Source organism: Glutamicibacter nicotianae, assembly GCF_016907615.1.
GTDB lineage: Bacteria > Actinomycetota > Actinomycetes > Actinomycetales > Micrococcaceae > Glutamicibacter > Glutamicibacter nicotianae.
Genome location: NZ_JAFBCH010000001.1, coordinates 1,537,604 through 1,651,013 on the forward strand (window position 1 = coordinate 1,537,604; position 113,410 = coordinate 1,651,013).

Genomic DNA, 113,410 nt, shown 5'->3' on the forward strand with positions numbered 1-113,410 from the left:
TTGAAGTCAGCTGCCGCATCGCGAGCCTGTTCGCGGGATGGAGAATTTGCACATAGACTTGAGATGAAAGTCGAAGGCTTTGAATGGCCACGTGCGCAGAAACGGAGTGAGATTGAAGTCGATGGGTAAAAAAAGTTCCCAACGGGTATCGCCTTTCCTCTCAGCAACCTATGCAGCAGTGGCATTCCTCTTGGAAGTAGGATTGCTCTTCGCAGCGGCACTCGCCGCTATCGCTTTCATCCCATGGCCGACCATTCCAGCAATCCTCGTCGTGGTCATTCCGCTGCTTATCCTGTGGTCGATCTTCTTCTCACCGAAGGCAGTCATCAAGCTGCGGCTGCGGACGCGCCTGCTCTTGATCCATATCATCTACCTCATCGGCGCCTACGTGCTTTGGCTGAGCGTCGACCATTCCTTCTATGACCAGTCCCAGATCTGGGCGATCGGCATGCTCTCACTGACCGGCATCAGCGCCATCCTGGTGCTCGCTACCGGCGGCTACGTGGTCCCGCACGACCGGACCAAGAAGCCGGAGAGGCCGCTTCCGAACCGAGCACGAACCGGCGCCCCCAAGGGACGCCGCGCAGCACGCTAGCGAACAGCACATGCCAAGCCTTCCGGCTTGGCATGTGCTGTTTCCGGCTAGAAGAGCCCAGCCAGCTGGAAGCCGAGCCATGCGGCAAGCACGGCTCCAACCAGCGTGCCCAGGGCGTTGGCCAGGCTCGCCGCGATGCGGCCTGACTGCAGCAGCCGGACCGTTTCGAAGCTGGCCGTGGAAAACGTCGTGTAGCCGCCGAGCAGTCCCGTACCGATGGCCGCCAGCCATTGCGCAGACAGCAGCTGCTGGGCCAGCAGCCCGGTCAGCACGCCAAGGGCGAAGGAGCCTGAAAGGTTGACCAGGATCGTCCCCCAAGGCAGAGGGGCGGGAAGCCACCGCCTGATCAGGGCATCAAGCACGAAACGCAGGCAGGCGCCAAGGCCGCCGCAGAGCGCAACTGTGAAAAACAAGCCGGGGGAGAGCACTACCGGGCTCCTCCCGCTGTTCGGGCCGCACGCCTCGCCGCGAGGGCAATGCCGCACCAGGTAGCCAAAGCGCCACAGATCACCGTGGGCAGAGCATAGGCCAGCGCCGGGAGCACCGCACTGGATGAGAACAGCAGCATGCTGTCGGTGGCCAGCGCACTGTAGGTGGTGAAGCCGCCCATGAAACCGGTGCCCAGCAGCAAGCGCTGCCGGCGGCGCCGTCCCTCGCTGCCGCCGCCGTGCGACAGCGCCTCCAGCAGCAGGCCGAGCAGGAAGGCTCCCAGCATGTTGGCGGCGAAAATCGCGATCGGGAAACCGCCAGCGGAAGGCAGCAGCAGGCCCAGTCCTTGCCGGGCGGCTGTCCCGGCGGCGCCGCCAAGGAACACCAGCAGCAGGGAACCCGGGGCCAGGGAAGAAGGCGACGCGGTGTTCTGCGCGCTGCGCGATGGCGGAGGGGTCATGAACTCTGGATCTGTTCTGCTCGGCGGGCGGGGAGTGGCGGGACCAGAAGCACCGGATGGCGCTGGCGGTGCGTCAGATGCAACGCCACGGAGCCGTTGAGCAGCTCGCGGATGACGTTGGCCATGGATCGCTGGCGGACTCCGAGCACGATCAGCGCCGCATCATGCCGCACGGCAAGCCGCGCCAGCTGCTGCCCTGGCCCGCCAGCGGTGGCGTGCGCCTGCCAGTGGACTTCCGTGCCCGCAAGCTGGGCCTCGAGCTGGAGCAGCAGCTCCTGCGGGAAGCGGACGATGGCTTCCTCACCGGATTCGGGATCCAGCGGTGCGCTGCGTACGGTGCCGTCGGGCAGTTCTTCGAGAGGGTAGCCGGTGGCATCGACATGCACGCACAGCAGCCCGGTGCCCAGTGCGCCAGCCAATTGCGCGGCAGTGGCCAGCACGTGGGGAGCGAACCGGTCGGGCACGCCGAGAATGATCGGTCGCTGCTCCATCCGGCCTCCCTGGGGTCTTGGGCTGTTCTTCATTCTCGCACAGCCCGCAGCTAGGCCTTGCGCACCCAGATCAGCGAGGCCTCGATGAAATCCAGCTGATGCGGCAGCTCGATCCCCGCCCCGGGCACCAGGCCCTGGGCGGCGGCACGGCGCAGGAACTGCGGATCCTCGTCGCTGATCCGGTCGATGACCGCCCTAGTTCCGGTAAAGCGGTCCAGCCGGATCGCGGCAGAAACCGGCAGCACCCCGTCGGCGCTGGGGATCGCATCGCCGTGCGGGTCATGGCGCGGGTGGCCCAGCCGGGCGTCCAGGGCGTTGATGAACCGGTCGGTGACGGTGTGCTCCAGGGCCTCGGCCTCGTCGTGGACCTCGTCCCAGCCGTAGCCCAGCTCGTCGCGCAGGAAGGTCTCCAGCAGCCGGTGGCGGCGCACCATGCGCAGCGCCTCGCGCCGGCCGGTGGCGCTGAGCGTAATCGCCCCGCGCGGCACATGGTGGACCAGCGACTTGGAGGCGAGCTTTTGCACCATGGCGGTGGCCGAGGCGGGGGACAGGCCCAGCTGGTCGGCCAGCGCACCGGTGCCGACGTCAGCGTCTTCCCATTCGGTGAGCGCGTATAGCGCCTTGAGGTAGTCCTCTTCGCTGGTGGTCAGCCCGGCCGGTCCGCGGCGTGCAGGTGCCATGATCGTCTTGGCGCCTAGCTGCGGTTCAGGAAGGGCAGGATCGCCTCGTGCAGCTTGCCGTTGCTGGCCAGCGCGTTGCCGCCATGGCAGCCTTCCGCCCCGGCCACCGAGGTGAAGCGGCCCCCGGCCTCGCGCACCACCGGCACCAGCGCGGCCATGTCGTAGAGCTCCAGCTCGGGTTCGAAGGCGGCGTCGACCGCGCCTTCGGCCACCAGCGCGTAGGAGAGGAAATCCCCGTAGCCGCGGGTGCGCCAGGCGGTGCCCAGCAGCTCCAGCAGGCCATCTAGCTTGCCGGCGTCCTTCCAGCCGTTCAGCGAGGCGTAGGACAGCGAGGAGTCTTCCAGCGCGCTGACCGAGGAGACGGCGAGGCGGCGGGTGGCGGTGGCCCCGGGGACGGTGCCCGGTTCGCTGACGTAGGCGCCCAGGCCGGTGGCCGCATGCCAGCGGCGGGTCATCGCCGGAGCGGAAATGACGCCGAGCACCGGCTCGTCGTCGATGAGCAGCGCGATCAGCGTGGCCCACACCGGCACGCGGCGCACGAAGTTCTTCGTCCCGTCGATCGGGTCGATCACCCAGCGGCGGGTCGAATCCCCGTGCACGCCGAACTCCTCGCCGAGCACCGAGTCGCCGGGGCGGTGGGCGGCCAGTTCGGCCAGGATCAGCTGCTCGGCGCCGCGATCGGCATCGGAGACCGGGGTCATGTCCGGCTTGGATTCGACCACCAGGTCGTTGGCGCCGTAGCGGGCCAGGGTGAAGGCGTCGACGTTGTCGGCCAATGCCAGGGCGAAGTCGAGATCTTGCTGCAGGGTGTATTCAGCCATGGTTATGCGGCGCCTACTGCGCGCCGAGCTCCTTTTCGTGCGTGGTTTCCTCGGTGGCGACCAGCCGGCGGTAGGAGGCCAGGCGGTTGGACGCCTGGCTGCCCTCGGCCTCGGCGGCCCAGGCTTCCAGCGCGCAGCCGGCCTCGCCGGCCGCATGGGTGCAGCCGCGCGGGCAGCCGGTGGCGATCTCGGCCAGGTCCTCGAAGGCGGCCAGGATATTGTCCGGATCCACCAGCCCCAGCCCGAAGGAGCGGATGCCCGGGGTGTCGATCAGCCAGGATCCGGGGGTGTCGCCCAGGCGCAGGGCCAGCGCGTTAGAGGAGGTGTGCCGTCCGCGGCCGGTGACCGCGTTAACGTGCCCGGTGGCGCGGGTCGACCCGGTCAGGGCGTTGACCAGGGTGGACTTGCCCACCCCGGAGTGGCCGAGCACCACCGAGACGCAGCCGGAGAGCAGCTGCTCCAGTTCGGCCAGGGCACCGGCATCCAGCCGGGCGCTGGAGCCGTCGGCGCTGCGGGCGTCGATGCCCGAGGCCTCGGCCGCGGTGGTGCGGGAGATGACCACGGGGAAGTCCAGCCCCTCGTAGTGGGTGAGGAATTCGGCCGGGTCCTTCACATCGGCCTTGGTCACGCAGAGCACCGGCTGGATGCCGGCGTCGTAGGCGGCGACCAGCGCGCGGTCCACGAAGCCGGTGCGCGGCTCGGGGTTCGCGGCGGCGACGACGATGACCAGCTTGTCTACATTGGCCACTACCACGCGCTCGGTTGCGTCGGTGTCATCGGCGCTGCGGCGCAGCAGGGTGCTGCGCTGTTCGATGCGCACCAGCCGGGCCAGGGTGTCGGGCTTGCCGGAGGTGTCGCCGACCAGCCCCACCAGGTCCCCGGGCACGATCGCCTGGCGGCGCAGCTCGCGGGCGCGGGCGGCGATGACGATGCGCTCGGTGGCGGTGTCCTCGTCGAGGATCGCAGTGTAGCGGCCGCGGTCCACGGTGATGATGCGGCCGATCACCGCCTGCTCGTAGGCCGGGCGGTCCTTGGTGCGCGGACGGCTGCCCTTCTTGTTCGGGCGCACGCGCACCGAGGATTCGTCGTAGTCGGAGTAGCGCATCAGCCCTGGCCCCTTGCGGTAGCCGCCATGGAGCTCCACAGCTGCGGGAAATCGGGCATGGTCTTCGCGGTGGTGGCAATGTTCTGCACGCGCACCCCGTCGATGGCCAGGCCCAGCAGGGCGCCGGCGGTGGCCATGCGGTGATCCTCGTAGGACTCGATATCCGCGGCCCGCAGCGGGCCCGGGACGATCTGCAGCGCGTCGGCGGTCGCGGTGACGCGCGCGCCGACCTTCGACAATTCGGCTTCCAGCGCGGCCAGCCGATCGGTTTCATGCCCGCGCAGGTGCCCGATGCCGCTCAGCGTGCTCGGCGCATCGGCCAGCACGCACAGGGCGGCTAGGGTCGGGGCCAGCTCGGAGGCGTCGGCGTAGTCGATCCCGCGGATTGTTCCGGTGCCGCGCACGCAAAGCACGCCGTCATCGCCCAAGCTTGCCTGAGCGCCCATCGCGGTCAGGATCTCGACCCACTTGCCGCCCACCTGGGTGGTCTTCGCGGGCCAGAAGGGCACGCGCACGGTGCCGGCGGTGGCCAGCGCGGCGGCCAGGAACGGGCCGGCGTTGGACAGGTCGGGCTCGACGGTGACGGTGAAGCCCTGAAGCTGCCCCGGTGCGATGCGCCAGCCGCGCGCATCGGCATCGACCTGCACGTCCACGCCGAGCTCGCGCAGGGTCTGCACCGTCATCGCGATGTGGTCGGGGGAGGCGATCGGCCCTGGTGCGGCGCGCAGCGCCAGCCCGCCGGGCAGGGCCTGGCCGACCAGCAGCAGCGCGGAGATGAACTGCGAGCTGCCCGAGGCGTCGATGACCACTTCGGCGTCCTGCTTCATGGCGCTGGCATCGATGGTGAAGGGCAGCATTCCGGCGGCGCCGGCATAGTCGATGCGGGCGCCGAGGTCCGCCAGCGCGTCGAGCACCGGGGCCATCGGGCGCACGCGGGCCGCTTCGTCGCCGTCGAAGGCCACCGTGGCGCCGGCGACGGCGGCCAGCGGGGGCACGAAGCGCATCACCGTGCCGGCCAGGCCGCAGTCGATGGACAGCGGGCCCGCGGCCAGCTGGCCCGGGGTGATGACCACGGTGGTGGAGCCATCGGCCTGCCCGATGCGCTCGATGCCTACCCCGAACTCGGCCAGGGCGCGCAGCATCAGCTCGGTGTCGCGGCTGATCAGCGTGTTGTGGATGGCGGAGGGGGAGGAGGCCAGGGCCGCAAGGATCAGATACCGGTTGGTCAGCGACTTCGACGCGGGCACCTGCACGGTGGCATCCAGGCCGGTGGCGGCGAAGGGCGCCGCCCACCAGTTCTCTTCTGCCTCGTGCAGCTGGTTGGGTCGGTTGCCGGGGGCGCTTGCGGTGCTGATTGGTAGATCCTTCGGCTAGATGCTTCACTTTGGGGACGCGGGCAGCGCTTGAAGCACTGTGCGCCCACTGCTTAATCCTAGCCGAGATCGGTACGGGAATAAGGTTTGCGCCCCGTTGGTTATGCCTAGTGTGACGATACGACAGGACACTTCAAGTGCCGGCGGCACCGCCTGCGCACTGGCAGAGGCCCCACGCCTGGCCCGGGCCCGTGCTGGCGCGCGCATAAAGCCGGTTGAACGCGTAGACTCGGCAGTGATGAATAATGTGAGCGTGGACGAGAATTTGCCCGATGCGGCCTCTGAGTCCGAACAGCAGCGCCGCGAACGCTTCGAGCGTGATGCGATGCAGTACGTGGACCAGCTCTATTCGGCTGCCCTGCGCATGGCGCGCAACCCGTCGGATGCCGAAGATCTGGTGCAGGAGGCCTACACCAAGGCCTATTCCGCGTTCCACCAGTACAAGCCTGGCACCAACCTCAAGGCGTGGCTGTACCGGATCCTGACCAACACGTACATCAACCTGTACCGCAAGCGCCAGCGCGAACCGCTGCGCACCTCCACCGACACGGTCGAGGATTGGCAGATGGCCCAGGCTATGGAGCATTCGCCGACCGGCTTGCGTTCGGCCGAGGCCGAAGCGCTGGACCATCTTCCGGATTCGGATGTGAAGGCCGCGCTGCAGTCGATCGGCGAGGATTTCCGCATGGCCGTGTACTTCGTGGATGTCGAGGGCTTCAGCTACAAGGAAGCCAGCGAGATCCTGGGCGTGCCGATGGGCACCGTGATGTCCAGGTTGCATCGTGGACGAAAGAATTTGAGGGAATTGCTGGCGGATTACGCCGCGGATCGCGGGATCGCCACCGGCACCCAGAGCAAGAGCGCCGCCAAGGCCGAACGAGGAGCGAAATAGGATGGATTGCAATTCATTGGGTGATTGCGCCGATGACCGCATCGTCCGCATCTACGAGTACCTAGACGGCGCGCTGACGCTCGATGACCTCAAGGAGGTCAAGTCTCATCTGGAAGGCTGCCCGGAATGCACCGAGCAGTATGATCTGGAGTGCATCATCCGCTCGGTGGTGCGCCGCAGCTGCCAGGAGCATGCCCCGCAGACCCTGAAGGCTAGCATCATTGCGCGGATTTCACAGATCCGCGTGGAGTCGGGCCATTAGCCCGGCACCGCTAGCAAGGCAAAGAGAAACCCCGCATCTTTCGAGAAGATCTCGAAGGGTACGGGGTTCTTTTCATATTCGCTTCGCTTAGCTGTTTGGGCGCTTGCCGTGGTTGGCACCGCCACGCTTGCGATCGCGACGCTTACGAGCGCGCTTCGACATGGTGACTCCTTAGAGGGATCAATAGTACTTCCCGAAAATTCGGGCCGGCTCATAGTCTTTCACACTTCCGGCCCATTTTCCTAACGGACCGGACCGGCTCAGCTATCGCCCGGCTCGGGCAAGTCCAGCCAGGAATACCAGCCGCGGTGCAGCACCAGCCAGGCCATCAGGCCGTAGCCGGCTTGGCCGGGCACGCCGCCGGAGGCGTTCAGGTCCGCACGCCACTGGGCATGGGAACGCAGCGGGGTGAAGGTATCGACGTAGTGGTGGTTGCGGCGCAGCGCCACATCCGAGTACACCCGGTTCAGCTCCGCCACGCGCTGGTTGCGCGCATCGTCCAGGCCGGGGGCCGGGCCGACCAGCAGCGCCTTGATGTTCATCTGCGAGGCCGAATCCAGGATGTTGGCCAGGTTCAACCGGCTGCGCGCGGTGGTGACGTCCAGATCGACGTCGCGGTCGGACAGTGCGATGACCAGGCGGTTTTCGTACTGGTCGCTGAAGCGGCGGGAGGCTTCGCCCAGCCAGCGCTCGGCCAGCGACTCGGATCCCTCGGCCGGTGCGGCCAGCACGAAGGACTGCAGGCGCAGCGCCGGATCCTGGGTGCGGGCCAAGACCCTGCCGAACCAGCCCAGGCCTCGCGGGTCGCCATGTCCGGCCAGTAGCTCATCTCCGATTGCGGTAATGCGGATTGTGCGTAACTCCAACTGGGCGACCTTTCGTTGGCTCAAAATGATGAATCGATCCCCACCTTAGCAGTCGGATCGCCGGCATCGGGGGAGGCGCCCAGTGGTTGAACCCCACAATTCCCTGCGAAAATCCGGTGCCGGGGTTAAAGCGCTGTGCCGGCGAACCTCCGGGGTCAAACCCCGGAGGTTCGCCGGCACAGTTGGCCAGGAGCGTTCAGCCGATGCCGATTAGCGGGCGAAAGCCTGCTGGATCAGCACTGCGTTTTCTGCTTCGTGGCGCTTGGCGGTACCGGCCGAGGTGGCGGCCGATGCCGGGCGCGAAACCAGCTTGATCTTGCGATCCAGCTGCGGCACCACGTAGAGGCCGAAGAACGGCCATGGGCCCTGGTTCGCAGGCTCGTCCTGGACCCACGAAACCTCGGCGTTCGGGTACTTAGCCAGCTCGGCGGCGATCTGCTCGGCCGGAGCCGGGTAGAGCTGCTCGACGCGCACCAGTGCGGTCTTGGTGTCGTTCGCCTTGGTGCGTGCTGCCAGCAGGTCGTAGTACACGCGGCCCGAGCACAGCAGCACCTTGTCCACGGCGTTCGCATCGGTGATCGACGCATCGCCGATGACCTCGCGGAAGCCGCCGGTGGTGAAGTCCTCCACGGCGCTGGCGGCTGCCTTCAGGCGAAGCAGCTGCTTCGGGGTGAAGACGATCAGCGGCTTGCGCGGACGGGCGTAGGCCTGGCGGCGCAGCAGGTGGAAGTGGTTGGCGCCGGTGGACGGCTGGGCCACGACCATGTTGTTCTCCGCGCACAGCTGCAGGAAGCGCTCGATGCGGGCCGAGGAGTGGTCCGGGCCCTGGCCTTCGTAGCCGTGCGGCAGCAGCATGACCAGCGAGGAGGACTGTGACCACTTCTGCTCGGCGGAGGAGATGAACTCGTCGATCACGGTCTGCGCGCCGTTGACGAAGTCGCCGAACTGCGCTTCCCACATGACCAGCGCATCCGGGCGCTCTACCGAGTAGCCGTACTCGAAGCCGAGGGCGGCGTATTCGGAGAGCAGCGAGTCGTAGATCCACAGCGGAGCCTGGTCCTCGGACAGGCCCTTCAGCGGGTACCACTCGTTGTCGTTCTCGCGGTCGTGGAAGACTGCGTGGCGCTGCACGAAGGTGCCGCGGCGCGAGTCCTGGCCTGCCAGGCGGACCGGCACGCCTTCCATGGTCAGGCTGCCCAGGGCTGCCAGCTCTGCGAAGCCCCAGTCGATGCCGCCTTCGCGGGACATCTTCTCGCGGCGCTCCAGCAGCGACTTCAGCTTGGTGTGCATGGTGAAGCCTTCTGGGATGTCCAGGTGGGCGGCACCGATCTTGGCCAGGGTCTGCTCGGAGATGGACGAGCCGCGGGCGCCGTCGACGGTGTTCTCGTCGGCAGCCTGGGCGAATGGCTTCTCCAGGTCGTTGATGGTCGAGCCAGGGGTGATGATCGGGATCGGGGAGGTCTGGGCGGCATGCGTCTCGGCGAAGATGCGCTCCAGGTTCTCCTTGTACTCGGCCAGCACGTTCTCGGCTTCTTCCTGCGTGATGTCGCCGCGGCCGACCAGGGCCTCGGTGTACAGCTTGCGGGTGGAGCGCTTGGCTTCGATCAGGTTGTACATGATCGGCTGGGTCATCGACGGGTCGTCGCCCTCGTTGTGGCCGCGGCGGCGGTAGCACACCAGGTCGATGACGACGTCCTTGCCGAACTTCTGGCGGTACTCGAAGGCCAGCTGGCCCACGTGCACCACTGCCTCCGGGTCATCCCCGTTGACGTGGAAGATCGGGGCCTGCACGGTGCGGGCCACGTCGGTGGCGTAGACCGAGGAGCGCGAGGAGCTCGGTGCGGTGGTGAAGCCGATCTGGTTGTTCACGATCACGTGCACGGTGCCGCCGGTCTTGTAGCCCGGCAGCTGGCTCATTGCCAGCACTTCGGAAACCACGCCCTGGCCTGCGAAGGCGGCGTCGCCGTGGACCAGGATCGGCAGCACGGTGTTCTTCTGCTCCAGCCGGTCCAGCTTGGCGCGGGTGATGCCCTCGAGCACCGGATCGACCGCTTCCAGGTGCGATGGGTTGGCAGCCAGGTAGATCTTGGTCTGGTTGCCGGCGTCCGAGGTGTACGAGCCCTCGGTGCCCAAATGGTACTTCACATCGCCCGAGCCCTGGACCGATCCCGGGGTGGCGGTGCCTTCGAATTCGCGGAAGACCTGTGCGTAGGTCTTGCCGGCGATGTTGGTCAGCACGTTCAGGCGACCGCGGTGGGCCATGCCGATCGCAACCTCGTCCAGCTGCTCGTCGGCGGCGTCGGAGATGATCGCATCCAGCAGCGGAATCAGCGATTCGCCGCCTTCCAGCGAGAAGCGCTTCTGGCCGACGAACTTGGTCTGCAGGAAGGTCTCGAAGGCCTCGGCGGAGTTCAGCTTGCTCAGGATGCGCAGCTGCTCTTCGCGGCTTGGCTTGGCGTAGCCGGATTCCAGCTTCGCCTGGAACCATTCGCGCTCTTCCGGGTTCTGCAGGTGCATGTACTCGGTGCCGATGGTGCGGCAGTAGGCATCGCGCAGCACGCCGAGGATGTCGCGCAGCAGCGCACGGTCCTTGCCGCCCAGGCCGCCGGCCAGCCATTCGCGGTCCAGGTCCCACAGGGTCAGGCCGTAGGACTTGATGTCCAGGTCCGGGTGCTTGCGCTGGACGTATTCCAGCGGGTTGGTGTCGGCCATCAGGTGGCCGCGCACGCGGTAGGAGTTGATCAGGTGCTGGATGCGGGCAACCTTGTTGACCTGCAGGTCGATGTCGACCTGGTTGTCGACGGCCCAGCGAACCGGCTCGTAAGGGATGCGCAGCTGCTCGAAGATCTCGTCGTAGAAGCCCTGCTCGCCCAGCAGCAGCGACTCGACCAGCTTCAGGAACTCGCCCGAACCTGCACCCTGGATGACGCGGTGGTCGTAGGTGGAGGTCAGGGTGATGTGCTTGCCGATGCCCAGGCGGGCCACGGTCTTCTCCGAGGAGCCGCGGTATTCGGCCGGGTATTCCAGTGCGCCGACACCAATGATCGCGGCCTGGCCCTTGGACAAGCGGGGCACCGAGTGCACGGTGCCGATGCCGCCCGGGTTGGTCAGCGAGACGGTGGTGCCTGCATAGTCGTCAGCGGTCAGCTTGTTGCCGCGGGCGCGCTTGATCAAATCTTCGTAGGTGGCCCAGAATTCGTTGAAGCTCAGGGTCTCGGCGGCCTTGATGTTCGGCACGGCCAGCATGCGGGTGCCATCGGGCTTCGGCATGTCGATGGCGATGCCGAAGTTCACGTGGGCCGGCTGGATCGCGGTCGGCTTCTTGTCGATCACGTCGTAGGTGACGTTCATCGACGGGATCTGCTTCAGCGCACGGATCACGGCGAAGCCGATCAGGTGAGTGAAGGAGATCTTGCCGCCGCGGGCGCGCTTGAGATGGTTGTTGATGACAATGCGGTTGTCGATCATCACCTTGGCCGGCACGGCACGCACGGTGGTGGCGGTAGGAACGGTGAGCGAGGCGTCCATGTTGGTTGCGATGGCCTTCATCGGCCCGCGCAGCGGGGTGCGCTTCTCCTCGCCGTAAAGTTCGGTGGACGGCGTGGTCTTCGGGGCCTGTGCCGGGATCGGGGCAGTCTTCGGAGCTGGCTCAGCCTTCTTGGCTTCAGCGGCCGGAGCTGGTGCTGCCGTGGCAGCCGGCGCTGGTTCGGTGGCACGGGCCTGGGCGGCGGCGCGTGGTGCGCCCTGCCCGTTGGCAGATGGTGCTGCCGCGGCTGCCGCTGCTGGTGCCGGCTGCGCTGCCGGTGCTGCGGGTTCCTTCTTTTCGGCGGCGAGAGATTCGAAAATATCCCACCATTTCTTATCTACCGAGTTCTTGTCGACGAGATACTGTTCGAACAGCTCGTCTACTAGCCACTCGTTTCCACCAAACTCTTCAGTCAGCCGGTGGTGTGCTTGCTCTGGCACGTGCAACGCCTCTTCCCTGATTTCTACGTTGTTCTAGCTTGAGCCGGTGGTCTTTCGAGGACGTGATACGACCACTGCGACCCACAAGATTTCTAGACCTGCGCACCAGTCTAGTGACTTTTTCTCCCACTTGGCCACGGCACGTATCTAATCTCACGAAAGTGGCGCGCATAACATGCCGTTCAGCGTATCCGCGGCACCGCTGAACGAGCATGTGTCGAAGTCGTGCGCAACGGCACTTCGTTCGATAGACTGATGCGCACTATGGAATCTCACTCTCCAAGCCGGTGTGCCGCCCACGGGCGCAGTGCCGGCCACAACAGTCCATGTTCAGGAAGTTCCGCCTCCCGTTTGGAGCCTTCTAGTTGCCGCCAGATCGGCACTGAAACTGAACTTTGCACGCCAGTGCATAGGCGGCGGTAAGCACCTATGGAATGGCTCTCAATAGTCTTCGGCCTGCTGCTGATTCTCGGCACCGGCTTCTTCGTGGCCGTGGAATTCTCCTTGGTCGCACTGGATAAAAGCACCGTCCAGAACGCCGTCAACAATGGCGAGCGCGGCTCCAAGCCGCTGCTGCAGTGCTTGACCTCCCTCTCCACCCAGCTCTCCAGCTGCCAGCTGGGCATCACGCTGACCACTTTGCTGACCGGCTATGTGCTTGAACCGGCGATGAGCGCGCTGCTCGAGCCGTTGATGGAAAAATTGGGCATTCCCGCCGCAAGCTCGCTGGCCATCGCGGTTGTCGTCTCGATGGTCGTTGCCACCTTGCTGTCGATGCTCATCGGCGAGCTGGTCCCGAAGAACATGGCGATCGCCAAGGCCATGGCGGTCGGCAAGCTGCTGGCCCGCCCGCAGCTGGTCTTCACCGCCATCTTCAAGCCGGCGATCATCGTGCTCAACGGCTTTTCCAACATGGTCCTGCGCAAGTTCTTCGGGCTGGAAGCCAAGGAGGAAATCTCCGCGGCCCGTTCCTCGCAGGAATTGGCGTCGCTGGTGCGCCGTTCGGCCCAGCTGGGCACCCTGGATGTGCAGACCGCGCGCTTTGTGGAATCCACCATTGAATTCTCCGAGCGCACCGCTGCCGACGTGATGACCCCGCGCACCTCGATGTCCACCATCGATTCCGAGGCGGCCCTGTCCGAGCTGATCGAAGTCAGCGCCGACACCGGCTTCTCGCGTTTCCCGGTCACCACCGGATCCACCGATGAAATCCAGGGCATCTGCCATGTCAAGGCGATTGTCTCGGTGCCCCGTGAACGCCGCGCGGCACTGCAGGTCGGCGAGTTCGCCCGCGATGCGCTGTACGTGCCGGAAACAATCCACCTGGACGTGCTGCTAGAGCAGCTGCGCGCCGCCGAATACCAGGTTGCAATTGTGATGGACGAGTACGGCGGAACCGCCGGGCTGGTCACCCTTGAAGACCTGGTCGAGGAAATAGTCGGCGAAGTGTCCGATGAGCACGACGAGGACGAGGAAGAAGCAGTCACCCAGCCCGATGGCAACTGGCTGTTCCCGGGCATGTACCGTCCGGACCAAATCAACGAGAACTTCGATGGCGACGTGATCCCGGAGGAATCGGCGTACGAGACCATCGGCGGCTTCATGCTCGCCGAACTGGGCCGCTTGGCCGAGCTCAACGACCAGGTCGTGACCGAGCATGGCACCTTTACCGTGACCGAGCTAGACGGCCGCCGCATCGCCCAGGTCCGATTCGAACCAGCAACCACAGCGAAGGAGGAAGGCAATGAATGACTTCATGGGCCTGGTCTGGCTGGTTGTGTTGCTGGCCGGCAACGCGTTCTTCGTCGCCGGTGAATTCGCGGTGATGAGCGCACGCCGTTCGCAGATCGAACCGCTGGCCGACGAAGGCAACAAGCGGGCGAAGGTTGCGCTGTACGCCATGGAGCATGTGTCGATCATGCTCGCGGTATGCCAGCTGGGCATTACCGTCTGCTCGCTGCTGATCCTGAATATCTCCGAGCCGGCAATCCACCACCTGCTGGCCGAGCCGCTGATGAAGATCGGCATGGCCGAATCCGCCGCGGACTCCGTCGCCTTCCTTATCGCCTTGATCCTGGTGACCTTCCTGCACGTGACCTTCGGCGAAATGGTGCCGAAGAACATTTCGGTGTCCATCGCAGACAAGGCCGTGCTGCTGCTGGCCATGCCGCTGGTTGGCCTGTCCAAGGTGCTTAAGCCGATCACCGCGTCGCTCAATGGCCTGGCGAACCTCGTGCTGCACGCCTTCGGCATCGAGCCGAAGGACGAGGTGGCCAGTTCCTACACTGCCGCTGAAGTCCGCTCGATCATCGATACTTCTTCCGAGGAAGGCGCGCTGGATGAGGACGACGCCGCCCGATTGACCAAGGCGCTGGAATTCTCCTCGGTGACCGCACGCAGCTGCATGGTTCCGCTGGATGACCTGTTCACCCTGGAATACGGGCAGACCACCGCACGCGAGTTCGAGAAGAAGGTCGGCAAGACCGGGTTCTCGCGCATGGTGATCACCAAGAACGATGTTCCGGTGGGCTACTGGCATGTCAAGGACGTGATGCTCATCGATGATGCGCACTCCACGCAGCCACTGCTCGACTTGCCATTGCACCCGCTGGGCCGGTTGGAGCAGGACACCGAAATCGAGGCGGCGCTCGAAGCGATGCGGCAGGAAGGCAACCACCTTTCTGCAGTCGTCGACGAGTACGGGGCAACCCTCGGCGTCGTCTTCCTGGAGGACATCATCGAGGTGCTGGTTGGCGAGATCACCGATACCACCCGAAAGCGCGTTATCCCGCCTCGCAGCGAGAAACAGGCAAAATAGCGGAAGCTCACGCCTCCGCGCATATTGCGAATGACTCGCAACTGGTAGGATTGACTGCGGCACCCATGGCGGTGCCGCAGTTTTTCGTTGCCGGCCCACCCGCAGCCAGCGCAATCCAGAAAGCAGTCAATGACTCAGACCCCCATCGTCAAATTCGAAGACGCGCGCCTTGCCTTCGGCTCGCGCGTGCTCTGGGAACAACTCGACCTGTCCATCGCGGCGGGGGAGTTCCTTGCAGTTCTGGGGCCCAACGGATCGGGCAAGACCAGCTTCATCAACACGATGCTCGGCACCACCGCGCTGAATCACGGCCGCGTCTCGATCGCCGGAGAGCCGGTGCGCAGGGGATCAGCTGCCGTCGGGCTGATTCCGCAGCAGCGCCCCTTTGGGGACAACGTCCCGTTGCGCGCCCGCGATCTGGTGGCGCTGGGGGTGGATGGCGCCAAGCCCGGGATCCGCATGGCCCGCCGGGCTGTGCGCAGCAAAGTCGATGAACTGCTGGAGCTCGTTGGCGCCAGCGGCTACGCCGACCGCGCGGTGTCCGATCTCTCCGGAGGCGAGCAGCAGCGCTTGCGCGCCGCCCAGGCATTGGCCAGCGACCCTCGGGTCCTGCTGTGCGATGAGCCCTTGCTGTCGCTTGACCTGAACCACCAGCAGGCGATCAGCGAAGTGATTCACCGCCAGGCCGTGGAGCGCGGGAGCGCCGTGGTCTTCGTGACGCACGAGATCAACCCGATCCTGCCGTACGTCGACCGTGTCCTGTACCTGGCCGAAGGGCGCTTCCACCTGGGTAGCGTGGATGAAGTCATGCAGTCCTCCGTGCTCACCGAACTTTACGGCGCTCCGGTCGCGGTGCTGCGGGTCAACGGACGCATCGTGGTGGTCTCCGGCGACGGAACCCGGGCCTTGCCCGCCGACGGGCATGACCACATTGAAGACATCGAACTCGAGACCGGAAAGTAGGAGCTGGATATGAACTTTTCGGATCTTCTGGAGAAGGCATTCAATTTCCAGGACTATGGGCTGCTGCTTCCGCTGGTGACCAATTCCCTGATCGCCGGCGCTGCCCTGGGCATCGTCGGCGGCCTGATCGGGATTTTCATCATGATGCGCGATATGGCTTTCGCCGTGCACGGCATCGCGGAGCTGTCCTTCGCGGGTGCGGCGTTCGCCTTGCTCATCGGCGCTGACGTGGTGACCGGTTCAGTCTTCGGTTCCATGATCGCGGCCCTGATCCTCGGCATCCTCGGAACCCGGGCCCGGGATCGTAACTCCATCACCGGCGTGCTCATGCCTTTCGGACTTGGCTTGGGCATCCTTTTCCTGTCGCTGTATGAGGGGCGAAGCGCGAACAAGTTCGGCTTGCTGACCGGCCAGATCGTGGCCGTGGATGATGTGCAACTGAACGGAATGCTGCTCCTTTCGGCAGTAGTGGTCATCGCGCTGCTGCTTGTCTGGCGCCCCTTGACCTTCGCTTCGGTGGATCCGGTGGTTGCCAACGCCCGCGGCGTGCGCACCTCGGGCCTGTCCATTGTCTTCATGATGATTCTGGCGTTGGCCGTGGCCGTGACGATCCAAGTGGTTGGCGCCTTGCTGGTGCTTGCGTTGCTGATCACCCCGGCCGCCGCCGCCATGCGCGTGACCTCCAACCCGGTTACTACCGTCGTGCTCTCCATCGTGTTCGCAGAACTGGCTGTCGTAGGCGGCATCCTGCTGGCATTGGCAGGTTCCTTGCCGATCAGCCCGTATGTCACGACGATTTCATTCCTTATCTATGTGATCTGCCGTGGAATCGAAGCGGTGCGTTCCCCGCGCCGGCACCAGGTATAGCGCTGCTCTCCCTGGAGCGCGTCGGCTGGCATGGGCTTGCTTGACTAACTGGAGTCCATGCTCCCAAGGTGGAACATGAGCAAAATCCCTGCCAGTGAAATCTGGCCATTGGTCCACGCCGAGCGCCTTGCCCTGATCGATGATCTGGGAACATTGACGGCGGATCAGTGGGAGGCTCCTTCGCTCTGCAGCGGGTGGAGCATCCATGACGTGGCCGCCCATTTAGTCAATAACGCGCGGGCAACGATTTTCCGGCTGCTGATCGCGATGGCCAAGGCTGGATTCAACTTTGACCGCCAGAACGATCAGGGAGTGGCGGCAGAGAAATCCGCAACTCCCGATGGCGCATTGCAGAAGCTTGTGAAGGTAGCTGGTTTGCGCGATGCTCCGCCGGGGCCGGTAGCCAGCCGATTGGTCGAAGAAATCGCGCACGGCGAGGATATCCGCCGTGCCGTGGGCTTGAAACGGGACTATCCCGAAATGTCGCTGGAATTGGCGATCAAGTACCAGGCCGCCACCCCTCAAGGCGTTGGCGGTGCCAAGGAACTGGCACACAAAGTGCAGTTATGCAGCCAGGACGAAACTTTTCGTTGGGGCATTGGCCCGCAGATCGTCGGTACTCGTCTTGAATTGCTGATGCTGCTCTCCGGCCGCGGCAAGCATGCTAGAGGGTTGTCAGGCCCGGGGATGGCCTTCGTGCGCTGAAATAGCGCGACGGAGCATGCGCTGCTATCTATGTTTGCGTGAAATCTGGACCATCGGGATGGTCGAGCCGTTCCTTGAATTGCGTGAACCACTGTGAATCGCACATCAATTGCGGGAAGGGCTTATGCACGTACCCAGTTGCCGGTGGCGCGGTAGAGCGATAGGACATTGCCGAGCCCGGGCAGATCAGCATCGAATGATGATCATTGAATGCGGTGTATTCGTACCAGCCGGTGGCTTGCTTTGCCTTATTGCAGATGGTGCAACGGCCCGATGAGTTCGAAACGCTGGTCGCTCCGCCACGGGCAAATTGGGTGACATGGTCTGTTTCCTCGACCAGCCCATCGCAGAATGGGGTTCGGCAGTGCCGGTCGCGGATCCTGATGAACTTCTTGAGCTTTTGCGGGAAGATCCGGGCTTTGGAATCCATCGTGATCAGTTCCTGATCCCCAGGTGCTGTGTACAGGCGGGTAATCTCGGTCATTACCTCGATCCGCTCAATATTTTCCGGGGTGAGCTTGGCTTCCATTTCCTCGAAGGTCAGCTCATTGGGGATTTGGTGGCCGCCAATCAGTTCCCGGGCTGTCTGGGCAGGGATGAAGCCGTAGCCTTCCAAATAGGCCGGTTCCCGATCGCCCATGAACAATGCCTTGTCGGTCATGATCAGCCCCAGCTGGACGTTGATCGTCTGATCGTTGTTTTCATCGAAGAACATGTAGCGGGCCAGCAGGTCGGCCTCGATCTGCGTGCGCGTGCGCGGGTCGCCCTTGCACTTGATCCTGAACGATTGGTCCCGCAGGGTCTTCTGCAAACCGGTGCCGCCCACAATGGGCAGACGGGCTTGCAGGAAAACGCATCCTTCTTCGCGGTCTTTGCGGAAGCGGACATAACGCTGGGCGTTGGAGTCCTTGAGCTTCTTGTCTTCGCGATCCGAGGTGTATTTGACGGTGAAGTTGGTGACCGTCTCCTTGATGCGCTTAGGCCCCATGGATTCGAACATGTCTGGATTCTGCCTGAAAATCTCATCGAACTCGGTGCGGCGCAGCGGCCGGACATCCTGCAGCGGAGTGAGTATTGCCTGGATCTGCGCTTCGGTGAATTCACCTCGGGAAAATGCGGCGGCAATATTTGGCGTGTCTTCGAAGAGGATGCGGCAATTGACCAAGTAGTTCCTGGAACCGTTTTGGGGCCGCTTGCGGGCGATGGCGACCCGGCTGGCTGCTCCGCGGACCTGGTCATCGATATTGGTGCCGCGCTCTTCATTCTCGCGCAGCACTTCTTTCTCCAGCTGATGAGCCAGGCCAGCTTGGCCATAGCGCAGGGAAGAGATGACGCCCTCGATGGATTCTATGGCTTGGGCGCATTCGGCTTTGCTGCCATGGTCTTGGAGCCATGACAGATCGTTCTGCAGCTGGATCAGGTGGGATTCCAAATCCGGCTGATCCGCGGTGAGTGCGAGGCCATTTCCGTGCGCCTTTGCTTCGGACATGCTATAAGTATACGCCCGTTATTCGAAAATGTCTTCGAATATTTTCTTGTGGGGATAACCGATCCCGGGTCTTGAAACGGCTACTTGGCGGAGCTGGTGCCGGTCTCGGCCTTGGCTCGGCAGTCGGCGCAGAGGCCGTAGATCTCCACGGTGTGCTCGGGATCGGAAAAGTCGTGCTCGGCTGCGACGCGGGCGGCCCAGCGCTCGACGGCCGGGGCGAGCACCTCGACGGTCTTCGAGCAGGAGCGGCAGACCAGGTGATGGTGGTGGACCTCGGTAACGCACTGGCGGAAACGGGCTTCGCCATCTCCGCTGCGCAGCACATCGACCAGGCCGTCGTCGGCCATGGACTGCAGTAGGCGGTACACGGTGGCCAGCGAAACTTTCTTCTCGGAATCCTGCAGCCAGCGGTGCAGCTGCTGTGCGGTGGCGAAATCATCGACCTCGCTTAGCGCCTCGGTGACGGCCAGGCGCTGCTTGGTGACCCGGGTTTCTGGCTGGGACATCGACGTGCACCATTCCTTGACGTTGTTGCGGATCGGCGACCAGCCAGCAAACTGGGCCAATCATCTGCGGTTTCCCTCAATTTTAGCCAACTTTGCGGCGCAATGCGTGTCTGGCTCTGGCATGGGCGGGGCGCTGAGCCTACGCTAAGGATATGCGCATCAAACTTAGGGGCCATTCCTGCGTGGAAGTGGGCACGATCGACGGCAAGGTCCTGCTGGATCCGGGCGGGTTCTCGCAGCTCGACGACGCATTCAACGGCATCAACGCCGTGCTGATCACCCATGAGCATGCCGATCATGCAGACCAGCCGGCCATCGCCGCCGCGCTGGAAGCGAACCCCGTCCTGGAGCTCTACGCGCCCGAAGCGCTGGCGCACGCAATGCGCGAGCAGCTACCGCCGGCCAGCGGATCCCAGGTGGTGGCGGTGCGGGCCGGGGCCGATTTCATCGTCGGCGGCATCCGCATCCGCACTTTCGGCGGCACCCACGCCACGATCCACCATTCGATCCCGCTGGTGGCCAATGTGGGCTACCTGCTGGGGGACCGCGCGGTCGGCCAGCAAGAAATCTTCCACCCGGGCGACAGCTACCAGGTTCCCATCGGGGCCAAGCCCGATGTGCTGCTGCTGCCGGTGATGGCCCCTTGGGGCAAGATGGCCGAGGCCACCGACTTCGCGGTAGCGGTGGATGCGGCGTGCTGGATCCCGATCCACGATGGGCTGCTCAACGGCAACGGGCTGGGCCTTTTCGACCGCCAGCTCGGCGCGATTGCCCAGCGCGCGGGATGCAGCTATCTGCGCCCGGAACCGGGAACCGAACACGAACTCGACGAGCTGCTGGGAGGACACAGCCAATGAACCCCTTGATCAGCGCCGCGCAGCTGCGCGAAATCCTGGACGCAGGCCAGAACCCGGTGCTGCTTGACGTGCGCTGGGTGCTCGGGCGCGATGACGGCGCGCAGAACTACGCCGCCGGGCATATTCCCGGCGCCGTGTTCGTCGACCTGGAAAAGGAGCTCTCCGGGACCCCGGGCGAGCATACCGGCCGCCACCCGCTGCCCTTGCCGGCGGACTTCGAAGCGGCCGCGCGCCGCTGGGGGATCGATGGCGGTAGCGAGGTCGTGGTGTACGACGACGCCGGCGCGCTGGCCGCGGCCCGCGCCTGGTGGCTCTTGCGCCATGCCGGGTTCGAGCGCGTGCAGGTGCTCGATGGGGGACTGGGCGCCTGGACCGGCGCCGGCGGGCAGCTGGCGCTGGGCTACGAGCAGGCCGAGCCGGGCAGCGTGTCGCTGTCCTGGGGCCGGATGCCGGTGGTGGAGCGCGACGAGCTGGGACAGGTGGCCGGGACGCTGATTGATTCGCGAGCCACCGCACGCTACCTGGGCATCGAGGAACCGGTGGACCCGGTGGCCGGGCATATCCCCGGCGCGCGCAATCGCCCCACCACCGACAACCTGGACGCACAGATGCGTTTCCACGCGCCCGAAGCGCTGCGGGCCAGCTTCGCGAAGCTGGGCGCTGACCGGCCGGGTTCGGCCGCCTACTGCGGTTCCGGGATCACCGCTTCGCACCAGGTGCTGGCCGCGGCCACCGCCGGGATCGAGCTGGCGCTGTTCCCGGGTAGCTGGTCGGAATACTGCTCCTACCCGGATGCGCCCGTCGCCACGAGCGACGAGCAGCACCGCCACTAGAATTCAGCAATCAACGCAGAAAGGCAGCAATGAGCACGCTGTTCACCAAGATCATCAACGGGGAAATTCCCGGCCGCTTCGTCTGGAAGGACGAGCAGTGCGTGGCGTTCCTGTCCATCGGGCCGCTGTCCGACGGGCACACGCTGGTGGTTCCGCGCGTGGAAATCGACGAGTTCACCGACGCCGACGATGAGCTGATGGCGCACCTGACGCTGGTGGCCACCAAGATCGGGCGCACCCAGAAGCGCGTGTTCTCCGCGCAGCGCGCCGGGCTGATGATCGCCGGCTTCGAGGTGCCGCACCTGCATGTGCATGTCTGGCCGACCAATTCGCTGGCCGACTTCGATTTGTCCCGGGCGGCCGACAATCCGGATCCGCAGGCGATGGAGAACAACGCGCAGGCGCTGCGCGAGGGGTTGCGCCAGGACGGCCACGGCCAGTTCGTGCCCGGGGCCTGAGCCGGCCTTCAGCCCTGTGACGGCCTAGCCGCGGAGCTTGCGCATGGTCATTTGGGAGGCTGCACCGCGTCAGGGGCAAGGGCGCAAAGATCTACAGCATGTTCGCGCTGACCGATGAGGCCTACGCGCTGACCCTGCAGGCAGAGCGGAACAACTATTCCTCGACGCGGATCACGGCCATCTAGGGACTGCTCCATGCAAGCTGGACCACCAGCGTGCTGGCTGGGGCGCTGCTGAGCTCACTGATCCCCGAAGCCATCAAGGGCCTGGAATTTGCGGTGACCGCATTATTCGCCGTGCTGGCGATCGAAGCGTTCAAGGCGCACCGCAGTATTCCGCTGTCCCTGGCCGGACTGGCGGTGGACTACCTGCTGCGCCGCTTCAGGAAGAAGGAAGCAATGCCCGAAAACCTGTACCTCTTTTCTGCCAGCGCGGCGAGCACCGCCGTGACCTTCGGGCTGCGCGCGCTGCCCTTCGCCTTCATCGCCAAATTGCGCAGCAACGGGGTCATCAACTACCTCGCCTGCGCATGCCGCTGGGCATCATGGTAGTGCTCATTGCTGCCACGCTGCCCGCCGGCATCATGGATCCGGCAGTGGCCTGGCCGGTGGCCGCCGCGCTGGCGGCCACCGTGGGGCTGCACCTGCTGAAGTCCAACGCGGTGCCCAGCGTGCTCGGCGGCACCGCCGTGTATGTCGGGATCCTTTCCTGGCCGCTATAGCTGCGCCAGCGAATCCTTGATCGCCTTGCGGATGCGCTTCTCGCTGACCGTGTAGGCGGTGCCCAGCTCCTGGGCGAACAGCGAGATGCGCATTTCCTCCAGCATCCACTTCACCTGGGCCAAGCCGGCCGGCACCCGGGCGCCCTCGGGCACCTTGTCCAGCGTGGCATCGTATTCGTCCTCCAGCTTCTGGATGATCGCCAAAGCCTGCCCATCGCGGGTGACCGCACCGCCGCGCAACTTCTCCAAGCGCAGCTCGATGCCCTGCAGGTAGCGTGGCAGGCGCATCAGGTGCGGCGCGCCGGTAGCGGCGATGAAGCCCGGGTAGATCAGCTGCTCCAATTGCGAGCGGATATCGCTCACCGCCGCGAACATCGCCAGCGACTTGGTGTTCTTCACATCCTTGGCGATGCGGGTGGAGGAGCCGAACACCTTCGCCACGATCGCGGTGATGGTGAAGACCGTATCGATCTGCTCGGCGCGCACGGTTTCGAACAGCGCCTCGAATTCGGCGCGGTTCATCGGCAGCCGCTCGGGCACCAGCTGGTCGACCGCTGCCATGGTGCAGTCGGCGATCAGCTTCTCGATGGAGCCGTGCGGGTTCTGCGTGAACACCAGCTTCTCGGCGTTCTTCAGGTGCGAGATCACGAACTTCGCCGCTGGCGGCAGGCGCAGCATCAGCAGCCGGATCACGCCCCCGCGGTGCGCCGCGTCGCGTTCGGCCTGGGTGCGGAAGACCGTCAGGTCCACCTTGTCCCCGGTATCCAGCAACCCCGGGTAGGCGGTAATCTGCTGGCCCATCACGGTGGTGCTCACCTTCTGCGGCAGCGTATCGCCCAGGGTCTCGCCAGCGGATTCCAGCTGCGGCCAGTGATCCAGCCCGCGCTGGTCCCAGGCCCCGGTGGCAGCGGAGCCAGCGGCCGCGGAGCCGGCGGCCTTGGCTCCCTTCTGCTTCCGCTTCGAGGAGGAAGCCATCGCCCCAGGGGTCCCGGGCTTGCCGGCTGCGCCCGGCGCGGCCGCCCCGGGGGAGTTGACCCCGCTGGCCAGTGCGGCGCGGTTGGCGGCGGCGAACTTGTACTGCAGCGCAGCCAGATCGTCCCCGCGCCCGAGCACCTTGCCCGAGCCGTCGGTAATCGTGAAGCCGAAGCGCAGGTGCGCAGGCAGCGCGGCGAAATCGAAGGAGGCGGGGTCGACGACGATGCCGCGCAGCCGGCGCAGCACCAGGGCGAGCGATTCGGCCAGCTCGTCGGTGTCCGGATCGAAGTCCGCCTCCAGCATCCCCAGCGCCTTGGAAGCCACATCCGGGGCGGGCACGAAGTTCTTGCGGATCGCCTTGGGCATCGAGCGGATCAGCGCGGTGAGCAGCTCGTGGCGCAGCCCCGGGATCAGCCAGGCGAAGCGGGCGGGATCGAGCTGGTTGAGGAACACCACCGGCACGGTGATCGACACGCCATCGCCCTCGCCGGCGGATGCTGCCGGGTTGTACTCGTAGGACAGCGGCAGGTGGATGCCGCCGAGCTTCCAGGTGGTCGGGAACGCGGTCTCATCCACCGCGTCCGTTTCGGCCAGCAGCGCCTCGGGGTCGAAGTCCAGCAGCGCCGGGTCGGCGGCGCGGGCCTTCTTCCACCAGCGGTCGAAGTGCCGCTCGGAGTACACCTCGGCACCCACCCGGGCATCGTAGAACGCGAACAGGTCCTCGTCCGAGATGCGCAGGTCGTGGCGGCGCATGCGGGTTTCCAGCTCCTCGACTTCCTCGAGCAGCGCGCGGTTCTTCGCGAAGAACTTGTGGTGAGTGCGCCAATCGCCCTCAACCAGCGCATGGCGGATGAACAGCTCGCGGGCCAGGTCCTTGTCCACCCGCCAGTAGTGGAACTGCCGGCGGGGGACGATCGGCAGCCCGAAGAGCGTGACCTTCTCGTAGCCCATCACCGAGCCGTTGCGCTTGGACCAGTGCGGCTCCGAGTGGGTGCGCTTGAGCAAATGCGGGGCGAGCTCCTCCACCCAGGCGGGGTCGATCGCCGCATTGGTGCGAGCCCACAGCCGCGAAGTCTCCACCAGCTCGGCGGACATCACCCAGGTGGGGGACTTCTTGAACAGGCCCGAGCCGGGGAAGATCGCGAACCGGGTGCCGCGCGCGCCCTGGTAGTCGCGCTTGCGCTCGTCGTAGAGCCCGATGTGCCCGAGCAGCCCGGACAGCAGCGACTTGTGCACCTCGTCCTCGTTGGCTGCCGGCTCGATCGGGGCGGCCGCGACGGTGATGCCCAGCGGCTTGGCCAGCTGGCGCAGCTGGGTGAACAAATCCTGCCACTCGCGCACGCGCAGGTAGTTGATGAACTCGGCCTTGCACAGCCGGCGGAAGGCCGAGGAGGACAGTTCCTTCTGCTGCTCCTGCAGATAGGCCCATAGATTCAGCAGCGCGATGAAGTCGGACTTGCCGTCGGCGAAGCGCTTGTGCAGCTCGGTGGCGCGCTCGCGCTGCCCGGTCTCCTCGCTGGGCCGCTCGCGCGGGTCCTGGATGCTCAGCCCGGCGGCGAGCACCATCACTTCCTTGGCGACCGAGCGCTGCGCGGATTCGACGATCATCCGGCCCAGGCGCACATCCAGCGGCAGCTGGGCCAGCTTCCGGCCGACCTCGGTGAGCTTGGCCGACTTGTCCTGGCCCAGCGCCCCGAGCTCGCGCAGCAGGTTCACGCCATCGGTGATCGCCTTGGCTTCGGGCGGCTGGACGAACGGGAAGCTGGCGACTTCGGCGGCCGAGGCCACCACGCCCATGGAGATCATCTGCAGGATCACGCTGGCCAGGTTGGTGCGCAGGATTTCCGGGTCGGTGAACTCAGGTCGGGAGTTGTAGTCCTCCTGGGAGTACAGGCGGATGGCGATGCCCTCGGAGACGCGGCCGCAGCGGCCCGAGCGCTGGTTGGCGCTGGCCTGCGAGACGCGCTCGATCGGCAGGCGCTGCACCTTGGTGCGATGCGAGTAGCGGGAGATGCGCGCGGTGCCGGTATCGATCACGTACTTGATGCCCGGCACGGTCAACGAGGTCTCCGCCACGTTGGTGGCCAGGATGATGCGCGGGGCGCCGCCGGGGTGGAAGACCCGGTGCTGCTCGGCCAGCGACAGCCGGGCGAACAGCGGCAGCACCTCATAGCGCGGCAGGCGCTTGTTGGCGGTGACCATGGCGCGCAAGGCTTCGGCGGCATCGCGGATTTCGCGCTCGCCGGAGAAGAAGATCAGGATGTCGCCCGGCGCTTCGCCGCTCAGCTCCTTGACCGCGTCGGTCACCGCATCCAGCGGGTCGCGCTCTTCCTCCAGGGTGTTCTCCGCCGCCTCGTCGGCGTCCATCGGCTGATCGGCCTGCAGCGGCCGATAGCGCAGCTCCACCGGGAAGGTGCGCCCGGAAACTTCCAGGATCGGGGCAGGGACCAGTTCGCCTTTGGCATCCTGTTTGCCGAAGTGCGCGGCGAAGCGCTGCGGGTCGATGGTGGCGGAGGTGATGATGATCTTCAAATCCGGGCGCTTGGGCATGATCTGCTTGAGGTAGCCGAGCAGGAAGTCGATGTTCAGGCTGCGCTCGTGGGCTTCGTCGATGATGATCGCCGAGTACTTCTTCAGCAGCTTGTCGCGCTGGATCTCGGCCAGCAGGATGCCGTCGGTCATCACCTTCAGCTTGGTCTTGCGCGAGACCTCGCCGGTGAAGCGCACGTGGAAGCCGACTTCCTCGCCGATGGTCGTGCCCATCTCCTCGGCGATGCGCTCGGCCACGGTGCGCGCGGCCAGGCGGCGCGGCTGGGTGTGCCCGATCATGCCCTGCTCGGCCAGGCCGAGTTCGATGAGCATCTTGGGAAGCTGGGTGGTCTTGCCCGAACCGGTTTCGCCGGCGATGACCACTACCTGGTTTTCGCGCACCGCGTCGAGGATGTCCTCTCGGCGGGCTGAGACGGGAAGTGCTTCGGGATACGTAATGCTGAGCGCCATGATGTTCCCATTCTATTCACGCCCCGCATTTTCGTGGTGGCCGCCGGGCCGGAGCCTGGCCGGGCAGCAGAAATGCAATAACCCAGGCGGTCGGCAAGCAGGGGTCCAGGAGTCAAATTTTCAGATTGTCCAAGCAATTGTCGACAACTTCGGGCCGCCAAATACAAAACTTCCAGATTCCGGCCAGAAGTGGATCGTTTGTGTCCATCAGAATCGGTATCAAGAGGCAATCGTCTAGGAAACGACCTTGATTGTAGGCAAGGTGAGGTCGTTCACATGTAAGATCGTGGGTAATCATCGTCGCGATGCCTGGACGGTTCCCGCATGCTGCGCACCAGTTGCGCTTCATAACCTGGCATCCGCGCTATCGGTGGGAATCACTCGCAAGGGAACTTTGAAAGGAACTTCAATGAAGAGCTTCACCGCCATGAAATTCGCTGCGATCGCAGCAGCTGGCGCATTGGCCCTGACCGCCTGCGGCGGCAGCGGAGAACAGGGTGCCGCCGGAGGCGGCGACGAACCAGTCAAGATCGGCATCTCCCAGTTCGTCTCGCACCCGTCGCTGGATGCAGTGGTCACCGGCTTCAAGGCAGGCATGGAAGAAGCCGGCTACACGGGCGAGAAGATCAGCTACGACGAGAACAACGCCGAAACCGACCAGGCCACCAACACCTCGATCGCCGGCAAGCTGGCCGCCGATTCGGATATCGACCTGGTGCTGGCAGTAGCCACCCCATCGGCACAGGCAGCCGCCCAGGCGATCACCAATGTTCCGGTGCTCTTCTCGGCTGTGACCGACCCGGTGGATGCCAAGCTGGTTGCTTCCAACGAAGCCCCGGGCGCAAACGTCACCGGCACCTCGGACATGAACCCGGTCGATGAGCAGCTGCAGCTGCTCAAGGACCTGGTGCCGGATGCCAAGAAGGTCGGCATCGTCTACTCCTCGGGCGAAGCGAACTCCGCAGTCCAGGTGAAGATGGCCAAGGAAGCCGCCAAGGGCCTGGGCCTGACCATTGAGGAAGCCGCCGTCTCGGCCTCCAGCGAAGTCCAGCAGGCCGCCAGCTCGCTGGATGTCGACGCGTACTACGTCCCGACCGACAACGCCGTGGTCTCCGCACTGGAAGGCCTGCTGCAGGTTGCCCAGAAGAACAAGGTTCCGGTCATTTCGGCTGACGGCGAGTCCGTCAAGCGCGGCGCGACCGCAACCTACGGCATCAACTACGAGAAGCTCGGCGAGCAGACCGCTGCCATGGCCGTGAAGCTGCTCAAGGGCGAGGCCGAGCCGGCAACCATGCCGGTGGAGACTATCTCCGAGGTCGACCTCTACCTGAACGAAGATGCCGCCAAGAAGGCAGGCATCGAATTCACCGATGAGATGAAATCGGAAGCCGTCGAGGTCTACTAAACCCCGGCAACAACTTATCGACGAAAGGCGAGGCGCATAACCTGATGCCTCGCCTTTCGTCGTGATAACTCGCAAAAAACTTACAACTCAAGGATCCACACATGATCACAGCGGTTGAACTCGGCCTGATCTACGCCATCATGGCGCTCGGGGTGTACCTGACCTTCCGCATCCTGGACTTTCCCGACCTGACCGTCGACGGCAGCTTCACCACCGGTGCAGCCGTCGCCTCGGTCGGCATCGTGAACGGGATGAATCCCTGGCTGGCCACCGTGCTGGCCTTCTTCGCCGGCATGGTTGCCGGTGTCATTACCGGCCTGCTGCATACCAAGGGCAAGATTGACGGCCTGCTCGCCGGCATCCTGACCATGATCGCGCTGTACTCGGTCAACCTGCGCATCATGGGCAAGGCCAATACCCCCTTGCTCGGCGAGGAAACGCTGATCAGCCCGATGCGGGCCGCCGGCATCCTCGGCTCGGCCGCTTCGGTGGCGATCCTCTTCGGCGTCTGCTTGGTCTTCGTCGCGGCAATCGTCTGGTTCCTGCACACCGAACTGGGCATGGCCATGCGCGCCACCGGCGACAACCAGGAGATGATCCGCTCCTTCGGCGTAAGCACCGATAACCAGAAGATCCTGGGCCTGGCGCTGTCCAACGGCCTGGTGGCGCTCTCCGGCGCGGTCATCGCCCAGTACCAGGGCTTCGCCGACATCGGCATGGGCATCGGCCTGATCCTGATCGGCTTGGCATCGGTCATCGTCGGCCAGGCGATTTTCACCCAGCGCTACATCTGGCTGGCCGCCATTGCGGTGGTCTTCGGTGCCGTGATCTACCGCCTGGTCATCCAGCTGGCCCTGTCGGCCGGCCTGGAGGTCAACGACATGAAGCTGATCTCCGCGGTCCTCGTGGTCGTGGCCCTGCTGCTGCCGAAGTGGAAGGGTTTCCAGAAGATTGTGAAGTCCTTCAAGCGCACCCCGGCGCCCGTCACCGAATCCAAGGAAGAGGTTCGCACCAATGCTTGAGATCAAGAACCTGTCCCGCACCTTCTTCCCGGGAACCGTCAACGAGCGCAAGGCGCTGCGCAACATCAACCTGAACCTCTCGGACGGCGAATTCGTCACGGTCATCGGTTCCAACGGCGCCGGCAAGTCCACCGTGCTGAACATGGTCGCCGGCAAGCTGCAGCCGGATACCGGCTCGGTGTCCATTGCGGGCAAGAATGTCACCAAGATGGCCGACTACTCCCGCGCCAAGTACATCGGCCGGGTGTTCCAGGATCCGATGGCCGGCACCGCGCCGACCATGTCCATCGAGGAGAACATGGCGCTGGCCTACGCCCGCGGCCGTTTCCGCGGACTGGGCCTGGGCGTGGGCTCCAAGCGCCGCGAGCTGTTCGTCGAGGAGCTCAAGTCCCTGGAGCTCGGTCTGGAAGGGCGCCTGAAGACGAAGGTGGGCCTGCTCTCCGGCGGCCAGCGCCAGGCGCTGAGCCTGCTGATGGCCACCTTCTCCAAGCCGAAGATCCTGCTGCTCGATGAGCACACCGCGGCCCTGGATCCGCAGCGTGCGGCGCTGGTCTCGCGCTTGACCAAGGAAATTGTCGAACGCCACCAGCTGACCACGTTGATGGTCACGCACAATATGGAGCAGGCATTGCAGCTGGGCACCCGGCTGATCATGATGCACGACGGGCAGATCATCCTGGATTTGAACCAGGAAGAGAAGTCCAGGATGACCGTCCAGGACTTGCTCGACGAATTCAGCAAGATCAAGGGCGCGCAGCTCGATGACAAGACCATGCTGCAGTAGCTGAATTGCCCAGTATCAAGGGCTTTGCCGATCCGAGGGGGCGGCAAAGCCCTTGCTGTTTTTAAGCCAGGGTTTTAGCGCAGTGTCTTGGACAACAGGATTTCCACTCGTCCCGAAGCTTCATCCCTGTGTTCTTCACCAGTAGGACGGTAGCCGTTGGCCTGATACAGCTTGATGGCCCGTGAATTATCGGCGATGGCCCATAGACGCAAATCGTGGGAACCGGCCTTCTGCGCGAAGTGGTCCACTTCGGCCAAGAGTTCGCGTGCCACGCCCTGTCCCCAGAAATCCGGCGCAACAGCGACGTAGTAGATCTCCAGATAGCCATCTTGCGGTGAGCAGAGGGTAAATCCTGCTGGAACCCCGTCCTCGGATGCGACCACGAGCCTGGCACCAGGCAAGGCCAAACGACGCTCGACGCCGGCCAGTGCTTGGCTGCCGTCGAAAGGCAGGGGCTTGTGATCGCGTTGGGCCGCAGCCTGCGCCCAGATTTTCGCAGCGCTCTGGACGTGCTTCGAATCCTGTGGTGTCGCTTCAGCAAAAGTTATCGATGGGGTGTCCATGAATAGTTTCCCAGGCCGGAGTTCGTGGGCTAGATGATTCCGCTGGAGCCAAGCAGCGAGCCGATGGCGAAGGTCGCGGCCAAGGCTAGGGCACCGCCGATGACCAGGCGCAGCGCTGCCACGCGTTTGGAGCTTCCGCCGATGTAGGCGCCGAGCGTCCCGGTAAGTGCGAGGGCTACGAGTACCGCGGCAAAGGTCACCGGAATGCGGATCTGTTCCGGCGGCAGCAAGATCGCCAGCATGGGCAAGATGGCGCCGACAATGAAGGACGCCGCTGATGCATAGGCGGCATGCCAAGGATTGACGACTTCTTCTTCATCGATATTCAGCTCGGCGGACAAATGTGCTGCCAACGCATCATGCTCGGTCAGCTCGGTGGCTACCTGCATCGCGGTGTGCTGGCTCAATCCCTTGGCCTCGTAGATCCCGGCAAGCTCAGCGAGCTCCGCGTCGGGATCGTCACGGAGTTCTTGGCGCTCCTTTTCAACCAGGGCTCGCTGCGAATCACGTTGGCTGCTGACCGAAACATATTCACCCAGGGCCATCGAGATGGCTCCGCCGATGACCGCGGCCATTCCGGCAGTGAAGATGGGGGCGGTGTGGTTGGTGACGCCGGCGACGCCAACCACTGTGGCGGCTACCGAAACGATGCCGTCATTCGCGCCGAGCACCCCGGCGCGGAGCCAGTTCAGGCGTTCGGCGAAGTTCTGATCGTGTGGCTCATCCGGGTGGGCCTGCGTTGAATCGGTCATGCCCCAAGATAACCACCAGCTGGGCGAGAACCGCCAGTGTTTAGCTGATCTGCGGTGGAAGATCACACCGCTGGGGAAATAAAAAAATTGCAGGTCCGGATAAACCAGACCTGCAATTTGCTGGTGCCCCTGAAAGGAATCGAACCTTCGACCTTCTGCTCCGGAGGCAGACGCTCTATCCACTGAGCTACAGAGGCGTGTTGCCGGGCAACAGAAAAAATACTATCAGGTGGTGTGCTGATCTGCGCAATTCGAGCAGCCGGGCTGTGATGTGTTGTAAAAGTCACCGAACCCGGCAAGTCTCACAGCCTTGGCGGAGTCATGAATGCTAATTAAGCAGTGCAATTACCGGTATTCTTGAACGGTGACTCCTGAAGAACTCTCCGCAGCAATATCCGCATGCCTCACCGAAGCCGTCGCCGCTGGTGAAATCTCCGTTGAGGTTCCAGACACCGTGCGTGTCGACCGTCCCAAGAGCCGTGAGCACGGTGACTGGGCAACCAACATCGCGCTGCAGCTGGGCAAGAAGGCCGGCATGGCACCGCGCGACTTCGCGCAGATCCTTGCCCGACGCCTTGCCGAAGTTCCAGGAGTCGGCGCCGTGGACATCGCAGGTCCAGGCTTCCTGAATATCACCCTCGAAGCTGGCGCCGCCGGCGAACTGGCTCGCACCATCGTCGAGGCCGGAGCCGCCTACGGCAACAACCAGGCCCTGGCTGGCCACGTGGTGAACATGGAGTTCGTCTCGGCGAACCCCACCGGACCACTGCATATCGGCCACACCCGCTGGGCCGCCCTGGGCGATGCGATCTCGCGTGTCCTGCGTGCCTCCGGCGCTAGCGTGACCAGCGAGTACTACATCAACGATGCCGGCAACCAGATGAACGTCTTTGCCCGCTCGGTGTACAACCGCATCCACGGCCTGCCGGTCCCCGAGGGCGGCTACCCCGGCGAATACATCAAGGAACTGGGAGAGATCGTTCTCGCCGAAAACCCGCGCCTGAAGGACCTGGACGAAGCCGAAGCCATCCCGGCCTTGCGCGAAGCCGCCTACAAGGCACAGCTCGAAGACATCAAGAAGACCCTGGCCGACTTCGGCGTCAGCTTCGACGTGTTCTTCTCAGAAACCACCTTGCATGAGGGCGGTGCCGTAGCTGACGCCGTGGCACGCCTGCGCGAACAGGGCCACATCTTCGATTTGGAAGGCGCTGTCTGGCTGCGCACCACCGATTTCGGCGATGACAAGGACCGCGTGCTGATCCGCGCCAACGGCGAACCAACCTACTTCGCCGCGGACGCCGCCTACTACCTGTCCAAGAAGGACCGCGGCTTCGAAGAGAAGATCTACCTGCTCGGCGCCGACCACCACGGCTACGTCAACCGCCTGAAGGCCATTGCCGCGTGCGCTGGCGATGACAAGGAAAAGAACATCGAGGTGCTGATCGGCCAGTTGATTTCGGTCAACGGAGCCAAGCTGTCCAAGCGCGCCGGCAACATCATCGAGCTGCGCGACCTGATCAACTGGATCGGCGCCGACGCGCTGCGCTACTCGCTGGCCCGCTTCCCGGCCGATTCGCCGATCGCACTGGACCCGGAGCAGCTGAAGAAGAACACCAACGACAACCCGGTGTTCTACGTGCAGTACGCCCACGCCCGCTCGGCCGCCGCAGCCCGCAACGCCGCCGCCAAGGGCGTGACCCGCGATGAGTTCGACGCCGCGCTGCTGACCGACGCCACCGAAAACGAGCTGCTGGCAGTGCTCGGCCAGTTCCCGTCGGTGGTTGCCGGCGCCGCTGAATTCCGCGAACCGCACCGCATCGCCCGCTACCTGGAGCAGGTCGCCGGCGCCTACCACTCGTGGTACGCCGCCACCCGCATCACCCCGATGGGCGAAGATGAAGCAGTCGCACCGGTGCACGGCACCCGCCTGTGGCTGAACGACGCCGCCACCACCGTCTTGGCAAATGGATTGGAACTGCTGGGCGTTTCCGCCCCAGAGAGGATGTAAGACCCTATGGCCGTATCGCCGCTAGCCCCGCAATGGCTGCACTTCCCGGAAAACATCAACGCGCTTCGTCAGATCGAGTGGGCTTCGGGGGTTTCCCGCGAGGCTGGCGGCGAACTGTCCATCCAGGGCCTTCCCGTCTCGACACTGGCAGGCGAATTCGGCACCCCATTGTTCGTGCTCGACGAGAACGACTTCCGTGCCCGCGCGCGCGGATTCAAGACCGCCTTCGATGAGGCGTTCAAGGATCTGTGCGGGGGAGTCGACGTCTACTACGCCGGCAAGGCGTTCTTGTGCACCGAGGTGGCCCGCTGGGTGACCGCCGAGGGCTTGCGCCTTGACACCTGCTCCGGCGGCGAGCTGGCAGTGGCCGGCGCCGCCAAGGTGCCGGCCGCCAACCTCTCGCTGCACGGGAACAACAAGTCGGCAACCGAGATCACCCGCGCCATCGAGATGGGCGTGGGACGCCTGGTCATCGACTCGCTGGACGAGCTGGACCGGGTGATCTCCATCGCCGATGCCATGGACATGACCGCCGAGGTCATGCTGCGCATCACCCCCGGCGTGCACGCCTCTACGCACGAGGCCATCGCCACCGCGCACGAGGACCAAAAGTTCGGCCTGTCCATCCTGGACGATGCCTCCGGCAGCTCGCCGGCGCTGCGTGCGGTCGCCCAGGCGATCGAGGCTAAGAACATCAACCTGCTGGGCCTGCACGCACACATCGGCTCGCAGATTTTCGAGGCCGAGGGCTTCGCCATGGTCGCGCGCACCATGCTCGGCCTGCTGGCCCGGATCCGCGAGATCCACGGCGTTTCCCTGCCCGAGCTGGATCTGGGCGGCGGCTACGGCATCGCCTACACCTCCGAAGACCACCCCTCCACCCCGGCGAAGCTGGCGGGCCAGATGGCCGAGGTGGTCTCTGCCACCTGCGCCGAACTGGAACTGGACTGCCCGCGCATCTCCATCGAGCCGGGCCGCGCCATCGCCGGCCCGTCCACCTTCACCCTCTACGAGGCCGGCGTGCGCAAGGACGTCCAGGTGGAAGACGAGACTGGAGCGCTGCATCCGCGCCGCTACATTTCGGTGGACGGCGGCATGAGCGACAACCCTCGTCCGGTGCTCTACGACGCGCAATACACCGCCGCGCTGGCCAGCCGTATGACGCAAAGCGACGCAATTATTTCTCGTGTAGTTGGGAAACATTGCGAGTCAGGTGACATAGTCGTGAAGGACGTTTACCTGCCCGAGGACGTGGCGGCCGGCGATTTGCTCGCCGTTCCGGCCACCGGCGCCTACTGCTGGGCGTTGTCGAGCAACTACAACTACCTCACCCGTCCCGCGGTGGCAGCTGTACGCGATGGCCAAGCCCGCCTGATCGTGCGCAGGGAAACGGAAACAGACTTGTTGGCCCGCGACATGGGAGTTTAATTGAGCGGCGAAAAGAACCTGAAGGTAGCCCTGCTGGGTTGCGGCACCGTCGGGGCCCAGGTGGCCCGGATCCTGCTGGAAGATGCGAATGAACTGGCGGCCCGCTCGGGCGCCGGCATGCAGCTGATCGGCATTGCCGTGCGCAACCTGCATGCCAAACGCGATGCGGCGCTGCCCCAGGAGCTTTTCACCACCGACGCTCCCGGGCTGATCGCCCAGGCCGATGTGGTCATCGAGCTGCTCGGCGGCATGGAACCGGCCGGCGAATACATCGCCGCCGCGCTGTCCAAGGGCGCCAGCGTCATCACCGGCAACAAGGCGCTGATCGCGCTCAAGGGCGCCGAGCTGAACGCGCTGGCCGCCGCCAACGGTGCGCAGTTGCGCTACGAGGCGGCGGTGGCCGGGGCCATCCCGATCCTGCGCCCGATCGCCGACTCGTTGGCGGGCGACCACATCACCAAGGTGATGGGCATCGTCAACGGCACCACCAACTTCATCCTCGACGCGATGGACACCACCGGTGCCGCGTTCGACGACGTGCTGGCCGAAGCCCAGGCGCTGGGCTATGCCGAAGCCGATCCGACCGCCGACGTAGGCGGGCACGACGCCGCCGCGAAGGCGGCCATCCTGGCCTCGCTGGCCTTCCACACCACCGTGTCCTCGGATCAGGTCTGGACCCAGGGCATCACCGAGGTCACCGCCGCCGATGTCGCCGCCGCATCCGCCGCCGGCTACGTGATCAAGCTGCTGGCCATCGCCGAACGCACAGAAGCCGGGATCTCGGTGCGCGTCTACCCGGCGCTGGTGCGCCGCAGCCACCCGCTGGCCACCGTGCACGGCGCGTTCAACGCGGTGTTCGTCGAGGCCGAGAACGCCGGGGACCTGATGTTCTACGGCGCCGGCGCGGGCGGCAACCCGACCGCCTCGGCGGTGATGGGCGACGTCGTCGCCGTGGCCCGGCAGATCGCCGCTGGAGCGCCGCTGCCCAACGGCTCGGTCAGCCAGGCCCCGAGGATGCTGGACTTCGAAGCCATCGACACCCGCTACTGGATCGGCTTGTCGGTCAAGGACCAGCCGGGCGTGCTGGCGGCCATCGCCACCGTCTTCGGCGAGCACGGGGTCTCCATCGAGTCGATGAGCCAGCAGGTCGACGCCGAAGCCGGCGCGCAGCTGCGCATCCTGACCCACCAGGGCACCGAAGCTGCCCTGGCCAGCACCGTCGAGGCGCTCACCGCGCTGGACGCGGTGCACTGTGTACTATCCGTTATGCGAGTTGAAGGAAACTAACGTGGCTCACCAGTGGCGCGGAGTGATCCGCGAATACGCCGATCGCCTGCCAGTCGACGAAAACACCAAGGTCATCACGCTCGGCGAGGGCGGCACCCCGTTGGTCTACGCACCGGCGCTGTCGGCCCATACCGGCAACGAGGTGTACCTGAAAGTCGAGGGCATGAACCCGACCGGCTCCTTCAAGGACCGCGGCATGACCATGGCGATGACCGCCGCGGTCGCCGCCGGCGCCAAGGCAGTGGTGTGCGCCTCCACCGGCAACACCTCCGCCTCGGCTGCCGCCTACGCCACCCAGGCCGGGCTGAAGTGCGCCGTGCTGGTACCGGACGGCAAGATCTCCATGGGCAAGATGTCCCAGGCGATCGCCCACGGCGCAGACATCATCCAGATCGACGGCAACTTCGACAACTGCCTTGAGGTCGCCCGCAAGCTCAGCGAGAACTACCCGGTATTCCTGGTCAATTCGGTGAACCCTGCGCGTATCCAGGGCCAGAAGACCGGCGCCTTCGAGGTCGTGGACTTCCTGGGCGATGCACCTGACTACCACCTGCTGCCGGTAGGCAACGCGGGCAACATCACCGCGTACTGGAAGGGCTACAAGGAGTACTCCACGCAGTGGACCAACGAGGCCGGAAAGGTCCTCGAACCGGTATCCACCAAGAACCCGATCATGTGGGGCTTCCAGGCAGCTGGCGCCGCTCCGATTGTTGCCGGGCACCCGATCACCGAACCGGACACCATCGCCACCGCGATCCGCATCGGCAACCCGGCTTCCTGGGAACAGGCCGAAGCAGCCCGCGACGAGTCCGGCGGCCAGATCGACTCGGTCACCGATGAGCAGATCCTTGAAGCCCACCGGTGGCTCTCCTCGCGCGAAGGCGTGTTCGTGGAGCCTGCTTCGGCAGCCGGCGTGGCCGGCCTGCTCAAGCACCACGCAGCGGGCAACGTCCCGACCGGCAGGAAGATCGTGATCACCGTAACCGGCCACGGCCTGAAGGATCCGGACTGGGCCCTGAAGCAGGCCGACGGCTCGGACGTCGCACCAAAGAAGGTGGCCTTCGACGTAGTCGAGGTCGCCGGCGCCCTGGGCCTGGCCTAAACGCCTTCGGCCAGAATTCTTCTGGCCAGCCAACGGCCCGCCGCGCCAATGGCTCTCCCGGAAACGGGGGAGCCGGCCGTGGCGGGCCGTTGTGCATCCATCATCTATCGCACCGAAATCTTGAAGGAACCATGACGCAGCAGATCGCCCTGGGCCAGAAGTTGATCGTTTCCCCTCCGGCCACCTCCGCCAACCTCGGTCCCGGCTTCGATTCGCTGGGCCTGGCCCTGGAATACCGCGACCGCCTTGAGGTGGGCACCGCGCACTCCAGCCGCGTCGAGATTTTCGGTGACGGGGCCGATGAGCTGCCACGCGATGAATCCCACCTGATCATCAAGGAAATGCACCGCTACTGGAAAGACGCCGGCTTCGCCCCGGTAGGCGTGGAACTGGTGGCGCATAACCGCATTCCGCATGCTCGGGGCATGGGCTCGTCCGCAGCGGCGATCGTTGCCGCCTATGCTGCGGCCGACGCGCTGCTGCCAGCAGAGGCACGTCGTGGAACCGAATCAATCTTCCAGGCCGCGGCCGCGTGGGAAGGCCACCCGGATAATGTGGCCCCTGCGGTCTTTGGCGGTTTGAGCATTTCTGCCACGAATCCCGATGGCAGCTTTAGCTCCGTGCAGGTGCCATTGCACCCGGATCTGCGTGCGGTGCTGGCCATCCCTTCCAACGGGCTGTCCACCGAAGTGGCCCGTGGTGCACTGCCCTCGCACATCGAGCATGCGGTGGCCGCGGCGAACAGCGCTAGTGCCGCCTTGCTGATCCACGCTTTGAGCAATGACCCAAGCCAGCTGCTGGGCGGCACCAAGGACTACCTGCACCAGGATTACCGGGCTGCGGCCATGCCGCAAAGCGCCGCACTGATTGCCAAGCTGCGCGATGCCGGATTGGCCGCAGTGGTTTCCGGTGCCGGCCCAACGGTGATGATCCTGGTATCCAGCGAGGACCAGGTAGCTGCCGTGCAAGCGGTGATCAACGAATTTTCTGCGAGTTCTTCAGTGTCTTGGCGTGCTGAAGTTCCCAAGCTTGCCTCTAACGGTGTTACAGTAGAAGTGCTGTAACACCATGGCAGGCCGGATCGCTGGGCAGTAGCCCGGTCCGAATCATTTGTGGTCAGTGTTGATGCGGATAAATTCGGTTCTTGAACCCCATTTCATCCCTCCAGCCGCTCCGGATTTCCCTGCAGTTCGCAGCACCTTTGATATCCCGCATCCAGGTACGTCTTCGTGCCCAGGCGATATCAGTTTCTTTAATCCACCGCAGTTTTGCTCCGAATTCTGGGCTATCTTGCGGGGAGAAAGTGAAGTAGCCACGAAATCTTCGGCTACGGAACATCATTTACGGCATAGTGGGCCTGCCTGAAGCGGCCCATCCTACGAGTCAGAAGGAACTTTCGTGACCGAAACCACGAGCCTCACCGAAGGCGTGGACACCAAGACTTCCGAAAATAAGAGTGCCGGTCTGGCCTCTTTGAAGATGACCCAGCTGCAGCAGTTGGCTTCCCAGCTGGGAATTACCGGCGGGTCGCGCATGCGCAAGGCTGATCTGGTCAAGGCCATCGGCGACCACCAGCGCGGTGGCTCCGTTGCCGCCAAGGACGCCAAGGCAGCGCAGGAAGCCAAGGCCGCGCAGGAAGCGAAGTCGGCCAAGGCCGAAGCACCTGCAGTCAAGGCAGAAGCCGCCGCCGAGCCGGCCAAGGAAACCAAGGCCCGCGCACGCCGCGCCCCGAAGGCCGCAGCCAAGGAGCAGGCCGAGACCGATACCGCCGCCGCGCCGGAAACCGCCGCAGCTGCCGAAGCACCGGCGGAAAAGCCTGCTCGCGCACGCCGCACCTCGCGCCGCGTGACCGACTCCGGCAAGGTTGCCGCTGCTGCCGAAACCAAGGAAGCAGGCGCCGAGGCACCAGCCGAGAAGCAGCAGTCGACCGAGAAGCAGGCTCCAGCCGAGGAAGCCAAGGCCCCGCGCCAGCGCCGCAACTCGCGCAGCAGCAAGCCAGCTGAGCAGCCTGCAGAACAGGGCGCCGAGCCAGCCGAGGCTCCGGCAGAGAACACCGAGAACAACGGCGAAGCACGCGAAGACCGCCGCGAGCGCGGCAGCCGCCGTGAGCGTGGCAACCGCCGCGAGCGCAACAACGAGCGCAATGACGCCGCCGATTCGGAGAACGCCGAAGAGCGCACCGACCGTCGCGAAGAGCGCCGCGAGCGCAACAACGAGCGCAATGACCGGAACAACCGCCGTGATCGCAACAACGATCGCAATGATCGCAACAACGATCGCAATGATCGCAACAACGATCGAAATGATCGCAACAACGACTCGAACGACTCGGAGAACACCGAGGAGCGTTCGGAACGCAGCGAGCGCAATGACCGCCGTGAACGCCGCGAGCGCAACAATGACCGCAATGACCGGAACAACCGCCGTGAGCGCAACAACGACCGGAACAACCGCAACCGCCGCAACCGCCGCGACGACGACGAGCCGCAGCTGAGCGAAGACGATGTCGTGCTGCCGATCGCCGGCATCCTGGACGTGCTGGAGAACTACGCGTTTGTCCGCACCTCCGGCTACCTTCCCGGCCCGAACGACGTCTACGTCACGCTGGGACAGGTCAAGAAGTACAACCTGCGCAAGGGCGACGCCATCGTCGGCGCCATCCGCCAGCCGCGCGAGGGCGAGACCCCGAACCCGCGCCAGAAGTTCAACGCCCTGGTGCAGCTGACTTCCGTCAACGGCAAGAAGCCTGAAGACAACAAGGAACGCGTCGAGTTCAACAAGCTCGTGCCGCTGTACCCGACCGAGCGCCTGCGCCTGGAAACCGACCCGAAGCTGGTCGGCCCACGCGTCATCGACCTGGTCGCACCGATCGGCAAGGGCCAGCGCGGCCTGATCGTCTCGCCTCCAAAGGCCGGCAAGACCCTGATCCTGCAGTCCATCGCGAACGCCATCACGACCAACAACCCAGAGGTGCACCTGATGATGGTGCTGGTCGACGAGCGTCCCGAAGAAGTCACCGACATGCAGCGCACGGTCAAGGGTGAGGTCATCGCCTCGACCTTCGACCGCCCGGCCGATGACCACACCACCGTGGCTGAGCTGGCCATCGAGCGCGCCAAGCGCCTGGTGGAAATGGGCATGGATGTCGTGGTCCTGCTGGACTCGATGACCCGCCTGGGCCGCGCCTACAACCTGGCCGCCCCTGCCTCGGGCCGCATCCTCTCCGGCGGCGTGGACTCGGCGGCGCTGTACCCGCCCAAGCGCTTCTTCGGTGCCGCCCGCAACATCGAGAACGGCGGCTCGCTGACCATCCTGGCCACCGCCCTGGTGGAGACCGGATCCAAGATGGACGAGGTCATCTTCGAGGAATTCAAGGGCACCGGCAACATGGAGCTTCGCCTCTCGCGCCAGCTGGCCGAGAAGCGCATCTTCCCTGCGGTGGATGTCAACGCATCCTCGACCCGCCGCGAAGAGCAGCTGATGAGTGCCGAAGAGGTGCGCATCATGTGGCGCCTGCGCCGCATGCTCTCGGGCATCGATCCGCAGCAGGCGCTGGAGGTGCTCACCGGGAAGATCCGCGAGACCCAGTCCAACGCGGAATTCCTGATGCTGGTCAACAAGACCACTCCAAACAAGGATTAGCACCATCCACCGCCATGGCGTCCAGCCAGCTTGCCACCTCGGCAGCTGGCTGGACGCCATCGGCGCGTAGTGACACCTCGCACGCCGGTGACCGCCGGCGCAGCGTCTAGAATTGAATTCCAGCAGTGCCCAGGAACGCAGCAAGCGCCGGCACTGCGCGGAAAACGCCAACAAGGAAGCACACCACCATGTTCGAGTCCGTCAAGTCGCTACTAGAAGAGCATGCAGCCATCCAGGCGCAGCTCTCGGATCCAGCGGTGTACGCCGACCAGGCGCTGGCCCGCAAGCTCGGCCGCCGTTCGGCCCAGCTGAACGGCATCGTCGAAGCCTACAACAAGTGGAACACCGCCACCGAGGACCTGGAAGCCGCCAAGGAAATGGCCGACGAGGATCCGGACTTCGCCGAAGAGGTCGAAACCCTGACCGCCGAGCTGCCGGCGCTGGAGGAGAAGCTGCGCCGCCTGCTGATCCCGCGCGACGAGAACGACGGCCGCAACGTGATCCTCGAAGTTAAGGGCGGCGAAGGCGGCGACGAAGCGGCGCTGTTCGCCGCGGACCTGCTGCGCATGTACACCCGCTTCGCCGAGCACAAGGGCTGGAAGGTCGAGATGATCTCCTACAACGAGTCCGACCTCGGCGGCTACAAGGACGCGCAGGTGGCCATCAAGGGCAACTCCAACGAACCGGCAGAAGGTGTCTACGCCCAGCTGAAGTTCGAGGGCGGCGTGCACCGCGTGCAGCGCGTGCCGGTCACCGAATCCCAGGGCCGCATCCACACCTCGGCCGCCGGCGTGCTGGTGCTGCCCGAAGTGGACGAGCCCGAAGAAGTCGATATCCACCAGAATGATTTGAAGATCGACGTCTACCGTTCCTCGGGCCCCGGCGGGCAGTCGGTGAACACCACCGACTCCGCCGTGCGCATCACCCACCTGCCCACCGGCATCGTGGTGGCCATGCAGAACGAGAAGTCGCAGATCCAGAACCGCGAAGCCGCCATGCGCGTGCTGCGTTCGCGCCTGCTGGCCCACCAGCAGGAACAGATCGACGCCGAGAACTCTGCGCAGCGCGCCAGCCAGATCCGCACCATGGACCGTTCCGAGCGCATCCGCACCTACAACTACCCGGAGAACCGCATTGCGGATCACCGCACCGGGTACAAGGCCTACAACCTGGATGCCGTGATGGACGGCGACCTGCAGCCGGTGGTCGACTCCTGCATCCAGATGGACGAGGAAGAGCGCCTGGCTGCGCTGGGCGAGTAACTGCGCCTTGGAAGAACTATCTGCCGTACGCCGCCAGGCGATTGCGGCGCTGGCCGACGCCGGGGTGCCAAGCCCCGGCGTCGACGCCGATCTGCTGCTCTGCCATGTGCTGGGCATCGACCGCGCGCAGCTGAAGCTGCGCGAGCTGCGCGGCGACGGCCTTCAGCCGGCGCACCGGGAGCAGTTCACCGAGCTGGTGGCAGCCCGGCGCACCCGCATCCCGCTGCAGCACCTGACCGGCGTCGCCTACTTCCGCTACCTGGAACTGAAGGTCGGTCCGGGGGTCTTCACCCCTCGGCCGGAAACCGAAACCGTGGTGCAGCTGGGCCTTGATTTCCTGGCGGCCCACGGGATCGGCAGCCCGCGGTGCATCGACTTGTGCTCGGGTTCCGGCGCCATTGCCGCGGCCCTGGCCAGCGAGGTGCCGGCGGCCAGCGTCTGGGCCGTGGAGCTCTCGGATGATGCCATTGGCTACACCCGGGCCAACTGCGAACCTCACGGGGTCACCGTGCTGCACCGGGACGCCACGCAGGTGCCCGCCCAGCTGGACGCCACCATGGACCTGGTGATCTCCAATCCGCCGTATATCCCGCCGAATGCGGTGCCGCGCGAGGTCGAGGTGCGCGAGCACGACCCGGAGATGGCGTTGTACGGCCTGGGGGAGGACGGGCTGCAGGTCCCGCGAGCCGTCACGGCCCAGGCCCTGAAGCTGCTGCGTCCCGGCGGCTGGTACGTGATGGAACACGCCGAAGTGCAGCGCGAGAGCGCGGCGGCGATGCTGCGCGAAGCAGGGTTCACGCAGGTTGCCGGCCACCAGGACCTCACCGGGCGCGCCCGCGCCACATCCGGCTACGCGCCCCAATAACCAAACGACACACCAGCGCATGAAAGAATGATCCCGTGAGCACAACATTTTCGGTAAGCAACGAGCAGGAACACGCTGACGGCATCGCCGCAGCCAAGGCCGCACTGGCGGACAAGCGCTGCATCGTCTTGCCCACAGATACCGTCTACGGGATTGGCGCCGATGCCTTCAGCGCCCAGGGCGTAGCGATGCTGCTGGCGGCCAAGGGCCGCAGCCGCACCATGCCGCCACCGGTGCTGATTGCCCAGACCGCCACCATGGACGGGCTGGCCCGGGACATTCCCGAGGAAGCCCGGAAGCTGGCCGAAGCCTTCTGGCCAGGCGGCCTGACCCTGATCCTGCACGCCCAGCCGTCGCTGACCTGGGATCTGGGGGAGACCCGCGGCACCGTAGCGCTGCGCGTGCCCAACGACGACACCGCCCTGGAACTGCTAGGCCAGACCGGCCCGCTGGCAGTGTCCTCGGCCAACCGCACCGGCAACGCGGCGGCGCTGGATGTCGAGCAGGCCATCGCCCAGCTGGGCGAGTCGGTGGACGTGTACCTCGACGGCGGTCCGCGCGGTGCGGCAGGCGAAGAAGTCCTGCCATCGACCATCATCGATTGCACCGGTGCGCACCTGCAGGTAGTCCGCTCGGGCGCAATTTCCATTGAGGAATTGCGCGTGGTTGTCCCTGGAATTCTCGATTTGGGACAGGACGCACCGGAAACCGGCGCATGAGAACATATGTCCTGCTCATAGCGTTCAGCTTTACGGTCTCGTTCTTGCTCACGCCGATCGTGCGCACGCTCGGCCAGCGCTTTACCGGGAACCAGCTGGTGCGCGAACGCGACCAGCATGAGAAGCCGATCGTGAAGTTCGGCGGGCTGGCAATCATCGCCGCCTTCGCCGCAGGATTATGGCTCGCGAGCAATTTCCATTTCTTCCGCGGGGTCTTCGGCAATGACGAAGCCATCCGCGGCATCGCCTACGCGCTGGGCGTCATCGTGCTCATGGGCCTGGCCGATGACATGTACGACCTGAAGTGGTGGCTGAAGCTCGCCGGGCAGATCCTGATCGGCTGGCTGATCGCCACTCACGGAATCGTCATCCAGTCGCTGCCGGTCGGTTCGTGGCAGATCGATGAGCCGTGGCTGCAGATCGCGGTGACGGTGTTCCTGATCGTGCTGACCATGAACGCGATCAATTTCTCCGATGGGCTCGACGGCCTGGCCGCGGGCCTGGCCGCAATTGGCGCGGCGACCTTCTTCGTGTATTCCTATGTGCTGGCCACGCATGTGAGCGCGGATGACTACGCGAATATCGGGGCGCTGCTCTGTGCCCTGCTGCTCGGCGCCTGCCTAGGCTTCCTGCCGCACAACTTCAACCCGGCGAATATCTTCATGGGGGAGACCGGGGTGCTGGCCATCGGCATGATCCTGTCGGTGGCCGCGATCGCGGTGACCGGGGATGTGCAGGGGCTGGAGGCCCGGCGCTTCCGCAACATCCCTGCCTACATGCCGATGCTGCTGCCGATGGTCATCGTCTTCCTACCAGTCCTGGACCTTGTGCTCTCGGTTTTCCGCAGGCTGGCCAACAAACGCTCACCCTTTTCACCGGACGCCAAGCACATCCACCACCGGATGCTGGCCCAGGGACATTCGGTGCGCCAGTCGGTGATCCTGCTGTACCTCTGGGCTGCCGTGATTGCTGTCTCAGTGGTGTCCATCGCCTTCATCCCGGTCATCCTGGTGGTGCCGATGGCCTTGCTGTTGTTTCTAGTGGCAGCGGTGGCGACCTGGCGTCCGCTGGTGATCAAGCGGGTCGATGCCCTGCGCAAGCGCATGGGCAAGGCCTAGCCCGGTTAATTAGCCAAGTGATGCATGAGCAATCTGTTTCTATCTCGTGTAGAATTCAATGTGGATCTTCTTCCTCCTGTTCTTTTCGGGAGCGGGTGGGAGTTTCAAGTTTCATCAGCATCGATGGGTGCACGATGGTCCCTCGGTGTTGACGAAGAAAGGTTGCGGACGTGAATCCTGGTTCTGCCCGCGTCAGTGCTTCGTCAGCCCCGAAATCCATCTGGCTGCCGATTCTCGGCTTGTCACTGGTGTATTCGGCGATCGCTACCGCCATTTTTTTCCTGATTTCATGGCTGGTAGCTGATCTCACCTACGCGCTTTCTGGCGCGCTGGCTGCCGGGATCGTGATCGGCTTTTTCGCAATTGGCATCCTCATCGCCGAAGCTGCCGGGCGAATCCGCCGCTCGTGGGCCATGCCCGCGTTCCTGGGCGTCTTTGTCATCAAGGTTTTCGGCATCGCCTTCGTGCTGTTGAACCTGGGGTTGCCCGAATGGGTCAACCGCCAGGGTTTCGTTCTTGCAGCAGCTATCTCCCTTGTTGCCTGGCAGGTTGGCGAGGTGCGTGCCTTCATGAAGGCACGCCTGGCTATCTACAACGAGGAATAGAGTATTCCGCCCGACTATGTGTCGGTGGGGTGCTGTGAGTTTGATAAGCTTACTTCGGGTCATTTTTGGCCGTCCGCTGAACTGCGGGTGGTTTATGCAAGATGCATCCGCGGGGAGACCCGCAGATGGATCCTCATCAGGGTTGATGCTTAGGCATGGGCCATGATGGGATCCCCGTTTGATCTTTTCTTCACACGGTGAGAGGCAGTTACCGCCAGTCACCGCCTTTTGCCCGTGACCGTTACTGCAGAGAGGACAGCGCGTTGTTCGCGTTTGCGCTCCCAATGGCCTCAGAAGAAGGCGGCTTCGTACCGCCATCCGTTTCCGATACCCACCTTCCAGATATCTTCCCTTGGATGGCGGAGTACGGCACGGGTTTCGGCAAGCAGATGCTCATGATCGTTTTGTCGATCGTGCTCATCACTTGGTTCTTCACCGCGGCCATCAAGAACCCTAAATTGGTTCCAGGCAAGATGCAGTACATCGCTGAAACCGGTTACGCATTCGTACGTAACGGAATTGGCCGCGACATCATCGGCGAGAAGAACTTCCGTCCTTGGATTCCTCTGCTGTTCGCGACCTTCTTCTTCGTACTGCTGAACAACCTCTTCGGCGCGATTCCGTTCCTGCAGCTTCCATCGTTCTCACACGCTGGTTCTGCCTACGCGATGGCTATCATCATCTACGGCACCTGGATTGCCGTAGGCCTGAAGAACCATGGTATCCGCTACTTCAAGCTGGCTGTCGTCCCGTCCGGTGTTCCGGGCTGGATCATGCCGCTGATGGTTCCGTTGGAAATCATTTCTAACTTCATCGTTCGCCCGCTGACGCACTCGCTGCGTTTGATGGCAACGATGCTGGCCGGTCACATGATCGTGATGCTGGCAGCTTCCGGTGCACGTCATCTGATCGTTGTCCAGGACTCCCTGGCCATGAACGGCCTCGGCGTGCTGGTCATCATCGGATCGGTCGCAATGTACTTCCTGGAACTTCTGATCATGTGCCTGCAGGCGTTCGTTTTCGCCCTGCTGACCGCGATCTACCTCCAAGGTGCAATTGAAGCCGACGCCCACTAGGCCAACACTTCTTTCTTCCAACCCATAAAGATCTTCCTTGAGTCGCTCAAGGAATACCTCACAACCTACCGGCAAAAGCCCGGTATCTTGAAAGGAACATAATCACATGTTGCACGGCTCCCTGAATATGATCGGCTACGGCCTGGCTGCTATCGGTTCGGCTATCGGCGTTGGCTTGATCTTCGCTGCCTACATCAACGGTGTTGCTCGTCAGCCAGAGGCTCAGCGCATCCTGCAGCCAATCGCCATGCTTGGCTTCGCACTTGCTGAAGCACTGGCCATCCTGGGCCTGGTCTTCGCCTTCGTCGTAGGCGCCTAGTCTTTTCGCAACTGTAGTGGCCTCGCCACTATCGCGAGGCGTACACAAAAGCGGAAACTAGTAGATAAGGAATAGTGAGAATGAACAGCACTGATTTCATCCTCGCTGCGAGCGAATCGGTCAACCCGCTGTTGCCGAACCCGTGGGAAATTCTCGTTACGGGTGTTGGTTTCGCGGTCCTTCTGTTCATCGTCATCAAGGTGATTGCTCCGAAGTTCGAGCAATCCTATGAAGATCGCGTCACCGCGATCGAAGGTGGCCTTGAGAAGGCTGAAGCAGCGCAGAAGGAAGCAGAGGAGACCTTGGCACTGTACAAGGCCCAGCTTCTGGAAGCACGCACCGAAGCAAACCGCATCCGTGAGGAAGCTCGTAGCGAAGGTGCTCAGATCCTCGCCGATCTGAAGACCAAGGCAACCGATGAGGCAGCTCGCATCACCGAGCAGTCGCACCGCCAGATCGAGGCTGAGCGCGTATCCGCATTGGCTTCGCTTCGCACCGACGTGGGCGCATTGGCTACCGAGCTTGCAAGCAAGGTTGTTGACGAAGCTCTGCAGGACGATGCCCGTGCCCAGCGCGTGGTTGACAAGTTCCTGACCGATTTGGAAGCTCAGCAGAACGCAGGTGCATCGAACTAATGGCAAGTGTATCGAGCGAGTCACTGGCAAAGGCTTTGGAGTTCCTGGAACCCAAGCTGGCACTGGCATCTATTGAGCTGCCTAAGGAACTGTTCGCGGTCCTGGAAGTACTGGATGCAAATGCCGGTCTCCGCCGCGCATTGACTGACCCAGCCCGTGGGAATGCCGACAAGGCAGGCCTTTTGGCTCAGCTGCTGCGCGGAAAGGTCTCGGCTGACGCCGAGGATACCGTTGCACAGCTGGCTTCTACCCGCTGGAGCTCGGAACGCGACATTAGCGATGCGCTCGAAACGCTGGCTGTCACCGCGGTTGCCGCGGTGGCGGAACAGCAGGACGGCGCTTCGGGGCTGAACAAGCTGGAGCAGGATCTGTTCTCCTTCATCGAGGTAGTTCGTGGCAATCACGAGCTGCAGCGTGCGTTGGATGATGCACAGGCCCCAGTCGAGGCTAAGCGCGCACTCGCGTTGAAGCTCGTGCCTAACGCGTCGCAGACCTCGCAGGTTTTGATCTCCCAGGCAGTTTCGAACCCTCGCGGTTTGAAGCCGGCAGCCTTGGTTGGACGTTTCGTAGAGCTCGTGGCCAAGCGCCAGCAGCGCTGGATCGCTTCGGTGACCAGCTCCATCGAACTCTCCGAAGCCCAGCTTTCGCGCCTGGAGAGCAGCCTGAACAAGCTATACGGTCGTCAGCTCAAGCTCAACACCACTACCGACCCATCGCTGGTTGGTGGCCTGGTAGTCAAGGTTGGCGACGAAGTTGTCGACGCTTCCGTGGCATCACGCGTGGCCGAGTTGCGCCGCGCCTTGGCCAGCTAGGACTCATTGGGCGCGAGGAGCGATCCTTCGCCCGGTGTTCCTGGCTGCCAGGACCACAACAGACTTCATTCACATTCGATTCGGCCCACCGGGTCGGATCACAATTTAGGAGAGCAGGGACTGCAGATGGCCGATTTGACCATCAATGCCAACGACGTCCGCGATGCCCTAAACGAGTTCGCATCTTCCTTCGAACCGGGTAAGGCAGAGCGCACCGAGGTGGGACGCGTCGTCGCCGCGAGCGACGGCATCGCCAGAGTGGAAGGCCTTCCTTCCGTCATGGCCAACGAGTTGCTGAAGTTCGAAGATGGCACCCTGGGCTTGGCCCAGAACCTCGATACCCGCGAAATCGGTGTCGTTGTGCTTGGTGACTTCACCGGCATCGAAGCTGGCCAGAAGGTAGAGCGCACCGGCGAGATCCTTTCGGTTCCAGTCGGCGACGGCTACCTGGGCCGCGTGGTCGACCCATTGGGCGAGCCACTGGACAACCTGGGCCCAATCGCTTCCGAGGGCCGCCGCGCCCTGGAGCTCCAGGCACCAGGCGTGACCCAGCGCAAGAGCGTGCACGAGCCAATGCAGACCGGTCTGAAGGCTATCGACGCCATGATCCCGATCGGCCGCGGCCAGCGCCAGCTGATCATTGGCGACCGCCAGACCGGCAAGACCGCCATCGCGGTCGACACCATCCTGAACCAGCGTGCCAACTGGGAGTCCGGCGATCAGACCAAGCAGGTCCGCTGCATCTACGTGGCAATCGGCCAGAAGGCATCGACCATCGCTGCCGTCCGCCAGACCCTCGAAGAGCAGGGCGCCCTGGAGTACACCACTATCGTGGCCTCCCCGGCATCGGACCCAGCCGGCTTCAAGTACTTGGCTCCTTACGCAGGCTCGGCCATCGGCCAGCACTGGATGTACGGCGGCAAGCACGTTCTGATCGTGTTCGATGATCTGTCGAAGCAGGCTGAAGCCTACCGTGCAGTGTCCCTGCTGCTGCGCCGTCCGCCAGGACGCGAAGCCTACCCAGGCGACGTCTTCTACCTGCACTCCCGCCTGCTTGAGCGTTGCGCCAAGCTGTCGGACGACTTGGGTGCAGGCTCGATGACTGGCTTGCCAATCATCGAAACCAAGGCCAACGACGTGGGCGCGTTCATTCCGACCAACGTCATCTCGATCACCGACGGCCAGATCTTCTTGCAGTCGGACCTCTTCAACGCCAACCAGCGTCCAGCTGTCGACGTGGGTATCTCGGTATCCCGTGTTGGCGGTTCGGCACAGGTCAAGGCCATGAAGAAGGTTTCCGGTACCTTGAAGCTGGAACTGGCCCAGTACCGCGACATGCAGGCATTCGCCATGTTCGCTTCGGACCTGGATGCCGCTTCCAAGCAGCAGCTGACCCGTGGCGCACGCCTGATGGAACTGCTCAAGCAGGGCCAGTACACCCCGTACCCGGTTGAGGACCAGGTCGTTTCGATCTGGGCCGGCACCAACGGCTACCTGGACGATGTCCCGGTTGAGGATGTACGCCGCTTCGAGGGCGAGTTCATCGAGTACCTGCGCCACCGCACCGACGTGCTGACCGTGATTGGCCAGACCGGCAAGCTGGAGAACGAGACTCTGGAAGCCATGAAGACCGCTGTTGCGGACTTCAAGGCCGGCTTCTTCGGCGAGGGCGACGACAAGCTTGTCGCAGCCGGACACGAAGAGCATGACGCTCTCGATTCCGATTCCGTTGACCAGGAACAGATCGTCAAGCAGAAGCGCTGACATTCTCCTTGCCAAGGGGGAGCGGCGCCGGTAACGGCGCCGCCCTCCCAAGGCAGGGGATAAGGAAAGGACACACATGGGAGCCCAGATTCGGGTCTACCGCCAGAAGATCGGATCGACTAAGTCGATGCGCAAGATCTTCAAGGCGATGGAACTGATCGCTGCATCCCGCATTGGTAAGGCACGTTCGCGTGTCTCGGCCTCGCTGCCGTATGCCAATGCGATTACCCGTGCAGTAACCGCCGTCGCGTCCCAGGCCGATGTCGATCATCCACTGACCACCGAGCCGGCGCAGGTACGCCGTGCCGCGGTCTTGGTGATGACTTCGGACCGAGGACTTGCCGGGTCCTACTCCGCCAGCGTTCTGAAGCAGGCAGAGCACCTCGTGGAACTCCTGCGTGAAGAAGGCAAGGAAGTCAAGACCTACTTGGTCGGCCGCAAGGCCCAGGCTTACTTTGATTTCCGCTCACGCGAGTATGCACGAGTGTGGACCGGGGAAACCGATTCCCCGCGTTTCGAAACCGCACGCGAGCTGCGCGATGTCCTCCTGGAGGACTTCGACACCGACTTCGAGCAGGGAGGCGTGGACGAGATCCACGTCGTCTACACCCAGTTCAAGTCGATGGTCACGCAGGAACCGACGGTCATCCGTCTGTTGCCGTTGGAGGTTGTCGAGGACGAGTCCGAGACCCCGGCCGACGAGCTGTTGCCACTGTACGAGTTTGAGCCATCGCCGGAGGAAGTGCTTGATGCACTGCTGCCGCGCTACATCGATTCTCGACTGTTCAACTGCCAGCTGCAGTCTGCTGCCTCCGAGCTCGCTGCCCGCCAGCGCGCCATGAAGGCAGCAGGCGACAACGCTGGTGAACTGATCAAGAAGTACACCCGATTGCTCAACAATGCCCGTCAGGCTGAAATCACCCAGGAGCTTTCGGAAATTATTGCTGGCGCCGACGCGCTGAACAGCTAATTTCCGAGATTCCGACCAGACAAGAAGTGAGAAAGATGACTGCCCAACTCAACGAGCAGGTTACCGCAGGGGCCATTGGTCGCGTCGCGCGCGTGACTGGCCCGGTCGTGGACGTCGAGTTCCCAGCCGACGCACTGCCTGCTATCTACAACGCACTGACCGCTGAGCTGACCCTCAACGGCGAAACCAAGAAGATCACCTTCGAGACCAGCCAGCACCTCGGTGAGGGCCTGGTCCGCGCAGTATCGCTGCAGGCCACCGACGGCCTGGTCCGCGGCGCTCAGGTTATCGATACCGGCGCTGCCATCTCCGTCCCAGTTGGTGACGGCGTCAAGGGCCACATCTTCAACGTGCTGGGCGATGCCCTGGACGTTGACAACTCGGAGATCCAGGTTTCCGAGCGCTGGCCAATCCACCGCGAGGCACCGAAGTTCTCGGAGCTCGAGGGCTCGACCGAGATGCTGGAAACCGGCATCAAGTCGATCGACCTGCTGACCCCTTACATCAAGGGCGGCAAGATCGGCCTGTTCGGCGGCGCCGGCGTGGGCAAGACCGTGCTGATCCAGGAAATGATCACCCGTGTGGCACGCAACTTCGGTGGTACCTCGGTATTCGCCGGCGTGGGCGAGCGCACCCGTGAAGGCAACGACCTCTGGGTCGAAATGGACGAAGCCAACGTGCTCAAGGACACCGCCTTGGTGTTCGGCCAGATGGATGAGCCACCAGGCACCCGTCTGCGCGTGGCACTGTCGGCTCTGACCATGGCGGAATACTTCCGCGATGTGCAGAACCAGGACGTGCTGCTGTTCATCGATAACATCTTCCGCTTCACCCAGGCCGGTTCCGAGGTGTCGACCCTGCTGGGCCGCATGCCGTCGGCCGTGGGTTACCAGCCGAACTTGGCCGATGAAATGGGTCTGTTGCAGGAACGCATCACCTCGACGAAGGGTCGCTCGATTACCTCGATGCAGGCTGTCTACGTCCCGGCCGATGACTACACCGACCCGGCTCCAGCAGCAACCTTCGCCCACCTGGATGCAACCACCGAGCTGTCGCGTGAAATCGCGTCGCGCGGCCTGTACCCGGCAATCGATCCGCTGACCTCGACCTCGCGAATCCTGGATCCGCAGTACATCGGCCAGGATCACTACGATGTAGCCATCCGCGTGAAGGCTATCCTGCAGAAGAACAAGGAACTGCAGGACATCATCGCGATCCTCGGTATCGACGAACTGGGCGAAGAGGACAAGATCGTCGTTGCCCGTGCACGCCGCATCCAGCAGTTCCTGTCGCAGAACACCTACACCGCAAAGCAGTTCACCGGTGTCGAGGGCTCGACCGTATCGATCAAGGACACCATCGAAGGCTTCAAGGCTATCTGCGATGGCGACCTGGACCACATTGCAGAACAGGCGTTCTTCAACATCGGCGGTCTTGACGACGTCGAGCGCCAGTGGGCCGAAATCCAGAAGGCCAGCTAATCATGGCTGAGCTTCAGGTCGAAATCGTCGCGGCCGACCACTTCGTGTGGTCGGGCGCAGCGAAGCTGGTCAAGGCTCGTTCGGTGGACGGCGAGATCGGTGTTCTGCCCGGTCACGTTCCGATGCTGTCCGTGCTTGCCGCTGGGGACCTGGAAATCGAACCGGTTTCCGAGTCCCGCTTCTCGGTCCAGATCGATGGGGGCTTCTTCTCCGTTGATTCGGATCGCGTAGTAATCGTTGCTGACAACGCTGTGCTTGGTACCGCAGCGTAGGCGATGAATTGTTCGAGATAACCGCACCAGTTCTGATCGCGTTGCTGATCCTGATCGGCATCGCCATGTTCTTCGGGGCCATGGCCGTGCGCCGCATCCAATTGCGGCGCACGCTGGGCACCTTCGATGCATCAATCCTTGCGCCCTCGGGCAAATGGATCATGGTCATCGGCCGCTACGGCGGAGCGCATGTGGACCTGTTGCGGTTTTTCTCTGTCTCCCCGGTGCCGAGCTTCGTGATCGAGCGCCGCGGACTGGACATCACCGGAACGCGCCAGCCCACCGATGAGGAAACCTCGCGGATCCCTCCGGGATTCATCATCGTGATGCTGGTGCGCAGCGGTGAGGAACTGCTGCTGGCCATGGACTACCGTGACTACACCGGCTTCTCGGCCTGGCTCGAAGCCGGTCCGATCGCCGGAAGCTGGCAGATCTAGCACTTGAATACGCGAAGACCGCCGCTGCAGATGCAGCGGCGGTCTTCGCTTCTTAAAGGCTAGAGGTATTCCCCGTTGCGGATCGTCTGGACCAGCTGCAGTTCGGCATCGAGGACCAGCGCGTCGGCCGCGAAGCCGTAGTGCAGGGAGCCGACTTCATCGGCCAGCCCGATCAGCGAGGCAGGGATGGACGTGGCCGAGTTGACCGCCTCGACCAGCGAGACCCCTGCCTGCACCGCACGCTGGACGATCTGGAGCAACGTGCAGGTGCCGCCGGCCAGCGAATTATCGCTCGACAGCCGTGCCTGGCCGTTGGACACGGTCACCTCCTGCGGGCCGAGAGCGTACTGGCCATCGGCCAAGCCGGTGGCTGCCATGGAATCGCTAACCAGCAGGATGTTGCTTCCGCCCACCAGCCGGTAGACCAGCCGCACGGTATCGGGGGACAGGTGCACCCCGTCGGCGATCAGCTCCACGAATGCATTGCGGTTCACCGCTTCTTCCAGGCAGGCGGCCACCGGTCCCGGCTCGCGGTGGTGCAGCGAGGGCATGCCGTTGAACAGGTGGGTGACCGTCGGGCGTTCGGTGAATCCGTCCACCCCGGCGCTGCGCAGCTGCTCGCGGGCAAAGCGCAGCGAATCGGAGGCGACCTGCGCGCTGGCATCGGTATGCCCCAGCGAGGGAACCACGCCGTGGGAGACCAGCTGCTCGATGATTTCCTCGGTGCCGTCCAGCTCGGGGGCATAGGTCATGGTGCGCAGCTGGCCACGGCTGGCGGCCACCAGCTCGCTGACGAAGCCGGGATCAGGTTCCTGCAGGAAGCGCGGATCCTGGGCGCCGCAGCGGGCTTCGGAGAGGAACGGGCCCTCGGCATGGATGCCGGCAATCTTCCCGGCCTCGGCCAATTCGGCGAGCAGCTCGGCGGCCTCGATCATCGACGACGGCTCAGCGGTGACCAGCGAGGCGAGCAGCGTTGTAGTGCCCGAACGGTGCAGGTACTCGATGGCTTCGGTGACGCTCTTGTGATCCGTCGCCGAGAAATCCGCGCCGAGGGCGCCGTGGCAGTGCAGGTCAATCAGGCCCGGGATGATGATGGATCCCGGGGCCACCTCGCGCACCGGGTAGTCGGAGGCGTCGGGCAGGGCGGTGAAGTCATCGCGGTTGCCGGCAAAGCGGATGCGGTCTCCCTCGACGGCGAGCACGCCATCGGTGACCTTGAGACCATCGGAAATCAGGGTGGCGAACAAAGCGTAGCGCGTCGTAGTCATGTTCCCAGCTTAGAAGAGAGAAGGCATCCAGTCATCGACTTGGCGGATTATTCTCGCAGCGACGTGGAGGGCCGGCGCCATGCGCTCAGCCGCCTTTAGCGGCAGGATCCGGGTTTCCCGGTTCGGTGCCGGAGGCAATGCGCTTCAGCGATTGCCAGGCGCTGGCTTTTCTGCCGGTGTCGCTCTGCGCTTCGCGCACGGCCCGTGCGGCGGCCTGCTTGTCCGTCGCGTTGCCGAATTTGCTCTTCAGCGAGCGGTAGGCCTTGCGGAACATCCGGTAGAGGAGGAAACCTATCGCCACGGCAGCCAGGCCGAGCAACGCGGCCAGCACCGGAATCAGCACCGCGGCGAGGACGAGCACCAGCGCACCGAAATCCTCGATCAGGCTGCGCACCCATTGGGTCACTGGTTCGGGCACGACGTTGGTTGCCGCGGTCAGCGATGATTTGCCCAGGCTCACCGACAGCGCGGATCCCGCACCGAGCAACCCGGTCACCACGGCAACTTCCGCTCCCGAGTTTGCCCCAAGCCCAATGCCTACCAGCGCTCCGAAGACCGGGCGCAGCCATACGGAGACCGTTTCCATGGACAAGTTCAGGAAAGGGATCTTGTCCAGGCCCGCTTCGCCAATGGCCAGCACCGCGCAAATCGCCAGAACCCAAGGATTGCTGATGCTCTCGGGGATCTGCCGGGCGGCCGAGGCAATCATCTCTGGTGCGGTGTCGGGAATTGCGAGTCCCGCAATGCCGAGCGCCAACACGGTGAAGTAGGGCCGCAGTCCGGCAGCGGAACCGCTGCCAATGGCCATGAGCGAAGCTGTCAGCGGATCCAATGGTCCTCCCGGCAAAGCTGGCTGGTGCCGTGCGGCCCCAAGCGCATTTGGTTGAGGAGATCAGATTAGCAGTCGGCAGGCAGCTCCGGGACTCGTAGCGCGTGGGGCAGGACTCTGCGCTAGAAGAGACGTCCTGCAGAATCGTCGACACCGCGCATGGCGTCGTAGTCCAGGGTGAGGCAGCGTATGCCGCGGTCCTCGGCCAGGGTGCGGGCCTGCGGCTTGATCTGCTGGGCGGCGAAGATGCCGGTCACCGGCTTGAGCAGCGGATCGCGGTTGAGCAGGTCCAGATAGCGGGTCAGCTGTTCCACGCCGTCAATGTCGCCGCGGCGCTTGAGCTCTACCGCTACCGTGGCGCCCTTGGCATCACGGGCCAGGATGTCCACCGGGCCGATGGCGGTCATGTACTCGCGGCGGATCAGTTGGTGGCCGTCGCCGAGCAACTCGATCTGCTCGGCCAGCAGTCGCTGCAGGTCGGCCTCGACGCCGTCTTTGACCAGTCCCGGATCATTGCCCAGGATGTGGGCCGAGTCGTGCTCGAAGCTGTGGAAGTGGATGGTCAGCTTGTCATCGGTCTTGGCGCTGGCCACGATCCACGTGGCGGTGGCTCCCAAAGCGGCGGCTTCCTCGTCGGGGTCGGCCTCGCGCAGGGTCAATGGAGGATTCATCCAGTTCAGCGGCTTGTAGCTGCCGCCATCCGAGTGGATTAGAACCGATCCATCGGCCTTGACCATGATCAGGCGGGTCGCCAACGGAAGGTGGGCTCGCAGACGGCCCTCGTAATCTACTGAACACTTCGCTACCACTAAACGCACCCCACACACTTTACTAGCTGGTTGCGACTTGTGCCCTCAGATACGGCATGATTAATGACATGCCACGTTCCAACCGCCCGCGCCGCTCGAAGAATTCACGACCTGCCAGAGGCCGGAACTCCGGATCCGGCCACGGCTACGGGGATGACGAGCAAGAGTACGGAGCGGACCAGGAAGAGTGGATGCAACGGGCCCGCTTCGGCGTGGTGCTCCGCCAGGATGCCCCGGATGGGCAGTGGCATGTCCGCAAGATCGCGCCGCTGAACGCCAACAAGATCTACACCTGCCCTGGGTGCCACCGCTCCATCGGCGTGGGCGTGGCCCATGTGGTCGCCTGGCGGGCGGATCACTGGTCCGGGGATGAAGCCGCGGCCAATGCGCGCCGCCACTGGCATCCGCACTGCTGGGAAACCCGCTCCTACCGCTACTAGGACGAGCCTGCGGAGTCAGTCTGCTAGCGGCGGTCCTGGCGTGCGATGAATACCTCGCGCAACAGGATCATGGCGCTGGCAGCTACCGGAATGGCCATCAGCGCACCGGTGACCCCGGCCAGGCTGCCACCGGCAATCACCGAGATCACGGCGACCGCGCCGGGCACTGCCACCGCACGGCGCATGATGCGCGGCGAGACGAAGTAGGCTTCGATTTGCAGGTAGCCGAAGTAGCAGATGGCATAGATCAGCGCGGTTTGCCACCCCAGGGACAGGGTCACCAAGGTGACCAGCACACCGGCGATCACGCCACCTACCAGTGGGATGAAGGCCAGCAAGGCCACCAGCAAGGTGAGCAGCGCGGTGAACGGAACGCCCAGGATGCTCATCAGGAGCAGCGCCACCAGGCAGTTCAGTATCGCGACGGTGGCTTGGCCCATGACATAGTTGCCTACCGAGCGGGTGATGCGCACGGTCAATTCCGAGACGCGCTCGCGCTTGGAGCGAGGGGCCAGGCGCAGCGAGAAGCCCATCATGCCCGGCAGTGACGCCAGGAAGTAGATGGCCAGCACCAGCACGATCAGCACGCCGAACATCGACTGCGCGACGGTTTGCGAGACGCCCAGGACACCGCCGAAGACATTCGTTACGGCGCCCGAGTCGCCAAAGAAGCGGTCCACCTCGGTAGTGATGCGCTGGGAGATTGCATACTGGCGGTCGATTTCCCTGACCCATTCGCTGTTGAGGAAATCATCGACGATTTCAGGCGCGCGCGTGATGAAGGCCGTGATCTGATTGACCAGGGTGGGGATGATCAGGGCCATGAAGCCGCCGAAGATTGCCAGCAGGCTGACCATGGTCGCGCTCACGGCCAGTGGACGGGAGAGCCCCTTGCGCATCATGAAGCGCACAATCGGGTCAAGGCCCAGGGCAATGAACAGCGCAATGGCAATCCAGGTCATCAGCGAGCCGACATTGGTCAGCAGGTAGTAGCCGCCCAGGGCGATGCCGACCCCGATGGTGCCCAGGAAGCCCATGGAAATCGGGTGCAGCGCAGGAATCGGTTCGGGGGAGCCCTCCAGCGGCTGCTCGGGTTCCTCGCCGAGGGCCGCGCCGCGCTGCGGGGCGTTGAGCAGCTTGCCCACCCGGTCGGCGAGCTTCCTGGTCCAGCCCTCGCGAGCTGCAGCGCCGCCCGATGGCGCAGAATCGGGATAGCGGGGGACCGGCGTGCCCTCTGATGGGGGTGGCGCTGGCTGGGAATTCGCCTGATGAGGCTGGGAATGCGCTGTGGATTCCGGGCCTGGGGTCTCTGGTTCCACGGAGTGCTCAGGTGCGTGCGATTGCTCGTCGTGCGCGTGCTGAGCGCGATGCGGGCGCGGGTGATCTGGCTCCATGGGTCAGAGCATATCGCGCATTGGAGTCTATTAAGTGGTTCAAGACACCACTCAATTGCGGTGTTGAGGCAGTTCACAGGCACGGATCGGAACCATGATCCGCCGTAACTCGTTAGACTTGTCGAAGAACAGCTGTGAGACGTAGGCGAATAGGTGAACTTGTGCGAAAAGTAATCTCCGTGATCGCGATGCTGCTGGGGGCCGTGGCCCTGGTGGTCGGCATCGGACAGAAGACCTTTTGGGCGCCGCCCGAAACGGTGACCGCGACCATGCCGCAACTATCCGGTGAGGCCCCGCTGACCCTGATTGAATCCTCGGTCAACGACCCCAAGCTGGATCCGGTGGAACTGGTGATCAAGTCGAAGGGTGAATTCACTGCATCCTTGGGACGCGATTATGATGTCGAGGCGTGGATCGGCGATGCCGCGCACGTATCGGTCACCGGCATCGACACGACCAACCACAAGATGATTGCCGAATACGCCAAGGGCGAAGCCGAAGTGCCGAACCCCGCCGGCGATGACATCTTCTTCGACTCGCAGACTGCCGAGCAGACCATGACCTACCGCTGGACCGCTCCGGATTCCGGCGACTGGTCCCTGTTGCTGGCCGCCGGCGGAAAGGATGCCGCTCCAGTGGACATCTCGGTCACCTACGCCAATGACGACGCCATGCCGTTCGCCCTGCCGCTGATAATTGCCGGCGCGCTGCTGCTGGTCTTCGGACTGGCCTTGCTGGCCATGCGCCCGGGCAAGGCGAAGACCGGCTCGAACACCCAGCACTCGGTCGCCGCCGTGGCAGTTGTCGCCCTGGCCATCTCCGGCGTCTCGCTGCCGATGGCACCGAGCGACGGGGACAGTGCCAAGGCCTCGGAATCGGCGCAGAAGTCCGAAGAAGCGAAGTCCGAAGAAGCCAAGTCCGACGAGGCCAAGGGCTCCGAATCCGCCGCTTCCTCGGAGGAGGAAGCGGCCAGCTTCCCGGTGATCACCGAAGAGCAGCTCAAGCGCGTGCTGGCCGATGCCCAGAAGCAGATCGCCAAGGCCGATGAAAAGAACGATTCCAAGGCCCTGGAACAGCGCAGTGCCGGTGCTTTCAAGTACCTGCGCAACAAGCGCTACGACATGCTCAAGGAAGAGTTCAAGGTCGACAAGCCGATGGCGCTCACGACCCAGGTGATCCGCTCGGCCGCGGTGCCGAATGCGACTGAAGCGAAGTTCCCGCGCGTGATCTCCGTGGTGACCGCGAAGAACAATGACGCAGATACCCTGCCGCAGGCGCTGACCCTGGTGCAGGCCAATGCCCGCGAGAACTTCAAGGTGGTCTTCGCCGGACAGATGCTGCCGAACTCCACCTTCCCGGGCATCGCGGTGGGCGATCCGTCGACCAAGCAGCTGAGCGCCGACGCCGAAGGCCTGCAGATGACCCCGAAGAAGGCGCTGGAAGCGCTGGGCAAGGTCCTGACCGATCCCAAGGCCAAGGACAAGGGCAAATTCGCGGAGTCCGACTTCATCAAGGCGGTGCACGCGGCCCAGAAGGATGAGTCCAAGGAAGCTAACGAGGCAAACGTCAAGTACAAGCGCTCGGTCACCGAGGGAGACACCAAGGTGGTCTCCACCCCGGATGGCGGCGCGATTGTCACCGGCAAGCTGAACAACAAGGCGCTGTTCGTCCGCACCGAAGACGCCGAACCGCTCAAGAGCACCGACAAGCTGACCGAACAGTTGCTGGGCTCCAGCTCGTCGAACGGCGACGTCGAGAGCACCTACGCCGAACCCGTGATGTTCTACCTGCCAGCCGATGGTTCCAAGGACAAGATCCAGCTGATCTCGGCAAGCCAGGTCCTGCTCGATGTGAAGGAAGTTGACTAATCCCCATGACTGATCAGAACATCCCTTCGACCCGCGGTGCGGTGGATCTCTCGGCGCTGGCCAACCACGGCCCGGAGGCAACCGGCAGCACCCCAGCCGGTGCCGCCAGCTGGACCACCAGCCTGGACGAGGCCGCGTTCCAGCAGTTCGTCGGCCTGTCCCAGCAGGTGCCCGCCATCGTTTCCCTCGGCTCGCCGCGCGTGCAGGTCTCTGCAGATCTGGATGCGACCCTGCGCAAGCTGGTGGATGCCAAGGGCGGCAAGTTCGTCCTCGGCCTCGTGGATGCCGAAAGCTACCCGCAGATCGCCCAGGCCTTCCAGGCGCAGCAGATCCCGATGGTGGTTGCGCTGATCAAGGGCCAGCCGGTGCCGCTGTTCCAGGGGCCTGCCGAAGAAGCGCAAATTGCCCAGGTTTTCGCGCAGCTTGAACAGCTCGCCGTGCAGCAGGGCATGAGCGGCACCGCCCCGGCATTCTCCGGGCAGGCCGGCCAGGCCGAGCCGGAACTGCCGCCGCTGCACCAGAAGGCAGTCGACGCCATCGATGCGGGGGACTACGCCACCGCCGAGGCAGCCTACCTGGAAGCGCTGAACGAAAAGCCGAACGACAAGGACGCGCAGGTTGGTGTGTACCAGGTCCGCTTGCTCTCGCGCACGCACAACCTGGATCTGAACAAGGCCCGCGAGCAGGCCGCGCAGAACCCCGAGGACATCGCGGCGCAGCTGGATGTCGCCGACCTGGATGTGGTCGGCGGGCATGTCGAGGACGCCTTCGCTCGGCTGGTCTCGCTGATCTCCAAGCTGGCAGATGAAGACCGCGAGCGGGTGCGCCGCCGCCTGATCGAGCTCTATGCGGTCATTGGCAATGCCGACCCACGCGTCGCCGCCTCGCGCCAGAAGCTGGCCCGCGTACTCTTCTAGGCTGATGCCGAAGCGCTGAAGCGCACAGCCAGAAAGCCGCGGTCTGGAATATTTCCCGGGCCGCGGCTTTGTCTTGCCTTCAGGTTTAATTCCAAAGGATGATGTGTTCTGACTTGGGGCATTGCTAGCCTTAAACTATGAATCAGATCGCACTGGACATCCGGTCTCTCGCCAAGCAATTTGGCGCCAAGATTGCCGTGAACAACGTCAGCCTGCAAGTTCCCGCCGGTTCATTCTATGGGCTGGTCGGGCCCAATGGCGCCGGAAAGACCACCATGCTCTCGATGGCTACCGGTTTGCTGCGCCCGGATGCGGGTCAGGCGGTGGTCAACGGCGTGGATATCTGGGCCGACCCGCACGCCGCCAAGTCCACCCTGGGCGTCCTGGCCGATGGCGTGCGCCAATTCGATCGGCTCACCGGCCGGCAGCTGGTGACCTATTCCGGGCTGCTGCGAGGTATGGACCGTGCCGAAGTTGCCCAGCGGACCGAGGACCTGCTGCGCGTGATGGACCTGCTGGACGACGGCGACAAGCTGGTGGTGGACTACTCCGCCGGCATGACCAAGAAGATCGCCTTGGCTACCGCGATGATCCATTCGCCAAAGCTGCTGGTGCTCGATGAGCCCTTCGAGGCAGTGGACCCGGTCTCGGCGGCGAATATCCGCGACATCCTGAACAACTACGTGGAATTCGGCGGCACCGTGATCGTTTCCTCGCATGTGATGGACCTGGTCCAGCGCATGTGCACGCACGTGGCGGTCATTTCCGATGGCATGCTCAAGGCGCAGGGCACCGTGGACGAGGTCCGCGGCGGCATGAGCCTGGAAGACCGCTTCGTCGATCTGGTGGGCGGCCGCGCCAATAACGAGGGGCTGTCATGGTTGCGCACGTCCTAAGCCTGAAACTGCGCTTGCTGGCCAACGGATTCAAGCGCTCCATCGGCCAGCTGATCGGCGTCATCATCGGCGGCCTGTACGCGCTGGGCATGATCACCATGCTGACCTTGGCCGTGTGGTTCGCCGCTGACGAGATCCCTTTCCAGGGCGAAATCTTCACCCTTATCGGTTCGGCAGTGGTGCTGGGCTGGGCCATCATCCCGCCGCTGCTGACCGGCGTCGACCTCACCCTGGAACCGTCGCGCTTCGTCCAATTCGGGATTCCGGAAAAGACCCTGGGCCCGGCCCTGGTGCTGGCCGGCTTTATCTCGATTCCTGCGGTGCTGACCGTTCTCGGCCTGCTGGGCGCCTCGCTGATGTGGCGAAGCGATGCAGGTGCGCTGATGCTGGGCCTGCTGGCTGCGATGGCGACCGCGGTGATGGCGATCCTGCTGTGCCAGTACCTGGTGATCATGGCAACCGCGCTGCGGGCCAAGCGCCGCTTCCGCGAATTGACGTTCGCGCTGCTGTTCCTGCTGCTCGTCGGGCTGGGTCCGATCATGGCTTCGGTGTTCTCCGCGGCAGAGTCCATGGGCGAATGGATCCATCCGCTGTCCACGGTGCTCGGCTACACCCCGCTCGGCGCCTTTGCCGCTGTTCCCGGGGCCTATGCCTCGGCGCTCTACGGGCAAATGGCCATCCACCTTGTGCTAGGTGCGGCCTACCTCGGCGGGCTCTATGTCCTGCTGGCTCGCGCCACCGCAAAAGCCGCGATTACCCCGCCGCCGCAGCAGCGCGCTGCCACGGCCAAGGGGCTGGGCTTCTTCAAGCTGCTGCCGGCAACGCCGACCGGCGCCGTCGCCGCCAGGGCACTGACCTATTGGTTCAAGGATCCGCGCTACGCCGTGGGCGTGCTGATTGTGCCGGTGCTTCCATTGCTCTTCTGGTTCACCGGCAGCCAATCCGGCAACTACACGATGATGTATCTGATGGGGCCGTTGATCGGCATCTTGCTGGGCTTTTCCATATCCGCAGATATTTCCTATGACAACACGGCCTTTGCACTGCACGCATTGACCGGCATTTCCGGCCGGGCCGATCGCGCTGGACGGGCGCTGTCCTGCTTCCTGATTGGCATCATTCCGGTCCTGGCGGCCGCGATCCTGCCGGGCCTGGTCGCTGGTGAGCTGTGGCGCATCCCGGGTGATCTGGGCTTGTCGCTGGCCGCGCTGTTCGTCGCGTTGGGCGTTTCCTCGGTGTCTTCGGCCCGCTACACCTATGCGGTGCCACTTCCGGGCGATAACCCGATGAAGACCCCTCCTGGCAGCGGCATGCGCATGGCGCTCACGCAGCTGGGCATCATGCTCACCATGGGACTCTTGCTGATCCCGGTGCTCATTCCCTACGCCATCGGCTGGTTCCAGCACTCGCAGGTCTTGGGCTTCATCACCCTGGGTGCGGGCTTGGTTCTGGGCATCGGACTGGTGTTCGCCGGCATTGCCCTCGGCGGCAAATGGTATGAGAAGCGCACTCCAGAGTTGATGCAGTCGGTCATGCTCAACAAGTAGGCAGGGCAGCTGGAACGGCATCCTGGGCCGTCCGGCGGGAAGCAATTTCCCGCCGGACGGCCTTCTTCCTGCCCTGGTGCAACAAGGTTCACAGGATATTGGCCGGTGGCGTCCAAGCCGGGGAAATCCAAATCAAACTGGATGGCAGTCATTCGAGAAGATGCAGGAAAACGTTCCCTGACCTGAAGATATGAAGCGGAACATGGAGCTTCGCAGGCAACAGCGGCAAAGTCAATGTGGACAAGCTCCCATGCCTGCTACGCGGACAGCAGGGGCAATCCGTACTAGACTTGAAGGCATGGTGGAACAGTCTGAAGAAACCCGCGGCGGCACTGCCACGATTGAACGTACCGAGACAACCCAGAGTGTCGAGGCCGGAGATCACGAGCGCTTTGCCCACTATGTGCAGAAAGAAAAGATCATGGAGTCGGCAATGACCGGCGAGCCAGTGATCGCCCTGTGCGGCAAGGTCTGGACCCCAGGCCGAGATCCGCAGAAATTCCCGGTATGCCCCGAGTGCAAGGAAATCTACGATTCCTTGATGGGGTAGTGCTGCGAATGAACTAGCACTACTTCACACGATGCACGCGGCCGGGAAAAGGTAAATGACCGAGACACTCTTTGATTTTGGCGACAAGCTTCCACTAGAAGACAAGCTTCCGGTAGCGTACCCGGAACGCGCGGCATGGGGAACCGGGCCGAAGCTGCGTGCCTGGCAGGCCGAAGCCCTGGCCTTGTACTTTGACAAGGAGCCCAGGGACTTCATGGCAGTGGCGACCCCTGGCGCCGGCAAGACCACCTTTGCGCTGCGCCTGGCCAAGGTGCTGATCGACTCGGGCAAGATCAACCGCATGATCGTTGTCGCGCCGACCGACCACCTGAAAAAGCAGTGGGCGGATTCGGCAGCGCGTGTGGGTATTGCCCTGGACCCGAACTACAAGAACTCCGACGGCCGGCACGGCTCGCATTACATGGGCGTCGTGGTGACCTATGCCCAGGTCGCGCTGAAGCCTGCCGTGCACCGCGCGAAGACCGAGGATGCCCGCACCCTGGTGATCATGGACGAGGTCCACCACGCCGGTGATGCGCTGAGCTGGGGCGACGGCATCCGCGAGGCATTCGAACCTGCCACCCGCCGACTGGCCCTGACCGGTACCCCGTTCCGTTCCGATGCTGCACCGATTCCCTTCGTGCAGTATGTCGATGAGGGAGACGGTATCCGCCGGTCCAAGGCCGACTACACCTACGGCTACGGCAACGCCCTGGCAGACCATGTGGTCCGTCCGGTGCTGTTCATGGCCTATTCGGGCAATATGCGCTGGCGAACCGCCGGCGGCGAGGAGATGGAAGCAAACCTCGGCGAGGGCTTCACCAAGGATGTCACCGCCCATGCCTGGCGCACCGCGCTGGACCCGCACGGGGACTGGATTCCCTCGGTGCTGCAAGCCGCTGACCGGCGCCTGTCCGAGGTGCGCCGCACCGTGAAGGACGCCGGCGGCCTGGTCATTGCCACCGACCACGAGGACGCGCGCGGCTATGCTGCCCAGCTCGAAGCCATCTGCGGCGAGAAGGTCACCACCATCCTGTCCGATGACCCCAAGGCATCGCAGAAGATCGACGAATTCTCCGCGTCCGATGCGCGCTGGATGGTCGCGGTGCGCATGGTATCCGAAGGAGTGGACGTGCCGCGCTTGTGCGTCGGCGTCTATGCGACATCCACCTCCACGCCGCTGTTCTTCGCCCAGGCGGTGGGACGCTTCGTGCGCAGCCGCAAGCGCGGAGAAGTGGCCTCGGTGTTCCTGCCCTCGGTGCCGATCCTGATGGCCTTGGCCAACGAGATGGAAGTCGAACGCGACCACGCCTTGGACCGAGAAGGCTCCAAGGACGAGGACGGCCTGGACGATTCGCTGCTGGAAGCGGCGAACAAGGAAGAGAAGGCCAGCGACGAGCTGGCACGCAACAAGTTCGAAGCGCTGAACTCGCAGGCTTCTTTCGATCGCGTGCTCTTCGACGGTGGCGAATTCGGCACCGGTGCCGACATCGGCAGTGAAGAGGAACTGGGGTTCCTGGGCATCCCGGGCCTGCTGGATACCGAGCAGGTTTCCGAGCTGCTGCGCAAGCAGCAGACCAAGCAGATTTCCAAGGGCACCACCAAGCCCGAACCGGTGTCCGATCACCGCCGCATGATGGAGCTGCGCACGAAGCTGTCCAAGAACGTCTCGGCATGGGCTGCCCGGACCGGCACGCCGCATGGGCAGATCCACAACAAGCTGCGCAGCATCTGCGGCGGGCCTGCTGTGCCGCAGGCGACAGCTGACCAGCTGCAGGCGCGCATCGACAAGCTGCAGGACTGGTTCGTCGGGCGCAAGTAGTTTCCGCGAAAAAACGGCTTGGCGCTGACCGGAGAATTCGGTCAGCGCCAAGCCGTTGTGGTTTTCAAGCCAAGGATCAGCCCAGCGACAGCACCGTGACGCCGGCTGCGCGCAGTTTCTCGCGGATCGCTGGCAGATTCTCCGGCGAGACCGCTGCGGTCAGCGGGGAAATGATGGTGGTGGTGAACCCTGCTTCCACCGCATCGAACGCGGTGGCCTTCACGCAATGGTCAGCGGCAAGTCCCACGACATCCACCGAAGTGATGCCCTTGGCCTTGAGCCAGTCACCGAGCAGTTCTCCGCTTTCATCGGCCTTGTCCGCCGAAGGATCCAGTTCCCGGGCTTCGAAGCCGGAATAGGCCGCGGCGAAACGCCCCTTGGCGAAATGCGCGTCGACTGGCACGTGCGCGAGCTGCGGATGCAGCGCTGCGCCAGGAGTGCCGGCGACACAGTGCACCGGCCAGGAATCAATGAAGTCCGGGTTCTGAGAGAAATGATCGCCCGGCTCGATGTGCCAATCCTGGGTGGTCACGATGGCCGAGTAGGAATCGCGGCGTTCGGCAATGTCCGCGGCAATGGCCGTAGCTACAGCATTGCCGCCGGTTACCGCGAGGGCACCGCCTTCGCAGAAGTCCGGCTGGACATCAATGATCAATAGGGCTCTGCTCATCGTTGCCTCCCTGGCTAGTGGATGTAGACCTTGGACAACTGCGGACCGCAGGATCCTTGAATCTGGATTCTACGTTCCGCAGCTGAGTTTTTCGTGTGTTTGGCTAGTCCTGGATCATGACGGTCGGGATGACCGGTTCGCCGCGCTGCATCTTGCGGGCCACGCCCGGCAGCTCCTGGACCGATGCGTGGTGGCGCTCGGTGGCGCGCTTGACGCCGGCAGCGCCGACATGGGCCTGGTCGATCTCGCCGTTGCGCACCAGCGGGACAACCAGGTCGCGCTCGGGGCCACCGGTGGTGTACTCGGAGGTGGAGACGATTTCGGCGACGGCGCGGTTGCGCTCGTTGAGCTGGCGCACCGCATACTTGCGGCCGCCCACGCTGGCCTTGTTCGCCGCGGCCTTGGCCACGGGAATCCATTCGCCCGCATCGTCCTGGCGGGCCACCAGCTTATAGACCATGGACGCGGTCGGGTGCCCGGAACCGGTGACCAGGGCCGTGCCCACGCCGTAGGAGTCCACCGGAGCGCTGGCCAGGGCGGCAATCGCGTACTCGTCCAGGTCCGAGGTGACGGTGATCTTGGTGTTCCAGTTGCCCAAATCATCGAGCAGCTCGCGGACCCAGCCTGCCTGCTGCACCAGGTCGCCCGAGTCGAGGCGGACGCCGCCCAGCTCGGGACCGGCCACCTCGACGGCGGTGCGTACGCCGTTCTCGACGTCGTAGGTGTCGACCAGCAAGATGGTGTCCTTGCCCAGCGAGGCAACCTGCGCTTCGAAGGCGGCGCGCTCGGTGTCGTGCAGCAGGGTGAAGGAGTGGGCCGAGGTGCCAACGGTTTTCAGGCCGTAGCGTGCACCGGCTTCCAGGTTCGAGGTCGAGGAGAATCCGGCAATCATGGCGGCGCGCGCGGCGGCCACCGCTGATTCCTCATGGGTGCGGCGCGAGCCCATCTCGATGCAGGGGCGCTCGCCTGCCGAGGCGATCATGCGCGAGGCGGCCGAGGCAATGGCCGAATCATGGTTCATCGCCGAGAGCACGAAGGTCTCGATGACGCAGGCTTCGGCGAAGGTCGACTCCACGGTCAGCAGTGGCGAGTTCGGGAAGTACAGCTCGCCCTCGGCATAGCCGGAGATGTTGCCGGTGAAGCGGAAGTTCTCCAGGTATTTGATGGTCTCGGCGTTGACCACCTTGTTGTCGCTGAGGAAACGCAGCTGCTCGTCATCAAAGCGGAAATCTGCCAGGCCTTCGAGCACGCGGCCAGTGCCTGCGACCACGCCGTAGCGCCGGCCTTCGGGCAAGCGGCGTGCGAATGCCTCGAAGACTGATGGGCGGTGCGCCGCACCGGATTCCAGCGCTGCCTGGAGCATGGTCAGCTCATAGTGGTCGGTGAAGAGACTGGTGCGCATGTGACGCTCCTGATGATCGGAAAAGGCCTTGTGCGGCTGCTTGGGAAAGCAGACCCGTTTTACTGTATAACGGCTCACGCCCAAGGTGATATTTGCCGTGTCCGGTGTTGCGTTCAGCTTCCGCGCGTAAAATGGTAACCATGACCGCAATGCCCGATGTACTTTCCGAATTTGAAACCCTGGTATCCCAAGACAAGCCATGGCGCTTGGTCGTGTGGAATGATCCAGTGAACTTGATGAGCTACGTATCCTACGTGTTCCGTTCCTACTTTGGTTTCAGCCCGGAAAAAGCTGAGAAGCTCATGCTGCAGGTGCACCATGACGGCTTCTGCACCGTGCGCAGCGGCAGCCGCGAAGCCATCGAATCCGATGTGCAGGCCATGCACGGGTTCGGACTGAACGCAACCATGACCCAGGGAGCCTGAACGTGGCCAAGGCCTTCAAGAACGGTTCCAAGGGCATTACCGGCACGCTGCATTCGCCCGAACGCAAGCTGATCCGCGAACTCTTCTCCGACGTCATCGAAATGCTCGAAGAACGTGCCCGGCTGCACCAGCTGCCCGAGGACATCGACCCGCTCTACGCCCTGACCGGCATGCGGCCCGAGTCCATGGATTTGCCTCCGATTGCCGATCCGGCACTGGCCAGGCTGCTGCCCGATGCCAGCGACGACGCCGTGGTGGCTGCCGAGCATCGCCGGCTGACCGAAGCCGATACGATCGCGCAGAAGGTTGGCCGCCTGCGCGAAGCCCAGCTGCTGCTGGAAACCGACAAGCTTGTGCTGGACAAGGACGCCGCGGCGCGTTTCGCCCAGGCCCTGAACGACGTGCGCCTGGTGCTCGCCGAGCGCCTTCAGATCCGCAGCGAAGAGGATTCGGCCCGCGTCGCCGAGGTGCTTGATGCTTCCGAGGTGGAAACCCCCGAGGAATACATGTCCCTGGTGTACAACCTGATCTCTTGGGTGCTCGATACCTTGATGGGCGCGCTGCTGGATGCGGAGTCCTGAGCCCATGAATTCCTACTTTGCCACCGGGCAGGTCTCCGCCCCGGACGCCAATACTCCCATTGGCATCTTCGATTCCGGTGTTGGCGGGCTGACCGTGGCCCGCGCGATCATCGACCAGCTGCCCGGCGAATCGCTGATCTATGTGGGGGATACCGCCAACTCTCCCTACGGTCCGCTGCCTATCGCCCAGGTGCGGGCCAACGCCCTGGGCGTCATGGACGAACTGGTGGATTCCGGGGTGAAGCTGCTGGTCATTGCCTGCAATTCGGCCTCCGCAGCGGTGCTGCGCGATGCCCGCGAACGCTACACCGCGCGCTATGGCATCCCGGTGGTCGAAGTCATCCAGCCGGCGGTCCGCCGTGCCGTGGCCGGCACGAAGAATGGCAGGATCGGCATCATCGGCACCCAGGCGACCGTGGGCTCGCGCGCCTATGAGGATGCTTTTGCCGCTGCCCCGAACCTGCAGGTATCGACCGTGGCCTGCCCGCGTTTCGTGGAGTTCGTGGAATCCGGCATCACCGCCGGCGCCGAGCTGCTGGAGATCGCGCAGGAGTATCTGGCGCCGCTGCAGGCCGCCGAGGTGGACACCCTGGTGCTGGGATGCACGCACTACCCGCTGCTCACCGGCGTGCTCTCCTATGTGATGGGGGATTCGGTCACGCTCGTGTCATCTGCAGAGGAAACGGCGAAGGACGTTTTCCGGGCGCTGACCCGGCATTCGCTGGTGCGCAACGACGGCGCCGCGGCGCGTCATGAGTTCCTCGCCACAGGCAACGCTGATAGTTTTGGTGTACTGGCTCGCCGTTTCCTCGGACCCGAGGTGCTGCAGGTGCGCCACGTGGACCATGTAGCCGCCCACTATCCGACCGGAGCCATCTCGCGGATCACTCCGCAAATGATTGCCGCGTCGAAAGCGAGTAACGAATGAAGCTGACCATCATCGGATGCACCGGGTCATTCCCAGGGCCGGGATCGCCCGCGTCCTGCTACCTGGTGACGGCCTTTGATGGCACCCGCGACTGGAAGATCCTGCTGGATCTGGGCTCCGGGGCTTTGGGCGTGCTGCAGCGCTACACCGATTTGAAAGACATCGACGGGATCATGATTTCCCATCTGCATCCCGACCACTGCATGGATTTGTGCGGTTTGCATGTGGCGATCCGCTGGGATCCTGACGGCTGGGGCCGCGAGAGGATGCTCGTGCACGGCCCGGAAGACACCGCCGAGCGCATCGAGACTGCCTACTCGCTGCCTGACGGCGACACCATGGCCAAGGACTACGACTTCCAGGTCTGGAAATCGCTGAAGCCGGTGAATATCGGACCGTTCACCATCACCCCGTACCCGGTGCGCCACCCGATCAAGGAAGCCTATGCCCTGCGCGTGGAAGCGCATGAACCGGGCCCCGACGGCGAGCTGCTGACCAGCGTGCTGACCTATTCCGGGGATACCGACAGCTGCGATGGCCTCGTGGAAGCCGCCCGCGGCGCCGACATGTTCCTGTGCGAGGCGGCCTTCGAGGAAGGCCGCGATGACCACATTGACGGCGTGCACCTGACCGGGAAGCGCGCTGGCGAGATGGCCGCCGCCGCCGGTGCCGAGCGCATGCTGCTCACCCACATTCCGGTATGGACCGACATCAACAAGGTGGTTGAAGAGGCCAAGGAAACCTACAGCGGCGGCATTGCCGTTGCCGTATCCGGCGTAACCTACGGCGTGTACTCCGGCAGCCTGAAGGAAGACAAGGACCCGACCCTGTTCAAGGGGGATCGCGGTACTGACTACCTGAAGACCCGCACCGGATCCATGCCGACCATCAAGTACGAGAAGACCCGCAAGTTCCCGCTGCTCAAGCGCAAGAAGTAGGTGCGCGGAACAGTCTCGACGCACGGAACGAAAGCACCGGCGAGAAGGGGTAATCCTTCTCGCCGGTGCTTTGCTCTGTTCTGCAGCGGATCAGTGAGTGCCGTGCTTAGCGCCCCACGGTTTGTCGTACTTGCTGGCCAGGCGGGTCAGCGTCAGTGCGGCAACGAGCAGTCCCACGTCCCGCAGGGCGACATCGAGGAAGATGCCCATCGAGACCAGGTTGATGATGATGCCCAGCAGCCACAGGGCGAGCACATAGCTCGCATAGCGCGGCTTGATGATCATCGATGCGGCGGCAGCCAGTTCCACCAAGCCAACCACGTGCATGGCGGTTTGCGCGGAGAACGGCAGGATGGCAATGACCCACGGGGCCAGGTAGTCCGGCCAGTAGGCCATCACGTTCGCGAACTTGTCCAGTCCCATGAGCAGGGGCAGGACGACAAATCCAATGCGCAGGATCCAGAATGCGCTCATCGACGGGTCGGTGCTGACCCGTTCAGCTGTTGTTGCCCGGATGTGCGAGAGCGGATGCTTCTCGCTCCATGAGGCGCTCATGGCGATCACCCTCCAAAGATTTGAACTTGCACCAAGATGCGGTCATCGAATCGCTCAAAGATCCGGTGCGGCGCCAGCTGTTCGAGTTCATTTCGCAAAGCACGCAACCGGTAGGACGCGAGGCGGCAGCCAAGGTCGCGGGAATCAGCCGGACCCTGGCGGCCTACCACCTGGACCGGCTGGCCACCGCCGGATTGCTGGCCGTGACCTTCGCCCGGCCTGAAGGAAGAACCGGGCCCGGCGCCGGGCGCACGGCCAAGCTCTACGCGCTCGCCCAATCCGAAGTGTCGGTGAGCCTGCCAGCGCACAACTACCGGCTGCTGGGCAGCTTGCTGGCGCAGGCGGCCAGCGCCGACACCTCGGGGGCCGTGCTCGCTGCGCTGCATCAGGCAGCACGCGGCGAAGGCAGGAAACTCGGCCAGGGCGGCGACGGGCTCGTGCCGCTGCTCGATGAGCTGGGCTATGAGCCCGAAGTGGATGAGCACGGGGAAATATCCATGCGGAACTGCCCATTCCACCAGATCGCCCAGCAGCAAACCGAAATGGTCTGCTCGATGAACTACGAACTGGTTTCCGGCGCCGTGGAAGGTTGCCAGCTGGACTGCGGCAGGGCCGAGCTGAGCCCGCAGTCTCGCCGGTGCTGCATCGTGGTGCATCCGCACTAGCGGCCGCGAACGGCTCACGAGGTGCATTTCACCGTAACGCGCGGCGCCGCCCGTGCGGATCGCGGGGCGCACGTGGTTAGGATGGAACCATGACTTTACGCGCTGACGGCCGAGGAGCCGCGCAACTTCGAGACATCACCATCACCCGCGGCTGGTCCGCTCAGGCCGAAGGCTCGGCCCTGATCGAATTCGGCAACACCCGCGTGCTGTGCACCGCTTCCTTCACCGAGGGCGTGCCGCGCTGGCTCAAGGGCGAAGGCACCGGCTGGGTCACCGCTGAATACGCGATGCTCCCGCGCGCCACCAACACCCGCAACTCCCGCGAGTCGGTCAAGGGCAAGCTCTCCGGCCGCACCCACGAAATCTCCCGCCTGATCGGCCGCTCGCTGCGTGCCGTGGTCGATACCAAGGCGCTGGGCGAAAACACCATCGTGCTGGACTGCGATGTCCTGCAGGCCGACGGCGGCACCCGCACCGCAGCGATCACCGGCGCCTACGTGGCGCTGGCGGAAGCAATCTCCTGGGCCCGTTCGCAGGGCATCGTGAAGCCCGGCGCCAAGGTGCTGACCGACTCGGTGGCAGCAATCTCGGTGGGCATCATCGACGGCATCCCGATGCTGGATCTGCCCTACGAGGAAGATGTCCGCGCCGAAACCGACATGAACGTCGTGGTCACCGGATCCGGCGACTTCGTCGAGGTCCAGGGCACCGCCGAGGGCGTGCCCTTCAAGCGCGAAGAGCTGGATGCCCTGCTGGATCTGGCTCTGGGCGGCACCAACGAGCTGGCCGAAATCCAGCGCGAGACCCTGAACAGCACCAAATGAGCAAGCCGGTACTGGTCCTCGCCTCGCGCAACCAGGGAAAGCTGCGCGAATTGCGCGAACTGCTGCGCGGAAAGGTCCCGGGCCTGGATGTCGACACCCAGGTCATCGACGCCGCCACCGCGGGGGCGCCCGACCCGGTCGAGGACCAGGTCAGCTTCGCCGGCAACGCGCTGAAGAAGGCCCGCGAGATCTCGGCATCCACCGGCCTGGTGGCGCTCGCCGACGATTCCGGCCTGAGCGTTGATGTGCTCGGGGGAGCCCCGGGCATCTTCTCGGCCCGCTGGTCCGGAGTGCACGGCAACGACGAAGCGAATATAGATCTGCTGCTCGGCCAGCTCGGCGACATTGCCGCCGAGCATCGCGGAGCGCAGTTCGTCTGCGCCGCGGCGCTGGCCGCCCCTGGGGGAGCCGAGCACGTTGAACTTGGCAAGGTCGAGGGCGTGTTGCGCACCGAGCGGGCCGGCGAGCATGGCTTTGGCTATGATCCGATCTTCGAACCCGCGGGGGCCGACAAGTCCATGGCCGAGCACACTCCGGAGGAAAAGAACGCGATCTCGCATCGCGCTCGCGCCTTCGCCGCCTTGCTGCCTCGCATCATCGACGAGGTGACCAAGGCCCTGGCCAAGTAGCACCAAGGCCAAGGCCGCAGAACGCCGGCACATCCAATTCAGGATGTGCCGGCGTTCTTGTGCTCAGCGCTGGAGCTTCTCCCCGTAGTACGCCCTGGCCTGGTGCGGCCGGTCATCGAATTCGGCCACCAGGTACTGGGTTCCGCAGGCGCGGCACTCCCATTGCGATGGAGGCCCGAAAGGCATCATGCATCCAGCGGTGACGAACTCCTCGTCATCGGGCTCGAAGCTCGGCATTCCCCAGATGACCTTCCGCGGATTGCGTTCCCCGCAGGCGGGGCAGGCAGGCTTCGCGTAGTTGCGCAGCCGCTGCAGCGTTGGCTGGTGGGCCATCTGGTGGCAGTCGCCGCACAGCAGCACCAGTTCATCCACGTGGTCCTGGATCTCCCAGCGCAGGCTGTCCTGGTGCGCCTGCGGCAGGTGGATCTGTGGCCGGGCAGAGATGTCCCGCTCGCAAATTTCGCAGGCCAGCGGCTGGTCCGGCGCGCTGCGCTGGAGAATGGCAGCAACGCCCAGCACCCGGTTGGTCTTGGCCGGTTTCGACGGCGAGCACGCGCCCGCGGTGACGAAGATCGGGCGCGGGCGTTGGAGCAGCTCCCGGATGCCGTCCAGAACCTTCTCGGCCAGCGAATCGTCTAGGTACTGCGAATGCCGTGGCAGCTTCTCGCCGATCATGGACTCGATGTCGGCCACCGAAATGGGATCAGTGAAGGTCGCCAATGCAGTGAAAGTGAGCTTTCCGGGTTCCTCCGAACTGGCGATTTCCAAGCTGGCAACCAACGCCGGAGTGCTCTCCAATGCCGTCAGGATCAGGTCTCCCGCTTGCATGGTTTCCGGCAAATTCCAGAGGTAATTCTGGTTCACTTGCCCCAGAGCTGCAGCTGATTCCAGGGGCTTGGCCTGTCGGCACCAGTAGACCGACTGGCCTGGTTCGCGGACCAGCAATCCGGGTTTCACTGCCCCAAGCTTCGGTCGGCGCAGGGGATAGTCGTCGATGATGCAGCTGGGACGGTGCCCGGCATAAGCGCGTTCGGTCTGGATCCTGGTGATCAGTTCACGTCGGCTCTTACGCGCAATGTCTTCACCGCTGCAATCGGGGAAGTACGCCTTGAACAGCTCGAGTAGAACTTGGCGGTCCAGCGCTCCAAGAAGCTGATCTGGTATCTCAAGTCGGTTGAAATCTTCTTGCATGGTCCCTCCCATAAATGCCTGCAACACGAGGAGGGCTGTTGGCCTCCAAGTGCGCGATCGCAATTTTCCGAACCAGACCTGGCCAATTTTTCGCTGCCCGCGCCCGTGTTCCACGGTTTCGGGCTGGGCGTACAACTCTCCCGGTCGGGCGTTTCCAATCAGGGCTTCACCACTGTGAACGCAGCATCGATGGTGCGCGTGCAGGGATACCCTTTTTGGCAAGTCCCAGCTTAGATGCCGTGGCGGACAGTATGGAGCCCCTAATTTCCATGGGAATTCTGCCGCTCCGTACTTGCGCAGAACTTCCCGAGGTTCTATGGTTAGTTACATGAGTAACTAACCCACTAACTAACCTGGTGGGGATGAGCACGGGGGGGAGCCAGCATGATTGATGATTCAAAACCGATCTTCATGCAAATTGCTGAGCTGATTGAGAACGACATCATCTCTGGTGTTCTGGCGGAAGAAGCGCAAGTTCCATCAACCAATGAATTCGCAGCGTTCTACCGGATCAATCCGGCCACCGCAGCCAAGGGAATCAACCGGCTCGTGGAAGACGGGCTGCTCTACAAGAAACGGGGAATCGGCATGTTCGTCACCGAAGGAGCACCGCAGCGGCTGCGAGCGCAACGCCGCGAGAAATTCCAGCAGCAATTCATTGCGCCATTGACCGCAGAAGCTTACAAGCTGGGCATTGGCGTGGATGAGCTGGTCGCCATGATCAAGACCGGCTCGGAATCTTGAAACATCTCTACAGCACAGGGAGGAACGACATGCCACGCACGACAGCAATCGCCACACGCGAACTGAGCAAGACCTACAAGGACGTGAAAGCGCTCGACAACGTCACTCTGGATCTGGAGCCGGATCGGATCTACGGGCTGCTTGGACGCAACGGAGCCGGCAAGACCACGCTGATGTCCATCCTGACCGGGCAGAACTATGCAGACCACGGCACCGCCGAAATCTTCGGCCACGCCCCGTTCGAGCATGATCCGACGCTTTCGCGCATCTGCTTCATCCGCGAATCACAGAAATACCCCGATGACTTCAAGGTCCACCAGGCATTCGAATCCGCAGCCTTGTTCTTCGAGAACTGGGACGAGGATCTGGCCCAGGAGCTCGTCGAAGCGTTCGCGCTGCCGATCAAGCGGAGGATCAAGAAGCTTTCCCGAGGGCAGCTGTCCGCGGTTGGCGTTATCATCGGCATGGCCTCGCGGGCCGACATCACCTTCTTCGATGAGCCCTACCTCGGCCTCGATGCGGTAGCCCGGCAGATCTTCTACGACCGCCTTGTCGAAGACTTCGCTGAATACCCACGCACCATCGTGCTCTCCAGCCACCTGATCGACGAAGTCGCCAACCTTCTTGAACACGTCATCGTGATCGACAAGGGGCAAATCGTCATCGACTCGGATGCCGAAGAGCTGCGCGGCACGGCGGTCACTGTCACTGGTGACGCCGCCAAGGTCCAGGAATTCATCGGCACCGCGCAGGTACTGCATCGCGATGCGCTCGGCGCCCTGGCCAGCGTCACGATCAAGGCCAAACTGGATGCGGACCAGCGCGAGCAGGCGAAACTCATGGGCCTGGACCTGAGCCCCGTGTCGCTGCAGCAATTGGTGGTGCGCAGCGCATTGAGCGGCACCACGGCACAAAGGACAGAAGAACGGACGGAGGCAAGAAAATGAACCGCGTCATCAATGTTGCCCGCATGCAACTGATCAACAAGGGTACCTTCATCGGAATTCCGCTGATCATCCTGGGTGCATCATTCCTTTTCACCCTGGCCATCTGGTGGCTGGTCCGGCGCAACGGCGGAGACGGGGCAATGTACAGCGGCGGCGCCCAAGCGCCCATGTGGTACTTCCTGGCCCTGGGAATCCAGTCGCTGACGTTGACCTTCCCGTTCTCCATGGCCATGAGCATTTCGCGGCGTACCTTCTATCTGGGCACCGTGGCACTGTTCTCCGTATGCGCGCTGGCGCTCTCGGTGTTCTACTACCTGATGGGACTGCTGGAAGTTGCTACCGATGGTTGGGGCATGGGCGGACGGTTCTTTGCGCTGCAATGGATTGCGGATAACAACTGGCTGGTCCAGATCCTGTTCTACTTTGTGCTGATGGTGCTGCTGTTCATGATCGGATTCCTGGCAGCGACCATTTACATGAGGTGGCGCACCACTGGCATGGTGGCATTCTTCATCTGCTTGGGTGTGCTGGTGCTGGGGTTCATCGCCCTGTTCACCTTCACCAATTCCTGGGGCGAGTTCTGGAGCTGGGCACTGACCTGGACCGCCGCTGGGGTGACCTCGTGGGGCGGTATTGTCGCCCTGCTGATGGCTGGCGGCTCCTATCTCACCTTGCGCAAGGCTACCGCGTAGCCCGTCTGCTGGCCGGGTCCAAGATCATGAAATGAGCGCTGGTTTCTTTTCCATTCGGGAGGGAAGCCAGCGCTTTTTGCTATTCTTCAATCACTGTCGGCGAAGGCATTGGAACAGCCAGTGCCGTGGTGGCAGTGGAGTAAGCCAGGAGTACAGCCATGAGCGCTACGCCCACCGGAAACCGCACCGCGCACGGCGCGCTGGAATTGCGCCGCGTGTTCACTGAATCCCCGGGGAGGATCTGGCGCTATCTGGCCGATTCCGAGTACTTGGCGCTCTGGTTCGGTTCCTGGCACGGGGATCCGAAAAGCGGCGCCGTCGAGGTAGTGCTGCTGGCCGAAGAGGAAGCGCCCACCGAACGCGTGGAGATCTTGCAGTGCGATCCGCGCACGCGACAGCTGCAGGTGCGCACTGGAACCGGCGATTCGGTTTGGCAGCTGGAGCTGAAGGTAGAGGCATCGGGCCAGGGCAGCTGCCTGGTCTTCCAGATGCCGGGGCTTGACCCGCAGCAGGCCGGGTCCATCGGGCCGGGCTGGGAGTTCTACCTTGATCGGCTGGCCGCGGCGGTGGACGGAACCGACGTGGGGAGCGTGGTCTTCGAGCCCGATTACTATCCCGCGCTCAGCGAGTACTACGAGAAATTGTTCCGCAGCTGACTTCCGGGCACACCAAAAGCGAGGTTGCCGGTTTCGAATGTGAGATGCCCTGCCTCTGGCTTGCGCCGCGAGGGCCGGCAATCAATTGATAGCCGCAGGTCAATTCCGGGACTGCAGTGAATTGCCACCACGGCATCGCCCTGCGAAAACCCTGCAACGCACGGCGCGCGCGTCACACCCATGCCAGTGCCAGCGATAAAGCGAGTAAGCTATTGGGCGTGGCATTGGACTTCACAGCAGTAGATTTTGAGACAGCAAACGGTTTTATCGGCTCCGCCTGCTCGGTGGGCCTGGTCAAGGTGCGATCCGGGAAAATCGTCGAAACCGAGCAGTGGCTCATGCAGCCGCCGGCCGGATTCGACCACTTCGACCCGCGCAACGTCTCGATCCACCACATCACCCCGGACATGGTGAGCGCAGCGCCACGGGTTACCGACAAGATTCCGCAGCTGCTGGAATTCATCGGATCCGACGTACTTGTGGCCCACAATTCATCTTTCGATTCGGGCGTGATCCGCGCGGCCAGCGAAGCCGGCGAAGTCGCCGTGCCGGAAATCGCGCACCTGTGCACCGTCAAGCTCTCCCGCAAGGCCTACGACCTGCCCAGCTACTCGCTGCCCTTCGTTGCCGAGGAAGCCGGGCACCCGATCGAGAACCACCACGAAGCGCTGGCCGACGCCGAGGCCTGCGCGTGGGCGATGATCGACATGTCCCTGCGCAGCGCACAGCCCTCGGTGCTGGAAACCGCAGACCACTATGGCGTCCGGCTGAGCCTGACCCAGGCCTGGCAGCCAGGCGACGATCTGTCCCGCGCCACCCGCGACGCGCAGGGCTGGCTGGCCGCAGGCAACCCGCTGCCGCCGCAGGATGCCTTCAGCAACTGGCCGCAAGAAGGCCCGAACCCCAAGCCGAGCGAGAACGCTGATCCAAGCCACCCGCTGTTCGGCCAGATCATGGTGTTCACCGGCAACCTGTCCATGCCGCGCCCCAAGGCCAAGGAACTGGCGGCCGAGCACGGAGCGCAGACCGCCTCGCGCGTCACCCGCGCCACCACCGCGCTGGTGGTCGGCGACGGCTTTGTCCCGGAGGACCTGGCCACCGGGCGGCTGACCAACAAGGCCAAGCACGTGCTGCGGCTGCGCGAAAAGGGCCAGCGGGTCAGCATCATCTCCGAAGGAGAATTCATGCAGATGGTGGGCGGCTTCGGGCTGACTGCCTAGCAGCCAAGAAAAGCAGAAAAGAAACCTCCGGCCGGCACAGATCGCTCTGTGCCAGCCGGAGGTTTTTCATGCTTCCCTTCGGGCGCCTAGACGAGCAGCGCCATCCAGCGGTCATGCAGCTCGGAGATGATGTCATCCAGTGCGCTGGCGGGGCGCTCGCCGACAGCTTCGGTGCCGTAGACGGCGGCCAGCAGCGCAACAGCGTAGGCATCCACCTCGGGATCCCTCACGGCTGCTTCCTCGGCGGCAGCCGCCGGGGCTGCTTCCACGTCCGATGCGCCGTCCGCTTCGGCCGTCTGCTCGCCGAAGTAGGCGTCATAGGCTTCCTGTCCGGGCAGCGAGATGTTCTCGCCGATCTTGGTGGCGACCTCGCGCAGCGCATCGGCCGATGGGCCTTCGAGGCCATCGAGCAGCGCGGCCCATTCTCCGGCAGATGCCTCGGAGCGTTCCATGGCCGAGCGGATGATCTTCGCGGCGGCCACGGCGGTCTTGGCCGCCTGGCTGTCATGGGTGAGGAAGGCCGCCGAACGGGCCAGCGTCTCGGTGGTGCCCAGCGGGACCCGGGCCAGCAGCGCGGTCACCGCGGCGCGCGGCAGCACGCCGGTGGAGTCGGCGCCGGCACCGGTTGGACGCCCGGGCTGGCCCATGTCGGGGCTGTCCAGGCCGGCCAGGTTCTGCGGATCGCCGTCGTGGATCTTCTCGAAGATCTCGACGTTGGAAAATTCCTTGTCGATCCAGCGGCCCAGCGGTTCCGGGGTGCGCTCCGGGAAGGAACCGGTGATCTTGCGGTAGCCGCGCAGGGCAGCAAGCCACATGCAGGCCGCTTCGTCGCTGGCTACACCGTCATGGGCCCATTCCAGCGCTTCGAGCAGGCCGTCGGCCAGGTAGAGCGGGAGGATTTCGGTGGCTCCGGGATCAATGTCGTCACGGGCGTGGGTTGCGCCATCGGCCAGGCCGAGGAGGATCGCAAACACCTTGTCTGAGTAGTTCTCTGGCAGGAGTGCAGTTTCACCGGTTTCATTCACAACCCCCATTCTAATGTCCAAGTTGTCCGCGGCATTGCATAAGGTTGGACACATGCGATTGCTTCACACCTCGGACTGGCATTTGGGCCGCACCTTCCACGGAGCCTCCCTGATCGAATCCCAGCGGGCAGTGCTGCAGGAAATCATCGACATCACCATCAACCTGCAGGTTGACGTGGTGCTGATCTCCGGGGACATCTATGACCGGGCGCTGCCGCATGTGGATGCCGTCCAGCTGTGCAACTGGGTGCTGCGCGAGCTGCGCGCCACCGGGGTCAGTATCGTGATCACCAGCGGCAACCACGACTCGGCCTCCCGCCTGGGCTTCGGCGCCGATCTGCTGGATTCCGCCGGGGTGCATATTATCGCCGATACCCAGCGCATGCTGCAGCCGGTGCTGCGCGATGCCGGCGACCACCAGGTGGCCATCTATGGCATCCCGTACCTGGAACCGCGCATGGTGATGGAACGCCTGGGCGTCGCCAAGGCCAGCCATGAAGCGGTGGTGCAGGCGGCCATCGCGCAGATCGACGAGCATCTGGAGCAGCTGCGGGCGGGTCAGAAGCCGGTCGTTTCCATCGCTATGGCGCACCTGTTCGCCGCCGGCGGCATCGGCAGCGACTCGGAACGCGAATTGAGCACCGGCAACCTCGACGTGGTGCCGGCCGAGCTGTTCGAGCACTTCGACTACTCGGCCCTGGGCCACCTGCACGGACGGCAGAAGGTCAAGGAGCATGTGCGCTATTCGGGCTCGCCGCTGGCCTACTCCTTCTCCGAGGCCACCCAGCGAAAGGGCGCATGGCTGATCGAGACCAGCGCCTCGGGCATCGAGTCCATCGAGGAAATCCTGCTGCCGGTGCCGAAGAAATTGGCCATTCTCAAGGGCAAGCTCGCCGAGCTGCTGGCCGACCAGGACCTCGAGTCCGCCGTGGGGGCCTGGTGCCAGGTCACGCTGACCGACAGCGAGCGCCCCGCCGACGCGATGGCAACGATCCGAACCCGTTTCCCCGACACCGTGGTGCTGAACTTCGCTCCCGAAGGAACCGGTGAAAAGGAACAGTCGGCCAGCTATGCCGAGCGCATGGCCAAGGCAACCAGCACCGAGCAGGTGGTGCGGGACTTCGTGGAGCACGTCCGTGAACGCGCCGCCGATGACCCCGAACGCGAAGTCATCGACTCAGTCATCCAAGCCACCCGAGAGGCACAGGCCAGCCAGTGAGAATCCACCGACTCCAAATCCAGGCTTTCGGTCCCTTCGCAAGCACTGAAGAGATCAATTTCGATGAATTGGCCGACGGCGGGCTGTTCCTGCTCGATGGACCCACCGGCGCCGGCAAGTCCAGCATCCTGGACGCGATCTGCTATGCCCTGTACGGCGCGCTGCCCGGAAGCCGGGCGGGCAGCCGGCAGATCCGCTCCGACCACGCCCCGGCGGGCCTGGCACCGGAAGTGGTCTGCGAGCTGACCATCGGCGACCGGCGGTTCGAGGTCACCCGTTCGCCGGCATGGATGCGTCCCTCCAAGCGCGGCAAGAACAAGACCACCGAGCAGAAGGCCGCCAGCTTCCTGCGCGAATTCACCGATGCCGGCTGGCAGGAACTGTCCACCCGCAATGACGAGGTGGGCCACATCCTGGGCAGCCTGCTGGGCTTGGACCGCGAGCAGTTCACCAAGGTGGTCATGCTGCCGCAGGGCGGCTTCGCCGACTTCCTGCGGGCCAAGGCCAAGGACCGCGAAGAGCTGCTGGCGAATCTCTTCGACACCAGCGGCTATGCGCGGATCGAAGATGAATTCGCTGCCCGCCTCACTGAAGCGCGCAAGCACACCGAAAGCGTGGAAGCGCGCCTGAGCGCCAGCGAGGAAGCCATCCACTCAGCTGCCCGGTCATTCCTGGCCGGCCGCGAAACCAGCGACGAGTTGGATGATACCGAGCTGGACGGCGCCGAGGGAGCTGGCCAGGCGCAGGCGGGCGAGGATATGGCGCAGGCCGAGCAGTTCGCCGGCTATCGCCGCCGGATTGCAGCGATCCTCCAACGTTCGGCCGACGAAGCGGCCGCCCTGCGCGCCGAGAAGACCCGCACCCGCGAGCAGTCGCAGGGAATGGAAGAGCGGCGACGGATTTTCGCTCGCCTGGCCGAGCTGCAGGGCATGCAGGCAGGCTACGCCGAAAAGCATGAGGCTGCCGCGGCCGCTGGCACCCGGTTGGAGGCCGATGCCAAGGCCGGGGCGGTGCGCGCTTACTTCGCCCAGCTCCATGAGGCGACCGCGGCGCAGGAGCAGGCCAACCAGTCCTGGCTGCGCAGCCAGCAGTGGCTCGAAACCGAGATGGGGCTGGCGCCCGGTGCCGATGCCAACAGCCTGGAACAGCTGCGCCTGCCCGCCCAGCAGGCGGCCGAGGAACTGGCGGTAGCCAAGGCCGCCCTGGAAGATGAGCAGCGCCGCGATCTGCTCGCCGGCCAGGCGCGCAAGGCCGCCGAATTGGCAGCCGAGCATGAAAAGACACGTGCCCAGGCCGAAGCCGAAGTCGCCAAGATGAAGGCAGAACGCGACACGCTGGAAGCCGGGGACCTGGACCTGGTGGCTGCCGGCGACAAGCTCCAGCAGGCCAAGGGACGCGTCCAGGAGCTGGAGACCAGGATCAAGCACGCTACCGAGCGCGACGCGCTGGAACGCAAAGCGCTGGCCGCCCGTGAGAAGGCCAGCGCGCAGGAACTGGTCATTGCCGGTGCCGCCAAGTCCCTGCTCGACTTGCGCACCGAACAGCTGGCCCAAAGCGCCCTGCGCTTGGCCGCCGCACTGGAAGACGGGCAACCCTGCCTGGTCTGCGGTGCGCAGGAGCATCCCGCCCCGGCCCAGGCCGATGCCGATGCGCCGCTGATCGACGATGCGCAGATCCAGGAACTGGAGGACGCGGAGGCCTCGGCACGCGCCGCCGGGCAGCAGGCCGCGCAAGCGCGCGACATGCTGGTGGCCAAGTTCCAGACCGCCCAGGAAGCGGCCGGCGAGGCCTCGGTCGCTGACCTGCGGGCAGAACTCGCCACGGCCCAGGTACTACTGGAACAGCTGCGCACGCAGCGGGCAGAGATCGCCGCCCGCGTGGCCAAGCTGGATGCGGTGCGCCAGCGTACTGAAAAGCACGCTGCGCGGGCCAACCAAGCCGCACTGGAACATGCGACGGCGAAGCAGCAGGCGCAGTCCTTGGATTCCCAGCTGACTGAACTGGATGCCAAGCTGGCGCAGCTGCGCCAAGGCAGGAAGAACCTGGCCGAGCTGGTGGAGGAACTGGCGAAGAAGTCCAACGGGCTGGCCAGTGCAGTGCAGCATCTGCGCCGCCTGATCGACGCCGCCGAGGCCGTGCGGAAAGCGGAAGCCACCTGGAACAGCCAGCGCACCGTCGCCGGTTTCGAGAACCTGGCTGCCTTCGAGGCGGCCCTGCTGGAAGGCGCCGAACGCGAGCGCCTGCGCCAATTGCAGCGCGCGGATGCGGATTTGTCCAGTGCCATCGCCACGCTCCAAGCGTCCCAGGACTGCCTCAAGGCCCGGGAACTTGCAGCGCAAGGCATCGCCGCACCCAGCGAGGAAGATCTTGCCCAAGCGCGGGTGCTGGCAAACCAGGCCGAAGAACGCTTCGAGGCGGCACGGGAAGAGGAAATACTGGCCCAGACCCAGCTGGCTCGCCATGAGCAGGCCACCAGCGACCTTGAACGACAGCGGTCCGAGGCAGGTCCGGTCATCGAAGCCTATCGCCGGCTGCGCTCCCTGGCAGAAGTGGTGCGCGGCGGGGGCGAGAACCTCTACAAGATGACGCTGAGCACCTATGTGCTGGCAGCTCGCCTTGAGGAAGTGGCCATCGCCGCGACGCAGCGCCTGGACGTGATGTCCGGCGGACGCTACTCGCTGCACCATGATGATTCCAAGAAGGGCAACGCCAAATCCGGGCTGGGGCTGCAGGTGCTCGATTCATGGACAGGCAAGCGCCGTGAGACCCAGACGCTTTCCGGGGGCGAGACCTTCATGGCCTCGCTGGCGTTGGCTTTGGGCTTGGCGGATGTCATTTCCCACCACTCCGGCGCCGTGGACATGCAGACGCTCTTCGTGGACGAAGGCTTCGGTTCGCTGGATGCCGAGACGCTGGAAGAAGTCATGCTGGCCTTGGAAAACCTGCGTGCAGGGGGCCGGACCATCGGCCTGGTCTCGCACGTTGCAGAGATGAAGCAGAGGATCACCAACCGGATATCGGTGGTCAAGACCCAGCATGGTTCCACCATTGAACGCGAAGGCGCTGTGATCTTGGCTGGATAGATTGGACTTGCCTTGGGGCAGTAGCTATCTTGAAAGTAGTGCCATCAGGCATGTTTGGGAAATTTGTGCGTCGGGGGGTGTGGGACGACGCACGCTTCGTCATGGAGTTTTGTTGACTCAGCATACTTTGTCGAAGGAAAACAGTGAGGAATCCGAGAAAATGTCCGGATACTCCGCGTTAGTTCCTTTGGTGGGAGCACCGTTCCTGCCACTCACTTTCCTTGCACGTCTCCCGCTCGCGATGCTCACCATCGGGTCCATGACCCTGGTGACCGCAACCACCGGCTCCTATGCCATGGGCGGCCTGGCCGCGGCCATGGTTGGCCTGGGATCCGCCGTGGGCGGCCCCAGTATCGGCTATCTGGCCGACCGCGTCGGCCAGCGCCCGGTCTTGACCACTGTCGCCGTCATCCACACCATCCTCCTGGTGGCCCTGACCCTCTTCGGCAATTCCGGCCCCGACATGTCCGCGGCGCTGCTCACAATGCTGTGCCTTGCCACCGGTGCCACCGGCCCGCAGGTCGGTCCGATGTCCCGTGTCCGCTGGATCTCCATCACCCGCCAGCAGAAAAAGAACCACAAGGTGCTGTCGGCGGCCCTGAGCCTTGAATCGATGTTCGATGAACTGGGCTTCGTCTTCGGCCCGGTGGCCGTCGGCCTGCTGGCCTCCTTGGTGGATCCGGTGCTGCCGCTCTACCTCGCCGCGCTGCTGACCCTCGTGCTGGTGCCGGTCTTCGCCTCGCACCGTACAGGCCATGCCGTGAAGCCGGTGAAGAATACCGAACACGCGCCGAAGGTCTCGATCAGCGGCGCGCAGGTTGCCTCGATCGGAGCCCTGATCCTGGGCATGGTGGCGCTGGGCACGGTCTTCGGGTCCTCGGCAGCCGGTACCCTGGCCTTTGCCGGCGCGCAGGGCGACTCCAACTCCGGTGGCCTGCTTTATGGCGCCATGGGCTTCTCCAGTGCGATTGCTGCAGTCTCCGTGGCAGCGTGGCCGCAATCCTTCAAGCAGATCAACCGCTGGATCCTGTGCGGCGCGGCACTGACCGTGCTCAGCTTCGGGATGCACGTGGCGGGCAATGTGCCGCTGATGCTGCTGGCCCTGTTCATCGCAGGCTTTGCCGTGGGGCCGGTGATTGTCACGGTCATGACCCTGGGCGGTGAAGTCGCTCCACCGCAGCGCCTGTCCACCGTGATGACCATGCTCTCTGCCGGCATCGTGGTGGGAACCGCGATCGGCAACGGACTGGCCGGCGTTTCTGCCGAAACCCTGGGCTATCTCGGCGCCTTCTGGGTCTCCACCGGTGGCGCGCTGGTGATCTTCCTGGCCGCTGTGGCAATGAAGCTCATCGTCGCGAAGTCTCCGTCGCTGGCCCGCGTCCGCTAGGGAGCGAACGCCAAGAACCGTGCATCCGGCCGCCATGGCCGGATGAGCAGAATCCCGTGGCACTGCAGCCATCAAGGTGCAGTGCCACGGGATTTCGTTCTGTGCCGGGAATTTCTAGTGCGCGAGCTTGTCGCTGATGCGTGCCGCCGCGTGCTTGAGCTCCTCGATCATGCGCTCGTAGTTGCCGGCCGTGCTGGTCGCGAAGACCACGGCCAGCGCCGCCGGGGTTTGCCCCGAATGCTGGATCGGAACGGCAATGGACTTCACGCCCTGGATGACTTCATTCTCGCTGGTGGCATAGCCGTCAACCCGTGCCTGGGTGGCAGCGTCACGGTACTCGATGCCCGTGTCCAGCGCATCCCACTCGGCCTTGCTGTAGCGCGACTGGATTGCGATGCCGGCGGCTCCCACGTCCATGCCGTGCACCGAACCCGGGCGGTGGACAATCGCTCGCTGGGAGTTCAGCGGGGAGACCGACTGCAAGGTGGTGCACAGGTCATGTTCCCAGACGGCCACGAAGGTGGTCATGGACAGCTCGTTGGCCAGTGCGTTGAGCTCGGGAGCGGCGGCCGCCTGCAGATCGCGCTGGACCGAGCGGGCGAGCGCCGCCAGGCCGGAGGCCGAGCGGATATGGCCGGCCTCATCGCGGTTGAGCAGGTGATGCTGTTCCAGGGTGCGGATGATCCGGTAGGCGATGGATCGGTGGACTTCCAGCTTCGCGGCGATTTCCGCGATGGATAGGTTCACCGGGGAATTGGCGACGATTTCAAGGACGCGGATTCCACGCGAAAGCGTCTGGGAGGTAGGCATTGATCTTCAATCTGGCCTGCGGCGTTGCGGGAACGTCGTCGAGGCCTGCTTAGTGAGCCTGGGGACCAGGAAGGTCCGTGATCTATCTTCGATTTTAGTCGTTCTCTATTGGAACACCGAATTCGCTGGCGGGGCAGGTCGCAAAGTGCCTGCCTGCATGGGGTCACGTTTGGGGCAGATCTTGTGATCCGCTTCACTCTGCGCTTATGATGGTGTGCGACATATAACCGTCCGAACGGTCGGTATACAACTCGCAAAAGGTCTTCACATGTCATCGACTGTCTCTCGCACCCAGGAGGAGCGCCGGGTACTTGCCGGCACCCTCGTGGGCACCACCATTGAGTGGTACGACTTCTTCATCTTCGCCCAGCTCACCGCGACGCTGCTGACCCCGCTGTTCCTCGCGCCCCTGGGCGAGTCGAACCCGGGCATCGCGCAGATCCTTTCCTTCGCAATGATCGGCATCTCCTTCTTCTTCCGTCCGCTCGGCGCGGTAGTTGCCGGGCACCTGGGTGACCGCTACGGACGCAAGCGCATCCTGGTGCTCACCCTGATCCTCATGGGCATTGCCACCGCTGCCATCGGCCTGCTGCCAACCTACGCATCCATCGGCGTGGCCGCGCCAATCCTGCTCGTGCTGCTGCGCGTGATCCAGGGCTTCTCGGCCGGCGGCGAATGGGGCGGCGCCGCCTTGATGGCGGTAGAGCATGCACCGAACCACCGCCGCGGCTACTTCGGCGCCTACCCGCAGATCGGTGTGCCTATCGGCATGATCCTGGCTACCGGCTTGCTGTACATCCTGCGTGTTGCCATGAGCCCGGAAGACTTTATCGCCTGGGGCTGGCGCATCCCGTTCCTGCTCTCCATTGCGCTGATCTTCGTGGGCTACATGATCCGCCGTGCGGTCGAGGAATCCCCGGTCTTCAAGCAGCTCTCCCAGCGCAAGGCCGCCGAGCACACGCCGTTGCGCGAACTGATGACCGGCCACACCAAGCAGGTCCTGCAGGCTGCGCTGATCTTCATCTCGAATAACGCCGCCGGCTACCTGGTCATCGCGTTCTTCATCTCCTACACCACCAAGGTGCTGGAAATGCCGGTTGCGCCAATCCTCTTGGCCACCACCATTGGTTCGGTGGGCTGGCTGATCTTCACCCTGGTCGGCGGCTGGCTCTCGGATAAGATCGGGCGCCGCGCGACCTTCGTGATCGGCTACGCGCTGGTCTTCGTCTGGATGATCCCAATGTTCCTCATGATCGATACCGGCAACATCGTGCTGTACACCATCGCCATCTTCGTGCTGACCGTTGGCCTGGGCCTGTCCTACGGCCCGCAGTCGGCAATGTACGCGGAAATGTTCCCTGCACAGATCCGCTACTCGGGCATCTCCATCGGCTATGCGCTCGGTGCTATCCTCGGTGGTGCCTTCGCTGCCACCGTGGCGCAGATCCTGCTGGAGACCACCGGCGCTTCGGTCTCGATTGCCGTCTACATCATGGTGCTGACCGTCATCTCCGTGGCGGCCGTGCTCTGGGTGGGCGAGACCCGCGGACGCAACCTGCATCTGGAAGAAGTCGAGGGCGAACAGGCCGACTCGACTGTGGTGCACTAATTCCACAGCAGCGCGATGCCCGCGCGGGCACTGGATCAAGCGATCCGGTGCCGGCGCGGGCATTTGCGTGTTCGGCGATCGGCGATATCGATGGCAGCCAGTGGAATCAGCGGGCTGGTGAATCCCTGTCCAGGCTGCTAGGCCGGTCGGGTGGTAGATGAGCGCACGACCAGCCGATGCTCCAATTCGTGGGCCTGCGCCGGTTCCTCGCCGCGGATAGCGCGCAGCAGCATGGCGACCGCCAGCTGCCCTTGCTCATGCGGACGCTGCTCGACGGTGGTCAAGCCGAAGAGCTCGGCAAGATTGTGGTTATCCACGCCTATTACCGACAGGTCGCGAGGCAATTGCAAGCCCAGATCGCGGGCTGCCAGAATCGCGCCGATTGCCATCTCATCGCTGGCGGCAAAGACCGCGGTAGGCCGGGAAGCAGGGTTGCCCAGTAGCTGCTTGGCCACCGCATAGCCCTGGGTCATGGAGAAATCGGCGCTCACGATCAGCGACTCATCGATAGGCAACCCTGCCTGCTCCAGCGCCTGCTCGTACCCGGCGCGGCGGTGGGTGGGAATCATGAAGTCCACATCGGTTTCCGCGTTGCCGCCAATAAAGCCAATGCGTTCATGGCCCAAAGAAATCAGGTGCCCGGTGGCCAGATCCGAAATCGCTTGATCATTCACGTACAGCGTTGGCACCCCTGGAAGCGGGCCGCCGACGCCAACCAATGGCTTGTCCACAGCCAGCAAGGCCTGGACCTCCTCATCGGCTAATTCGACGTTGACAGCGATTACCGCGTCAACGCGCTGGCGCAGCAGGAAATCGGAGAAGATCTTCTCGCGCTGGGTGCGGTCCTTGGTCAGCTGGTAGAGGGTGGTGTCATAGCCCTCGTCCATCAGGCGGCTGGAGATGCCTTCCAGCACGCAGGCGTAGAACCAGTGGTTGATTACCGGCACGAGCACACCGATATTGCGAGTGCGGCCCGATGCCAGCCCGGACGCGGAGGAAGAGACCACGTAGCCCAGTTCCGCGGCGGCACGCTGCACCGCCTCCTGCGCGGCTGCCGAGACCGAACCCCGCCCAGATAGCGCGCGGGAGACGGTGGCAATGGATACGCCAGCGGCTTGCGCGACGTCCTTGATTCCGGCCACATCATGTCCTTCCTTCATGCCAGTAGCCGCGGCTGGGGGAAATCTCTTTCCCTTGGCCGCGGCTACTGCCTAACGTTACCCGGTGCGGCTGCTGCCGGAAACTTGATTGCTCCCTATGCCAGCTGGAACCAGATGGCGGTTTCGCCCGGGATCATTCCCGGTTCCGCGGACTGCTCCATTTGGCTGCGCACCAGCTCGGTGGCGCCTTGCGCCTGCACCGGCAATGGCAGGGAGGTTGCGGCGTAGTTGGCCACGACCAGCACGTTGCCGTTGGTGAAGGCCAGGACCTCGTCCTCGGTGCCGTCGATCCATTGAAGGGTGCCGGTGCCCAGCGCGTGGTCCTGGCGCAGCTGCAGCAGGCGGCGGTACAGGTTCAGCGTGGAGGACTGGTCTTCGAGCTGCGCATCGCGGGCGTAGGAATCCCAGCCGGCTGGCTGCGGTAGCCAGCTTTCACCGGTCGAGCTGAAGCCGAAGGCCGGCTTGCCGCTCTCCCATGGCAAGGGGACGCGGCAGCCATCGCGGCCATAGCGTTCGCCATTGGTGCGGAACCAGGTCGGATCCTGGCGTGCATCATCGGGCAGGTCGATTGCTTCCGGCAGGCCCAGTTCCTCGCCCTGGTAGAGGTAGGCGCCGCCCGGCAGGGCCAGCATCAGCGTGCTGGAAGCGCGTGCGCGGCGCAATCCGACGGCAGGCTCTGGCAGGTTCGGGGTGTTCGGGCCAATGCCCTCGCCCTGCGGGTTCTCATCGGTCAGCGCCAGGCGGGTCGCATGGCGCACCACGTCGTGGTTGGAGAGCACCCAGGTGCTCGGTGCGCCGACCTTGCCGAACTCCTGAAGGGACTCGTCGATGGTCTTGCGGATCTGCTTGGCATCGAAATCGCAGGAGAGGTACGGGAAGTTGAATGCCTGGTGCATCTCGTCGTTGCGCACCCACTTCGCCATCAGCGACAGGGGATTGACCCATGCCTCGGCGCAGAGCACGCGGTCGCCCTCGTACTCGTCCATGACCTTGCGCCAGTCTCGGTAGATTTCATGCACGCCGTCCTGGCCCCACCACGGAGCCAGTTCTTCGGTGCCGCCCATCGAAGCTGCCATGGGGTCCGGCGTGAAATCGGGCAGGCCTTCGGCCTTGATCAAGCCGTGGGCCACGTCGACGCGGAAGCCGTCGGTGCCCCGATCCAGCCAGAAGCGCAGGACGTCGCGGAACATCGCGCGAACTTCCTCGTTGTGCCAGTTGAAGTCAGGCTGCGAGGAATCGAAGATGTGCAGGTAGGACTGGCCGGTGCTGCCATCCGGGTTCCTGGTTGCGGTCCACATCGGGCCGCCGAAGACTGAACCCCAGTTGTTCGGGTGTCCGGTTTCCGGGGTGTCCTTGAAGATGAAGCGGTCGCGTTCGGGGGAGCCGGGAGCTGCCTGGAGCGCCTCCTGGAACCATGGGTGCTGGTCCGAGCAGTGGTTCGGGACCAGATCGATGATGACCTTCAGACCCAATTCATGGGCCCTGGCCACCATCGCGTCGTAGTCTTCCAGCGTTCCGAATAGCGGATCCACGTCGCAGTAGTCCGAGACGTCGTATCCGGCGTCCTTCTGCGGGGAAGTGAAGAATGGCGAAAGCCAGATCGCGTCGACCGAAAGCTGCGCGATGCTTTCCAGGCGTTGGGTAATTCCGCGCAGGTCGCCCATGCCATCGCCATTGGAATCGGCGAAGGAGCGCGGGTAGATCTGGTAGATCACCGAGGAGCGCCACCACTGCGCGTCTTCGGCCTGCACAGGGAAATCAGCTGCTGAACGAATTGAAGTCATGACGGTAACGATAAATGATCGGACGCAGAATGTAAACGCTTGCAATTATGCTCTACGGATTGCGCGTCCTGAGTTACTGTGATTCCACGTAAGGGTGATTAAAACTGATTTTATGGCTACTCTTGTCAAAGTTGATGATCTATGCCACGCTGTAAACGCTTACAAAAATGGTGTTACTCGCACCACTCACGACCCGACCGGTAGCCATAGCAAATATCGCGGCCAGCCCGGTCCCTGATGACACAGTTGTCACGAAAGGACACACCATGAAGGTGAACAAACACCCTTGGCTTCTTGGCGGAGCGTTGACGGCGATTGCCGCACTCTCACTCACCGCTTGCGGCGGGTCCGCCACCAACGAACCAGCAGCATCTTCGAGCCCGGCCGCCGCGGAATCCTCCCCGGCAGCCGCTTCCGGCGGCAAGCTGACCGTCTGGGTCGATGCCAACCGCGAACCAGTGCTGAAGGAAGCCGCCGCAGACTTCGAGAATCAGTCCGGTGTCAAGGTGGACCTGGTGATCAAGGACTTCTCCAAGATCCAGGAAGACTTCCTGCGCCAGGTGCCAACCGGCAAGGGTCCGGACATCACCATCGGTGCCCACGACTGGCTGGGCAACCTGGTCAACAACGGCGTGGTCCAGCCGGTTGAGCTGGGCGACAAGGCCGGCGAGTTCCAGGATGTGGCAGTGACCGCGATGAGCTACGAGGGCAACACCTACGGCGTTCCGTACGCCACCGAGAACCTGGCCCTGCTGCGCAACGCGGATCTGGTCGACGAAGCCCCTGCGACGTTCGATGAGATGATCGCCGCCGGCGAGAAGGCCGACACCGAATTCCCATTCCTGGTGCAGGTCTCTGATGTCGGCGATCCATTCCACGCCTACCCATTCCAGACCTCCTTCGGCGCACCGGTGTTCGGCACCGATGAAAACGGCGCCTACGATCCGGCCGACCTGCAGATCGGCAACGAAGGCGGCATCGAATTCGCCAAGTGGCTGGCTGAAGAGGGCGAAGAAGGCAACCTGAAGACCAGCATCGACGGGGACATTGCCAAGGAGAAGTTCGTCTCCGGCGACTCGCCATTCTTCCTGACCGGTCCATGGAACGTGGAAGCTGTCGAAGACGCTGACATCAATTTGGAAATCGATCCGATTCCATCGGCTGGTGGAGAGCCAGCCCAGCCTTTCGTCGCAGTCCAGGGCTTCTTCGTTTCCTCGAAGACCGAGAACCTGCTGGCAGCAACCGAATTCCTGACCAACTACATCGGCACCGAGGAAGTTCAGACCGATCTGTACGAGGTAGGCAACCGACCGCCAGCCAACAAGGCGGCCTTCGAAGCTGCCAAGTCCGATGAGACCATCGCCGCCTTCGGCGAGGTCGGCGCCAACGGCGTTCCGATGCCGAACATCCCTGAAATGGCGGCCGTATGGGAGTTCTGGGGTGTGGCCGAGGCCGAGATCATCTCCGGCAAGGCTGATCCGGCCAAGCGCTGGAAGCAGATGACCTCGGATATCGAGAAGGCCATCTCCAAGTAGTACCGCCTGCTACCAGGCACACCGATGGCGCTGGGGACGGAAGGCGATCCTTCCGGCCCCAGCGCCTGCAATCCAGCAGCATTAGCTGCACTTGATCGACAGGGACATCTGGAAGATGACAAAGACTGCCCACCAGGGGCCGCAATCAAGCACCGAGGAGACGAAGCCCAAGCTGTCACCGGCGGCCAGGCGCTTCGCCAACGCCACCAGCACCTCCGTTGGCGCCATGCTCGCCAAGATCATCCTGGTGGCAATCGTCGATGCGACAGCCATCTTCGCGGTTTTCACCGCGCTGGGGCGCGAAGCCTGGGTGATCGCCTCGGCGATCGCCGTGATCACCGTGCTGATCAACGTAATCTACTTCAAGCGCGGCTGGCTGCCGGCCAAGTACCTGCTGCCGGGCACCATCTTCCTGCTGATCTTCCAGGTCTTCGTGATCGGCTACACGGGGTACATCGCCTTCACCAATTACGGGTCGGGACACAACTCGGACAAGGACGATGCGATCACCGCGCTGCTGCAGTCCAACCAGAACCGCGTCGAGGGAAGCGCTGGCTACCCGGTGTCCATCCTCGACGGGCAGGACGGGCTGGCGATGCTCATCGAGCGCGATGGCCAGCAAATGCTCGGCGACGCGGATAAGCCGTTCGCCCCGGTCGATCCTGCAGCCCTGGGGGACTACTCCGAACTGGCCTTCGGCGACCTGCTGGGTCGCCAGCAGGAGGTCACCTCGCTGACCGTTCCGGTCAGCGAGAACCCTGCCGATGGCACCCTGCGCACCAGCGATGGCCGCACCGCCTACCAATACACCTCGTCCATCAAATACGACGAGGCCGCCGACACCATGACCGACAAGGCCACCGGTGTGGTGTACAAGGACACCGGAGTCGGCGCCTACACCGCCGAAGACGGCTCGCAGCTGATGCCCGGCTGGTCCATCAACGTCGGATTCGATAACTTCACTCGGGCGATCACCGATTCCTCGATTCGCAACGCGCTGTTCTCGGTCACCGTGTGGACTTTTGCCTTCGCTTTCCTCTCGGTAGCCACCACCTTCTTCCTGGGACTGTTCCTGGCGATTGTCTTCAATGACATGCGCATGAAGGGACGGAAGATCTACCGCGTCATCTCGATCCTGCCCTACGCATTCCCTGCGTTCCTCGGCGGCCTGGTCTGGGCTGGCATGCTCAACCGCGACTTCGGATTCGTGAACCAGGTGCTCTTCGGCGGGGCCGAAATCCCCTGGCTGACCGACCCCTGGCTGGCGAAGTTCTCGGTGCTCTGGGTGAACCTGTGGCTGGGCTTCCCATACATGTTCCTGGTGTGCACCGGCGCGCTGCAGTCCATTCCGGATGAGCTCTCCGAAGCGGCCACCCTCGATGGGGCGAAGCCTTTCCAGATCTTCCGCCTGATCAAGCTTCCGCTGCTGCTGGTCTCGGTAGCTCCGCTGCTGATTAGCTCCTTCGCGTTCAACTTCAACAACTTCAACGTGATCTACATGCTCACCGAAGGCGGGCCGCGCCTGGAGGATGCAGGATTGAACGTGGGATCCACCGACATCCTGATCTCCATGGTCTACAAGGTGGCCTTCGTCGGCTCGCAACGCGACTACGGCCTGGCCAGCGCGTTCTCCATCATCATCTTCGTGATCGTCGCGATCATCTCGATTATCAGTTTCAAGCAGACAAAGGCACTGGAGGAGCTGAACTAATGAGCACCCAAATCACCAGCCGTCCCGCGACACGCGCGCCCAGGGAACGGGCACCGCGGCGAGGCTTTGGCAAATGGTTCGCCACCACCGGCTGGCGCCACCTGATCGGCGTAGCCCTGTGCATCTATGCGGCGTTCCCGTTGCTCTATGTGCTTTCGGCATCGCTGAACCCCAACGGCACCCTGCTGTCCTCCAACGGCTTCTTCAGCACCGTCGGCTTCAACAGCTATGTGGAGCTGTTCCAGAACGAGCAGCGTCCCTTCGGTGCTTGGTTCGTGAACACCTTGTTCATCGGCCTGACCACGGCCGCCGCCTCCGTGTTCCTCGGGGCGCTGGCCGCCTACAGCTTCTCGCGGATGCGCTTCACCGGGCGCCGCGTGGGCCTGGTCAGCCTGCTGGTCGTGCAGATCTTCCCGCAGCTGCTGGCAGTGGTGGCGATCTTCATCCTGCTCACCTCGCTGGGAGATGTCTTCCCGGTGTTGGGCATCGACAGCCAGATCGCCTTGATCATGGTGTACCTGGGCGGCGCACTGGGAGTGAACACCTACCTGATGTACGGCTTCTTCAACACCGTTCCAGTGGAAATCGATGAAGCGGCGAAGATCGATGGGGCCGGCCACGCCCGCATCTTCTTCACCATGATCCTGCGCCTGGTGGCGCCGATCCTGGCAGTTGTCGGCCTGCTGTCCTTCATCTCCAGCACCTCGGACTTCGTCATCGCCTCGGTCATCCTGGTCGCCCCGGAGAACCAGACGCTGGCCGTGGGCCTGTATTCCTACGTCTCGGAGGAATTCACTTCCAACTGGTCGGTCTTCGCCGCCGGCGCGGTGCTGGCAGCAATCCCGGTGATGGCGCTGTTCCTGTTCCTGCAGAAGTACATTGTCGGCGGGCTGACCGCCGGCGCAGGCAAGTAGCGCTCGAACACCTCTACGCTGTTCGAAAAGGGGGCAACGCCACTGGCGTTGCCCCCTTTTCCTGCGCTGGCCAAGCGCTCGGAGCACGTAGAGTAAAGGGCATGAAGCCGTACCTGCCGCGCGCCGCCCGCAACTATTTGGAGCAACTTCGCCGGGCCTTGGATTTCTTGTCGCTGGAAGAACGCAACGAGGTCATTGAAACGACCAAGCAGGAGATTCTCCGCCTGCCGGGCGGCGGACGCCGCAAACGCGATCTGGTCCGCCTGCTTGGCGAGCCTGCATCCCGTGCGCGCAAATTCGAACGCCATGAGCCCGAAGCCCTGGAAGTCAGCAGCGGCAAGCACTTCCTGACGCGCATCCTGGCATGGCCAATCTTCGCGCTTGCCTTGCTCACCCTGATGGTGGTGCTCTTCGCCCCGCCCCAGACCGCCTTGGTCGAGGGGCAAGGCTTCGGATTTGTTGCCGGGGGAGTAAGCGGCTTCCTGGGGGAACTTGAATTGCTGATCGGCTCGCAGCTGATTTGGCTGGCCTTCATTCCGGCCATCCTCAGCCTCGTGCCGTTGTGGCTTCCGAATATTGCCGGCACCATCATCCAGATCCTAGGGGCGTTGATCATGACCTCCATCTGCGTGGCCGGTGGGGGAACGCTTGCGCTCTACTTCGTCCCGGTCACCGTGCTGCTCTGGGCACAGGTATTCACCCCGCTGCTGATGATGCGTGGTTCCATGGCAAGGCCAGGGCCAGGCTGGCTCATCTGCGCTGCCGTGCTGCTGATGCTCGTTGTAGGGTATGCCAGCTACCAGGGGCTGGCTGGATTCAGCGGTGCACCGTGGCTGATTGCGGCTCCGTCCGCGCTGCTGGCTGTGCTGGCCCTGTTGCTGCCGTTCCGCTGGAAGCTGGCACATATTGCACTGGTGGCAGCCGGCCTGCTGGTGATGGCTGCTGGATTCGTCGCCGCGCTGCCCGGAACCTACGGTGCAGTTCTGGCGTGGCCATGGCTGGCTGGCGGTATGGGCTTCGCCGTAGGCCATCTCGCGGTAGCCGCGGGCATGTGGCATGAGCGGGCCAGGAAGTTGCTGGCCCTGTTTTAGCGTTTTCAGGTCTTGTGGTGCTTTATGGGATTTTCCATAGGGAATGCGTATATCCTCTTGGCATGGCCGAAAATAAGGGAAAATCCTCTCCTGAACCTATAAAACGAGGTCGCGGGCGCCCGCGCAAGGACTCCGAGTTCCAGACCCTGAGCAAGGATCAGATTGCCCAGAAGGCATTGGAAATAGCCGGTGCCGAGGGCTATGACGCGCTGACCATGCATCGTCTTGCGACCGAATTCAATGTCACCCCGCGGGCGTTGTACAACTACGTGGCTGACCGCCAGGAAGTCATCAACCTCGCTGTATCGCGATTCATATCGATTAATCCGCTGATTGAATTCGACTGCAACGACTGGAAGCGTGGTGTGACCGAAGCCTACAATGCGACGCGCAAGGCCTACCGCGCCTACCCCCGGGCATCGCAGATGGCGCTCGACGAAAAGCTCAAGGTCGAGCCCGGCCCATTCCGCAACGAATTGATGGAACGGATCCTAGCGTTCTACGTGGATATCGGATTGACGCTCAAGCAGGCTGTAGCGCTGGTCCGCGCGCTGGAACGGGACGTCCTGGGTTTCGTGATGCATGTGGATTACTACTACGACCGCCGCTCAAAAGACAGCCCGGACTATGTGAGCTCGCTGGTGCCGCTCCAATTGCTTGACGCCTACCCGGAAGTTCCCACGCCGCTGGCACGCCAATCCCTCGAGTTGCCTCAGCAAGACAGCGACGACCTCTTCGAAGAAGTTATCGAGTTGAGGTTGCTGGCCATTGCACAGATGCTTGAGCTCAACCGGGCCGTCGAAGATCCCACGAAGTGAAATAAGCACTTCGACTGGGAATATTTGCCGACCGAACGGCGCTGTAGGTCGCAGGACCGAAAGAATCTGCGGTCTGGAATTCGTGTGAAAGTTGGCCCATGTCCCAGAGCAAGCCGCATGCGGCACCAGTTGCCGAAGAACTCTCGGCTGGAGCCCGGTGGCGATTGCTGGGTGTGCTGCTCGCCGCGATGTTCATGTCCCTGGTGTCAGTCAGCATCGTCAACGTGGTTCTCCCAGCCATCGGTTCCACGCTGCACGCCACCGAGGCCGACCTGCAGTGGGTGCTGGCCGGATATGCGTTGACCTTCGGCGTGGTGCTGGTAGCCGCCGGACGCGCCGGCGACCTGCTGGGCCGCGGCGTGATATTCGTGGCAGGCGTCGCGATCTTCACGGCGGCCAGCGTCCTGGCCGGATTGGCAGCTGACCCGCTGGTATTGAATATTGCCCGGTTCATCATGGGCATTGGCTCCGGCCTGCTCAACCCACAGGTGATGGGCATGATCCAGCAGCATTTCCGTGGCGCTGCCCGCGGCCGGGCCTACGGCCTGCTGGGCACAGCTGTTGGCTTCTCGGTCGCCATCGGACCGGTGCTGGGCGGACTGCTGATCAACTGGTTTGGCGAAGACGCCGGCTGGCGTTCCACCTTCCTGATCAACGTACCGGTAGGAGTGCTGGCAATTGTCCTTGCCTTGCTGTGGCTGCCCAAGCCGCTGTTCAGCAAGCCAACGGGCAAGGTGGATTTGGATCCAGTTGGCGGTTTGCTGCTGGCAGTAGGCATTTTCGCCTTGTTGCTGCCTTTCGTGCAGGGCCGAGAAACCCCTTGGCTCTGGTCCCTGCTGGCCTTGGCCTTCCTGCTCCTGGTGCTCTGGGTCCAGTGGGAGAAGAAATACAAGAAGCGCGGGCGCGAACCCATGGTGGAACTGGCCCTGTTCAAGATCCGCAGCTTCACCAATGGCACGCTGATCGCAGGCCTTTACTTCATGGGGGTTTCCAGCGTCTGGGTGCTGGTGGCAATCTATGTCCAGCAATCCCAGGGCTTCAGCGCACTGGAAGCAGGTTTGATCTGCCTTCCGGCCGCACTTCTGTCGGCCTTCAGCTCAGATATCGCTGGCCGTTTCGTGATGACCTTGGGACGGAAATTAGTCATTGGCGGCATCCTCAGCGCACTGTTCGGCCTGCTGGCCACCATTGCCGTGGTAATCCTGGAAGACCGCGGGGCGCTGAGCATCTGGTGGATGCTGCTTTCGCTGGCTTTCATTGGAGTGGCGCAGGGCTTCATCATTTCGCCTAACCAGGCGCTGACCCTCATGGAAGTTCCCGTGGCCAACTCCGGCAGCGCCGGAGGGTTGATGCAGACCTCCCAGCGCGTGGGCACGGCCGTGGGCATTGCGGTGATCACCGCAGTCTTCTATGGCATGAATCACGTCGCCGGCTATTCGCTGGCCATGTCGCTCTCCTTCGTCGCCATTTCGCTGCTGGTCTTGGCCACCCTCGTGGTCGGCGTCATCGACCTGCGCCATAGCCATGCCGCGCACGTCAAGCCGGAAGCTGAGGAAGTGGTGCCCGTCAGCACCGGCGCTCAGCGTACGGTGACCGGCGCAATCGAGATCGCCGGGCCGAAGGAACCAACCCAGCCAGTAGACTCCCAGCCATAATTCGGTGCTGGTCAACGGAGGATTCTGGACCTAGGCTGGGACCATGAAGCGATTCTTCCTGAGCAGCGCAGCAGTAGCTCTGGCCTGTGGCGTTGCGCCTGCGCATCTACCGGGAGCGGGTCTGGCGCCAGCCAGCCAACTGAAAGCGAGACCAGCGTGATACTGCAGGATCCGGCAGGTTTGTGGGGCAGCAAGGAACAAGGCCAGCCGTGGCTGGAACTTTCAGCGGACGGCAAGGTCGCCGGCAGTGATGGCTGCAACCGCATTACCGGCACATGGAGCGGATCCGAAGAGCTGGAATTCGGCGCGTTGGCTTCGACAAAGATGTACTGCGAAGGCGTGGATGACTGGCTTTCGCGTGCCGCCACCGCCAAGCTGGAGGAGGGCAACAAGATGCTTGTTCTTGACGCCAACGGCGAAGAGCTGGGAACCCTTGCTTATGGTGGCAGCAATTCCTAGCTCATGCGCCTGGCACAGACGCTATGCGCTAACGCGGTAACCGGAGATCATCGGGCACTCGAAAGGATCCCGGGCCGATAGCCCTACCTTGTTCAGGTAGGTGATCACCTGTGCGTAGGATTCGCGGACACTGGCCACGGTGTAGGGCACCTGATGCTCTTCGCAGTACTGGCGCACGATGCGCGAGACGCCGGCCAGGTTGGCGCGCGGCATGGACGGGAACAGATGGTGCTCCACCTGGTAGTTCAATCCGCCGTAAACGTGGGATAGCACGCGGTTTCCCCAGCTGGACTTGGCCATGACGTTGCGTCCGGTCAGTACTTGGCGGGAGAAGAAGTCGATGCGGGCGTCCTGGGGAACCATCGGCATGCCCTTGTGGTTCGGGGCAAAGGATGCACCCATGTAGATGCCGAAAACTGCCAGCTGCACGCCCAGGAAGGCGAATGCCATGCCCACGGGCAGGAAGTAGAAGACGATGGCCAGGTAGATTCCGATGCGCAGTGCAACACCGGTGATTTCGCGCTTGCGGTTCTTGACCCGCTCAGCCTTGAACAAGTACTTGATCGAGTGCATGTGCAAATTCAAGCCCTCAAGGGTGAGCAGCGGGAAGAACAGGTAGCCCTGGCGGTTGGTGATCCACTTGAGCAACCCGCGCTGGCGCTTGGCATCCTCGGTCTGAAAGGAAATGGTGTCCCACTCGATATCAGGATCCTTGCCCACGGTATTGGGCGTCGCATGATGCTTGTTGTGCTTGTTCATCCACCACTGGTAGCTGATGCCCACGACGATATTGGCCAGGAACTGGCCCAGCTTGTCATTGCGCTTGTGCGAGGCGAGGATCTGGCGGTGTGCCGCCTCATGCGCCAGGAAAGCGAACTGGGTGAGCAGCAGGCCCAAGGCCCCTGCCATCAGCAACTGGAACCAGCTGTCGCCAAGGAGGATGAATCCGGCAACGGTGCCAGCCAGCAGCACCGTCAGCACGATGCCCAGGCCGAGATAGTGCCCGCGTCGGCGGCCAATCAATCCGGCTTCGGTGACCAGCTTCTTGACGTGGAAGAAGCTCTTGGGGTCGCCCGGCTTGAGTGTAGGCCCTTGGGAATGGAGTGTTGCAGTGCTTCTCAAGAAAATATCCTTGGGTACTAGGCGTCGACCTCGCAGTCGAAAGAACTGAAAAACTCGGCTCCCATGATGCCAATCCTACGTTGGATTGCTGTGAAATTGCCTATGTAATACGTGCCCAAGCCAGACCCTAGAAATGGGCAGTTAGTTGCCCTTCGGCAACTTCCCAGTGGGCGGACAGGCGGACATTCTCCAGCAGCCGGCGATCATGGGTGACCAGCAGCAACGCTCCAGTGTATGCTTCCAGTGCTTCTTCGAGCTGTTCAATGGCGGGCACGTCGAGGTGATTGGTCGGCTCGTCGAGCACCAGCAGGTTCACCCCACGGGCCTGGAGCAATGCCATCGATGCGCGGGTGCGCTCGCCGGGAGACAGCGAATCGACCAATGCAGAGGACTGGTCTGCCTTCAAGCCGAACTTGGCCAGCAGGGTGCGGACCTCGGCGGCGGAGTACTCGGGCACTTCCTGTTCGAAGGCGTCGCCCAACGGGAGATCACCGGGAAGCTGGGTGCGTGCTTGGTCGATTTCGCCGATGCTCACCGAGCCGCCCAGGGAAGCGGTTCCGCTGTGTGGAGCCTGCTTGCCCAGCAGCAGATTCAGCAAGGTCGACTTGCCAGCTCCATTTGGGCCGGTGATGCCAATTCGGTCCCCGGCATTGACCTGAACCGACACCGGCCCGAACGTGTAATCGCCGTGGGACACCGAGGCTTCGTTGAGCGTGCACATCACCGAGGATCCGCGCGGGGCCGACGCGATGGAGAACTGCAGAACCCATTCCTTGCGCGGTTCGGCCACTTCCTCAAGACGGGCGATGCGCGATTCCATTTGGCGCACCTTGGCTGCCTGCTTCTCCGAGGATTCGGTGTTGGCACGTCGGCGGATCTTGTCGTTGTCCGGCGCCTTGCGCATGGCATTGCGCACCCCTTGCGAGGACCACTCGCGCTGGGTGCGAGCACGGGAGACGAGATCCGCCTTCTGGCTTTCGAACTGCTCGTAGGCTTCACGCGCGTGCGTCCGCTTGATGGCCCGTTCGGCGAGATACGCGTCGTAGCCGCCTTCATAGGTGGCTACCTGATTCTGGGCCAAGTCCAGTTCGATGATGCCGGTGGTGCAACGGGCGAGGAACTCGCGGTCATGCGACACCAGGATCACCGGTGCGCGCAGGGACTTGATGAAGTCCTCCAGATGCTCCAGGCCTTCAAGATCAAGATCGTTGGTCGGCTCATCGAGCAATACCGCATCGAAGCGGGAGAGCAGCAAGGCCGCCAGGGCAACGCGGGCAACTTGGCCGCCGGACAGGGCAGTCATCTCGGTATCGACCGGGAGGGTGAAGCCGAGCTTGGCCAGCACCTCGGGGATGCGGTCTTCAAGATCCATGGCGCCAGAGGCCATCCAGTGATCGAAGGCGGCGCTGTAGGCATCATCTGCGCCCGGCTTGCCGCTGCCCAGTTCTTCGGCGGTCGTCTCCATGGCGGTGGTGGCCGCGGCGCAACCGGTCCGGCGGGCCAAATACGCGGCAATGGTTTCACCTGGAGGGCGCTCGTGCTCCTGCGGCATCCAGCCGATGAACGCGGAATCCGGGGCAGTGCTCACGGTTCCGGCCTGCGGGGTTGCGGCCCCGGCTAGCAGCGACAGCAACGTGGATTTGCCGGCGCCGTTGGCGCCCACCACGCCATAGACATCACCGGGCGAGGCGGTGAAGTTCAGATTCGAGAAGAGGGTTCGGGGGGCGTGGCCACCGGCAAGGTCCTTGGCCACGAGCGTTGCAGTCATGGTTCCAATTCTAGTTCGAGTCGAAGGCTGAATACTTCCGGTGTGCTCTAGGCAGTGCCAGGGAAAAGCATTAGTCTATTAGCATGCATGCAGATAATAAGATTTATGCTCCGGATCCCTCCTCGGATTTCGTGGAGCTGGCCGCGGAAGTCTTCGGACTGCTTTCCGATGCCACGCGGATCCGGATTGTGCTGCATCTGCGCCGTGCCGGAGAGCTTTCGGTCAATGCGCTCGCAGAGCTCGTCGAGAAGAGCCCTTCGGGGGTTTCCCAGCACCTGGCTCGCTTGCGCATGGCGCGCATGGTGACCACACGCCAGGTCGGAACCAAGGTGCTGTATAGCCTCACCGATGAGCACCCCGCACGCCTGGTCAGCGAAGCGATCAAGCAGGCAGAGCATTCTGTATCCAACGGCCAATTGCCGCTGCATCACGAAGCGCCAAACACCTAGGACTAAAGAAGACGGGGGCGGCCAAGATGCTTTCAGTTCTCAGGGACCAGGCGTACGCCAAGCTCTTCGGCGCGCAGATGATTGCGCTTCTGGGCACTGGCTTGCTCACCGTAGCGCTGGGCCTTTTGGCTTTCGATATCGCCGGCAACGACGCGGGCTTGGTGCTCGGCCTGGCCTTGACCGTCAAGATGGTCGCCTATGTGGCGGTTGCACCATTGGTCAACGCCCTGGTGTCCCATATTCCGCGCAAACCGGTGCTTGTCGGGTCCAATGTCATTCGTGGACTGGTGGCGCTCTGCCTCCCCTTCGCCAGTGAAGCGTGGCAGATCTATGTGCTGATATTTGTCCTGCAATCGGCATCGGCGACCTTTACCCCCGCATTCCAGGCGGTCATTCCCTCCATCCTGCCTGGAGAACGGGAATATACGAAGGCCCTGTCCCTGTCGCGTCTGGCCTATGACATGGAGTCGTTGGCCAGTCCGATGCTGGCGGCCGCGTTGTTGACTGTCACCAGCTACCACAACCTCTTTGCCGGGACCGTGATCGGCTTTGCCGCATCGGCTCTGCTTGTTGCCGCGACCCGGTTCCCGCTGATCCCGCCGCCGCAGAAGACGCTCTTCTTCCATCGCCTCACCGGCGGAACCCGGGCGTTCTGGTCGGCACGCGAACTGCGCAGCCTGATGGCACTGAATCTGGTCGTTGCCGCGGTCTCCGCCATGGTCATCGTCAACACGGTGGTGCTGGTGAAGGGGGAGCTGGGCCGTTCGCAGGTGGATGTTGCCTTGCTGCTCGGAGCCTATGGTGCAGGTTCGATGGCGGTGGCACTGGGCATGCCCGGGTTGCTGGAGCGTTTCGAGGACAGCACTGTGATGCTCGCCGGCGCCATAATGATGCCGCTGCTGCTGCTCATTGGTGCTACGGTCATCGGCTGGGCACAGGGAGCCGGGCAATGGGCCGGGCTTCTTGGCTTATGGATGGCTTTGGGTGCGGCGACTGCAAGCATCCTCACGCCCTCGTCCAGGATATTGCGCCGCAATAGTACAGAGCAGACGCGCCCGGGGGTTTTCGCCGCGCAATTTTCCTTGTCCCATGCCTGCTTCTTGTTGACCTACCCGGTGGCCGGTGTCCTCGGCGCGTCAATCGGCTTGTGGGGCGTCGCCGTGGTTCTGGTCGGGATCGGCGCGATCGGCACGGTGCTGGCCCTTGCCTCATGGTGCCCGGTCTTGGATCGCCGTAGCCAGCTTGGGTGAGCTCGGCAGAACGGTCGCTGGCCTAGTCGAAAGCCGGTGGCTGGCCAACCTCCTGCTCGGCGATCGACGGTCGCGGCGCGGAGTGGGGACTCATGCTGGAATCCTCAACGCCGGCCCTTGACTGCGCGGTACTCGATCTTTACCGCTTCGAGCGCAGCAATTCCAGGACCTGGTCCTGGCTGACTTGGCCGAAATCCTCGTAGAACGCGCCGACGGCCGTGAAATTGCCCGGGGTGAGAAGTTCGCAGATGCCATCGACATGGGGCGCCAATTCAGCAACCGTTTCGGGGGAAGCCACCGGAACTGCCAGCATGACGGAGGCAGGGGACAACTCCTGTACGAGATCCAGCGCGGCCTTCATCGTCGCGCCCGTGGCCATCCCGTCATCGCAGAGCAGCAAGTCGCGCCCGGAGAGATCCGGGCAATAGTCCTTGAACCTGTCGGCGAGGGCCAGCAGGTCGGCACCGGTGCCTCGTTCCAGGGATTCGAGCTCGTCCTTGCCGAAATACTGCAGCGCCCGGCGATAAATGGCCTCGTTGATATGGCGGGAGCTGCTGGACCCATACCGGGCGATGGCGCCGAATGCCAGCTCGGGATTGCTGGGTACCCCGAGCTTGCGCACCGCCACGGCGCCCAGATCGGCGCCGAGCGCCGTGGCCACTTCGTAGGCAATGGGCACCCCGCCGCGTAGCAGGCCCAGCACCGTGTAGTCTCCGGCGGGCAGCAGAGTGGACAGCTTCATGCCCAGCGCGGCGCCGGCATGGCTGCGGTTTTCGAACACTGTGCTTCTACCTGTAGCCATGGTTCCAGTCTTGCCCAATGGCGCTCGATTGCAAGGGTATCGGTGGAAACATCCAGCATTTAATGTCCCGTGCGGTGATCAGGTGCTTGAGTCGACAGTCTGAAAAGTCGACGCAAGGAGCATCACGGGCCGGCGTGGGAGCAGCAGTGCTTGGGAATCCAGACGCTGCTCAGGACTCCGGCTGCTACTGGAGGCCGAGAAGTGCCCTGGTGTGCCGGTATTTCTCGGCCAACCGCTGCCGGGTAACCGGGTCCAGTTGGCTGGTGCGTTCAGGGTCGGTGTTGTCGGCCAGATCCGCTTGCTTGACCAGCAAGGCCAGCGAGTTGCCGCGCACTTTTGCGCAATACTCTTGCAGGCTCTGCCCTGGACGCTTGCTCAGCAGCTGGACCGCCTCGATGACTGTTTCGGGAATGCCTGAGTTGCGCAGATCCTCCGCGCTCACCTCGCAATCCTCGATCACATCATGCAGCCACGCGGCCGCGATGGCCTCCGGCGAACCGCCAAGAGCGCGGGTATGGCCAGCCACTCGTGCCGGATGCCCGATATAGGCAGCGCCAAGCTTATCGACCTGGCCTTCGTGGGCGCGGACAGCAATCGCCTTGGCCAATTCAACTAGCGATTTTTGCTCGTCCATGTTCCGCCTCACTGATCGGCTGTTGCTGATTTACAGCTTACGCGTGGCGGGAGGCGGGTTGGCAGGATTTGGCCTGCCAGGCTACGACATTGAACACGTCGTTCCACAGGATCCACTAATGTGTCATTGACTGTAGTGTGTGACACACAGTAATGTAGTGGACATGGAAGAGTTCGACACCCAGCTGCAAGAGCTGCGACGCGGCACCGTAGTACTGGCCTGCCTGCAGCTGCTGCGCGGCGCCGGGTATGGCTACAGCCTGCTGGAGCAGCTTGGCGATCATGGTTTCTCCACTGACGCCAACACCCTGTATCCGCTGCTGCGTCGTTTGGAGAAGCAGGGGTACCTCACCAGCGAGTGGAACACCGAGGAGGCGCGGCCACGCAAGTTCTACCGGACCTCGCTCGACGGCATCCGTCTCGCTGACGCGTTGACCGCCGAATGGCGATCCCTGACCACGGCGATCGCCTCGCTCACCAAAGAGGAGCACTGACATGACTACCACCTTGACCGAACGCTACATCTCGGCCACCATCCGGAGCCTGAAACCCGAACTGCAGGACGACGTCCGCGCCGAGCTCGAAGCCTTGATTGCCGACGCGATCGAGGCGCGCACGGACAAGGGTGAGGCCGCGGACGAGGCTGAACGCGAAGTCCTGTCCGAGCTGGGCGATCCCGGCCTGCTTGCCGCGGGCTACGCGGACCGGCCGCTGCACCTGATCGGTCCGAAGCACTACCTGACCTGGTGGCGGCTGCTGAAGCTGCTGTTGTGGATCGTACCGGTCTGCGTGGTCGGCGCGGTGCTGCTGGGCCAGCTGCTCTCCGGAGCTGAGGTCGGCGAGAGCCTCGTCCAGGCGCTGGCCATCGGGCTGCAGGTGGCCGTGCATCTGGTCTTCTGGACCACGCTGGTCTTCGTCGTGCTCGAGCGCTCCGGCGCGGACACCGGCATGAAGTGGGATGTCGACCAGCTGCCTGAGGTCCAGGAGGATGGCGCCGGACGCAGCGAGCTGATCGCCTCGCTGGTGTTCCTGGCCATCGCCGTCGTGGCGGTGGTGTGGGATGCGGTGCGCGGATTCTTCCCGACCGGCGGCGAGCCGATCGCGATCCTCAATCCGGGACTGTGGCCGTGGTGGATCGGCGCGCTGTTCGGCCTGATGGTGCTTGAAGCAGTCTTCGCTTTCGCGCTTTATGCGCAGCGCCGCTGGACTACCGCGCTGGCAGCGCTGAACACCGTGCTTGCCCTGCTTTTCGCGGCCTGGGTGCTGGTCCTGCTGCTGGGCGGGGAGCTGGTGAACCCCGAGTTCCTCTCGTTCATCGCTCAGGCCGGCGGCGAGGAATTCGCTGCCGGGAATGCGGATACCGCAGGCAACGGGGGAGTCTTCCGGATCCTGGCTGTGCTGCTCGGGTTCGGGATCGCCATCGGGGTCGGTTGGGACATCGCCGATGGCTGGCGCAAGGCGGTGCGCGAACGGCGCGTTGCCCGGGTCTGAATTCCTTGGAAGAACGAAGCCTGAAAAAGCAGAATCCCGGGGCATCGGAGAAGGAATTCGCAGATGTCCCGGGATTCTTGTGCTGCAGCTCAGGGAAGCTGCCAAGCTCCAGGTCTAGGGGAGCTTGCCTGGCTTAGAGCTGGTTGCCCAGCTTGAAGCCCTTGGATGCCTGGCCGTGGTACGAGCCGTCCTCGTCACCGGCACGGGTGTAGGAGAAGCCGTCGGCGCCGATGGTGACTTCCAGTTCGGAGTCGTCGGTGCGCTCGACGATTTCCTGCACGTTGCCATCCAGATCCAGGACCTTCGAGGCCTCGGTGTACCACGAAGGCACAACCGGGTTGCCCCACCAGTCGCGGCGCTGGTTGTCGTGCACGTTCCAAGTGATGGTCGGGTTGTCCGGATCGCCGGTGTAGTAGTCCTGGGTGTAGATCTCGATGCGGTGGTCATCCGGATCCAGGATGTACAGGTAGAACGCGTTGGAGACGCCGTGGCGGCCTGGGCCGCGTTCGATGCGGTCCGAGATGCGCAGTGCGCCCATCTTGTCGCAGATCTGGATGATGTTGTGCTTCTCGTGGGTGGAGAAGGCAACGTGATGCAGACGCGGGCCGTTGCCGCCGGTCAGGGCGGTGTCGTGCACGGTGCCCTTGCGGTGCATCCAGGCTGCGTAGGTGGTGCCTTCGTCGTCCTGGATGTCCTCCGTGACGCGGAAGCCCAGGTCCTCTAGGTACTTGCGGCCGCGTGGCACGTCCGGGGTCACCTGGTTGAAATGGTCCAGACGGACCAGCTCGCCGGCCGAGTACAGGTCGTAGCGCATGTGCAGGCGCTCGACGTGGGTGGTCTCGAAGAAGAACTCATAGGGGAAGCCCAGCGGATCCTCGACGCGCACTGCATCGCCGATGCCCTTCACGAAGCCTTCCTTGCGGCGCTCGGTGCGGCAGCCCAGTTCCTTGTAGTAGGCCTCGGCCTTGTCCACGTCTTCGGTGGAACGCACGCGGAAGGCCATGGCCTTCAGCGCGGCCACTGGGCCCTTGGTCAGCACCAGGTTGTGGTGGATGAATTCCTCGAAGGAACGCAGGTAGATCTGGTTCTCGTCTTCGTAGGACACGTGCAGGCCCAGCACGTCGACGTAGAAGTTGCGCGAGCGCTCAAGGTCGGTGACGACCAGTTCGGCGTAGGCGCAGCGCAGGATATCCGGCGCTGGCACCGAAGGGGTTGGGATCGGGTTTGCGATCGCTTTGCTCATGATGTGCTCCTTTGCAAGCAAAAAAATTTAGTGGAGGGAAGCTGGTGCTTCCTAGACGCCGAACTTCGGGGAGTGCGCTTCGTTCAGGGTGATCTGGATGGACTGCTGGGTGGTGTAGAAGTCCACCGAGCGGTAGCCGCCCTCGCGGCCCAGGCCCGAAGCTTTCACGCCGCCGAATGGGGTGCGCAGGTCGCGGACGTTGTTCGAGTTCAGCCACACCATGCCCGAGTCGATCTGGTGCGCGAAGTTGTGCGCGCGCTTCAGGTTCGAGGTCCACACGTAGGCGGCCAGGCCGTACTTTGTGTTGTTGGCCAGCTCCAGGGCTTCCTCGTCGGTGTCGAACGGGGTGATGGCAACCACCGGGCCGAAGATCTCGTCCTGGAAGATCTGCGCATCCGGTGCGACATCGGCGAACACGGTCGGGGCGACGTAGTTGCCCTCATTCTCGAAGCCTTCGGCGCGGCCGCCGCCGGCCAGCAGCCGGCCTTCGTTCTTGCCGATTTCGATGTAGCTCATGACCTTGTCGAAGTGGTTCGGGTGGACCAGCGAGCCGACCTCGGTCTTCGGGTCGCTCGGCAGGCCGACGCGGATGTTCTTGGCGCGCTGCGCGAACTTGGCAACGAAATCATCGTAGATCTCGCGCTGGACCAGCACGCGGGAACCGGCGGTGCAGCGTTCGCCGTTCAGCGAGAACACGCCGAAGACGGTGGCGTCCAATGCGGCTTCCAGGTCGGCGTCGGCGAAGACCACGGCAGGGGACTTGCCGCCCAGCTCCAGGGACAGGCCCTTGAAGAATGGTGCGGCCGCGGTGGAGATGGTGGCACCGGTGGAGGAGTCGCCGGTGAAGGAGACCAGCGGGACGTCCGGGTGCTTGACCAGGTAGTCGCCGGCCACGCCGCCGGAGCCGAAGATCAGGTTGAAGACGCCCTCTGGCAGGCCGGCTTCGCGGAAGATCTCTGGCCACAGGGTGGCGGACAGCGGGGTGTAGCTGGCCGGCTTCAGGACCACCGAGTTGCCGGTGGCGATGGCCGGGGCCAGCTTCCAGGATTCCTGCATGAACGGCACGTTCCATGGGGTGATCAGTGCGGCGACGCCGATCGGCTTGCGGTTCACGTAGTTCATCTGGCGGCCCGGGACGCGGAAGGTGTTGTCCACCTGCGCGACGATCAGGTCGGCGAAGAAGCGGAAGTTCTCGGCGGCGCGGCGGGCCTGGCCCTTGGCCTGGGTGATCGGCAGGCCGGAGTCGTAGGATTCGAGCAGCGAGAGTTCCTCGTCGCGGGATTCGACGATGTCGGCGATCTTGTGCAGCACGCGGGAACGCTCGCGCGGCAGCATCTTTGACCATGGGCCTTCCTTGAAGGACTTGCTGGCGGCGGCGACGGCCAGGTCCACGTCCTCTGGCTGTGCCGAGGCGACGGTGGCGTAGTTGGTGTTGGTGACCGGTTCCTGCACGTCGAAGGTTGCTCCGCCGATGGAGTCAACGAATTCGCCGTCGATGTAGTGCTGCAGGTGGGTTGGGAGATTTTCCGGTACGAAGTGCTTGCTCATGGCAGTTCCTTTCGTGCGTTGTCCCGGTGTTTTCACCGGATAGCTTTGGGCAAAACTATGGGTAGTGCAGGGGCTGCCGGCAAGATGGCGCTCGGTGCCATGCCGGCGGCCTTGAGGTAGGCGTTCAGGGTGCGGGCGCGGTGCTCGCGCGCCGCGGCCTCGATCTGCGCCGGGGTGGCGTGATCGGCAATCAGATCCAGCAGCTTCTCGTGTTCCTCAACCGAGGCGCGGGCCCGGTTCGGGATGTGAGTGAAGGAGCTCGCGCGCATCGCCGCCAGCCGCCGCCATCCGCGCTGGACCAGGTCCAGAATGTGCGGGTTGGGGCATTGGCCGTAGAGCAGCTGGTGGAATTCGGTGTTCATCCGGGTGAAGGCCACCGGGTCGAAGTCCTCCAGGCATTGGCGCATCTTCTCGTTCAGCGCCCGCGCCTCGGCGAGCCACTTGGCGTCCATGGCATCGGCGGCCAGCGCGGTGGCGGCCGGCTCGATGACCATCAGCGTCTGCATGGTGTGCAGGTAGAGCGTGGAATCCACATGGGCCACCGTCGCCCCGACGTTTCGGGTGAAGTGGACCAGCCCTTCGGCCTCCAGCCGGCGGATCGCCTCGCGCACCGGAACCACGGAGCAGCCCAGCTCATCGGCAATGGTGCCCAGCACCAGCCGGTAGCCGGGGGAGTATGCCCCGTTGACGATGCGCTCGGAGACCAGCTGGTAGGCCGCCTCGGACTTGGAAGCAGTCATTACAGCGACCATGAGTCCAGATCCGGGCTGCCTGCGTCCTTCCAGGCGTTGTACTTGGCCTTCCACTCGGCGTTCATCGGGAACAGGCCTTCGATGCCGTGGCCTCGCTTGACCATGGCGAAGATGAATTCGTCATTGGACTCGGTGACCGCTGCCTCGGCGGCCACCTCGGCCACCATGGCCGGCGGGATGACCACGATGCCATCGGAGTCGGCCACGATCACGTCGCCCGGCTGCACGGACACACCGCCGCAGGCCACGGTGATGTCCTTGTCCCAGGCCACGTGCTTGCGGCCGAGCACTGCCGGGTGGGCGCCGTTGTAGAAGACCGGGATCTGGAGGTTGGATACCGCATCCAGGTCGCGCACGCCGCCATCGGAGATGATGCCGGCGGCACCGAGCTGCTGGGAACGCAGGGCCAGAATGTCGCCCAGGGTGGCCGAACCCGTCTCGCCGCGGGCTTCCATGACCAGGATTTCGCCGTCCTTGAGCGAGTCGATGGACTGCTTCTGCATGTTGTAGCCGCCGCCGTGGGCCTTGAACAGGTCCTCGCGGTTCGGGATGTAGCGCAGGGTGCGGGCGGTGCCGATCACGCGCTGCATGCCCTTGGTGGCACCGGGAACCTCGATGTTCACGTTGTTCAACCCGCGCTTGCGCAGGGTGGCGGACAGGGTGGCGGTGGCGACCGAGGCCAGCTGCTCGCGGACCTTGTCGGTCAGCACCGACTTGCCGGTAATCAGGGGTTCCATGCCGGCGCTCTCGCGATCGCCGTAGGCGTCTTCCTTGTCCTTGTCGGTGACCTTTGGCTGGTTGCCGAATGCGGCGAAGGCTTCGGTGCCCTCGATGGCGGTGGTCTTCAGCTTGCCGGTGGATGCGCCGGAAACCAGGTCGGTGACCTCGACCTCGACGACATCGCCTGGGAAGAAGACGGTGGAGCCGGCAGGGGTGCCGGTGAGGATGATATCGCCTGGCTGCAGGGTCATCTGCTGGGACAGGTCGGCGACGATGGTGGCGAAGGAGAAGAGCAGTTCCGAGGTGTCGGCATCCTGGGCGAGCTGGCCGTTCACCCAAGTCTGCACGCGCAGCTTGGCAGGATCCAGGGTGGAAGCATCCAGCGCGTTGGGGCCGACCGGGGTGTAGCCGTCGCCGGACTTCGAGCGGATGTTCGAGCCCTTGTCCGCGTACTTCATGTCGTGCACGCCCAGGTCGTTCGACGCGGTGACCTGTCCGACGTAGCTCCAGGCGTCCTCAACCGAGACTCGGCGGGCGGCCTTGCCGATGATCAGTGCGATTTCGCCCTCGAAGGCGAGCAGCTCGGTGCCGGCAGGGCGTTCCACGGTGGAACCGCTGGCGGCCAGCGAGCTGGTGGCCTTCATGAAGTAGCTGGGGAATTTCGGGGTGCGTCCACGCTGCGCCGCACGCGAGGAGTAGCTCAGGTGTACGGCAAGGATCTTGCCTGCCTGCACGAAGGTCTCTTCGGTTACCGGGACAATATTGCTCACCGTTGATCGGCCTGCTTTCGTCGAACATCATTTCGTACATCAAATCGTATACGATCAGTGTGGTCCCAATCTCAGGCGGTGTCAAGCGGGAAGCGGGAATCTTTCAGCCAGATGGCATCGAAGGCCGGAAATTCTGCGGAATCACGCGAAATTTGGCGCCGCCGAGAGTTTTCCAGAATCGTCGAAATCTGGGCATCAGATCGAATGTACGATAGCGCGCAATTGCCGACAGGAATGCCTTGTGGAGGCCGGGGACCGGCGGATCCGGTATTCCGATAGGGGCCCTTAAAGGTTGAAAGCCGCGTTAAAAACGGCGCTGGCCGGAGAGAATTCCCCGGCCAGCGCCTCGTGCTATTAAGTTGTTCAAGTGGCAGTGCAGGCCGTGGTCTACACGCGGATGGCATCCACGATCTTCACGCGTGCTGCCACCAGCGCCGGGAGCACGCCAGTGAGCGCGCCCACCGCAACGGAGACTCCCATGCCCAGCAGTGCGGCATCAAGCGGGAAGGGCGGCATCTGGTCCAGCTCGGTAGCGAGCACCATGTTCAGCAAGCTCTCATTGGAAACAAGAGCCACCGAGATCAGCACGCCCAGGCCGCCAGCCACGGCGGTGGCGACCACGCTCTCCATCATGACCGAGAAGAATACCCGGCCGGTGGTGGCGCCGAAGCTGCGGCGGATGCCGACTTCGCGAATGCGCTGCTTCATGGTCACCATCGCAACGTTCAGCAGGCTCAGCGAGCCAAGCAGCAAGATGATCACTGCAATGCCGGAAACCACTAGTGCTAGTTGATTCAGGCTCTCATCAGCACCCCACATCAGGTAATCCTCGCGGTGGGAATCGACGGTGAAGCCAGGAAGCTCGGCCTGCATCTGCTGGCCAAAGTGCATAGCCAACTCCTCGGATCCCTCGATAGGCACCCACATCTTGTAGGCCACTTCATTCATCGGGGATTGGCCTGCGAACCAATGGTCATAGGTGGCCGGCAGCATCCACAACTGGCCAGACATCCCGAAGGATCGGGAACTGGCGGTGCCGATGACCGTGACAGACACGGCGTTGCCGTTGCTCACCAAGTCGACGGCGAGCGGCAGGCGCTGGCCTTCCAATCCCAATTCCCTCATGATGTTCTGGTCAACCACCACGGCGGGTGACAGATTTTGCGCATCCTCGGATTCCAGCCAGCGGCCCTGGCTCATGACCAGACGGTGCATCGGGGCGTAGTCCGGCTCAACCACCAGGGTTTCCGCTTCAAGGGCCATACCCTGATATGAGACCCGCTGGTCGTAGCTGCGGCCGATCATCGTGGTGTAGTCGATTTTGAAGCGCGCGCTGGTCTTCTCGAAAGCCTGCGCCACCGAATCATCGCCCTGCGGACCTCCATCCGAGCGGGCATCGAAGGCATAGGTGGTGATCATTGCGGGACGGCCGTCGCGTTCAAGGGTTTCGGTCATCATCTGCCGGGCCATGCCGGCGCCGGCCAGGGCGGTGGTCAGCGATGCCACGGCAACGGTCACGCCAATCAAGGAGAGCAAGACCCGCAATTTGTGGATGCGCAGTTCCTGCCATGCCTCCAGCAAGGCGGCGGCAAATCCGGTAGCTAGTCGTGCAAGGGCATTCATCGGACCACGACCTCACCGAGCGGATGCAGCCGCCCTGAATCCAGGCGGAACTGCTCACGCGCCAGGGCTGCCACGTTGCTGTCGTGCGTGATGGTGATCAGGGCCGCGCCCGAATCAACCGTGGCGGAATCCAGCAAGTCCATGACGGCACGTCCAGTGCTGACGTCCAATGCGCCGGTGGGCTCATCGGCGAGCACCACGCGAGGGCGCCGCACCAGTGCACGGGCAATCGCCACGCGCTGCTGCTCGCCACCCGAGAGGGTCTGCGGCATGGAATCCAGGCGTCCGCCCAGTCCTACGCGTTCCAGTGCCTCGGTGGCCAGCTTGCGCCGATTCCAGAAATCGCGGCCGCTGGCATACATCAGCGGAGCCATGACATTCTCCAGCGCAGTGCGTCCGGGCAGGAGGTTGAACTGCTGGAAGACGAACCCGAGGTCGCGGCCGCGGGCATGAGCAGCCTGCTTGGCGCTCAGCCGGGCGGCATCCTTGCCGCGCCACAGCAGGCTCCCGCTGGTCGGACGATCAAGCAGGCCCAGGATGTTCAGCAACGTGGACTTCCCGGTGCCCGAACGTCCGACGATTGCTATGTGGTCTCCCTCGGATACGGTGAGATCAATCCCGTTGAGGATATGCAGCTCGCTGTCATCGGGCAGTAGGACGCTGCGGGTGACGTCCTCGAGCTTCAGCAATGGCTCACCACTCATCTGAGTAGGACTCCATCTGCATCATTTCGCCAGGCGCCGGGGTGGATCCCGGGACGAAACGAAGGATTTCGGTCTCGTCAGTCAGTCCGGAAACCACCTCGATGATCTTTCCATCGGTCACGCCAAGCTCGACTTCGGTGCGGATTTCCTTGCCGTTCTCATCCAGTTTCCACACCGCGCCCTGGCCAACCAGGCCGCGGACTGCAGATACCGGTACAGTCACTGCATCCTCGACGGTGCCGGCATCGATTTCCATGTTCATGTTCAGCCCGTCGAAGACGACGACGTCAGCTGGAACAGCACATGAAATCTCGCTGCTTGAAGAGCTCTCCGGAGATTCGCCGGTGGCCATTGGATCCATGGACGATTCCATATCCTGCTCCGCCGTGCTGGCGTTGGATTTCTTCG

The 113,410-nt window shown here is 63.7% G+C and carries 108 protein-coding genes, 1 tRNA gene and 1 pseudogene (1 of these 110 only partly in view); 70 read left to right on the forward strand and 40 right to left on the reverse strand.

Features of this window, described 5'->3' with window-relative positions:
• Positions 1–121 precede the first annotated feature (121 nt).
• Entirely contained in the window at positions 122–595 is a 474-nt protein-coding gene (locus JOE62_RS07450; protein ID WP_204721552.1) for a DUF2568 domain-containing protein, read from the forward strand.
• A 47-nt stretch (positions 596–642) separates the two neighbouring features.
• On the opposite strand, the gene crcB is transcribed toward JOE62_RS07450, so the two are convergent.
• From crcB to aroA, 7 genes are read right to left on the reverse strand one after another with little or no spacing between them, the layout of a single operon-like run.
• On the reverse strand, positions 643–1,023 hold the full coding sequence (gene crcB / locus JOE62_RS07455; RefSeq protein ID WP_141358571.1) for a fluoride efflux transporter CrcB: 381 nt from the start codon (positions 1,021–1,023) through the stop codon (positions 643–645).
• The gene (locus tag JOE62_RS07460; protein ID WP_204721554.1) at positions 1,023–1,484 is read right to left on the reverse strand and encodes a fluoride efflux transporter FluC; all 462 of its coding nucleotides are present in this window, start codon (positions 1,482–1,484) and stop codon (positions 1,023–1,025) included. Before JOE62_RS07460 ends, crcB begins: the two co-directional genes overlap by 1 nt.
• Positions 1,481–1,975, reverse strand: coding sequence for a universal stress protein (locus JOE62_RS07465; RefSeq protein ID WP_204721556.1), 495 nt, complete (start codon positions 1,973–1,975; stop codon positions 1,481–1,483). Before JOE62_RS07465 ends, JOE62_RS07460 begins: the two co-directional genes overlap by 4 nt.
• Positions 1,976–2,025: 50 nt before the next feature.
• Complete coding sequence (locus JOE62_RS07470; protein ID WP_204721558.1) at positions 2,026–2,655, reverse strand: metal-dependent transcriptional regulator; 630 nt, start codon at positions 2,653–2,655, stop codon at positions 2,026–2,028.
• 14 nt (positions 2,656–2,669) lie between these two features.
• A complete protein-coding gene (locus JOE62_RS07475; RefSeq protein ID WP_420842192.1) occupies positions 2,670–3,482 on the reverse strand; it encodes an inositol monophosphatase family protein in 813 nt (270 codons plus the stop codon).
• A 7-nt stretch (positions 3,483–3,489) separates the two neighbouring features.
• Complete coding sequence (gene rsgA / locus JOE62_RS07480) at positions 3,490–4,581, reverse strand: ribosome small subunit-dependent GTPase A (RefSeq protein WP_239543261.1); 1,092 nt, start codon at positions 4,579–4,581, stop codon at positions 3,490–3,492.
• Positions 4,581–5,897, reverse strand: coding sequence for a 3-phosphoshikimate 1-carboxyvinyltransferase (gene aroA / locus JOE62_RS07485; protein WP_204723247.1), 1,317 nt, complete (start codon positions 5,895–5,897; stop codon positions 4,581–4,583). The genes rsgA and aroA overlap by 1 nt, the downstream gene beginning before the upstream one ends.
• A 160-nt stretch (positions 5,898–6,057) precedes the next feature.
• Between aroA and JOE62_RS07490 the strand changes: the two genes are divergently transcribed.
• Both JOE62_RS07490 and rsrA read left to right on the forward strand, forming a co-directional pair.
• Positions 6,058–6,846: a sigma-70 family RNA polymerase sigma factor gene (locus JOE62_RS07490; RefSeq protein WP_420842193.1), complete on the forward strand. Its 789-nt coding sequence runs from the start codon at positions 6,058–6,060 to the stop codon at positions 6,844–6,846.
• Between the two features lies 1 nt (position 6,847).
• A complete protein-coding gene (gene rsrA / locus JOE62_RS07495; protein WP_038990421.1) occupies positions 6,848–7,108 on the forward strand; it encodes a mycothiol system anti-sigma-R factor in 261 nt (86 codons plus the stop codon).
• A gap of 87 nt (positions 7,109–7,195) precedes the next feature.
• Here rsrA and JOE62_RS16755 read toward each other — a convergent pair whose 3' ends face one another.
• The 3 genes from JOE62_RS16755 to JOE62_RS07505 form a co-directional block, all read right to left on the reverse strand.
• Positions 7,196–7,270, reverse strand: a complete 75-nt coding sequence (locus tag JOE62_RS16755; RefSeq protein WP_369299107.1) for a 50S ribosomal protein bL37 — start codon at positions 7,268–7,270, stop codon at positions 7,196–7,198.
• A gap of 98 nt (positions 7,271–7,368) precedes the next feature.
• The gene (locus tag JOE62_RS07500) at positions 7,369–7,974 is read right to left on the reverse strand and encodes a GDSL-type esterase/lipase family protein (protein ID WP_204721562.1); all 606 of its coding nucleotides are present in this window, start codon (positions 7,972–7,974) and stop codon (positions 7,369–7,371) included.
• A gap of 210 nt (positions 7,975–8,184) precedes the next feature.
• Entirely contained in the window at positions 8,185–11,940 is a 3,756-nt protein-coding gene (locus JOE62_RS07505) for a multifunctional oxoglutarate decarboxylase/oxoglutarate dehydrogenase thiamine pyrophosphate-binding subunit/dihydrolipoyllysine-residue succinyltransferase subunit (RefSeq protein WP_204721564.1), read from the reverse strand.
• Between the two features lie 429 nt (positions 11,941–12,369).
• Between JOE62_RS07505 and JOE62_RS07510 the strand changes: the two genes are divergently transcribed.
• From JOE62_RS07510 to JOE62_RS07530, 5 genes are all read left to right on the forward strand, one after another.
• On the forward strand, positions 12,370–13,692 hold the full coding sequence (locus tag JOE62_RS07510; RefSeq protein ID WP_204721566.1) for a hemolysin family protein: 1,323 nt from the start codon (positions 12,370–12,372) through the stop codon (positions 13,690–13,692).
• Entirely contained in the window at positions 13,685–14,758 is a 1,074-nt protein-coding gene (locus tag JOE62_RS07515) for a hemolysin family protein (protein WP_204721568.1), read from the forward strand. The genes JOE62_RS07510 and JOE62_RS07515 overlap by 8 nt, the downstream gene beginning before the upstream one ends.
• A gap of 129 nt (positions 14,759–14,887) precedes the next feature.
• Positions 14,888–15,721 carry a metal ABC transporter ATP-binding protein gene (locus JOE62_RS07520; protein WP_204721570.1) on the forward strand — a complete coding sequence of 278 codons (834 nt, stop codon included), beginning with the start codon at positions 14,888–14,890 and terminating at the stop codon, positions 15,719–15,721.
• A 9-nt stretch (positions 15,722–15,730) separates the two neighbouring features.
• On the forward strand, positions 15,731–16,588 hold the full coding sequence (locus tag JOE62_RS07525; protein ID WP_038990428.1) for a metal ABC transporter permease: 858 nt from the start codon (positions 15,731–15,733) through the stop codon (positions 16,586–16,588).
• A 75-nt stretch (positions 16,589–16,663) separates the two neighbouring features.
• Positions 16,664–17,293: a maleylpyruvate isomerase family mycothiol-dependent enzyme gene (locus tag JOE62_RS07530; protein ID WP_204721572.1), complete on the forward strand. Its 630-nt coding sequence runs from the start codon at positions 16,664–16,666 to the stop codon at positions 17,291–17,293.
• Positions 17,294–17,321: 28 nt separating this feature from the next.
• Here the strand turns inward: JOE62_RS07530 and JOE62_RS07535 are convergent, their stop codons facing one another.
• Entirely contained in the window at positions 17,322–18,782 is a 1,461-nt protein-coding gene (locus JOE62_RS07535) for an HNH endonuclease (protein WP_204721574.1), read from the reverse strand.
• A gap of 80 nt (positions 18,783–18,862) precedes the next feature.
• Positions 18,863–19,288, reverse strand: a complete 426-nt coding sequence (locus JOE62_RS07540; RefSeq protein ID WP_066137597.1) for a Fur family transcriptional regulator — start codon at positions 19,286–19,288, stop codon at positions 18,863–18,865.
• A gap of 152 nt (positions 19,289–19,440) precedes the next feature.
• Between JOE62_RS07540 and JOE62_RS07545 the strand changes: the two genes are divergently transcribed.
• The 5 genes from JOE62_RS07545 (at position 19,441) to JOE62_RS07565 (ending at position 22,157) form a co-directional block, all read left to right on the forward strand.
• The gene (locus JOE62_RS07545) at positions 19,441–20,145 is read left to right on the forward strand and encodes an MBL fold metallo-hydrolase (protein WP_204721576.1); all 705 of its coding nucleotides are present in this window, start codon (positions 19,441–19,443) and stop codon (positions 20,143–20,145) included.
• Positions 20,142–20,978 (forward strand): sulfurtransferase, encoded by an 837-nt coding sequence (locus tag JOE62_RS07550; RefSeq protein ID WP_204721578.1) that lies wholly within the window; start codon positions 20,142–20,144, stop codon positions 20,976–20,978. The genes JOE62_RS07545 and JOE62_RS07550 overlap by 4 nt, the downstream gene beginning before the upstream one ends.
• A 29-nt stretch (positions 20,979–21,007) precedes the next feature.
• Positions 21,008–21,436, forward strand: coding sequence for an HIT family protein (locus JOE62_RS07555; protein ID WP_204721580.1), 429 nt, complete (start codon positions 21,008–21,010; stop codon positions 21,434–21,436).
• 215 nt (positions 21,437–21,651) lie between these two features.
• Positions 21,652–21,987, forward strand: a complete 336-nt coding sequence (locus tag JOE62_RS07560; RefSeq protein WP_204721582.1) for an ABC transporter permease family protein — start codon at positions 21,652–21,654, stop codon at positions 21,985–21,987.
• Positions 21,966–22,157, forward strand: coding sequence for an AzlD domain-containing protein (locus JOE62_RS07565; RefSeq protein ID WP_204721584.1), 192 nt, complete (start codon positions 21,966–21,968; stop codon positions 22,155–22,157). The genes JOE62_RS07560 and JOE62_RS07565 overlap by 22 nt, the downstream gene beginning before the upstream one ends.
• Here JOE62_RS07565 and hrpA read toward each other — a convergent pair.
• Positions 22,152–26,132 (reverse strand): ATP-dependent RNA helicase HrpA, encoded by a 3,981-nt coding sequence (hrpA, locus tag JOE62_RS07570; protein ID WP_204721586.1) that lies wholly within the window; start codon positions 26,130–26,132, stop codon positions 22,152–22,154. The genes JOE62_RS07565 and hrpA overlap by 6 nt on opposite strands.
• 409 nt (positions 26,133–26,541) lie before the next feature.
• On the opposite strand from hrpA, the gene JOE62_RS07575 reads away from it, so the two are divergent.
• The 3 genes from JOE62_RS07575 (at position 26,542) to JOE62_RS07585 (ending at position 29,343) form a co-directional block, all read left to right on the forward strand.
• The gene (locus tag JOE62_RS07575) at positions 26,542–27,537 is read left to right on the forward strand and encodes an ABC transporter substrate-binding protein (protein WP_073707650.1); all 996 of its coding nucleotides are present in this window, start codon (positions 26,542–26,544) and stop codon (positions 27,535–27,537) included.
• Positions 27,538–27,638: 101 nt separating this feature from the next.
• The gene (locus tag JOE62_RS07580; RefSeq protein ID WP_038990442.1) at positions 27,639–28,559 is read left to right on the forward strand and encodes an ABC transporter permease; all 921 of its coding nucleotides are present in this window, start codon (positions 27,639–27,641) and stop codon (positions 28,557–28,559) included.
• Complete coding sequence (locus JOE62_RS07585) at positions 28,552–29,343, forward strand: ABC transporter ATP-binding protein (RefSeq protein ID WP_038990443.1); 792 nt, start codon at positions 28,552–28,554, stop codon at positions 29,341–29,343. The genes JOE62_RS07580 and JOE62_RS07585 overlap by 8 nt, the downstream gene beginning before the upstream one ends.
• A 74-nt stretch (positions 29,344–29,417) precedes the next feature.
• On the opposite strand, the gene JOE62_RS07590 is transcribed toward JOE62_RS07585, so the two are convergent.
• The 3 genes from JOE62_RS07590 to JOE62_RS07600 form a co-directional block, all read right to left on the reverse strand.
• Entirely contained in the window at positions 29,418–29,906 is a 489-nt protein-coding gene (locus JOE62_RS07590; RefSeq protein ID WP_204721588.1) for a GNAT family N-acetyltransferase, read from the reverse strand.
• 29 nt (positions 29,907–29,935) lie between these two features.
• The gene (locus JOE62_RS07595) at positions 29,936–30,658 is read right to left on the reverse strand and encodes a VIT1/CCC1 transporter family protein (protein ID WP_061952444.1); all 723 of its coding nucleotides are present in this window, start codon (positions 30,656–30,658) and stop codon (positions 29,936–29,938) included.
• A 121-nt stretch (positions 30,659–30,779) separates the two neighbouring features.
• A tRNA-Arg gene (locus JOE62_RS07600) sits at positions 30,780–30,855 on the reverse strand.
• A gap of 167 nt (positions 30,856–31,022) precedes the next feature.
• Here JOE62_RS07600 and argS point away from each other — a divergent pair.
• The 20 genes from argS to JOE62_RS07700 all read left to right on the forward strand — a co-directional run bounded on the left by argS (position 31,023) and on the right by JOE62_RS07700 (position 52,460).
• Positions 31,023–32,666 carry an arginine--tRNA ligase gene (gene argS / locus JOE62_RS07605; protein WP_204721590.1) on the forward strand — a complete coding sequence of 548 codons (1,644 nt, stop codon included), beginning with the start codon at positions 31,023–31,025 and terminating at the stop codon, positions 32,664–32,666.
• A gap of 6 nt (positions 32,667–32,672) precedes the next feature.
• Positions 32,673–34,094: a diaminopimelate decarboxylase gene (lysA, locus tag JOE62_RS07610; RefSeq protein ID WP_204721592.1), complete on the forward strand. Its 1,422-nt coding sequence runs from the start codon at positions 32,673–32,675 to the stop codon at positions 34,092–34,094.
• Entirely contained in the window at positions 34,095–35,381 is a 1,287-nt protein-coding gene (locus JOE62_RS07615; protein ID WP_204721594.1) for a homoserine dehydrogenase, read from the forward strand.
• Position 35,382: 1 nt separating this feature from the next.
• The gene (gene thrC / locus JOE62_RS07620; protein ID WP_204721596.1) at positions 35,383–36,483 is read left to right on the forward strand and encodes a threonine synthase; all 1,101 of its coding nucleotides are present in this window, start codon (positions 35,383–35,385) and stop codon (positions 36,481–36,483) included.
• Positions 36,484–36,614: 131 nt separating this feature from the next.
• Positions 36,615–37,547 (forward strand): homoserine kinase, encoded by a 933-nt coding sequence (gene thrB, locus JOE62_RS07625; RefSeq protein ID WP_204721598.1) that lies wholly within the window; start codon positions 36,615–36,617, stop codon positions 37,545–37,547.
• A gap of 334 nt (positions 37,548–37,881) precedes the next feature.
• Positions 37,882–40,125, forward strand: a complete 2,244-nt coding sequence (rho, locus tag JOE62_RS07630; RefSeq protein ID WP_204721600.1) for a transcription termination factor Rho — start codon at positions 37,882–37,884, stop codon at positions 40,123–40,125.
• Between the two features lie 188 nt (positions 40,126–40,313).
• Positions 40,314–41,387, forward strand: a complete 1,074-nt coding sequence (prfA, locus tag JOE62_RS07635) for a peptide chain release factor 1 (protein ID WP_204721602.1) — start codon at positions 40,314–40,316, stop codon at positions 41,385–41,387.
• Positions 41,388–41,394: 7 nt separating this feature from the next.
• Positions 41,395–42,252, forward strand: a complete 858-nt coding sequence (prmC, locus tag JOE62_RS07640; RefSeq protein WP_204721604.1) for a peptide chain release factor N(5)-glutamine methyltransferase — start codon at positions 41,395–41,397, stop codon at positions 42,250–42,252.
• 35 nt (positions 42,253–42,287) lie between these two features.
• On the forward strand, positions 42,288–42,971 hold the full coding sequence (locus tag JOE62_RS07645; protein ID WP_128470606.1) for an L-threonylcarbamoyladenylate synthase: 684 nt from the start codon (positions 42,288–42,290) through the stop codon (positions 42,969–42,971).
• Positions 42,968–44,089 carry an MraY family glycosyltransferase gene (locus tag JOE62_RS07650; RefSeq protein ID WP_204721606.1) on the forward strand — a complete coding sequence of 374 codons (1,122 nt, stop codon included), beginning with the start codon at positions 42,968–42,970 and terminating at the stop codon, positions 44,087–44,089. Before JOE62_RS07645 ends, JOE62_RS07650 begins: the two co-directional genes overlap by 4 nt.
• 170 nt (positions 44,090–44,259) lie before the next feature.
• Positions 44,260–44,694, forward strand: coding sequence for a hypothetical protein (locus tag JOE62_RS07655; RefSeq protein WP_141358524.1), 435 nt, complete (start codon positions 44,260–44,262; stop codon positions 44,692–44,694).
• A 284-nt stretch (positions 44,695–44,978) separates the two neighbouring features.
• A complete protein-coding gene (gene atpB / locus JOE62_RS07660) occupies positions 44,979–45,770 on the forward strand; it encodes a F0F1 ATP synthase subunit A (RefSeq protein WP_083515384.1) in 792 nt (263 codons plus the stop codon).
• Positions 45,771–45,876: 106 nt separating this feature from the next.
• A complete protein-coding gene (locus JOE62_RS07665; protein WP_038990456.1) occupies positions 45,877–46,089 on the forward strand; it encodes an ATP synthase subunit C-like protein in 213 nt (70 codons plus the stop codon).
• A gap of 80 nt (positions 46,090–46,169) precedes the next feature.
• Positions 46,170–46,724: a F0F1 ATP synthase subunit B gene (locus tag JOE62_RS07670; protein ID WP_038990457.1), complete on the forward strand. Its 555-nt coding sequence runs from the start codon at positions 46,170–46,172 to the stop codon at positions 46,722–46,724.
• The gene (locus JOE62_RS07675) at positions 46,724–47,536 is read left to right on the forward strand and encodes a F0F1 ATP synthase subunit delta (RefSeq protein ID WP_038990459.1); all 813 of its coding nucleotides are present in this window, start codon (positions 46,724–46,726) and stop codon (positions 47,534–47,536) included. The genes JOE62_RS07670 and JOE62_RS07675 overlap by 1 nt, the downstream gene beginning before the upstream one ends.
• 126 nt (positions 47,537–47,662) lie before the next feature.
• Complete coding sequence (gene atpA, locus JOE62_RS07680) at positions 47,663–49,300, forward strand: F0F1 ATP synthase subunit alpha (protein ID WP_204721608.1); 1,638 nt, start codon at positions 47,663–47,665, stop codon at positions 49,298–49,300.
• A 76-nt stretch (positions 49,301–49,376) separates the two neighbouring features.
• On the forward strand, positions 49,377–50,270 hold the full coding sequence (locus tag JOE62_RS07685) for a F0F1 ATP synthase subunit gamma (protein WP_204721610.1): 894 nt from the start codon (positions 49,377–49,379) through the stop codon (positions 50,268–50,270).
• A gap of 35 nt (positions 50,271–50,305) precedes the next feature.
• The gene (gene atpD / locus JOE62_RS07690; protein ID WP_038990465.1) at positions 50,306–51,751 is read left to right on the forward strand and encodes a F0F1 ATP synthase subunit beta; all 1,446 of its coding nucleotides are present in this window, start codon (positions 50,306–50,308) and stop codon (positions 51,749–51,751) included.
• Between the two features lie 2 nt (positions 51,752–51,753).
• Positions 51,754–52,023 carry a F0F1 ATP synthase subunit epsilon gene (locus JOE62_RS07695; protein WP_038990466.1) on the forward strand — a complete coding sequence of 90 codons (270 nt, stop codon included), beginning with the start codon at positions 51,754–51,756 and terminating at the stop codon, positions 52,021–52,023.
• Positions 52,024–52,031: 8 nt separating this feature from the next.
• A complete protein-coding gene (locus JOE62_RS07700) occupies positions 52,032–52,460 on the forward strand; it encodes a DUF2550 domain-containing protein (protein WP_066137627.1) in 429 nt (142 codons plus the stop codon).
• Positions 52,461–52,519: 59 nt separating this feature from the next.
• On the opposite strand, the gene nagA is transcribed toward JOE62_RS07700, so the two are convergent.
• From nagA to nucS, 3 genes are all read right to left on the reverse strand, one after another.
• Positions 52,520–53,728, reverse strand: coding sequence for an N-acetylglucosamine-6-phosphate deacetylase (nagA, locus tag JOE62_RS07705; RefSeq protein ID WP_204721612.1), 1,209 nt, complete (start codon positions 53,726–53,728; stop codon positions 52,520–52,522).
• A gap of 85 nt (positions 53,729–53,813) precedes the next feature.
• Positions 53,814–54,560, reverse strand: a complete 747-nt coding sequence (locus tag JOE62_RS07710; protein ID WP_204721614.1) for a DUF4126 domain-containing protein — start codon at positions 54,558–54,560, stop codon at positions 53,814–53,816.
• Positions 54,561–54,679: 119 nt separating this feature from the next.
• The gene (gene nucS / locus JOE62_RS07715) at positions 54,680–55,375 is read right to left on the reverse strand and encodes an endonuclease NucS (protein ID WP_038990509.1); all 696 of its coding nucleotides are present in this window, start codon (positions 55,373–55,375) and stop codon (positions 54,680–54,682) included.
• Positions 55,376–55,434: 59 nt separating this feature from the next.
• Here nucS and JOE62_RS07720 point away from each other — a divergent pair, with 59 nt between their 5' ends.
• Positions 55,435–55,806 carry an Rv1322 family protein gene (locus JOE62_RS07720; protein ID WP_204721616.1) on the forward strand — a complete coding sequence of 124 codons (372 nt, stop codon included), beginning with the start codon at positions 55,435–55,437 and terminating at the stop codon, positions 55,804–55,806.
• Positions 55,807–55,829: 23 nt separating this feature from the next.
• On the opposite strand, the gene JOE62_RS07725 is transcribed toward JOE62_RS07720, so the two are convergent.
• Positions 55,830–57,200 carry an AI-2E family transporter gene (locus JOE62_RS07725; protein WP_204721618.1) on the reverse strand — a complete coding sequence of 457 codons (1,371 nt, stop codon included), beginning with the start codon at positions 57,198–57,200 and terminating at the stop codon, positions 55,830–55,832.
• A 161-nt stretch (positions 57,201–57,361) separates the two neighbouring features.
• Between JOE62_RS07725 and JOE62_RS07730 the strand changes: the two genes are divergently transcribed.
• The 6 genes from JOE62_RS07730 (at position 57,362) to JOE62_RS07755 (ending at position 64,800) form a co-directional block, all read left to right on the forward strand.
• On the forward strand, positions 57,362–59,068 hold the full coding sequence (locus JOE62_RS07730) for a hypothetical protein (protein ID WP_204721620.1): 1,707 nt from the start codon (positions 57,362–57,364) through the stop codon (positions 59,066–59,068).
• 5 nt (positions 59,069–59,073) lie between these two features.
• Positions 59,074–59,985 carry a co-chaperone YbbN gene (locus JOE62_RS07735; protein WP_204721622.1) on the forward strand — a complete coding sequence of 304 codons (912 nt, stop codon included), beginning with the start codon at positions 59,074–59,076 and terminating at the stop codon, positions 59,983–59,985.
• Positions 59,986–60,122: 137 nt separating this feature from the next.
• A complete protein-coding gene (locus JOE62_RS07740; protein ID WP_204721624.1) occupies positions 60,123–60,881 on the forward strand; it encodes an ABC transporter ATP-binding protein in 759 nt (252 codons plus the stop codon).
• Positions 60,863–62,428, forward strand: a complete 1,566-nt coding sequence (locus JOE62_RS07745; RefSeq protein ID WP_204721626.1) for a transporter — start codon at positions 60,863–60,865, stop codon at positions 62,426–62,428. Before JOE62_RS07740 ends, JOE62_RS07745 begins: the two co-directional genes overlap by 19 nt.
• Before the next feature lie 298 nt (positions 62,429–62,726).
• A complete protein-coding gene (locus JOE62_RS07750; protein ID WP_038990501.1) occupies positions 62,727–62,978 on the forward strand; it encodes a DUF3039 domain-containing protein in 252 nt (83 codons plus the stop codon).
• Positions 62,979–63,033: 55 nt separating this feature from the next.
• The gene (locus tag JOE62_RS07755; protein ID WP_204721628.1) at positions 63,034–64,800 is read left to right on the forward strand and encodes a DEAD/DEAH box helicase; all 1,767 of its coding nucleotides are present in this window, start codon (positions 63,034–63,036) and stop codon (positions 64,798–64,800) included.
• A gap of 76 nt (positions 64,801–64,876) precedes the next feature.
• On the opposite strand, the gene JOE62_RS07760 is transcribed toward JOE62_RS07755, so the two are convergent.
• The gene (locus JOE62_RS07760; RefSeq protein ID WP_204721629.1) at positions 64,877–65,470 is read right to left on the reverse strand and encodes an isochorismatase family protein; all 594 of its coding nucleotides are present in this window, start codon (positions 65,468–65,470) and stop codon (positions 64,877–64,879) included.
• Positions 65,471–65,573: 103 nt separating this feature from the next.
• Positions 65,574–66,872 carry a nicotinate phosphoribosyltransferase gene (locus JOE62_RS07765; RefSeq protein WP_038992074.1) on the reverse strand — a complete coding sequence of 433 codons (1,299 nt, stop codon included), beginning with the start codon at positions 66,870–66,872 and terminating at the stop codon, positions 65,574–65,576.
• Between the two features lie 140 nt (positions 66,873–67,012).
• On the opposite strand from JOE62_RS07765, the gene clpS reads away from it, so the two are divergent.
• From clpS to JOE62_RS07785, 4 genes and pseudogenes are all read left to right on the forward strand, one after another.
• A complete protein-coding gene (clpS, locus tag JOE62_RS07770) occupies positions 67,013–67,297 on the forward strand; it encodes an ATP-dependent Clp protease adapter ClpS (RefSeq protein ID WP_038992076.1) in 285 nt (94 codons plus the stop codon).
• Between the two features lie 2 nt (positions 67,298–67,299).
• Positions 67,300–67,878, forward strand: a complete 579-nt coding sequence (locus tag JOE62_RS07775; protein ID WP_204721631.1) for a DUF2017 family protein — start codon at positions 67,300–67,302, stop codon at positions 67,876–67,878.
• A gap of 4 nt (positions 67,879–67,882) precedes the next feature.
• Entirely contained in the window at positions 67,883–68,806 is a 924-nt protein-coding gene (gene murI / locus JOE62_RS07780; RefSeq protein WP_038992079.1) for a glutamate racemase, read from the forward strand.
• Positions 68,803–69,597 (forward strand): annotated as a pseudogene (locus tag JOE62_RS07785) (MBL fold metallo-hydrolase); the annotation flags it as partial. The gene murI and the pseudogene JOE62_RS07785, both read left to right, overlap by 4 nt.
• A 237-nt stretch (positions 69,598–69,834) precedes the next feature.
• Here the strand turns inward: JOE62_RS07785 and JOE62_RS07790 are convergent.
• Positions 69,835–70,299 carry a hypothetical protein gene (locus JOE62_RS07790; protein WP_239543267.1) on the reverse strand — a complete coding sequence of 155 codons (465 nt, stop codon included), beginning with the start codon at positions 70,297–70,299 and terminating at the stop codon, positions 69,835–69,837.
• 26 nt (positions 70,300–70,325) lie between these two features.
• On the opposite strand from JOE62_RS07790, the gene JOE62_RS07795 reads away from it, so the two are divergent.
• From JOE62_RS07795 to rdgB, 3 genes are all read left to right on the forward strand, one after another.
• Positions 70,326–70,964, forward strand: coding sequence for a helix-turn-helix transcriptional regulator (locus tag JOE62_RS07795; RefSeq protein ID WP_204721633.1), 639 nt, complete (start codon positions 70,326–70,328; stop codon positions 70,962–70,964).
• 89 nt (positions 70,965–71,053) lie between these two features.
• Positions 71,054–71,788 (forward strand): ribonuclease PH, encoded by a 735-nt coding sequence (rph, locus tag JOE62_RS07800; protein WP_141358788.1) that lies wholly within the window; start codon positions 71,054–71,056, stop codon positions 71,786–71,788.
• Positions 71,785–72,417 carry an RdgB/HAM1 family non-canonical purine NTP pyrophosphatase gene (gene rdgB, locus JOE62_RS07805; RefSeq protein ID WP_204721635.1) on the forward strand — a complete coding sequence of 211 codons (633 nt, stop codon included), beginning with the start codon at positions 71,785–71,787 and terminating at the stop codon, positions 72,415–72,417. The genes rph and rdgB overlap by 4 nt, the downstream gene beginning before the upstream one ends.
• 63 nt (positions 72,418–72,480) lie before the next feature.
• Here the strand turns inward: rdgB and JOE62_RS07810 are convergent, their stop codons facing one another.
• Complete coding sequence (locus JOE62_RS07810; RefSeq protein ID WP_204721637.1) at positions 72,481–73,608, reverse strand: HNH endonuclease signature motif containing protein; 1,128 nt, start codon at positions 73,606–73,608, stop codon at positions 72,481–72,483.
• Positions 73,609–73,992: 384 nt separating this feature from the next.
• Between JOE62_RS07810 and JOE62_RS07815 the strand changes: the two genes are divergently transcribed.
• The 5 genes from JOE62_RS07815 to JOE62_RS07835 all read left to right on the forward strand — a co-directional run bounded on the left by JOE62_RS07815 (position 73,993) and on the right by JOE62_RS07835 (position 77,867).
• On the forward strand, positions 73,993–74,352 hold the full coding sequence (locus JOE62_RS07815; protein WP_204721639.1) for a GntR family transcriptional regulator: 360 nt from the start codon (positions 73,993–73,995) through the stop codon (positions 74,350–74,352).
• A gap of 29 nt (positions 74,353–74,381) precedes the next feature.
• Positions 74,382–75,299 (forward strand): ABC transporter ATP-binding protein, encoded by a 918-nt coding sequence (locus JOE62_RS07820; protein ID WP_204721641.1) that lies wholly within the window; start codon positions 74,382–74,384, stop codon positions 75,297–75,299.
• Complete coding sequence (locus JOE62_RS07825; RefSeq protein WP_204721643.1) at positions 75,296–75,991, forward strand: hypothetical protein; 696 nt, start codon at positions 75,296–75,298, stop codon at positions 75,989–75,991. Before JOE62_RS07820 ends, JOE62_RS07825 begins: the two co-directional genes overlap by 4 nt.
• A 158-nt stretch (positions 75,992–76,149) precedes the next feature.
• Complete coding sequence (locus tag JOE62_RS07830; RefSeq protein ID WP_204721645.1) at positions 76,150–76,647, forward strand: SRPBCC domain-containing protein; 498 nt, start codon at positions 76,150–76,152, stop codon at positions 76,645–76,647.
• Positions 76,648–76,865: 218 nt separating this feature from the next.
• A complete protein-coding gene (locus JOE62_RS07835; protein WP_204721646.1) occupies positions 76,866–77,867 on the forward strand; it encodes an exonuclease domain-containing protein in 1,002 nt (333 codons plus the stop codon).
• An 86-nt stretch (positions 77,868–77,953) separates the two neighbouring features.
• Here the strand turns inward: JOE62_RS07835 and JOE62_RS07840 are convergent, their stop codons facing one another.
• Positions 77,954–78,892, reverse strand: coding sequence for a hypothetical protein (locus JOE62_RS07840; RefSeq protein WP_204721648.1), 939 nt, complete (start codon positions 78,890–78,892; stop codon positions 77,954–77,956).
• A 52-nt stretch (positions 78,893–78,944) separates the two neighbouring features.
• Between JOE62_RS07840 and JOE62_RS07845 the strand changes: the two genes are divergently transcribed.
• The 3 genes from JOE62_RS07845 to JOE62_RS07855 all read left to right on the forward strand — a co-directional run bounded on the left by JOE62_RS07845 (position 78,945) and on the right by JOE62_RS07855 (position 84,581).
• Entirely contained in the window at positions 78,945–80,111 is a 1,167-nt protein-coding gene (locus tag JOE62_RS07845) for an exonuclease SbcCD subunit D (protein WP_204721650.1), read from the forward strand.
• Complete coding sequence (locus JOE62_RS16635) at positions 80,108–83,194, forward strand: AAA family ATPase (protein ID WP_204721652.1); 3,087 nt, start codon at positions 80,108–80,110, stop codon at positions 83,192–83,194. The genes JOE62_RS07845 and JOE62_RS16635 overlap by 4 nt, the downstream gene beginning before the upstream one ends.
• Positions 83,195–83,354: 160 nt before the next feature.
• Entirely contained in the window at positions 83,355–84,581 is a 1,227-nt protein-coding gene (locus JOE62_RS07855; protein ID WP_275587974.1) for an MFS transporter, read from the forward strand.
• Between the two features lie 114 nt (positions 84,582–84,695).
• On the opposite strand, the gene JOE62_RS07860 is transcribed toward JOE62_RS07855, so the two are convergent.
• Entirely contained in the window at positions 84,696–85,391 is a 696-nt protein-coding gene (locus JOE62_RS07860; RefSeq protein ID WP_204721656.1) for an IclR family transcriptional regulator, read from the reverse strand.
• A gap of 268 nt (positions 85,392–85,659) precedes the next feature.
• Between JOE62_RS07860 and JOE62_RS07865 the strand changes: the two genes are divergently transcribed.
• The gene (locus tag JOE62_RS07865; RefSeq protein ID WP_204721658.1) at positions 85,660–87,000 is read left to right on the forward strand and encodes an MFS transporter; all 1,341 of its coding nucleotides are present in this window, start codon (positions 85,660–85,662) and stop codon (positions 86,998–87,000) included.
• 137 nt (positions 87,001–87,137) lie between these two features.
• Here JOE62_RS07865 and JOE62_RS07870 read toward each other — a convergent pair whose 3' ends face one another.
• Both JOE62_RS07870 and JOE62_RS07875 read right to left on the reverse strand, forming a co-directional pair.
• Positions 87,138–88,142: a LacI family DNA-binding transcriptional regulator gene (locus JOE62_RS07870; protein WP_204723250.1), complete on the reverse strand. Its 1,005-nt coding sequence runs from the start codon at positions 88,140–88,142 to the stop codon at positions 87,138–87,140.
• A 113-nt stretch (positions 88,143–88,255) separates the two neighbouring features.
• The gene (locus JOE62_RS07875; RefSeq protein ID WP_204721659.1) at positions 88,256–89,944 is read right to left on the reverse strand and encodes a glycoside hydrolase family 13 protein; all 1,689 of its coding nucleotides are present in this window, start codon (positions 89,942–89,944) and stop codon (positions 88,256–88,258) included.
• Between the two features lie 266 nt (positions 89,945–90,210).
• Between JOE62_RS07875 and JOE62_RS07880 the strand changes: the two genes are divergently transcribed.
• Complete coding sequence (locus JOE62_RS07880) at positions 90,211–91,479, forward strand: sugar ABC transporter substrate-binding protein (protein ID WP_204721662.1); 1,269 nt, start codon at positions 90,211–90,213, stop codon at positions 91,477–91,479.
• Between the two features lie 81 nt (positions 91,480–91,560).
• Here JOE62_RS07880 and JOE62_RS16245 read toward each other — a convergent pair whose 3' ends face one another.
• Entirely contained in the window at positions 91,561–91,707 is a 147-nt protein-coding gene (locus JOE62_RS16245) for a hypothetical protein (RefSeq protein ID WP_239543899.1), read from the reverse strand.
• Here JOE62_RS16245 and JOE62_RS07885 point away from each other — a divergent pair.
• From JOE62_RS07885 to JOE62_RS07910, 6 genes are all read left to right on the forward strand, one after another.
• Positions 91,652–93,190: an ABC transporter permease subunit gene (locus JOE62_RS07885; RefSeq protein WP_239543680.1), complete on the forward strand. Its 1,539-nt coding sequence runs from the start codon at positions 91,652–91,654 to the stop codon at positions 93,188–93,190. The genes JOE62_RS16245 and JOE62_RS07885 overlap by 56 nt on opposite strands.
• Complete coding sequence (locus JOE62_RS07890) at positions 93,190–94,104, forward strand: sugar ABC transporter permease (protein ID WP_204721666.1); 915 nt, start codon at positions 93,190–93,192, stop codon at positions 94,102–94,104. Before JOE62_RS07885 ends, JOE62_RS07890 begins: the two co-directional genes overlap by 1 nt.
• A gap of 101 nt (positions 94,105–94,205) precedes the next feature.
• Positions 94,206–95,195, forward strand: coding sequence for a DUF1700 domain-containing protein (locus JOE62_RS07895; protein WP_204721668.1), 990 nt, complete (start codon positions 94,206–94,208; stop codon positions 95,193–95,195).
• Positions 95,196–95,257: 62 nt separating this feature from the next.
• Positions 95,258–96,013 carry a TetR/AcrR family transcriptional regulator gene (locus tag JOE62_RS07900; protein ID WP_204721670.1) on the forward strand — a complete coding sequence of 252 codons (756 nt, stop codon included), beginning with the start codon at positions 95,258–95,260 and terminating at the stop codon, positions 96,011–96,013.
• A gap of 98 nt (positions 96,014–96,111) precedes the next feature.
• Entirely contained in the window at positions 96,112–97,668 is a 1,557-nt protein-coding gene (locus JOE62_RS07905; RefSeq protein WP_204721672.1) for an MFS transporter, read from the forward strand.
• A 156-nt stretch (positions 97,669–97,824) separates the two neighbouring features.
• Positions 97,825–98,127 carry an META domain-containing protein gene (locus tag JOE62_RS07910; protein WP_052253866.1) on the forward strand — a complete coding sequence of 101 codons (303 nt, stop codon included), beginning with the start codon at positions 97,825–97,827 and terminating at the stop codon, positions 98,125–98,127.
• A gap of 21 nt (positions 98,128–98,148) precedes the next feature.
• Here the strand turns inward: JOE62_RS07910 and JOE62_RS07915 are convergent, their stop codons facing one another.
• Together JOE62_RS07915 and JOE62_RS07920 are read right to left on the reverse strand one after the other, a co-directional pair.
• Entirely contained in the window at positions 98,149–99,249 is a 1,101-nt protein-coding gene (locus JOE62_RS07915) for a fatty acid desaturase family protein (RefSeq protein WP_204721674.1), read from the reverse strand.
• 127 nt (positions 99,250–99,376) lie between these two features.
• Positions 99,377–101,017 (reverse strand): ABC-F family ATP-binding cassette domain-containing protein, encoded by a 1,641-nt coding sequence (locus JOE62_RS07920; protein ID WP_204721676.1) that lies wholly within the window; start codon positions 101,015–101,017, stop codon positions 99,377–99,379.
• 83 nt (positions 101,018–101,100) lie between these two features.
• Here JOE62_RS07920 and JOE62_RS07925 point away from each other — a divergent pair, with 83 nt between their 5' ends.
• Positions 101,101–101,466: an ArsR/SmtB family transcription factor gene (locus JOE62_RS07925; RefSeq protein WP_190264918.1), complete on the forward strand. Its 366-nt coding sequence runs from the start codon at positions 101,101–101,103 to the stop codon at positions 101,464–101,466.
• A gap of 26 nt (positions 101,467–101,492) precedes the next feature.
• Positions 101,493–102,716 carry an MFS transporter gene (locus tag JOE62_RS07930; protein WP_204721678.1) on the forward strand — a complete coding sequence of 408 codons (1,224 nt, stop codon included), beginning with the start codon at positions 101,493–101,495 and terminating at the stop codon, positions 102,714–102,716.
• Positions 102,717–102,855: 139 nt separating this feature from the next.
• Here JOE62_RS07930 and JOE62_RS07935 read toward each other — a convergent pair whose 3' ends face one another.
• Together JOE62_RS07935 and JOE62_RS07940 are read right to left on the reverse strand one after the other, a co-directional pair.
• Positions 102,856–103,518, reverse strand: coding sequence for a phosphoribosyltransferase (locus tag JOE62_RS07935; protein WP_204721680.1), 663 nt, complete (start codon positions 103,516–103,518; stop codon positions 102,856–102,858).
• Positions 103,519–103,702: 184 nt separating this feature from the next.
• Entirely contained in the window at positions 103,703–104,152 is a 450-nt protein-coding gene (locus JOE62_RS07940; RefSeq protein WP_204721682.1) for an HD domain-containing protein, read from the reverse strand.
• Positions 104,153–104,315: 163 nt separating this feature from the next.
• On the opposite strand from JOE62_RS07940, the gene JOE62_RS07945 reads away from it, so the two are divergent.
• Both JOE62_RS07945 and JOE62_RS07950 read left to right on the forward strand, forming a co-directional pair.
• A complete protein-coding gene (locus JOE62_RS07945) occupies positions 104,316–104,645 on the forward strand; it encodes a PadR family transcriptional regulator (RefSeq protein ID WP_204723251.1) in 330 nt (109 codons plus the stop codon).
• 1 nt (position 104,646) lies between these two features.
• A complete protein-coding gene (locus JOE62_RS07950; protein ID WP_204721683.1) occupies positions 104,647–105,642 on the forward strand; it encodes a permease prefix domain 1-containing protein in 996 nt (331 codons plus the stop codon).
• Between the two features lie 133 nt (positions 105,643–105,775).
• Here the strand turns inward: JOE62_RS07950 and hpaD are convergent, their stop codons facing one another.
• From hpaD to JOE62_RS07985, 7 genes are all read right to left on the reverse strand, one after another.
• Positions 105,776–106,873, reverse strand: coding sequence for a 3,4-dihydroxyphenylacetate 2,3-dioxygenase (gene hpaD, locus JOE62_RS07955; protein WP_038991538.1), 1,098 nt, complete (start codon positions 106,871–106,873; stop codon positions 105,776–105,778).
• Between the two features lie 63 nt (positions 106,874–106,936).
• Positions 106,937–108,433 carry a 5-carboxymethyl-2-hydroxymuconate semialdehyde dehydrogenase gene (hpaE, locus tag JOE62_RS07960; protein ID WP_204721685.1) on the reverse strand — a complete coding sequence of 499 codons (1,497 nt, stop codon included), beginning with the start codon at positions 108,431–108,433 and terminating at the stop codon, positions 106,937–106,939.
• Between the two features lie 32 nt (positions 108,434–108,465).
• Entirely contained in the window at positions 108,466–109,173 is a 708-nt protein-coding gene (locus JOE62_RS07965; protein ID WP_204721687.1) for a GntR family transcriptional regulator, read from the reverse strand.
• Positions 109,173–110,675, reverse strand: coding sequence for a fumarylacetoacetate hydrolase family protein (locus tag JOE62_RS07970; protein WP_204721689.1), 1,503 nt, complete (start codon positions 110,673–110,675; stop codon positions 109,173–109,175). Before JOE62_RS07970 ends, JOE62_RS07965 begins: the two co-directional genes overlap by 1 nt.
• Positions 110,676–111,062: 387 nt before the next feature.
• Positions 111,063–112,298 (reverse strand): ABC transporter permease, encoded by a 1,236-nt coding sequence (locus tag JOE62_RS07975; protein ID WP_204721691.1) that lies wholly within the window; start codon positions 112,296–112,298, stop codon positions 111,063–111,065.
• Positions 112,295–113,002, reverse strand: a complete 708-nt coding sequence (locus JOE62_RS07980) for an ABC transporter ATP-binding protein (RefSeq protein ID WP_204721693.1) — start codon at positions 113,000–113,002, stop codon at positions 112,295–112,297. Before JOE62_RS07980 ends, JOE62_RS07975 begins: the two co-directional genes overlap by 4 nt.
• Positions 112,992–113,410, reverse strand: the end of a protein-coding gene (locus JOE62_RS07985; RefSeq protein ID WP_204721695.1) for an efflux RND transporter periplasmic adaptor subunit. Its footprint extends 661 nt past the window's final position; only the last 419 of its 1,080 coding nucleotides appear in the window; the start codon falls outside the window, past its right edge; the stop codon is at positions 112,992–112,994. The genes JOE62_RS07980 and JOE62_RS07985 overlap by 11 nt, the downstream gene beginning before the upstream one ends.

Coding starts and splice junctions, on each gene's coding strand:
- JOE62_RS07450 (WP_204721552.1), top strand. CDS start 122: ATGGGTAAAAAAAGTTCCCAACGGGTATCGCCTTTCCTCTCAGCAACC.
- JOE62_RS07460 (WP_204721554.1), bottom strand. CDS start 1,484: ATGACCCCTCCGCCATCGCGCAGCGCGCAGAACACCGCGTCGCCTTCT.
- JOE62_RS07465 (WP_204721556.1), bottom strand. CDS start 1,975: ATGGAGCAGCGACCGATCATTCTCGGCGTGCCCGACCGGTTCGCTCCC.
- JOE62_RS07470 (WP_204721558.1), bottom strand. CDS start 2,655: ATGGCACCTGCACGCCGCGGACCGGCCGGGCTGACCACCAGCGAAGAG.
- rsgA (WP_239543261.1), bottom strand. CDS start 4,581: ATGCGCTACTCCGACTACGACGAATCCTCGGTGCGCGTGCGCCCGAAC.
- JOE62_RS07490 (WP_420842193.1), top strand. CDS start 6,058: ATGCCTAGTGTGACGATACGACAGGACACTTCAAGTGCCGGCGGCACC.
- rsrA (WP_038990421.1), top strand. CDS start 6,848: ATGGATTGCAATTCATTGGGTGATTGCGCCGATGACCGCATCGTCCGC.
- JOE62_RS07510 (WP_204721566.1), top strand. CDS start 12,370: ATGGAATGGCTCTCAATAGTCTTCGGCCTGCTGCTGATTCTCGGCACC.
- JOE62_RS07515 (WP_204721568.1), top strand. CDS start 13,685: ATGAATGACTTCATGGGCCTGGTCTGGCTGGTTGTGTTGCTGGCCGGC.
- JOE62_RS07520 (WP_204721570.1), top strand. CDS start 14,888: ATGACTCAGACCCCCATCGTCAAATTCGAAGACGCGCGCCTTGCCTTC.
- JOE62_RS07525 (WP_038990428.1), top strand. CDS start 15,731: ATGAACTTTTCGGATCTTCTGGAGAAGGCATTCAATTTCCAGGACTAT.
- JOE62_RS07530 (WP_204721572.1), top strand. CDS start 16,664: ATGAGCAAAATCCCTGCCAGTGAAATCTGGCCATTGGTCCACGCCGAG.
- JOE62_RS07535 (WP_204721574.1), bottom strand. CDS start 18,782: ATGTCCGAAGCAAAGGCGCACGGAAATGGCCTCGCACTCACCGCGGAT.
- JOE62_RS07540 (WP_066137597.1), bottom strand. CDS start 19,288: ATGTCCCAGCCAGAAACCCGGGTCACCAAGCAGCGCCTGGCCGTCACC.
- JOE62_RS07545 (WP_204721576.1), top strand. CDS start 19,441: ATGCGCATCAAACTTAGGGGCCATTCCTGCGTGGAAGTGGGCACGATC.
- JOE62_RS07550 (WP_204721578.1), top strand. CDS start 20,142: ATGAACCCCTTGATCAGCGCCGCGCAGCTGCGCGAAATCCTGGACGCA.
- JOE62_RS07555 (WP_204721580.1), top strand. CDS start 21,008: ATGAGCACGCTGTTCACCAAGATCATCAACGGGGAAATTCCCGGCCGC.
- JOE62_RS07565 (WP_204721584.1), top strand. CDS start 21,966: ATGCCGCTGGGCATCATGGTAGTGCTCATTGCTGCCACGCTGCCCGCC.
- hrpA (WP_204721586.1), bottom strand. CDS start 26,132: ATGGCGCTCAGCATTACGTATCCCGAAGCACTTCCCGTCTCAGCCCGC.
- JOE62_RS07575 (WP_073707650.1), top strand. CDS start 26,542: ATGAAGAGCTTCACCGCCATGAAATTCGCTGCGATCGCAGCAGCTGGC.
- JOE62_RS07580 (WP_038990442.1), top strand. CDS start 27,639: ATGATCACAGCGGTTGAACTCGGCCTGATCTACGCCATCATGGCGCTC.
- JOE62_RS07585 (WP_038990443.1), top strand. CDS start 28,552: ATGCTTGAGATCAAGAACCTGTCCCGCACCTTCTTCCCGGGAACCGTC.
- JOE62_RS07590 (WP_204721588.1), bottom strand. CDS start 29,906: ATGGACACCCCATCGATAACTTTTGCTGAAGCGACACCACAGGATTCG.
- JOE62_RS07595 (WP_061952444.1), bottom strand. CDS start 30,658: ATGACCGATTCAACGCAGGCCCACCCGGATGAGCCACACGATCAGAAC.
- lysA (WP_204721592.1), top strand. CDS start 32,673: ATGGCCGTATCGCCGCTAGCCCCGCAATGGCTGCACTTCCCGGAAAAC.
- thrB (WP_204721598.1), top strand. CDS start 36,615: ATGACGCAGCAGATCGCCCTGGGCCAGAAGTTGATCGTTTCCCCTCCG.
- prfA (WP_204721602.1), top strand. CDS start 40,314: ATGTTCGAGTCCGTCAAGTCGCTACTAGAAGAGCATGCAGCCATCCAG.
- JOE62_RS07650 (WP_204721606.1), top strand. CDS start 42,968: ATGAGAACATATGTCCTGCTCATAGCGTTCAGCTTTACGGTCTCGTTC.
- atpB (WP_083515384.1), top strand. CDS start 44,979: ATGGCCTCAGAAGAAGGCGGCTTCGTACCGCCATCCGTTTCCGATACC.
- JOE62_RS07665 (WP_038990456.1), top strand. CDS start 45,877: ATGTTGCACGGCTCCCTGAATATGATCGGCTACGGCCTGGCTGCTATC.
- JOE62_RS07670 (WP_038990457.1), top strand. CDS start 46,170: ATGAACAGCACTGATTTCATCCTCGCTGCGAGCGAATCGGTCAACCCG.
- JOE62_RS07675 (WP_038990459.1), top strand. CDS start 46,724: ATGGCAAGTGTATCGAGCGAGTCACTGGCAAAGGCTTTGGAGTTCCTG.
- atpA (WP_204721608.1), top strand. CDS start 47,663: ATGGCCGATTTGACCATCAATGCCAACGACGTCCGCGATGCCCTAAAC.
- JOE62_RS07685 (WP_204721610.1), top strand. CDS start 49,377: ATGGGAGCCCAGATTCGGGTCTACCGCCAGAAGATCGGATCGACTAAG.
- atpD (WP_038990465.1), top strand. CDS start 50,306: ATGACTGCCCAACTCAACGAGCAGGTTACCGCAGGGGCCATTGGTCGC.
- JOE62_RS07695 (WP_038990466.1), top strand. CDS start 51,754: ATGGCTGAGCTTCAGGTCGAAATCGTCGCGGCCGACCACTTCGTGTGG.
- nagA (WP_204721612.1), bottom strand. CDS start 53,728: ATGACTACGACGCGCTACGCTTTGTTCGCCACCCTGATTTCCGATGGT.
- JOE62_RS07720 (WP_204721616.1), top strand. CDS start 55,435: ATGCCACGTTCCAACCGCCCGCGCCGCTCGAAGAATTCACGACCTGCC.
- JOE62_RS07725 (WP_204721618.1), bottom strand. CDS start 57,200: ATGGAGCCAGATCACCCGCGCCCGCATCGCGCTCAGCACGCGCACGAC.
- JOE62_RS07735 (WP_204721622.1), top strand. CDS start 59,074: ATGACTGATCAGAACATCCCTTCGACCCGCGGTGCGGTGGATCTCTCG.
- JOE62_RS07740 (WP_204721624.1), top strand. CDS start 60,123: ATGAATCAGATCGCACTGGACATCCGGTCTCTCGCCAAGCAATTTGGC.
- JOE62_RS07745 (WP_204721626.1), top strand. CDS start 60,863: ATGGTTGCGCACGTCCTAAGCCTGAAACTGCGCTTGCTGGCCAACGGA.
- JOE62_RS07750 (WP_038990501.1), top strand. CDS start 62,727: ATGGTGGAACAGTCTGAAGAAACCCGCGGCGGCACTGCCACGATTGAA.
- JOE62_RS07755 (WP_204721628.1), top strand. CDS start 63,034: ATGACCGAGACACTCTTTGATTTTGGCGACAAGCTTCCACTAGAAGAC.
- JOE62_RS07760 (WP_204721629.1), bottom strand. CDS start 65,470: ATGAGCAGAGCCCTATTGATCATTGATGTCCAGCCGGACTTCTGCGAA.
- JOE62_RS07765 (WP_038992074.1), bottom strand. CDS start 66,872: ATGCGCACCAGTCTCTTCACCGACCACTATGAGCTGACCATGCTCCAG.
- clpS (WP_038992076.1), top strand. CDS start 67,013: ATGACCGCAATGCCCGATGTACTTTCCGAATTTGAAACCCTGGTATCC.
- murI (WP_038992079.1), top strand. CDS start 67,883: ATGAATTCCTACTTTGCCACCGGGCAGGTCTCCGCCCCGGACGCCAAT.
- JOE62_RS07790 (WP_239543267.1), bottom strand. CDS start 70,299: ATGAGCGCCTCATGGAGCGAGAAGCATCCGCTCTCGCACATCCGGGCA.
- rph (WP_141358788.1), top strand. CDS start 71,054: ATGACTTTACGCGCTGACGGCCGAGGAGCCGCGCAACTTCGAGACATC.
- rdgB (WP_204721635.1), top strand. CDS start 71,785: ATGAGCAAGCCGGTACTGGTCCTCGCCTCGCGCAACCAGGGAAAGCTG.
- JOE62_RS07810 (WP_204721637.1), bottom strand. CDS start 73,608: ATGCAAGAAGATTTCAACCGACTTGAGATACCAGATCAGCTTCTTGGA.
- JOE62_RS07815 (WP_204721639.1), top strand. CDS start 73,993: ATGATTGATGATTCAAAACCGATCTTCATGCAAATTGCTGAGCTGATT.
- JOE62_RS07820 (WP_204721641.1), top strand. CDS start 74,382: ATGCCACGCACGACAGCAATCGCCACACGCGAACTGAGCAAGACCTAC.
- JOE62_RS07825 (WP_204721643.1), top strand. CDS start 75,296: ATGAACCGCGTCATCAATGTTGCCCGCATGCAACTGATCAACAAGGGT.
- JOE62_RS07830 (WP_204721645.1), top strand. CDS start 76,150: ATGAGCGCTACGCCCACCGGAAACCGCACCGCGCACGGCGCGCTGGAA.
- JOE62_RS07845 (WP_204721650.1), top strand. CDS start 78,945: ATGCGATTGCTTCACACCTCGGACTGGCATTTGGGCCGCACCTTCCAC.
- JOE62_RS07855 (WP_275587974.1), top strand. CDS start 83,355: ATGTCCGGATACTCCGCGTTAGTTCCTTTGGTGGGAGCACCGTTCCTG.
- JOE62_RS07860 (WP_204721656.1), bottom strand. CDS start 85,391: ATGCCTACCTCCCAGACGCTTTCGCGTGGAATCCGCGTCCTTGAAATC.
- JOE62_RS07865 (WP_204721658.1), top strand. CDS start 85,660: ATGTCATCGACTGTCTCTCGCACCCAGGAGGAGCGCCGGGTACTTGCC.
- JOE62_RS07875 (WP_204721659.1), bottom strand. CDS start 89,944: ATGACTTCAATTCGTTCAGCAGCTGATTTCCCTGTGCAGGCCGAAGAC.
- JOE62_RS07880 (WP_204721662.1), top strand. CDS start 90,211: ATGAAGGTGAACAAACACCCTTGGCTTCTTGGCGGAGCGTTGACGGCG.
- JOE62_RS16245 (WP_239543899.1), bottom strand. CDS start 91,707: ATGGCGCCAACGGAGGTGCTGGTGGCGTTGGCGAAGCGCCTGGCCGCC.
- JOE62_RS07890 (WP_204721666.1), top strand. CDS start 93,190: ATGAGCACCCAAATCACCAGCCGTCCCGCGACACGCGCGCCCAGGGAA.
- JOE62_RS07895 (WP_204721668.1), top strand. CDS start 94,206: ATGAAGCCGTACCTGCCGCGCGCCGCCCGCAACTATTTGGAGCAACTT.
- JOE62_RS07900 (WP_204721670.1), top strand. CDS start 95,258: ATGGCCGAAAATAAGGGAAAATCCTCTCCTGAACCTATAAAACGAGGT.
- JOE62_RS07905 (WP_204721672.1), top strand. CDS start 96,112: ATGTCCCAGAGCAAGCCGCATGCGGCACCAGTTGCCGAAGAACTCTCG.
- JOE62_RS07920 (WP_204721676.1), bottom strand. CDS start 101,017: ATGACTGCAACGCTCGTGGCCAAGGACCTTGCCGGTGGCCACGCCCCC.
- JOE62_RS07925 (WP_190264918.1), top strand. CDS start 101,101: ATGCATGCAGATAATAAGATTTATGCTCCGGATCCCTCCTCGGATTTC.
- JOE62_RS07930 (WP_204721678.1), top strand. CDS start 101,493: ATGCTTTCAGTTCTCAGGGACCAGGCGTACGCCAAGCTCTTCGGCGCG.
- JOE62_RS07935 (WP_204721680.1), bottom strand. CDS start 103,518: ATGGCTACAGGTAGAAGCACAGTGTTCGAAAACCGCAGCCATGCCGGC.
- JOE62_RS07940 (WP_204721682.1), bottom strand. CDS start 104,152: ATGGACGAGCAAAAATCGCTAGTTGAATTGGCCAAGGCGATTGCTGTC.
- JOE62_RS07945 (WP_204723251.1), top strand. CDS start 104,316: ATGGAAGAGTTCGACACCCAGCTGCAAGAGCTGCGACGCGGCACCGTA.
- JOE62_RS07950 (WP_204721683.1), top strand. CDS start 104,647: ATGACTACCACCTTGACCGAACGCTACATCTCGGCCACCATCCGGAGC.
- hpaE (WP_204721685.1), bottom strand. CDS start 108,433: ATGAGCAAGCACTTCGTACCGGAAAATCTCCCAACCCACCTGCAGCAC.
- JOE62_RS07965 (WP_204721687.1), bottom strand. CDS start 109,173: ATGACTGCTTCCAAGTCCGAGGCGGCCTACCAGCTGGTCTCCGAGCGC.
- JOE62_RS07975 (WP_204721691.1), bottom strand. CDS start 112,298: ATGAATGCCCTTGCACGACTAGCTACCGGATTTGCCGCCGCCTTGCTG.
- JOE62_RS07980 (WP_204721693.1), bottom strand. CDS start 113,002: ATGAGTGGTGAGCCATTGCTGAAGCTCGAGGACGTCACCCGCAGCGTC.